Origin of the sequence: Rhizobium lusitanum (assembly GCF_014189535.1) — a bacterium.
In the GTDB taxonomy this organism is placed as follows: domain Bacteria; phylum Pseudomonadota; class Alphaproteobacteria; order Rhizobiales; family Rhizobiaceae; genus Rhizobium; species Rhizobium lusitanum_C.
Genome location: NZ_CP050308.1, coordinates 3,280,646 through 3,394,207, shown reverse-complemented (window position 1 = coordinate 3,394,207; position 113,562 = coordinate 3,280,646). Strand labels below are relative to the sequence as shown.

Sequence of the window (113,562 nt, the reverse complement as noted above, 5' to 3'; positions counted from 1 at the left end):
CTTCTCGCCGCGCACGGCGAGCCAGAAGATCTCTACCTCGGCGGCCAGCTCGCCACCGGTTTCGACTGTGATCTTGAAACCGATGGACTTGCCGCCGATCTTGCTGACCCGGACGGAAAAGCGGGCGAGATCGTCATGGCGCAGCGCCCGATGCAGCGAGCAGGAAGCCTTGGTGGTGATATAGGCCGGCTCGTTGTCGACCAGCGGCCGGGTGCGCCAGAAATTCGATAGGGCAGTTTCCGCCTGGGAAATGTAGGATGCAATGAACATCCGCCCATGCCTGTCGACATCGCGGGGTGGCACCCGTATCTCGACGACATCGGATCGCTCTGCACTTGTCATCACGAAAAACCTTGGTCGGCGCGGGGCCTCGCACCTGATTGAAAGCTTAACACCGCCCCCGGGAAGTAAACGGGCGCTATTCCCTACCTGACTACAATGGATTGTTGACATTGCGGTGATACCGCCCATGTCCTGTAGCAGCCGTCATATCTCCCCTATAGATTGGTTTTCATGAGCACACGTCTTTACGAACATCCGATCTTTCTCGAACACATCGTCCCGTCAGGCCATCCGGAGCGGCCGGACCGCCTGCGGTCGCTGAACATCGCGCTCGAACATCCGAACTTCGACCGGCTGGATCGGCGCAAGGCGCCGCTCGCCCATGAGGACATGGTACTGCTCGCTCATCCCGAGGAGCATCTGGATTTTGTCCTGCGCTCGATCCCCGACAAGGGCGACGAGGGCGAGATCAACCAGCTCGAAGCCGATACCTATGCCAGCCCGAAGACATTGCAGGCGATTTTGCATGGTGTTGGCGCCGCGACGGCAGCCGTAGACGACGTGTTCTCGGGTGCCGCCGACAATGTCTTCGTCGCGGCCCGCCCGCCCGGCCACCATGCCGAGAAGAACAAGGCCATGGGCTTCTGCTTCTTCAACAATGCCGCGATCGCCGCTCGCCATGCCCAGAAAGCCTATGGGGCCGAGCGTGTCGCCATCGTCGATTGGGACGTGCATCACGGCAACGGCACGCAGGATATCTTCTGGGACGATCCGTCCGTGCTCTTCTGTTCCACCCACCAGATGCCGCTCTATCCGGGCACCGGCAAGAAGGACGAGCGCGGGGCGCACGACACCATCGTCAACGCGCCGCTCTCGCCCAACACCGGCAGCGATCATTTCCGCGAGGCCTTCAAGTCACGCGTGCTGCCGGCACTCGACGATTTCCGCCCTGACCTCATCATCATTTCCGCCGGCTTCGACGCCCATCACCGCGATCCGCTGGCGCAACTGAACCTCACCGGCGAGGATTTCGACTGGGCGACCGGACGAATCCTGGAAGCCGCCGACCGCAGTGCCAAGAACCGGGTCGTCAGCCTGCTCGAAGGCGGCTATGATCTGGAAGGCTTGGCCGAATCGGCCGGGCTGCATATTCTACGCATGATGAAGGGTTGACGATGAGCGAAAGCGCCAAGGTGGATGTATCCGACTATTCCTTTGAAAAGGCCGTGGCGGAGCTCGAAAGCATCGTTGCGCGGCTGGAACGCGGCGACGTGGCACTGGACGAATCCATCGCCATCTACGAGCGCGGCGAAGCGCTGAAGAAGCATTGCGAAGCCCTGCTATCGGCGGCGGAGAACCGGATCGAGAAGATCAGGCTCGACCGCGCCGGCAAGCCGCAGGGTGCGGAGCCGCTGGACGGGCAGTGAGCCGGAACCGGCTCGGCTAAGTTATAAGCAATTTCACAGCGGCGAGCCGAACATGTTGTAGCCCTTGTAGTCGAGCGCAAATGCGAAATCGATACTCTTTCCATTTTCGACCGTTGTGTAGGCAACGCTGTTTTCTCGTAGCCTGCTTGCAAGCGGATATTTCGTCCTGATCAAGGCTGCGAATTGATCTTCGATCGTTTTGTCGTCGGCCATACCCGGGTGGCGACGGTCTTGAACGATGCATGATCCCTGTGGATTGATACCCACGATGAGCGACCGATCATCCGTGGCGCCTTCGGAGTAGGCGTATTTTCCGCCTATCCAACTCGATCTTTGCTTGGTTTCGAACTTCTTTATGCCGTATCGCGCCGCGGCGGCGTAGCTTCCGGTATAGGGTGCCTTGAAAGCAAAACAGATGTCGCGAAACGCAGCAACTCCGCGATCGATCGTCAACGGGCTGGCCGGCTTTGCGGCGATCACACGGGAATCGTCGGCCGTCGTGCTGCATCCAGCTAGCATCAATCCCAAGAGAACGGCGATCAGCGCTCCGCGTCCACCAATGTCCATGCGTATTCGCCTCCAACAGTTGCTCCCCCGACGCCATAAGCTGGAACGTTAAACAACCCTTTTAAACAATCCGTACAAACGCGTTGAACAGCAAAATTTGAGTTTCCCACCCATTCCCGGTAGGTTGCGCTTCAACCGAATGGAGCGCTCGCCATGTCCTTCTTCCCCGGAAAAGATCCGCAGCCCGGCGATGCCTTTGCCTGCGATGCAATCGAGCATCTCATCATTCCACGTACCAGCGATATCGGCGGCTTTTTCCGTGCGCCGCGCGCTTCCGAGCAGTCGGCGGCGGCTGGTGGGGCCGTTCATCTTTTTCGACCGGATGGGGCCGGCGGTGCTGCGGCCTGGCGAGGCGCTGGATGTCCGGCCGCATCCGCATATCGGGCTCTCCACCGTCACCTATCTCTTCGATGGCGAGATTCGCCACATGGACAGCCTCGGCACCGAAAAGGTCATTCGCCCCGGCGATATCAACCTGATGACGGCTGGGCGCGGTATCGTCCATTCGGAGCGCACGCCGGACAATCTGCGCGGCCACCCGCTGGCGATGTCCGGCCTCCAGACCTGGTTGGCGCTTCCCGACGACAAGGAAGAGATCGATCCGGCGTTCGCCCATACGGAAAAGACCGACCTGCCGCTGATCAGCGATGGCGGCGCGACGGGACGCGTGGTGATCGGCAGCTTCGAGGGCGTGACCTCGCCCGTGAAGGTGTTTTCGGATACGCTTTATGTCGATCTTCAGCTCCAGCCCGGCGCGAAATTTCCTTTTGGGGCGAGCCATGAGGAGCGCGCGGTCTATATTCTCGCCGGCTCGCTCATCGTCGCCGGCGATCGTTTCGAGCAGGATCAACTCCTGATATTCCGTCCCGGCGACGCCATAACGCTGGAAGCGGCCGAAAAAGACTGTCATTTGATGCTTTTTGGTGGTGCGGCGCTCAGTTCGAAGCGCTATATCTGGTGGAATTTCGTATCGTCTTCCAAGGAGCGCATCGAAAAGGCAAAGGAAGAATGGCGCACCGGCCGTTTCGATATCGTACCGGGAGACGAGGAAGAGTTCATTCCCTTGCCGGAGAGCTAACGGGTTCATAACAGTGCCAAATGTTTCTTGTTCGGCCACTCCTTGAATTCGTCGGCTTTTGCCGCAATTTGTTTTGACGCAAAGGCGGGCCGCCGCCCAAGAATAGCAAGAAAGAGGCTCCAGCCTTGACACACATGCCAGAGACGCCCCTGCTGGATCAGGTCCATTATCCCTCCGACCTGCGAAAGCTGGAGGACCGGGATTTGCCGCAACTCGCCCGCGAACTCCGCGACGAGATGATTGATGCGGTATCGCGCACGGGCGGACACCTCGGCGCCGGTCTTGGCGTCGTCGAACTGACCATCGCCATCCATAACGTCTTCGACACGCCGAACGATCGCCTGATCTTCGATGTCGGTCATCAATGTTATCCGCACAAGATCCTGACCGGCCGGCGAGACCGCATCCGTACGCTGCGCCAGGAAGGTGGACTGTCCGGCTTCACCCGCAGGGCGGAGAGCGAATACGATCCCTTCGGTGCCGCCCATTCGTCGACGTCGATCTCCGCCGGCCTCGGCATGGCGGTCGCCGCCGATCTCGACAAGACCGACCGCCGCGTCATTGCCGTCATCGGCGACGGCGCGATGTCGGCCGGCATGGCCTATGAGGCACTCAACAATGCCGGAGCGCTCGACGCGCGTCTGATCGTCATTCTCAACGACAATGACATGTCGATCGCGCCGCCAACGGGCGCCATGAGCGCCTATCTGGCGCGCCTCGCCTCCGGCCGTACCTATATGGGTTTCCGCGATCTCGGCAAGAAGCTGACCGCCTATCTCGGCAAGAAGGTCGACCGTGCGATCACCCGCGCCGTCGAGCACGCGCGGGGCTATGTCACCGGCGGGACGATGTTCGAGGAGATGGGTTTCTACCATATCGGCCCCATCGACGGCCATTCCTTCGAGCATCTGCTGCCGGTTTTGCGCAATGTCCGCGACAATGCGCAAGGTCCGGTGCTGATCCATGTCGTCACGCAAAAGGGCAAGGGCTATGCCCCAGCCGAGGCGGCGGCTGACAAGTATCACGGCGTCAACAAGTTCGATGTCATCACCGGCGCGCAGGCCAAGGTGAAGCCGAATGCGCCGAGCTACACCAGCGTCTTTGCCGACGCCCTGGTGCAGGAAGCGACGTTTGACGACAAGATCGTCGGCATCACCGCCGCCATGCCGAGCGGCACCGGCCTCGACAAGCTGCAGGAACTCTTCCCCAAGCGCTGTTTCGATGTCGGCATTGCCGAGCAGCATGCCGTCACCTTTGCCGCCGGTCTTGCCGCTGAGGGCTTCAAACCCTTCGCCGCGCTCTATTCGACCTTCCTGCAGCGCGCCTATGACCAGGTCGTGCATGATGTAGCGATCCAGGGCCTGCCGGTCCGCTTCCCGATCGACCGCGCCGGTTTCGTCGGCGCCGACGGCCCGACGCATGCCGGTTCCTTCGACACGACCTTTCTCGCCACCCTGCCCGGCTTCGTCGTCATGGCGGCCGCCGACGAGGCGGAACTGAAGCATATGGTGCGCACGGCCGCCGCCTATGATCTCGGCCCGATCTCCTTCCGCTATCCGCGCGGCGAAGGTGTCGGCATCGACATGCCGGAACGTGGCCAGATTCTCGAGATCGGCAAAGGCCGTATCGTCAAGCAGGGATCGAAAGTGGCGCTATTGTCCTTTGGGACACGTCTCGCCGACAGTCTGGCCGCCGCCGAGGACCTCGACGCCGCCGGCCTGCCGACGACAGTGGCCGACGCCCGTTTCGCCAAGCCGCTCGACCATGATCTCATCCGCCAGCTCGCCAGCCACCATGAGGTGCTGATCACCATCGAGGAAGGCTCGGTCGGCGGGTTCGGCAGCCAGGTCATGCAGTTCCTCGCCAGCGAGGGCCTGCTCGACAACGGCCTGAAGATCCGCACGCTGGTCATGCCCGATATCTGGGTGGAACAGGCCAAGCCTGAAGTCATGAACGCCTTGGCCGGTCTCGACCGGGCCGGCATCGTCCAGACGGTGTTCAAGGCGCTGGGACGCAGCCGGATTGTTGGAGCGGCTGGGTAGGTTTACCTCCCCCTTGATGGGGAGGTCGCCACAAAACGGCGGGTGGGGTGATCTCTCGCGAAATAGCATAAGACTACGGCGTATGCCGTCGTCACCCCGCCCCGGCACTACGTGCCAACCCTCCCCATCAAGGGGAGGGTTATAAATCAGAACTCTTCCCACTCATCCTGAACAGCCGCGGCGGCCGTTGTCTTTCCGCCGAAGGCCTTGGCGACCGTGCGGCCAAGAGCCCTTGCCGGAGATACGGCGGGTTTTGAGCGCGCGGTTGCCGCCGCCGGTCGGGCAGGCGCCGCCCGCGATACGTCGCTCAGCCTGAACTGATGCAGCAGATCGTTCAGCGCCGCTGCCTCGCGGGCAAGCGAATGGCTGGCGGCCGTCTGCTCCTCGACCATGGCGGCGTTCTGCTGCGTGCCCTGGTCCATGTTGTTGACGGCGGTGTTGATCTCCTGCAGGCCAATCGACTGTTCACGGGTGGCCGTGACGATCGCGCCGACGTGGCGGTTGATTTCCTGTACTTCGGAAACGATCAGCTCCAGGGCCTTGCCGGTCTCTCCGACCAGCGAGACGCCGGTATTGACCTGCTGGCTCGACGTCGTGATCAGCGCCTTGATTTCCTTGGCGGCGTTGGCGGAACGCTGCGCCAGCTCGCGCACTTCCTGGGCGACGACGGCGAAGCCCTTGCCGGCATCCCCAGCGCGGGCAGCTTCGACGCCGGCATTCAGCGCCAGCAGGTTCGTCTGGAAGGCGATGTCATCGATGACGCTGATGATATTGCTGATCTCGCCCGAGGACTTTTCGATCTGCTGCATGGCTGAGACAGCCTTGCGTACCACGTCTCCGGACTTTTCGGCGCCCAACCGCGCGCGCTCGACCAGATGGCCGACATCCTCGGCGCGCTTGGCCGAATCGCGAACCGTCGTCGTCACCTCTTCGAGGGCGGCGGCGGTCTCTTCGACGGCGGCGGCCTGCTGTTCGGTGCGGCGGGCAAGGTCGTCAGCGGCCGAGCGGATCTCGCCAGCGCCGGCATTGATTGCCGATGCGTTACTACCAACCGACTGGAGGGCCGCTTCCAGCTTCTCGACGGCATTGTTGAAGTCGGCGCGGACGCTGTCGAACTGCGGCGCGAAGGCGCGGTCGAGACGTGCGGCAATATCGCCGGCGGCAAGCCCGGCAAGTCCATTGGCCAGGGCGTCCATGGCGAAACGGATTTCGCCGTCTTCATGCGCCTTCTGCTCGTCGGTCATCTGGCGCTGGCGCTCGGCATCGCCACGCATGCGCTCCGTCTCGCCGGAAAGACGCAGTTTCTCGATTGCAGCTTCCTTGAAGACGAGGACGGCACCGGCCATGCGGCCGACTTCGTCACCGCGACCCACGGCCGGAACGTCAATATCGTGTTCGCCACCGGCAAGCCGGTCCATGGCGGCGGTCATGCCGACGATCGGGCGCACGATGGTACGGGCGAGCAGCCAGGCCAACACAGCGGCGGCCAGCGAAGCAACGATGCTGCCGACGATCAGCGTCAGACGCAAGTCGGCATTGGCGTCGTCCTGTGTGGCCGTCAACTCGCTGGCCTTGGCGCGCGCCGCCTGCTTGATCTTGGCCGCAGCCTCGCGGAAGCCGTCAAGCTGGCCCTTGGTCTCGTTCTGGCCGATCTTGACGATCTGGTCGAGCGGCATCTCGCTTTCCTTGCGAGCCTTCGACTGCGGCTCGGCGAGCTGATGGAAATAAACGTCGGCCGCCTTCTGCATATTGTCGATGGACAGCAACAGGTCCGGCGCATCCGCCGCTGCCGCCTTGGCCGCACCGATGCTTTTCACCATACGATCGCGATTTTCGAAGATACCGCCATAGGTGCTGTCACTGCGCAGCAGCAGGAAGCCGCGCAGATTGACGGCCTGCTCCAGCAGGGCCTGCAGAGAATCATCGACAAGATTGACGAGTTGCTGCGACCGGGCCTTTTCGGCGGAAGCGCCGGCAGACACTTCTTCCTTGGTATAGACCAATGCGGAAACGCCGGCGAAAATAGCAATGAGAGCGGCAAAGGTGATGGCAAGCTTGCCATTCAAAGAAAGGTTCTTCGCAAACATGGGCGAGCGCCTCCTTTAGCGCCGGTCCTGGCGAGCATCGACGAACCCACGCAGAAGCGCGCAGCCGGATGCTCGAAAATTCAGGGAGAGGCATGATTGAGCGCAAAGGGCGCAAAGCCGTCATGGCAGGCGATCATTCCCAAACCGGACGATCGCAATCAGAAGCATAATTAGACGCTGCGGCTTTAAATTCATTTAATTTTGCACAATGCGGGAAACTAAACAGATACCCTATTCTGCGGCGCCATATCGAGGATGAGTACAGCGTCTGCCTCTACATTTGCCGCCATCAGCACAAAACGCTTGCAACCTCGGCCATTGCCCTGCATGGACTGCCGATGTCCGAACCACAACGTCTAGACCAACTTCTTGTCGCCCTCTCGCTTTTCGCCAGCCGATCGCGAGCGCGTGACGCCATTCAACGCGGCACAGTGACCGTCGGCGGCACGGTGGTGACCAAGCCGGGCACGCTGTTTACCGAAGATGTCGAGATCGCCATCAATGATCCTGCGCAGGACTACGTCTCGCGCGCGGCGCTGAAACTGGTGGCAGCACTCGATCATTTCGAGCTCGACCCCAAGGGACAGCACTGTCTCGATGTCGGCGCATCGACCGGTGGCTTTACCGAAGTGCTGCTGCTGCGGGGTGCCGAGCACGTCACGTCGATCGATGTTGGCCATGGACAGATGCATCCGCGCATATCGGCCGATCCGCGCGTGACCAGTATGGAGGGGCTGAACGCCCGCAACCTGACGGCGGAGGATGTCGGCAAGCCCTTCACCTTCCTCGTTTCCGACGTGTCCTTCATCTCGTTGAAGCTCGCGGTGGCACCAGCTCTTGAGCTTGCAGAGCCTGGCACGCGCGCGGCCCTGTTGGTGAAGCCGCAGTTCGAGGCCGGGCGCGATGCGGTCGGCAAGGCTGGCTTGCTGAAGGATCCCTCGTCTGCTCCGGCCGTTGCGGCTGAGCTGGAGCGCTGGCTTGTCGAGGATATGGGCTGGAAAAGCCTCGGCCTCATCCCCTCGCCGATTGCAGGCGGTGACGGCAATAACGAATTTCTTCTCGCGGGGATCAAGCCATGAGCACCGAAACCGTCACCATCCAGAAGCTCGGCGCCCAGGGCGACGGCATTGCGCAAGGCGCGGACGGCCCGATCTACGTGCCCTTCGCGCTGCCCGGCGAGACAGTCGCCATTGCCCGAGTAAAGAGCGAAGGCACGCTGATGTCGATTGCATCGGCCTCGCCCGATCGGCAAGAGCCGCACTGTCGGCACTTCGGCCCGGATGGAGTCAACGGCACCTGCGGCGGCTGCACGCTGCAGCACTATGCCGATGCACCCTACCGCGCCTTCAAGCGCCAGCTGGTGATCGACGCACTGCGCTCCAAAGGGTTGACGCCTGAGGTCGATGAGCTCATCTCCGCCCGCCCCGGCGAGCGCCGACGTGTCGTCTTTGCCGCGCGCAAGACCGAGAAGGACATGCTGATCGGCTTCAATCAGGCCGAAAGCCACCACATCGTCGCCATCGAGGAATGTCCCATCGCGTCGCCCGGCATCATGGCCCAGCTACCGGCGATCCGGGCGGTTGGCGCAGCGCTTGCCATCAATGCGGAATCATTTCGCATCTCCGTGCTCGAAACGCGCACCGGCCTCGACCTTGCCGTCGACGGCATCAAGGGCCTTTCCGACAAGCACCGGCGCAGCGCCATCGAAACCGTACTTGCCCTTCGCGGCGTTGGCCGTGTTTCGCTGAATGGCGAAGTCCTGGTAGAGACGACGAAGCCGATAATCGATTTCAGCGGCGTGCAGATCTCACCGCCGTCGGGCGCCTTCACCCAGGCGACGAAGGCCGCAGAAGAGGCGATGGTCGAGCTGGTCGCCGCGCATATCGGCAAGGCGAAGCGTATCGCCGATCTCTTCGCCGGCAGCGGCACCTTCTCGCTACGCCTGGCGCGCATCGGCCGCGTCCACGCCGTCGAAAGCGAGGACAAGGCCTTGGCAGCCCTCGACCACGCCGCCCGCAACACGCAAGGGCTGAAGCCGGTCTCGATCGAACGCCGCGACCTCTTCCGCCGACCGCTGATGGCGCAGGAGCTGAAGAACTACGACGCCGTCATCTTCGACCCACCGCGCGCCGGTGCGGAATTCCAGACCAAGGAACTGGCCCGCTCGGTCGTCAAAAAGATCGTCGCCGTCTCCTGCAATCCGCTGACACTGGCGCGCGACCTCGCCATCCTGACGGAGGCCGGCTACCGGATCACGAGGGTGACCCCGATCGACCAGTTTCTCTGGACCTCGCATGTCGAAGTGGTAGTCGCGCTGGAGAAGTAATTCTTTCCTTGTCGGTTTCGTGGCCGACCCTCGTGGTTCGAGGCTACGCCCCCTTCGATAGGCTCAGGGCGCTTCGCGCCTCGCCATGAGGGCGGAGAGAGAACCGCACTATCATCATGGCCCCACAATCGAACGAATAGCGCAACGGTTAGCCCTCATGGTGAGGAGGCCCGCAGGGCCGTCTCGAACCACGAGGGCGGGTGTGGGAAAAGAATTGCTCACTAAGCACACCCAATGGTAGAAAATCACTCATCGTCAGATCGAGAACTCTACCATGGAAGTCATTGTTTACATCCTGCGTTGCAGCGATGGCTCCTATTACACCGGCCTCACCAAGCAAGAGATCGAAGCCCGGGTCTGGGAACACAATGCAGGCATCTATGACGGCTATACCTCCAAGCGCCGGCCGGTCGAATTGATGTTTCACGAAGTCTATGACCGCATCATCGATGCCATCGCCCGCGAACGACAGATCAAGGGTTGGTCACGCCGGAAGAAAGAGGCGTTGATCGCGCTGGATTATGAAGCCCTGCCGGCATTGTCGCGGCGTGGGTCTACGAGAAAATAACCGGGATTTAGGGGCCAACCCTCGTGGTTCGAGGCTACGCCCTACAGGCTCCGCTCCTCACCATGAGGGTGGAGTGAACCCCGGAATGAAGGCTAGGGCGGATCTCGAATAGGGATGGGGTGAACATGTAGTCACCGACCATCACAGAGACTAGCCCTCATGGTGAGGAGGCCCACAGGGCCGTCTCGAACCACGAGGGCGGGTGGGACAATCGTCCTCACCGCTTCATAAACGCCTCAAACGCCGCCCTGGCTTCCGCGCTCTTTAGCTGCGCCGCAAAGAGCGTCGCCTCCTCGTCAATGCGGGCGAGAACATCTGCTGTCGAACCTTTGATCAGGTCGCGGGCGATCCGCAGCGCCTCGGGTGGCTTGGCGGCGAGCCTGGTGGCGAGCGACAGGGTTTCGGCTTCCAGCACCTCCGCCGTGGTCACCTTCGAGATCAGGCCTGCATCCTTTGCATCAGCAGCGGAAAAGCCTTCGCCCAGCGCCAGCAGGGCGAAGGCGCGCTGGTGGCCCATTACGCGGGGCGCGAGCAGGCTGGAGGCGGCTTCCGGCACGAGGGCGAGATCGACGAAGGGTGTCTTGAACAGGCTGCGGTCGGAGGCGACGGTCAGGTCGCAATGAAGGTGGATGGTGGTGCCGATGCCGATCGCCAGGCCGTCCACGCCCGAGACAATGGGCTTTTTCGCCGTGGCGAGCGCGCCGAGGAAATCCAGCACTTCGCGGCCCATGCTGCCGCCCATGGCGAAGGCCAGGAAATCGGCCATGTCGTTGCCGGCGGAGAAACAACCTTCGGTGCCGAGAAAAACGGTGACGCGGATATCCGGATCCTCATCCGCCGCCCGCAGCGCATCCGTCATCGTCTGATACATGACGCGGGTGATGGCGTTTTTCTTTTCCGGCCGATTGAAGCGGATGACCTGCACATGCGGTGCGGTCTCGGGACGCTGGATCAAGATGTGTTCAGTCAAAGTGTCTATCCTCAAGCAAGAGCGATGCGTGCAGCTTCAAGGCTGGAAGCGCCGGTAACGACGCGATCGGTGAGTGCTGCGGTTTCGGCCAGCATGTTTTCGGCAGCGAAGCGGCAGAGCGCGATGCGCTTTTCGCCTTCACCGTCCGCAATGTCCACCAGGCCGCCCTTGGCGAGATAGCAGCCGGTCAAGACGAGGCCGAAGAGCCGCTGATAAGGCGTTGCCCCAGCCAATGCCTCGGCCACATGTCCCTCCGCTTGCTGCGCCAACAGCCATTCGCTTGCCGTTTCGAGATCGGCGATGGCGGCATTCAGCCGGTCAGCCGTCTCACCGAAACCGTCGAGATTGGATTTGGCGACGGCATCGGCAATCCCGCGCAATTCGGTGATGAAGCCACGCACCTGGTCGCCGTTACTGATAGTCAGCTTGCGCGTGACGAGGTCGATTGCCTGGATGCCGTTGGTGCCTTCATAGATCGGCGCGATGCGGGCGTCACGCAGCAGGCGCGCAGCACCCGTCTCCTCGATGAAGCCCATACCGCCATGCACCTGGATGCCGAGCGAGGCAACATCGACGCCGGCGTCGGTGGAGAAGGATTTGGCGATCGGCGTCAGCAGGGCGGCACGCTCCTGCCAATAGCGCGCCTTGCCGGCATCGCGGTGCGACATGTCGATCGCCTCGGCGCAGGCATAGCAGATGGCACGCGAGCCTTGCGTCAGCGCCTTCATGGTCAAAAGCATACGGGCGATGTCGGGATGCTCGATGATCGGGCTCATTCCGAAAGCTGCCGTGCCCGGCGCCCTGCCCTGCGTACGCTCTTTTGCGTAAGCGATGGCCTTCTGTGTCGCGGCTTCGGCAATCGCCACGCCCTGGATGCCGACGGCAAGGCGGGCATTGTTCATCATCGTGAACATGCAGGCGAGACCCTTGTTCTCCTCGCCGACGAGCCAGGCAACCGCGCCTCTCTCATCCCCGTATTTGCCGTCACCATAGATCATCGTGCAGGTCGGCGAGCCATGGATGCCGAGCTTATGTTCCAGCGAATGGGCGAAATAGTCGTTGCGGGCGCCGAGCGAACCATCATCATTGACCAGGAACTTCGGCACCAGGAACAGCGAAATGCCGCGCGTGCCGGCAGGCGCATCCGGCAGGCGGGCGAGTACGAAATGGATGATGTTCTCGGCTGCCTCGTGGTCGCCCCAGGTGATGAAGATCTTCTGGCCGAAGAGGCGATGGGTGCCATCGTTGTGGCGATCGGCGCGAGTGCGCAGGGCACCGACATCGGAGCCCGCATGCGGCTCGGTCAGGTTCATCGTGCCGGCCCATTCGCCGGTCACCAGTTTCGCAAGGTATTTTCTCTTGAGGTCCTCGCTGCCGTGGGCGACAAGCGCCTCGACGGCGCCCATGGTCAGCGTCGGCGCGAGACCGAAAGCCATGGAGGCGGAATTCCACATTTCCAGCGTCGCGACGTTCAGCATGTGCGGCAGGCCCTGCCCGCCAAACTCTTCCGGGGCGGTCAGGCCGTTCCAGCCGCCGGCGATCCAGTCGCGATAGAGCTTCTCCCAGCCATCGGGCAACACCACCTTGCCATCAACAAGCTTGGCGCCCTGACGGTCACCGATCTCGGCCAGCGGTTCCATCTCGTCGCCGGCGAAACGGCCGGCCTCGGTCAGGATGGCATCGAGGACATCGCCGCTCAGGTCGCCGAGACGCCCCTCCTCCATCGCCTGCCCCATGCCGGTGACATGCTTCAGCGTGAACGCGATTTCTTCGACAGGCGCCTTGTACATGATATCTCCTCCGCAGTGATGATGCCGACAGTCTACCTCACCCAGATCATCGGTCGCTTGTTGTCTATAGCTAATTGATTTTTACGTAAGCGTCAATTTTAGGAAAGCAATGCTGCGTCAAAATTGCGACATGCTCGGGCTGATATCTCTAGCCGCCATCGACGGAAAGAATTTCCAGAAATTCGATAGCCATCACCGTATCGGGGACGTTTCCGCCATTCTGCACGATTGTCCCCTCTCCGCCGGCACTTGCATAAACAACCGTCATGAACAATGACTATGGCTACTCCCTTGATGATGCGAACAATCCGGCCATGAATACGATCACCACAACCAACAGGATCCCGGGTTTTGTCTGGGCTTATCGCTTCCGCCCCGGCGCGGGCAACGCCGAACGGCTGTCCGATGACACGCAGCGCGCGGGATTGTTCGATGGTGATGGCTTCGTCTGGCTGCACCTGAACCTTGTCGACGCCCGTGTCGCCGCATTCCTGGAAGATATCCCAGGGCTGGATGAATCCGTACGCACGGCGCTGATCACGCATGAGACTCATGCGACGATCACCGTCGACGAGCAGATGTTGTTCGGGACGCTGGTCGATTTCCAGCGCGAATTCGACCAGGAGACCAGCAATATCGGCTGGCTGCATTTCGTGCTTACCGACCGCATGCTCATCACCACCCGGCTACAGCCGCTGCGTAGTGTCGAGCGCGTCCGCATGGCTGTGGAAAAGAACGCGGCGAAATTCGAAAGCCCGCTTGACCTGTTCGAACTGCTGGTCGTCGAGTTCCAACGCACGCTGATCTCGCTGGTCATCGAGATTACCGAGGAACTGAACCTTATCGAGGATTTCGTCTATGACAACGCGCCGCGCGACGAGCGGCGGCGACTGGCGCCGGTGCGCCGAACAATCGTGCGCCTGCATCGGCATCTGCGCACGGTGCTGACGCTGATGCGGCGGGCGGCGGCGGCCGATGACGAGGAGATGCCGCTTGGCTTCGAGGATGTCGCGGGCCGGCTGACCGGCCGGCTGGAATCAGTCGATCATGACGTCTATGCGCTTCAGGAGCGCGCGCGTCTGCTGCACGAAGAGATCGACTCGAAGCTAGCCTCCGAGATCAACCGCCATCTCTATATCCTGTCGATCATGACGGCTCTCCTGTTGCCGCCGACGCTGGTGACCGGCTTTTTCGGCATGAACACCTCGAGCCTGCCGTTTTCAGGTGGCGGCGCCGGCACGGAATATGCCGTAGCCCTGATCGTCGCTTCCATGCTGCTCGCCTGGTGGCTGCTGAAGCGGGTAAACATTCTCTGACAGGACATCCACCAACAAAAAAACCGCCCGGCGATAGCCGGGCGGTTTGCTTTGATGCACCTTATCCTGCTCAGAAGTAAGGCGAGTAGCACTGTCGGCGCGGGCCGTTATTGGGCTGGAACGTGTTGTCGTAAGACCGGTAGGACCGATAGCGCGCATAGCACCAATCGACATGGCGCGGATTGACGCCCGCAGCCCGCGGCGGGGCGGCGTAGCGCGGCTGGCTGGCGATCGCGCCACCGATGATGGCGCCAGCGCCAAAGGCCGCTAGCGGGAACCAATAGCCATCATGGTAGCGATAGCCGCGACGATAACCGTCATAACCACGATAACCGCCGTGCCAGCCGCGACGATAATAACCGCCCCGATAGCCACCATAACCGTCATGACGCCACTGAACCTGCTCGATGCCGGCAGGCGCGGCCTTGTCCGCCGCAGCAACGGGTGCGGCAGGCATCTGTATTGCGAAGGACGGCGTGAAGCTCGTCAGAGCCACGGCGGCCGAAAGAGCGATAGTCGCAATTCTCGCACGGAAACCAAGCATTTACTTCTCCATTCCTTGGCTTATTTAGTGCTAAAGCAGATAATGCTCCGCGTCGGGGAAAGTTCCCCGAAACAGGGTACGAACTGCCTGCCGCGTCCGATCATTCCAATGGACGCCGCGTCGCATGAGCTTTGCCTTCAATCAGTACCAATTTAAGGTGCTCTGAGCGGGCCTCATCGTAAATTTATAACGATCTCATTCTTAACCAAAGATTAACCAGCAATCCTTACTATTATTTCATGAAAGGATACCGGCAGACTCACCCTCTGATTTGCAGTCTCCTGATGGTCCTGGCACTGCTGGGACTGGCCTCCAGACTTGCGGCGGGTGAAAGCCAGCCCTGGACCGATCCTCAAAACGCCCTCATCGTCGACGCCTACGAGCTGAACACCATCGATTGGGAACAGCTCTTGCAGGACAAACGCATCTCCGGCTTCATCTCCAAGGCTTCCGATGGCCTACCCGAGAGCTTCAGCTGCACCGGCGATCATGCCGGCGACACGTTTGCGCACTGCAAGACCATGTGGCGCAAATATGCGGTCAGCCGCGAACTCTATCAGACACGGCGGATGCTGGCGAAAATGAGCGGGTTGCTGTGGGGCGCCTATCATCTCGGACGTCCCGGCAATCCGGTCGATCAGGCCAATCATTTTCTCGACTATGCCGATCCGAAACCGGACGAGCTGATGGTGCTCGATATCGAGGGCCTTGATGTCTTGCGGTATATGTCGCTCTCCGACGCGCAGGTCTTCGTCGGCCATATCAAGGTAAGAACCGGACGCTATCCGATCCTCTACACCAACCACAATACCGCTCAATACATCGCCGACCATCGCCAGGACTACCCGATCCTGTCGCGGCTGCCGCTATGGTATGCGCGATACAAATCCGACGTGAAGGGCGCTTTCCCGCTTGGCAATTGGGACACATACGCCCTCTGGCAGTTCGCCTCGTCCGACAATTGTTCGGAAAAGAGCTGTCCTTATCGGGTGCCGGGGACGCTCACAGATATCGACGTCAATGTCGTGCCGATGACGAAGATGCAGCTTGCCGGGATCTGGCCGCAGGGCGATCTTCTGCCCGCCAAGCCGATGCCAGCGCCCGACATGATCGCCAAGGCGCCGAGCTGTGTCGAGCCGCTGCAGACACTCGTGTCAATGATGGTCGACCCGGTCGTCACCGCCTCGACCCAGCAAAAGACACCGGTCGAGATCAACGAACTGAACTACCAGGACTTCTAGAGCGGTTCAGCGCTCTACCCAGTTTTTTTACGCAATTCCGGACGGCAACCGCTACGCACTGGAATTACTTTAGGCTTCGATCTGCACATCCGTCTTCGGACGCGAACAGCAGGCGAGGATATAGCCCTCCTCGATCTCGTCGTCGAGAATACCACCATTGTGGCTCATCTCGACCTCACCCGAGAGCTTCATTACCCGGCAGGTGCCGCAGAGGCCTGACTCGCAGGCCGCACCTATGCGCACGCCCGCGCCGCGCGCGGCTTGCAGGATCGTCTGGCCGGGCGCGCAGGGGACGTCCTTGCCGGCCATGGTGAAGCTGATCGAAGTCGCTGCTTCCGTCGGCGCGTCATCGCTGACTTCAGCCAGCGGCGATGCCGCCTGCGCCGGCTGGAAGCTTTCCTGATGATAGCGCGTCATGTCGAAGCCGTGCGCCACCAGCATGGAACGGACGGCATCCATGAAGACTTCCGGGCCGCAGCAGAAGATCGTGCGGTCCATGAAATCAGGCGCCAACAGCCCGATCTTCGCCTTGTCGATGCGGCCCTTCAGCCCCGACCAGAGATCGGTGCGGCCACAGCCTTCGACAATGAAGCCGAGGTCGAGGTTCGGCATGAAGCGGGCAAGATATTCCAGCTCCGAGCGGAAGATGATGTCGGCGGGGCTGCGCGAGCAATTGATGAAGGTGATGTCGGATAACGGCGCGGTATCCGACATGTAGCGCGTCATCGCCATCATTGGCGTGACGCCCGAGCCGGCGGACACGAAGAGATATTTTTCGCCCGGATGACGGATATGGCTGAAGTCGCCGAGAGGACCGAAAGCCTTGACGCGCATGCCCGGCTTCAGGTTATCGAACATCCAGCGCGTGCCGATGCTGTCCTTCTGCGCCTTGACCGTGATGGCGACGGAAAGGGGCCGCGACGGGGTCGAGGACAGCGTGTAGGTGCGCATGACCGGCTCCGCAGCCGCCGGCAGCTCCAGAGTGACGAACTGGCCCGGCAGATAGCGGAACCAGTTGTCCTTGTCGGAGCGGAAGGTGAAGGTCATCACATCGGGTGCTTCCGGCGTTGCCGAAAGGCATTCGAGCAGATGCTGCCTGTCGGTCCAGGGCTTCATCTGGTCCAAGTGCTGATGGCGGAGGGAAACGGTCATGTTCATAACTCAGGCGACCGCCGACAGCTTGGCCTGATCGCCCTGCAGCCGGTTGATCATGAAATTCGCGTACCATTCGACGAACTGCATCACGCCGCCTTCATCTTCCGGCGAATAGGGGCCGGGCTGGTAGGCGGGGGAGCGGATGCCGAAGGCATTTTCCTCGACGATCCGGCGGTCCTGATCGTTGGTCTCGGTCCAGACGTGGGTGAGTTCGTCGATATGATAGTCGACCCCTTCGACCGCGTCCTTGTTGACGAGCCACTTGGTCGTGACCTGCGTTTGCTCGGGACCGAGCGGCAGCACGCGGAAGGTGATCGCATGGTCGGCGAGCACATGATTCCACGTCGACGGATAGTGGAAGAGCAACAAAGTGCCGATATGGCTTTCCAGCACATCTTTGGAGAGCGGCCGCTGCACGGCGCGCGCGCCCGACATGGTGTAGCTCTCGGCATCCTGGATGAGCGGCATGCGTGCGGCGCGGAACTGGCCGGACGGCGACATGCGGAATTCGCTTGGAAGATCCGACGCCTCACACTTCGCCCAGTGCGCCGAAATCACCGGATCGTCCTTGGCGCCCTGCACGCCGGTCGCGCTCGGTGCTTCCGGATAGGTGCGGCAGAGCTCGGGATGGTTGGCCGCGCAATGATAGCATTCGCGATTGTTTTCCCACACGAGCTTCCAGTTGCCCTTCTCGATGATCGTGCTTTCGAAGGCGACCTTGGTCTCGCCGAGGCGGTGGCGGACGAGATAGGGCTCGACCATGGCGCGGAACGGCGCGAAGTCCGGCGCCTGTTCTGCAAGGCAGATGAAGACATAGCCGCCAACGCTTTCGCAATGGACCGGCTTCAGCGAAAACTCGCTCTTGTTGAAATCCTCCGGCATATGGCGGGCAAAGAGCAGGCTCCCGTCAAGCTCGTAGGTCCACTGATGATAGGGGCAGACCAGCTTTGCCGAAGAACCGCGCTCGGAGGAACAGACGCGCGAGCCGCGATGGCGACAGCTATTGTGGAAGGCGCGGATCACCTGATCGCGGCCGCGAACGATGACGACCGGATAATCGCCGATCTGGACCGTGAAATAATTGCCGGCACGAGGCACTTCGCAATCATGGCCGATGAACAGCCAGTCGCGATAGTAGATCGTCTCCATGTCGAGCTTGAAATAATCCGGATCGGTGTAGAAGGGCTGCTCCAGGCTGAAGCCCTCGCGGCGGTTCTTCAATTGCCGCAAAACGTTGGTGCTAATATCCATTTGCCTATCCTCGCGCAGTACCGGTGAGCAGGCAGAGGACATGCGTGGCCGCTTGAGAACGACCCAAAGCAATGTCCCGACCACCCGCCGCGGTCAGTAAACCATATCTCCCCAAGGCTGGTTTCCGGGCTCTGGAGCGGTTCTCTAGAGAACCCCATGGCACCTTCCCAGGCTGTCTCAGCCCAGTGGTTTTATTCGCCATGCTTCACTCCACCACCGTTGCGGGGGCAGCGCCGGATTTCGACCGGCTTCCCAATTCTCCGCCCCCTAGCGGGCGGCACCTTGAGATTGATGTCATCATAATCCTCGCCCCGCCCGCCGCTCTGCTGCAATGCGACATCGGCTTCGAAATTGACGACAGACGAAAGAAGATTTTCGGAGAGACCGCTCAGCCGTAATATCGGAAGATAATTCAAATCGTTATGCTCCCGCAGCCAGCATCATTTTCCGCTTGAGCCGCTCTGCATCTGCGCCGCTTTGTCTTGATTGCGACAGGCTCGTCACTGGGCGGCTTCAACGCGGGAGCTGCGCTGCCGAAAGCGCCTGTAGTGCAGCCATTGCACGCCCGGCATCGGCCACCGGCACGAAGATATGATCATGATAATAGCCGGCAACGACATTGGCGCTGATCCCCTCGTTTCCCAGCGCCGTCGCAAGCGCAGCCGTGAGACCCACGGCTCCCAGCGAGGAGTGGATTTCGAGAGTGATCATCCGCATCGCAGGCTCGGCCGGAAGCCCCGCTTGTCGGGCCGCCTCGACCGGCAAGATCAGCGTCACACCCTCTCTCTCCTGAAACAGTCCAACCGGATTCAGGTGGATGTAATCCGCCAGCGACGAGGCGGGCACGCTACAATAGACGAACTCGCCCTCGACGAGATCAGGCTTCATGCCGACAAGCAGCAACTTGAGATCGGTGATGCCGGACATGGTTCTGATCCTCCTCAGCGATCCATCAGCAAGCCCGGCTCAAGCTAGATGATCTATCCTTCGCTATCCAGACCTCCATGGCGAGCCGGCATGGCAAAGCTCAGATATTTCGATGCCAAGAAACCCGCCGACCCGGAGCCGACGCTGCCGGCACCCGGGTATACGGAATTCCTGCGCACCGGCCGCATCAATCGAGACAAGACGCATTGGCTCGCTGAGGAGCGACGCTACCTCACCTTCGAGGAAGTGGCCGAACGCACGGCTAGCAAGCTCAGAAGCGCCGGCGAGACGACCCATGACCGCCTCAACAGCTTTCACCAGTCGATCCGCTTTCCAAAACTGATCTTCCATCACACGCTCAGGGATACGCCGCATCTCGGCTATTGCCACGTCACTGCTGCGCGGACACAATTCGCGCAGTATGAGCAAGTGAGCTGGGCCTTCTACATCGCCAATTTCTTCGCCCGCCTCGGCCAGAACGATAATTTCTTCGAAGACATCAGCCTGAAATATTCGCGGATGTATTTCGCCGTCGCCATAAGGCCGGATGAGGATGCCTCGAAGAAGAAGCTGACGATCAATCGCGAGGTGCGCGGCAACGGCGTGCTTTTCCACACCCATGATCCACAGATCGCCATCCGCAATGTGCTTCTGCTCGGCGCACGCAACGAACAGCTCCGTGACATCATTCGCCAGCTTTGATCATTGATCCCCAAACTCGAAAAGCATAAGAACGGCCTGAACGACAATCGGTCAGGTCATGGCGCGACATATAGACATTCTCCAGCATCCAGAGGCGGCAATAGCGGCGGCGACGGCCACCCTTGCCGAGGGGTTGCCGATCGGGCTACCGACCGAGACTGTTTACGGGCTTGCCGCCGATGCCACCAATCCCGCCGCCATCACCCGCATCTACGAGACCAAGGGCCGGCCGCGCTTCAATCCGCTGATCTGCCACATGAGCGACCTCGCCATGGCCGAACGCTACGCGATCTTCGATCCCGTCTCGCGAAAGCTGGCGGAAGCCTTCTGGCCCGGTCCGCTGACGCTGGTGCTGCCGCTGCGCCCAGAGAGCGACATTCACCCGCTGGCGACCGCCGGGCTCGATACGGTCGGCATCCGCGTGCCGCAGGGCTTTGCCGGCGAGCTGATCCGCGCCTTCGGACGGCCGCTTGCCGCTCCCAGCGCCAATACATCCGGCAAGATCAGCGCCACCAACGCCGATCATGTCCATGACGATCTCGGCGAGCGGATTTCGCTGATCCTCGATGCCGGGGCTTCGGTCGTCGGCGTCGAGTCGACCATCGTCAAGGTGGAGAACGGCGAGATGCGCCTGCTCAGGCCCGGCGGGCTGGCGGCAGACGAAATCGAGCGGGTCGCGGGCCAGCCTCTGAAGCGCAAGAACGGCGCGTCAGCGACCATCGAAGCGCCGGGGATGCTGGCCTCGCATTATGCGCCGGGTGCCGCGGTGCGGCTCGATGCGACCGCCGTTTCCGCCGGCGAAGCGCTGATCCGCTTTGGCAGGCCCGATATTGCCGGCATCGAGACGGCGGCTGTCGTGCTCGACCTCAGCCCATCCGGCGATCTTACCGAGGCCGCCGCCAATCTCTTCGACTTCATGAAGCGCGCCGATGCCAGCGGTGCTGCGACCATTGCCTTTTCCAGCATTCCCGACGAGGGCCTCGGCGAGGCCATCAACGACCGGCTGCAACGCGCAGCCGCGCCGAGAGAGTAAATCCGATCACACGCAATTCGGCAAAGGATACGCCATGAGCAGCGCCGCCCCTTCCTCCGCCCTTCTCGATCGCTTCGCCGCCATCGTCGGTGAAAAGCACGCGTTGAGGGAGGCTGCGGATATTGCCCCGCATCTGATCGAGAACCGCGGGCTCTATCACGGCGCATCACCGATGCTGCTCAAGCCCGGCTCCGTGGAAGAAGTCTCCGCGATCCTGAAGCTTGCCAGCGAGACCGGTACGGCGATCGTGCCGCAGACCGGCAATACCGGCCTTGTCGGCGGCCAGACGCCACGCGAGGGCGGCTCCGACATCCTCCTATCGCTGGAACGGATGAACCGTATCCGCGACATCGATCCGGTCGGCAACACCATGGTCGTCGATGGCGGTTGCATTCTGGCCGACGTGCATAAGGCCGCAGCCGAGCATGGCCGCATGTTTCCGCTGTCGCTCGGCTCGGAAGGCTCGTGCCGCATCGCCGGCAACCTTTCCACCAATGCCGGCGGCACCGCCGTTCTCGCCTATGGCAACATGCGCCAGCTTTGCCTCGGGCTCGAAGTCGTGCTGCCAACCGGCGAAATCTGGAATGGGCTGCGCCGCCTGAAGAAGGATAATACCGGCTATGACCTGCGCGATCTCTTCATCGGCGCCGAGGGTACGCTCGGCGTCATCACCGGCGCGGTGCTAAAACTCTTCCCGCAACCACTTGGTCATCAGGTGGCCTTTGCCGGGATACAGTCGGTCGACGATGCGCTGACCCTGTTCAAGAACGCATCCGGCCTCTGCGGCACAGCGCTGACCGGCTTCGAACTGATGCCGCGCATCGGCGTCGAGTTCACCGTGCGCAACATCCCCGGCGTGCGCGATCCCCTGGAAACGGCTCATCCCTGGTACGTGCTGATCGACGTTTCCACTTCGGATTCGGCCGAGACCGCCGAGCGGATGATGACGACACTGCTGGAAGAGGGCTATGAGGCCGGCTTGATCCAGGACGCGACCATCGGCAGCTCCGAGGCACAGCAGAAGGCGCTATGGCACATGCGCGAGAGCATGTCGGACGCGCAGAAGCCCGAGGGCGGCTCGATCAAGCACGATGTTTCCGTGCCGGTCGCGCTGATCCCGCAATTCATGGCTGAAGCAGAGGCGGCGGTAATGGCGGCCCTGCCCGGCGCCCGCATCTGCGCCTTCGGCCATATGGGTGACGGCAATATTCACTACAATATCTCCCAGCCCGTCGGCGCCGACAAAGAAGAGTTCATCGGCCGCTGGCACGACATGAACGAGATCGTTCACGGGCTGGTGCTGAAGCATAACGGCTCCATCTCCGCAGAGCACGGCATCGGACAGTTGAAGCGCGACGAACTGGCCTCGATCCGCTCGGATATCGAGATGGACCTGATGCGCAGGATCAAGACGGCGTTTGATCCGGCGGGGGTCATGAATCCGGGGAAAGTTTTGAGGGTCTGAGGTTAGCTCCGTATCTGCCGAACCTCTGGTACCCCCCTCTGTCACTTCGTGACATCTCCCCCACAAGGGTGGAGATCGTTGGGAGTATGTCGCGCCGCCTAACCAGGTAATTATGCTTCGGTCTCTGCGGATACGATGTTTGCTTGAGGCGAGTCCGCCGCAGGTTACCAATCTCCCCCCTTGTGGGGGAGATGTCACGCTAGTGACAGAGGGGGTGAACACTCTCCGCAACTGCTGCGGCCAATGCGCCCCCCTACTGGATCAATCAAAATCCTCATTGCTCGGCTGTGCTGCCTGCGCCCCACCATTCCGGTTTCCCGAAATGATCTCGCGCTTGCCGACGTGGTTTGCCGGGCCGACAAGGCCGTCTTTTTCCATGCGTTCGACGAGCGAGGCGGCGCGGTTGTAGCCGATGCCGAGGCGGCGCTGGATGTAGGAGGTGGAGCACTTCTTGTCACGCATGACGACCTTGATCGCCTGTTCGTAGAGGTCGTCACCATCCTCAGAGGCGATGGCGCCCTTGTCGAAGACTGCGGTGTCTTCTTCGTCGTCTTCCTCATCTTCATCGGCGGTGACCGTGTCGAGATATTCCGGACGGCCTTGCGTCTTCAGATGCGCGACGACCTTTTCGACCTCTTCATCCGACACGAAGGGGCCGTGGACGCGGGAGATGCGGCCGCCGCCAGCCATGTGCAGCATGTCGCCCTGGCCGAGGAGCTGTTCGGCGCCCTGCTCTCCGAGGATGGTGCGGCTGTCGATCTTCGACGTCACCTGGAAGGAGATGCGCGTCGGGAAGTTCGCCTTGATGGTGCCGGTGATGACGTCGACGGACGGACGCTGTGTCGCCATGATCAGGTGAATGCCGGCGGCGCGGGCCATCTGCGCCAGGCGCTGGATTGCGCCTTCGATTTCCTTGCCGGCAACCATCATCAGATCGGCCATTTCGTCGACGATGACGACGATATAGGGCATCTGCGTCAGGTCCATCTCCTGGCTCTCCTCGATCGGAGCGCCAGTGCCCTTGTCGAAGCCGGTCTGAACCAGGACGTGGATCGTCTCGCCCTTTTCACGGGCCAGGGCGACGCGGCTGTTGTAGCCGTCGATGTTACGGACGCCGAGGCGCGACATCTTGCGATAGCGGTCCTCCATCTCGCGCACCGCCCATTTCAGCGCCATCACGGCCTTCTTGGGATCGGTGACGACCGGGGTCAGCAGATGCGGGATGCCGTCATAGACGGAGAGTTCGAGCATCTTCGGATCCACCATGATCAGGCGGCACTGTTCCGGCGTCATCCGGTAGAGTAGCGACAGGATCATTGTGTTGATCGCGACCGACTTGCCCGAGCCGGTGGTGCCGGCAACGAGCAGATGCGGCATCTTGGCGAGTTCGGCGATGACGGGTTCGCCGCCGATGGTCTTGCCGAGGCCAAGCGCCAGCTTGTAGCCGCTGTTTTCGAAATCGGCGGATTCGATCATCTCGCGGAAATAGACAGTTTCGCGAATGACGTTCGGCAGTTCGATGCCGATGACGTTGCGGCCGGGGACGACGGCGACGCGGGCCGACAGTGCCGACATGGAGCGGGCGATATCGTCGGCGAGGTTGATGACGCGCGAGGATTTGACGCCGGGGGCCGGCTCGAATTCGTACAGCGTCACGACCGGGCCGGGACGGACATGGATGATCTCACCCTTGACGCCGAAATCCTCGAGAACGCTTTCAAGAAGGCCGGCATTCTGTTCCAGCGTTTCCTGCGTCATGATCACGCCGGGTCGGGCGACGGGCTCCTGCAGCAGCTCGCGCGGCGGCAATTCATATTCGCCCTCGCCGCTACGGGCGACCGGACGCCATTCCGGCGGGGTCAGGGCATTGGGCCTGCGCGGCGTAAACTGCGACGGCGGCGGATCGATCAGCCGCTGCTTGGCGGCTTCAACGGCGGGGATGACGGGCGCTGCCTCGACAACGGGCGCCACGGCCGGCGCCGCCTGTGCCTTCACCGGCATCGGTGCGACGACCATGACCGGAGCCGGCTTGGCTGCGGCTGCCTTCGATGCGGCAACAGCCTCACGCTGTTTGGCAAAGACGGCGGTAACGAAAGCGGGCGGCACAAAGGCAGCGGGCTCGGTCGTTTCCGGTTTCACGGCGACTGGAGCGACCGCTGCGATCATTGCCGGCACAACGGGTGTGAGGGCCATAGCTTCCAGCGCGGCAAGCTCGTCCATGACGAAGGTGCTGGCCGGGGCAACGGCTGCAACAATCGGCGAGACTATTGCTTCCTGCGGAGCCTCAACGACCGGCGACGAACGGCGGCACTCGACGACGCGGAATTTCGCGACGATCGATTCGACTTCGGCCTGGATCTCGGGAACGAGCACCGGCTGGGCCAGCGTACCCTTGATGGCGGACACGAATTCTCCCTCGAAGGGCATAGCGTCCCAGAAGGCGAAATCGGAGAGATGGGCGAGCCGCGACTCGATCACAGGCGCGGCAACGGATTCTGCAACGTTTGACAATGACGGCGAAGCATCCAGCGCGGTCGCCGGAGCCCTATAAAATGCGGTAGCGATGACAGTCATCTCCAATGCGTCCGGCGCAGTCGCCGGAGAGTTCTGAATTACGGCGGGCTGGTAGGTTTCGGCCGCAAACGACACGCCCTCCCATGGCGGCAGATCGAATTCGACCGACGGTTCCACTGGACGAGCGACAAGCGGAGCCGGTGATTCGACCACCGGCGGCTCCATGACCCGCATCGCGGCATGATTCGCAACCGGCGGCACAATGGCGGGCAAGGGCTCCGCCGGCGGGCGGCGGCTGACGATCTCATTCTCGCGCGTCCGGGTGAAGCGGACGTTCGGCCCCATCAGGAAGGCGTTCTGCCAGCCGGGCGAGGCAAGCTCTTCAGCAGAGATCCCCTGCGGCGTGACGGGCATGATCGGGCCGCTAGCTGCCACGGTGCTCGCCTGCAGGGCCTCCACGACCGGCTTCGGCGCTGCTGCGATTCGCAAGCGTGCCTCCTCGGCAATCCGCCGCTCCTCTGCGCGGCGGCGCTCTTCGGCCTGGCGCTTGGCTTCGCGGACGGTGCGGATTTTTTCTTCCAGGAAGGCGCGGCGGGCAGCGATCTGCTCGGCACGGCGGGCTTCTTCCGCAACCTGTTCCGGGTCAAGCTCGCCTTCAGGCTGGGAGCCATTTGCAGCATTCGAAATGTTCGTTCGGGAAAGACGCATGAGACCTGCAACCCAGTCATTGATATTGCCGATGGCTTCCCAAATCGAATAGGGCAAAGACGGTTAATAAGTTCCTTCTGATCGTCGCAGAATGCACTTATTCCGCATCCCCTGCACAAGGGAGCGACCCATAGCGGCACGACGGCAACAGGCGCACCGATTGCTTCCGCGCCGCGAGGGAAAGCGGTGCGAATCAACGATGATCCTTTGTGGGATTGATTACTTGGCCGAGGAAAGCTGCGCGATCGACAGCAGCGTATCGGCACTGATACCGACGCTTGAGGAGGAACTCGTCAAGATCGAGAGCGCGGGTGATGTCGACGAGGTGGTGTTGTTCGCCAGGTCATACATCGCCGAGAATCGCTGCAGGAGCTTGTTGACCTTGGTCGGATCCTGCAGATCGCTGACATCGACGAATTTGGCAAGCAGCTTGGCCTGGGTGTCGACATCCATCGACGACATCGCGCTCGGCAGGCTGTAGGTCGTGGTGATCACCTGATAGAGCGCGGTGTCGCCCATGATATCGTAGATCGAATTGATATCCGGAGCCTTGCGCTGGAAGTAAAGCGCCAGACGCACGCCGGCATTGGTGTCTCCCTCCTGATCCTCAAGGGTCTGATGCAGGAAGAGGTCGTTCGTATCGGCGATCGTGCCCTGATTTTGCGCAGTCCCCAATTTCGTGTTGGTCAGATTCCCGTCCGTGTCGAAATTGAACGCGTTGACGATGCTCTTGAACTGCGCGCCGGCGGTCGTGTTGACGAAGCTCTTCGAATCGCTCGGATCGGAGGCAAAAGCCTTTTTCAGCGTCGCTGTGTCGACGGACTTCGGATCGATGCCGTTGGCCGTCAGGATGAAATCGGTGAGCTTGCTGTCGGCGAGAAGGTCGGTGACGCTGGTGACCTTGACGATATTGGTCGCGAAATAGGTGGCGGCATCCTTGGCATCGCTGGTGGCCTTAGTGAGCTGGGCGCCCGTCAGCCCGATCTTGCTGCGGCTGGAATATTCGGAGACGTAACTGTTGATCTGCGCTTGCGACAAGGACTGGACGGGCGGCTTCAGCTTGCCGTCGCTGTCGAAGTTGAAGGCCTTGGCGAGATTGGTGAAGCGCGTGTCCTTGAGCGAATTGACGTAGCTCTTCGGATCGTAGGGGTCGCTCTCGAGGACCTTCTTCATCTGCGTCTTCGTCATCTCGTCCGGACTGATGCCGTAGGCACGCATGGCCATCTGGTAGAGCTCGGGAAGACTGTCGTTGCTGGTATCGCTATCGGCTGCGGCATTCGTGGCGAAGAAATCATCAATGGTCTTCACGGCGGCAATGCGCGTCTGGTAGTTGCTGACGGCATTGGTGGTCACAGATGTCTGCGACGTCTGGTAGTTCTTCATGTAGGCAGTCGACGCGGCATCGATCGCCGTCTGGGATTGCGCCGTGTCACCCGAGGCAAGGGTGCCGTCCGACTGGAAATTGAACTGCGAGACGACATCGGTGAGGCCGAAGATAGCCGCGGTCGAAGAACTCGAGAAGGCGTTCTTGAACACGACCGCGGGCGTATCCGCATCGATTCCATAGGCCGTCTTGATATAGTCGAACAGGCGGGTATCCGAGGTCAGCTGGTCGACGGTGGTGATCGAGCCGATATGATCCTTGTAGTAAAGGTCGTTGTCCTTGGCGCCGACATCCGTCGTGTAGGATGGCACCGCAGAATTGTAAGCGCTCATGACATCGGCCGTCTGGCCGAGCGTCTGCGGGCCGCCCTTATAATTCGTCGCATAGGCGTCCGTCGTGGCGCTGATCTGACCCGATGTCTGCGCCTGCGCGCCATCGGCGACGGTGCCGTCGCTCTGGAAATTGAATTGCGCCATGACATCGGTCAACCCGTTCGACGTGGCAACGCCTGCATCCTTGGCCGAAGCGTTGAACCGGCTGGCGGTGATATAGGCCGGAATGTCGAAGGCCGTCTTGACATAGTCGAACAGGCGGGGATTGGAGGTCAGCTGGTCAACGGATGTAATGCTGCCGATCTGGCTCTGGTAGTAGGCCGTATCCGCATCAGCCGTCGATGTCTTCACCGTTCCGTCGGCGTTGAAATTAAATTCCGCGACGAGCGTCTTGTCGGCGGCGCTGCCGTTTTGATTGACGAAGCTGTCGGGATCGCTGACATCGCTCGTCAGCATCTGCTTCAGGAATGAATTCGATGTATAGGTCGGATCGAGGCCATAGGCCTGCAGCACGTAGCTCTTAAGGCGGGCATTGCCCAGAAGGTCGTCGACGGTCTTAACGCTGCTGATATTCTGGCTGAAATAGGTGGTTTCGGTCTGCGCATTGGTTGCCTCAGTCGTAAAGGACTGATTGTAAAGGCCGATCAGATCATCTTCCTGGTTGCTGGTTTGCGCCGTCGAAGAGCTGCCCGTGCCAAAATTGAACGCGGCGGCGAATTCCTTGTAGCGCGTATCGGTCAGCTTATTGGCAAAACTGGTGGAATCGCTGAGGTCGCTGGTCAGCACCTGTTTCATAAAGGCCTTGGCATAGGTCATGTCCGACAGGCCGTAGGCTTCCATCGCATAGCTATAAAGCTGGTAGTCACCCATGAAGTCGTCGACATCGGTTACCTTGCCAATATTGGCATTGTAGTAGTCGATCTGACGCTTGGTTTGCGACTGGGACGCCACCTGATTGAGCGTCGTCGCCATATTCCTGGTTGCTACCGCATAACCAAGATAAGTGGATATCATCAGCCCGACCCCAATAAATCTCTAATATAAGCCAGCAAATCTCTCCGCAGTATCGCAGTTAAACCTTACCCGAGACTTACAATACTTCGTCTATTGCGTGTACCAGATCGGCACGGCCCGCTTGCGCCGTGCATTCACTTTATGGAAACCCTGATCGATTCGGTTTTGCTAACCATTTGAGGACGCAAAGTTTTCTTAACCGCAATTTTTAAGCTGTCTGGAAGGGACGCCGCCTAATCTGAACCCAACGAGAGGACATGACGTTCTCCGTAAGAAGACCGGAAAACCGGCTCTCAGGTAAAGCAAGGGTAGAGATTAGATGACAAATACCGTCCTGAAGCCCGATTGGGCTGGAAACACACTGCGGCTTGATCCGGCGCGCTTTCCGCAACAGGTCAGCTATGCCATGCGGGGTGCCGAGGGTGACGTCACCATCACGATCGACGAGCGCGGCGCGGTGCTGCGCAAGATCCTCCCGTCCAGCGGCCTGCCGCTGTCCGTCGCCTTGCCGAAACGCGCTTTCATGGGTGTTGCCGCCCGTGCCATCGACCATGGCGACGGCGAGGTCACCGTGACGCTGGAATTGCATCACTCTGATCCGGACCTCTGCATCCCTCTCCTCGTCGCCCACGATCTGAGCGACATCGCCGCCGACTGGCGCTCGTGGTCGGAAGCCTTCCGCATTCCAATGTTGATGATCGAAGCCGATGGCGTCGCCCGTCCGCTGGAAGAGCATCTGGGCGGGGTTGCCGCCCGTGATACCCAGCCGCGCCGCCGCCACTCCTACTTCGCCGAACGCCGTCCGCGCTTCCTAGTACGCCGCACAACCGGTTCGCTGGGCCTCAAGATGAAGATCGAAGGTCGCGAGATCATCGCGCGGCGCTGAAACTACCCGGGATTGATATCCCATCATTCGTCAGATATCGGCCGTAGTGCATTAAGCCCTGCGGCCGATTTCGTTATGGCTCCAGCGAGCGTTCCATGATGATTGTCCGCTCATCCTCGTGGTAACTGTCCCTGACGGCTTCGAATCCGAGCTTGGCGTAAAATGCCTGCGCGGTGACGGACGACGGCACGGTCAGGAGCATGACGCCCCCAATACGCGCAATCCGCTCGATCTCTGCCATCAGCAGAGTTCCGACCCCCTGCCCCTGCACTGCCGGGGAAACGAACACCGTGCGAACCACAGCATCGTCGAGGCTGGCGGTGCCGGCGACGTCCTCGCCTTTCATCGCGACGAGAACCGTCCGGCTGCCCAGAAGCTTTAGCACTGCAACAGGGCTGAAACTCTGCGCGACACGGGCGATGATATCCTGCGAATAGTCTTTTGCGTTGGTTTCGCGAAGCGCGGACAGGATCACGGCGCTGATGGCATCAGCGTCACTTTCGCGAGCCGGTCGGACATCGCATGCCATGGCAAGCATCCATCGCTGGTTAGGTTCATCAGAAAACGAGAAGCAGAAACGACAGAAACAGGCCGGCGAAGATGATCAGGCCGACCCGGTTGTTGGATAGGAACAGGGCACGGCACTGCTCGCCATCGTTGATATCGAGCACGGCGATCTGGTAGGCGAACATGCCGCCCGCGACGAGCAAGCCGACATAGGAGAGCCACCCAGCCCCCGCCAGCGCGAAGGCCAAGAACATGAGCACCAGCGTCGCGCCGTAAATACCGATCAGCCAGAGGCGGGTCTTGTCGCCGAAGAGCCGGGCGGTGGAGCGCACGCCGATCAACTCGTCGTCCTCCTTATCCTGATGGGCATAGATCGTATCGTAGCCGATCGTCCACAGGATGGCGGCGGCATAAAGCATGATGGGCGCAAGCGACAGGCTGCCGAACAACCCGGCCCAGCCCATTAGTGCACCCCAGGAAAAGGCAAGACCTAAGAAAAACTGCGGCCAGTCGGTGAAGCGCTTGGCGAAGGGATAGAGCGCGACGATGCCAAGCGACAACACGCCGAGAATGACGGCGAACCAGTTGAATTGCAGAAGCACCAGAAGACCGACCAGCGCCTGTAGCACTATGAAGACCTTGGTCTGAAAGCGCGTCACCCGGCCCGACGGCAGCGGGCGCGAGCGCGTGCGGGCCACGGCCATGTCTATCTTGTGATCGACCAGATCATTGTAGGCACAGCCGGCGCCGCGCATGGCGACCGCGCCGATAAAATAGAGGAAGAGATGGTAGACCAACAGAAAGCCGGGCGATTGACCTATTGGGGCAGCGGCGTTGGCGGCCAGCGCCGCCGACCAGAAGCATGGCCACATCAGGAGCTGCCAGCCGATCGGCCTGTCCCAGCGCGCGAGCTGCGCATAGGGCCAGAGCGCCGGGGGCAGGATGCGGTAAACCCAGTTGCCGGAAGGCGCGTCGGCGACGCGCCCGTTGATGTCGCCTGTCTTTTGCATAGGCGAGTAGTAGTGATATCCGCCGTACTCGGTCAAGCGGCGGGGCCGCAGCCCCGCGCTTTTCTCAGTTCGTCGTGAAGCCGAATTTGTAGGTGGCGGAGATGCCGACCAGCAGTTGGTTGCGGCTGCCGCGTTCGCGCACCAGGCTGCTATCGGCGGCAGCACCGGTCAAGCGACTATATTCGACGAAGGTGCTCGTGCTCCAGTTCTGCGTTGCCTTCCAGGTCAACGCACCTCCGGCGCCGACCGACTTCACCCCACCACCCGGCTTGTAAATGCCGAGGCCAGAGGCGGCCGACTCTCGGGCGTTGACGCCGTAGTAAGTGTTGAAATAATCCATCGAGGCGAGCGTCATGCGCGGGCCGCCGGAAAGGCGCAGGTCGGGAGCGATGTCGGTGAAGGCGTCAATGGCAGCGTCGGCGACGATGCCACTATGCGCACCGAAACCCTGCCGGACCTCGACGCGAGCGCGCAGCCAGTCGGTCGGATAGACCTCGGCGAAACCACCGGCTTCCACACCCCACCGAACCTTCTTCAGGCCTTTCAGTTCGCGATCGTCGCCGGCATCGCGGCTCGGCACGAATTTGCCGACGATACCGGCGCGGAACATGCCATTGTCGATCAGCGCGAACGAAGGGTTATCACTTCGCGACGAGAAGCGCGGGCCAGGCCCCTTGCCGATCGAGACCAGAGGCACCCATTGCAGCTTGTTGTGGCTGCTGCCTTCGAATTTCGGCGCCGAGAAACCGGCCGCGCCGACGCTTAGATACCAGCCATTCGACCAGGCCTGCTGACTGTCGGCAGCCGACACTGCTCCCGCGGAAGCGGCGAACAGGCCGAGGGCGAAAAATAGACGCGACTTCGCAAACACATGCAACTCCTTGATACGCAATACAACGGAGCAATACATGCCTCCGAGAGTTGCCTCAAACTATCCGGATCGCGTTACCGCTCCCTTAACCACGCGCAACCGAATGCGGGATAGATGGCACAATTTTCAACACGACATGCATTGGCTTCCGGCGTGCGCCCATCTGTCGCAGCGATTTAATTTCGGCATGCGCTACTCAATCGAGAGTACCCACCAGGGTTCGGGCATAGGCAATGAATTTCTCATATAGAAATTAAGCGAGAGAGCGGAATGAAAACCAGATCTTTGATGTATCTCAGTGCTTTTCTCAGCGTCGGCATGGCACTTTCAGGTTGCGTCAGCGCACCACTCGCCGGCACCAAGCAAAATCAATATTCGCACAAAGTGATTTCCGGCAAGAAGACAGCTCTGGGAATGACCGCATCCGTCAAGCGCGACTGTACATTCAACTCCTATCCCTATGCGGCGGTGATCAAACAGCCCAGCCACGGTAAAGTCACGTTCGAACATGGCACGGTTCATGTCAAATACGACAAGGATAGCGATGCCTATATGTGCAGCGGAAAGCCCGTTGAAGGCACGACGGTATACTATACGTCCGATCCCGGTTTCACCGGCACCGACGAATTCACCATGCGGCTGACCGTATTGTACGCAAGCAGCGTCAGCGATGAGAGTGTGACCCTCAAGGTGGTCAAGTAACCCACATATCCTCGCTATCTGGCGAGGCTGAATGCTAAAACGCCGGACTTTGGAAATCCAAAATCCGGCGCAACCTTTCAAACAACAGCAAACCTTCAGAATACAATCTTCTCCAGCGGCGCGCGGGTCGCCTCGAACTCCCTGAGCTTGGCCTCCCGCTCGCCGATATAGTTGCGGTTGTCGGGAACGGCGAACTGGTTCTTGGTGATCTGGATCTGCATGATGAAGAGCTCATCCCAGCGGAAGCCCATTTCCGAGCCGGCCAGGTAGAACTCCCACATACGGAAGAAGTTCTCATCGTAGAGCGCGACGGCCTCGGCCTTGCGCGCCACGAAACGGTTGCGCCAGTGCCTTAGGGTATGGGCGTAGTGCATCGGCAGGATTTCGACATCCTTGACCAAGAGCCCGGCCTTTTCCAGCGGCGGCAGGGTCTCACCCACCGAGGGAATATACCCACCCGGGAAAATATACTTCTCGATGAAGGCGTTGGTCGCAAAGCTCGGCTTCGGACGCGCGATGGAATGCAGCACCATGACACCGTTGTCGTCGAGCAGCTCCGAAACCTTGTTGAAGTATTTGCGGTAGTCGCCGATGCCGACATGCTCGAACATGCCGACCGAGACGATACGGTCGAACTTTCGGCCGGCGAGGTAGCGATAGTCCTGCAGCTCGAAGCGGACGCGATCGGACAGGCCGCGCTTGGCGGCGCGCTCGCGCGAGACCTTGAGCTGCTCTTCACTCAGTGTAATGCCGGTGAAATCGAGGCCGGGATTGGCTTCGGCAAGGTACATGCCCATGCCGCCCCAGCCAGAGCCGATCTCCAGCACGCGCTGGCCGGGCTCGACCAGCAGCTTGGCGGCGATATGGCGCTTCTTGGCCACCTGTGCCTCCTCCAGGCTGATGCCCGGCGGCACGAAATAGGCGCAAGAATATTGCCAATCATCGTCAAGGAAGAGATCGAACAGCTTCGCCGACAGATCATAGTGATGCGCAACATTGTATTTGTTGCGGTTGATCGGCGAACGGCTCTTGAGCTGCTGCCAGACGATGCGCCCGATCAGCAGCGTCGCCATGCGCATATCAAAGATTTCGTTGGTGGTATTCTGCTTCACCAGCGCGAGGAAATCATAGATATCCCCCTGCTCGAGAATGAAGCGCCCTTCCATATACATTTCGCCGAGCTTCAGCGTCGGATCGCGCGCAACCGCGTCCTCCGCCTGCTGGTCGGCAACACGGACGGCGACTGTTTCGCCGGATCCGTCGCCGATCATATGCGTCTCGCCGGAAGCAAGCGTAAGTTTCAGGGAGCCTTTACGGACCAGTTTTTTGACAAGAGAGAACAGTGCCGACGCCATGGACGCCTCGAATGTTATGACATGACAATAGCGCTAACTTTAGCGTCTCAGAACATTGTGGCAAGCGTAGCTTTTCGCACTCTGTGGCACTCCGGCAACAACGCTGCCAGAGTGTGATATTCTTGCAATATTTCGTGCTAAGTCCTTATTTTCGTTTGAACGCGTCCGCCAGGGCGGCACCGAGACTACCCTGCTGAGGGGTGTTCGGGCGGCTGTTGTTCTTACCGCTAGCGTTGCGCGCGCCATTTTGCTCTCGCGACTCACGCGCAGCCGGGGCGGTCTCAGCGCCGCCATCCTTGCGCATCGTCAGACTGATTCGCTTCCGTTTGGCGTCGACGTCCACAACCTTTACCTTCACGACGTCGCCCGCCTTGACGATCTCGTGCGGGTCTTTCACGAAGCGATCGGCAAGCTGCGAGACATGCACGAGGCCATCCTGGTGAACTCCGATATCGACGAAGGCACCGAAGGCGGCGACGTTGGTCACCGTCCCCTCCAGCAGCATGCCGGGCTTAAGATCGCTGATCTCGTTGATCCCCTCGGCGAAGGTCGCGGTCTTGAAGCTCGGGCGCGGGTCGCGACCGGGCTTTTCCAGCTCGGCGATGATGTCGCGCACCGTCGGCAGACCGAATTTCTCATCGATGAACTGGCGCGGATCGACCGCCTTCAGCGCTGTCGCGTCACCCATCACGCTGCGCAGATCGCGGCCGCAGGCGGCAACGATCTTCTTGGCGACGCCATAGGCTTCCGGATGCACCGAGGAGGCATCGAGCGGCTCCTTGCCATTCGGGATACGCAGGAAGCCGGCGCATTGCTCGAAGGTGCGCTGGCCGAGGCGGGCGACCTTAAGGAGATCGCGGCGGGTCTCGAAGCGACCTTCACCGTCACGGTGCTTGACGATCGCGTCGGCAATAGACGGTCCGAGGCCGGAGACGCGGGCCAGCAGTGGCGCGGACGCCGTGTTCAGATCGACGCCGACGGCGTTCACCGCATCTTCCACGACGGCATCCAGCGAGCGCGACAGTTTCAGCTGATCGACATCATGCTGGTACTGGCCAACGCCGATCGACTTCGGCTCGATCTTGACGAGTTCGGCCAACGGATCCTGCAGACGGCGAGCGATGGAGACGGCGCCGCGCAGCGTCACGTCGAGATCGGGGAATTCTAGCGCCGCGGTCTCGGAGGCCGAGTAGATGGAAGCACCGGCCTCGGAAACGATGACCTTGGTCGGTTTCGGTGCCGGCAGGTCGGCCAGCATGTCGGCCACCAGCTTCTCCGTCTCGCGGCTACCGGTGCCGTTGCCGATGGAGATCAGTTCGACATTGTGCTTGCGAACCAACGCTGCCAAGGTCACTTGGGTGCCGCGCACGTCGTTCCTCGGCGGGAAAGGATAAACCGTCGTCGTTTCCAGCACCTTGCCGGTGCCGTCGACCACGGCGACCTTGACGCCGGTGCGGATACCCGGATCGAGGCCCATGGTCGCGCGCGAGCCGGCGGGCGCTGCCAGCAGCAGATCCTTCAGATTGCGGGCGAAAACGTGGATCGCTTCCTCTTCGGCGCGCTCGCGCAACTCACGCATCAGATCGAGCGACAGCGACATGGAAAGCTTGACGCGCCAGGTCCAGCTCGCGACCTCCGTCAGCCAGCGGTCGCCGGGGCGGCTTAAGCCGATCTCATAGGCGGTGGTGACCATCCGCTCGACCGGCTTGTTGGGAGAGACGGCATCGACATCGATTTCGATGGTCAGCGTCAGGAACTCTTCGTTCCAGCCGCGCAGCATGGCAAGCGCGCGGTGGCCGGGGGCGGTTGCCCAACGTTCCTGATGGTCGAAATAATCGGAGAATTTAGCGCCAGCTTCCTGCTTGCCGTCAACGACCCTGGCCTTCAGGACGGCATTGGTTTTCATGTAGGTGCGCAGCTTGCCGAGCAGGTCGGCATTTTCGGCAATGCCTTCGGCGATGATGTCGCGCGCGCCTTCGAGCGCCGTCTTCACGTCCGGCACATCGGCAGTAAGGAAGCCCTCGGCCAGAGTCGCCGGCTCCCGGGAACGGTCGGCGAGAATGGTATCGGCAAGTGGACCGAGGCCGCGCTCCCTGGCGATTTCGGCGCGGGTGCGACGCTTCTGCTTATAGGGCAGATAGAGGTCTTCCAGCTCGGCCTTGGTGGCGACCACGGCGATCTTGCGCATCAACTCGTCGGTCATCTTGCCCTGGCCGTTGATCGAGTCGACGATGGCGGCGCGGCGGGCTTCCAGCTCGCGCAGATAGGCCAGGCGTTCGGCTAGCGTGCGCAACTGGCCGTCATCGAGACCGCCGGTCACTTCCTTGCGGTAGCGGGCGATGAACGGCACCGTCGAGCCTTCATCGAGAAGCTCGATCGCGGCCTTGGCCTGATCGGGGCGCGAATTGATCTCGTTGGCGATAGTTGCGGCAAGGGAACGAATGTCGGCGGCCATGTGTCTCTCTGAACTGAACTCGGTGGGGGACCATAGGCGTGATCCCGGAAAGTACGAAGCGGTTTCGGGCGAGATCGGGCTAACCAAGGCATCCGAGGAGGGATCACGACTCAAAACCAGCATCTCGCTTTAGCGACATAAAAAGGCAGGGCAATGTTGCTGCCCACGCCTCCACAGGATTTGCCGCTTGACCTTTGGGCTCTCCCCCTTAACCGCGCAGAAGAACCTAATGAAGAGGGCAAGCCATGAAAGTTCTGTTGATCGGATCGGGCGGACGCGAGCATGCGCTGGCCTGGAAACTGGCGCAATCGCCGCTGATGACGGAACTCCATGCCGCACCCGGCAATCCCGGCATTGCCGAATATGCGACGCTCGCCGCGATCGATATCGAGGACCATGGCGCCGTCGTTGCCTTCTGTAAGGAAAAGGCCATCGACTTCGTCGTCGTCGGCCCCGAGGCACCGCTGGTCGCCGGCATTGCCGACCGGCTACGCGCCGAGGACATCGCCGTTTTCGGACCGTCCATGGCCGCCGCCCAGCTCGAGGGCTCCAAGGGTTTCACCAAGGATATCTGCGCCCGCTACGATATTCCGACCGGCGCCTACCAGCGCTTCAACAATGCGCCGAAGGCGAAAGCCTATATCCGCGAACAGGGCGCTCCGATCGTCGTCAAGGCTGACGGGCTTGCCGCCGGCAAGGGCGTGACGGTTGCGATGACAGTCGACGAGGCGCTTGCCGCCGTCGATGACTGCTTCGAAGGGGCTTTTGGCGAGGCCGGCGCGGAAGTGGTGATCGAGGCCTATCTCGATGGCGAGGAAGCGAGCTTCTTTTGCCTTAGCGACGGAAAGCACGCGCTGGCGCTCGCCACCGCTCAGGACCACAAACGCGTCGGCGACGGCGATACCGGCCCGAATACCGGCGGCATGGGCGCCTATTCTCCCGCTCCGGTCATGACGGCGGAAATGGTTGAGCGGACCATGAAAGAGATCATCGAGCCGACGATGCGCGGTATGGCGGAAAGCGGCTATCCCTTCTCCGGCGTCTTCTTCGCCGGGCTGATGATTACCGCCAAGGGACCGGAACTGATCGAATACAATGTCCGCTTCGGCGACCCGGAATGCCAGGTGCTGATGATGCGGCTGAAGAGCGACCTACTACCGCTGCTTCTCGCCTGCGCCAACGGCACGCTGGATCAGGTCAGCGCCGAATGGAGCGACGACGTGGCGCTATCCGTGGTCATGGCCTCGAAGGGCTATCCTGGCGCCTACGCCAAGAACACACCGATCGCGGCCCTGCCCGCCGATAGCGACGGCGCCAAGGTGTTTCATGCCGGCACGGCGCTGAAGGACGGCGTGCTGGTCGCAACCGGCGGCCGGGTGCTGAATGTCACCGCCACCGGCAAAACCGTCAGCGAGGCGCAGAAGCGCGCTTATGCCCTTGCCGACAAGGTAGACTGGGAAAACGGCTTCAGCCGCAGCGACATCGGCTGGCAGGCCATCGCGCGGGAAAAGGCCTGAAAATGTAGCCGGGAAGCCCATCCCGAATTCCGTTCTCCACTAAACTTTTACCTAATCTCCTGACGGGATGGAAACGAAGACGCGCTAATCTCTCAGTCACGATAAGACGGAGTGGTTTGTTATGCGTCCCTTCTTCCTGACCTTGGTATTTGCGCTGGCGGCCGGCTCGGCCATGGCGTCGTCGATCCAACCCATCGACAGCAAGACGCAAACCGGCGGCGGCAGCATCGTCGACAAGGTTTGCGCCGATTGCCCGGCCATCAAGCCGCAAATCGTCAAGAAGGAGTATGTGGTGCCGGAATTGACGCCGGGCACGCAATCCATCGTCGTCCGCGACATTGACGGCCAGAAGAAGGTGGTGCGCACCGAGGCCTGGATGGGCGGCTCGCCGGTGGTCTTCATCTCCAAGCCGACGCCCGAGGCGCTGGCGGCAGCGAACATAGCACCCGACGGCATCGACATGAACGCAAAAACCGCGGCTCTGCCCAAGCCCGCCAGGACACGGGAACCCGCGCCGCTCGATCTCTCCGGTTTCCAGCTTCGCCAGTAAGATAGCTTCCCAATCCAGTTCCCTGCCCCGCCCGATCAAAGTTTCGGTCGACGGGGTCCGCCGCAAGGCGGACCAATGCGCCCCTGAAGAGAAGCGGGGGCGCATTCGTTTTTCATGAACCGCGTTTGAAAACATCCCCGGCGGCGGCAATCCGCTCGACCAGCTGGTCGATCTCGCGGTCGGAATAAACCTCGATGCCGGCTCGCTTCAGCAAGGCTGCGGTGACGCCATCGCCCGGATGCCGGCTACCGGAAAATGTGCCGTCATAGATAAAGCCCGAACCACAGGACGGACTGCCGTCGATGAGCAGGGCATAGCGACAGCCTGTTTCTTTAGCGAGCGCCAGAGCGTTCTCGGCGGCTTGACGAAATCCATCGGTGACATCGCCGCCACTGATTTCCATCACCTGAGCGGTGCCGGCCAAAACGTCTTCGCCTGTCGCCCCGTCCGATATCTCAGCGGGAGGACGCGGCACGGCCATGCCTGCCGACATTTCCGGACAGATGGTGACGAGCCTTCCCTCTTCGCGCCAACGGTCGATAGCCGGATGGAGAAGCGGTTTGGCGCGGCCGTCATATCGGACGGCATGCCCCATGAGGCAGGCGCTGACGAGGATCTTAGAGATCATTATTTGCCCGGTAGTGTGGCGGATGGTGTCACAGCGCACTCCCAGCCATCGTATTCGCCATCGAATTGAGCAGCGAGATGAGTGAGCTTGACCGTTACGGCTGTTATCTGATTTGGAACATCGATCCGGCGAAATCGAACGGACCAAGGCCTGGCCGAATCGTCGATTGACGCCTGATCGGCAACTTCGAAACCGTACTTCAAAATAGAAGCGGCAAATTTTCTCTGCTCTTCGGCGGTGGAAAAATATGCGAAATGGTCGACAACTCTTGGGTGCGTTCCATCGTCGCCGTGAGCAATCATGCTAGACAGAACTTTATTGTCTTCAACCCGCTGAATATCGTCGCCGCCTGGAAGCAAGGATTGGCGATAAACGGACCAATTTGCATCGCTGATGACACGAGTCTCGAAGGAATACTGCGGAAATTGCGCGGCGGTTTCTTTGATCGAGGCCAAAAGACCTCCAACCGTAGAGGTATAAAAGAAGAACTTTACCACGCCACCCGATAATTTTCGCCCGACGTATCGGTTTTCGTTGGATGCGCGAAGGACCTCGCCCATCCGATCCTCGATCGCATATACAGCTTGCGACTCGTCCGATTGCGGTAGCCCGTTCTCACGCGGATGCGTTAGCTTGATCTCCAAAATCACCAGTGTTGAAAATGACGAGACGGCAGCCATTTTGTATTGCAAGTCTACTCCGATGCTCGCGAGAGCACCAAGATCGTTGGTCAAATAGACACCCCAATCGCCACCGTCCAATTTGCCGCCTCTCTTGCAAGTCGCCGTCTATATTAGAAACATCGACCAAGCAGTTACACCAACTAAGACGGGAAGAGAATGCCTATCCGGCAATCTTCGAGAAGTCCGCTACCGTCCCAGTCGCCTCACGGATCAGGCGCAGCAGCGCCAGACGGTTGGCGCGGATGGCGGCGTCTTCGTCGTTGACGAGGACATCCCCGAAGAAGCGGTCGACGGGCGCGCGTAGTGTCGAAAGCGCGGCCATCGCCGAGCGGAAATCTTCACCGGTAATCGCCTTGGCCGCTTCGGCTGAGGCCTTGGTGACGGCAACGAAAAGGTCTTTTTCAGCGTCGAGCGTTAGCAATGCTTCCGAAACACCATCGGCGACGACAGTGCCCTTCTTTTCCTCGGCGGCGAGAAGCTGCGTGGCGCGCTTGGCGCCGGCGAGCAGGTTCTTGCCGTCTTCCGAGGTGATGAAGGCTGTCAGCGCCTCGACGCGGCGGGCGACCATCAAGAGATCGTCGGCTTCCGGTGTCAACACGGAATCGATGAGGTCGTAGCGGGCGCCCTGATCGCGAAGATAGACTTTCAGGCGGTCGTGGAAGAAGGCGAGGAGATCCGCATCCTTCGTCGCCGCCAGCAGCGGCAAGCGCACCTTGCGTTCCAACAGGATCCTGACGACACCGAGAGCCGCACGGCGCAGCGCATAGGGGTCCTTAGAGCCGGTGGGCTTCTCATCGATCGCCCAGAAGCCGATCAGCGTATCCAGCTTGTCGGCCAACGCTACGGTGATTGCCACCTTGTCGTCCGGCACGCGGTCGGACGGACCTTGTGGCTTGTAGTGATCCTCGATAGCAGCAGCCACAGAGGCGTCTTCGCCCTGCAGCCCCGCATATTTACGGCCCATGAGGCCCTGAAGCTCGGGGAATTCGCCGACGGCTTCCGTGCGCAGGTCGGCCTTGGCGAGCACGGCAGCGCGATCGACCTTGACCGGATCGGCGCCGGTGATCTTGGCGAGTTCAGCCGCCAGCGTACGGATGCGGGCAACGCGTTCGCCCTGGCTGCCGAGCTTGGCATGAAAGGTAACGTTCAGCGCATCGAGCTTGGCCATGCGCTGATCCAGCGGCTTTTTCAGATCGAGGCCGAATTTCGCGGCGGAAGCCTCCAGCGTTTCGAGGTCCGGCAGATTGCCCTGGTCGCGCTTCCAGAAATGCAGCGCGTCGGAAAGACGGGCGCGTACGACCTTGCCGTTGCCATGGATGATCTCCTTGCCGCCATCCGTCGCCTGGATATTGGAGACGAGGATGAAACGGTTGGAGAGTGTCTCCCCGGCCTGCGAACGGGTGACAAAACACTTTTGGTTCGTCTTGATCGTCAGGCGGATGATTTCCGAGGGGATCGACAGGTAATCTTCCTCAAAAGAACCCATCAGCACCTGCGGCCATTCCACCAGGCCGGACACCTCTTCCAACAAGCCCTCGTCCTCGACCAGTTCCAGGCCGTTGGCGAAGGCGATGTCGCGGGCATCGTGCAGGATGATGTCCTTGCGGCGCTCGGCATCGAGAATGACTTTGGCCTTGTCCAGGCTGGACACGTAATCGTCGAAACGCTTGACGGTGATCGGGCCCGGCGCATGGAAGCGGTGGCCAAAGGTCACGTTCGAGGCAACGATACCGTCGATCTCGAAGGGGATGACAACGGTCTCTTCATGCTCGGTGCCGAACGTGCAGACGATCGACTGGAGCGGGCGCACCCATCGCAGCGAGCCGGGTTTGGCTGACGCCTTGCCCCAGCGCATCGACTTCGGCCAGGGGAAATCGCGAATAATCCCAGGCATGACGTCGGCAACGATCTCCTCGGCGCCACGACCGGGCTTGGAGATGATCGCAACATAGAAATCGCCCTTCTTCGGGTCGCTCTGCACCTGTGCTTCGGAAACGGAAGATAGGCCGGCGCCGCGCAAAAAGCCTTCGATCGCCTTTTCATTGGCGTCGGTGCGCGGCCCCTTGCGCTCTTCGCGCACATCGGCGGAGCGTGCGGTGACGCCGCGAATGTCCAGCGTCAGGCGCCGCGGCGTCCAATATTCGCGCGCGCCCTCATAGGACAGACCTGCCTCGACTAGCGCGTCGGTCACCAGCTTCTTCAGATCGCCGGCAGCCTTGCGCTGCATACGGGCGGGAATTTCCTCGGAGCGGAGTTCGAGAAGGAGATCGGGCATGTCAAGGTTCCTCACCCTCCCCTTGAGAGAGAGGGTCGGCACGGTGTGCCGGAGTGTGGTGAAAATGGTCGGCCTCTGCTAGCAAAATTTGCCGCTGCTGCACAATGGCAAATATCGTATCCAGAACAGCCTCAATCTCGTCTGTTACCTCGGCATTCCAGAATCGGACGACGTGATAGCCCTGACTTTCGAGAAATGCCGTGCGCTCCGTATCATAGCGCCTTGTCGCATCTTCCGCGTGCTGGCTGCCATCAAGTTCGATAATCAAACCAATCTGATGGCAAGCGAAATCCGCGAAATACCGCCCAATCGGAACTTGCCGTCGAAAATGCGTGCCCTCGATAGGAATGCGCCACAGATGCTTCCAAAGCTTTACTTCGGCATCGGTTGAACCAGCGCGCAGGCGACGACTGTTGGCGATTTTAAAGCGATCAAGCTTGGAGGGCTTCTTCGGCATAAGGAGACCTCTAACCTCTTGAAATAGCAAATCTCTATGCGGCCACAAGCACCTCCCCTTGAGGGGGAGGGTCGGGCCAAAGGTCCGGGGTGGGGTGATCGCGGCGGCCTCTGCAGCCAGCCAATTTTCACCCCCACCCGCCGCTTCGCGGCGACCTCCCCCCTCAAGGGGGAGGTGTTCAATCACCATCCCCCTCCTCCGCCGCCGCCGCCTCCGCCACCGGAGAAGCCACCCCCGCCTGAGAAACCACCACCGCCACTGCTGCTGCCAAAGCCAGAGGACGAGCTGGAGACTGGTGCGGGGATAGTGGAGGCGATGGTCGAGGCCATGGAGGAGGAGAACTCGCCGATCCGGCCGCCAAGATTGCCGCCGTAGACATTGCCGACGTACCAACCGGGGGCGTAGCTCGCCGCGATCGCAGCACCTGCGGCCGTTGCCAGCCATGCATCGAAAGCGCTTGACCAGGGCTTTTCGACGCCGAGCGCGACGGCGTAGGGCAGCAGCTTTTCGAAATGCTGCGGCGACATTTGCGGCGCGCCCTGCATGTTCATCCGGTCGCGTTCGGCGAGCGTCAGATATTGCCGCAGCCCGGCGATGCCATCCGTCATCTTCCGCCCGATCGGCGTCGGTGCGCCCATCAGGAAGAAGAACACGACGTTAAGGGCGAAGATGCCGACGATACCGACCAGCAACGGAAGTTCGCCCGCTTCCATCAGCGGCACGACGACGGCGGCGAAAAGACCGGCGACGATAGAGACGATGACGAAGCCGATGAAGGCGAAGACGAGGACCGAGAAAATCCGTCGCCCGAGGCCCGCGTCGTGGCGCAGAAACATCCGGCCTATGGCGCCGGCAAAGATGGTGACCACGATCGAGAGGAAGCCGGGAATAACGATGAGCGGAAGCGCATTTTCATGCAGGCGGCCAAAGATGACAATGGACGCCAGGATGAGCACCGACAGCGCAATGCCAATGACGATATAGAGCCGGTTGGCCTTGTAATATTCGTCGCGATGGTCACGCTCGATGGCGCTGCGGAATTGCTGTCCGAGCTTTTGGACGGCAGCGCCATTCGCGGCGTCGATCACCAGCGGCGTGAACGGGCCGATTGCGCCGAACAGAACCTTTTCGCCGCTGCCCAGATCGCGGCCCGCCGTCTTGCCGGTCGCCTTTAGGATCACCTTGTCCTTCAGATCGTCGAGGGTGACGTAACCGCGTACGGCAAGATCAATCGCCGTTGCCGAGAGCGCCGTCCATCCGGCGCCGGAAAAGCCTCTGTTGTCGATGTAATTGACCAAGGCCGGCGAGACGCCATCCGGCGGATCCCAGCGCGGAACCATGACGCCCCGCGGCGGATCACGCCCTACGGTGATCCAACTCCTGAGATAATAGGCAAACAGCAGGATCAGACCACCGATGGCGATGATCGCGTCGAGATGATCGGCGATGAACCAGCGCCATTGCTGGCCGCTGCTCGGCGGCAGGATCACTCCCTTCGCCAGCTTGACAGCGATCGTCAGCCCTTCACCTTCAGCCAATGGACGAGTCGTGGCGAATGTGACTTTTCCGGCTTGCTGGCTCGCGCTTGCATCCTGGCCTTTCCCACCGATCGGGCCGGTGTAATAGGCCAGTTGCTGCGGCGTCACGCCATCCGGCAGGGTAACAGTTGCCGAGGCGCGCAGGATCGGGAATTGCCAGCCATTGCCGGTAACGTTCCAATAGAGTTCGTCGTGATTGTCGAAATAGCGGAATTGGCGGTTGGTCGAGTAGGTGAGGCGGAAGATGTGTGGGCCAGGGCTGAGGAGAAATTGCGTGCTCCCCTGATCCGCCCGGCCGATGTAGATGCGCTCGCCGCCTTCGATCCGCTCGAGCCGCCATTCCTCCGGCTGCCCGTCGCGTTCGACGGAAACGACATCAAAATCCACCTGCGCCTGGCGGCCAGCGGAATCGAGGAATGTCAGCGGAAAATCCCGGAAGATGCCGCGACGGATAGCACGGCCTTCGGCATTCACGGCAATGGTCTCGGTTACGCTCATCGAGCCGTCGCGATTGAGCGCAATCGCCTGGGCGAAGTTTGTGATGACTTCGGCCGCCAAGGCTGCCGTTGCGGAGAACAGCAGGATCAAGGCCAGGAAAACCCCGGAAAGCCAACGCATCATCACACCCCCATGTGATCCCCGCAGCGCCCAGTGGAGGGCGCCGCATGACTTGAACGTAGATCCACGCTCCCAGGGGGAGCGAGGCATTAGTCGTCGTAGGCAACACCCAGCGAAGCCAGTACCCGCCAATAAGACGGGAAGGTTTTGGCAACGCAATCTGGGTCGAGAATGGTGATGCCACCGATCTTCAGGCCGGCGAGCGCGAAGCTCATGGCGATGCGGTGATCGGCGAAGCTGTCGATCTCGGCGGGTAGCACTTTGCCAGCCAAGCTCGGATCGGAAGCGACGATCAGATCATCGCCCTCTTCGGTGCCGAGGCCCGGAACGATGCGCGACAGGCCGCTCGACAGCGCGCGGACGCGGTCGCATTCCTTGACGCGGAGGTTGGCGATACCGACGAAACGGACGGGCGTCTCGTTGAAGGCAGCAAGGACAGCAAGCGTCGGAATGGCGTCCTGCATCTGCGATCCGTCGATGACGGCGGGCAGATGCGGGAATTGCGAGATCAGCTCATAGGCGCGAGCGTCCGGCTGCGAGAATTCGGTCGCCGGCGTGCCGAGGTCGATCTTGCCGCCGGTCAACACTTCCGCCGCCCAGAGATAGGTGGCAGCCGAAGCATCCGGCTCGATGAGGAAATCCGCTGCGTGGTAGCCGGTCGGCTCGACCCGCCATGTGACCGGGCTGGTGCGCTCGACCTTGGCGCCGAAAGCGCGCATGGCAGCAACCGTCAGATCGATATAGCCGAGCGCGCCGATATGCTCGCCGAGCAATTCGACATCGACCGGCCGGTCGCCACCGGCGGCCATCATCAGGAGGGCCGAGACATATTGGCTGGAAAGACCGCCATCGATCCGCACGCGGCTCGCCTCAAAGCGGCCCGTGCCGTTGACGGTAACCGGCGGGCAGCCAGTTTCAGCCGTTGCGTCGATGCCGAGCGAGCGCAGCGCGTCGACCAGCGGGCCGATCGGCCGCTTGCGCATATGGGCATCGCCATCGACCACGACCTTGCCGTCAACCAGAGCGGCGGCGGCCGTCAGGAAGCGCGTCGCGGTGCCGGCATTGCCGAGGAAAAGCGGTTCCGCTGCAGGCTGAAGCTTGCCGCTGCCGGTGACGATGAAGGTGGTGTCGTCGGGCTCGTCGATGGTAACGCCCATGGCGCGCAGCGCTTCGGCCATATAGCGGGTGTCGTCACTCTTCAGCGCGCCGGTCAGTCGGCTAGTGCCCTTGGCGAGGCCGGCAAGCAGCAGCGCGCGGTTGGTGATCGACTTCGATCCCGGCGGCATGGCGCGGCCGGTCAACGGCTTGCCAGGCGGGATAATCGTGAGTTTGGCTCTACCCATCATCATTCTCTTTGGTCAGTCAGGAAAGCGGCCGATGGCCTGCGGTCGGCTTCCTTTACCGCCTCACATGCAAAACCGATAGCGGGAATCTCAGAACTTGACGGTCGGAACAGCGCGGTCGGCTTCGTCGGTGATCTCGAAGAAAGCGCGCTTGGCGAAACCGAACTGGCCGGCGATGAGATTGGAAGGGAAGCTCTCGACCTTGACGTTCAGGTCGCGGGCAGCACCGTTGTAATAGCGCCGGGACATCTGGATCTCGCCTTCTATCGTTTCAAGCGAGCGCTGCAATTCGAGGAAATTCGTGTTGGCCTTGAGATCCGGATAGGCTTCGGCAAGTGCGATGACACGGCCGAGCGCTTGGCCGAGGAGACCTTCGGCCACACCGCGACCTGCGACATCGCCTGCCGGCACGGCCTGCGCCTTGTTGCGCAGCTCAACGACCTCTTCCAATGTCTGCCGCTCATGGCCGGCATAGCCTTTGACCGTCTCGATAAGATTGGGAATGAGATCGGCGCGGCGCTTCAACTGTACGTCGATGCCGGACCATGCCTCCTCGGCGACCTGCCGGGCGCTGACGAGACCGTTATAGACGAAAACGGCATACAGCGCGGCAAGAACGATGACCGCCAGGATAATATACATCGCGAACCCCCCGTTGCGATTACAATCAAGGGGACACTATGCGGCTTCGCGACTATTGTCATCCGCTTTCGCTGTGCTGGCAGTATCTTAGGCGGCCTGCTTGCCCCAGTTGACGCCACCGGCATCCGTCAGCAGGAAAGCCTCGCCGCATGCCTTGGCGAGCGTACGCACGCGCAGGATGTAGCTCTGGCGCTCGGTGACGGAGATCACGCCGCGCGCGTCGAGCAGGTTGAAGACATGGCTTGCCTTGATGCACTGGTCGTAGGCAGGAAACACGCATTTGTGCAGACGCTGGTTGTCGCTGTCACCGGGCGCGCCGGCGGCCAGAAGCGCCAGGCATTCCTTCTCGGCATCGCTGAAATGACGATGCAGCATCTCGGTATTGGCATATTCGAAATTATGCCGGGAATATTCCTGTTCGGCTTGCAGGAAGACATCGCCGTAGGTGATCTTTTCATCGCCTTCGAGGCCGTTGAAATTCAGGTCGTAAACGCTGTCGACACCCTGGACGTAGGTGGCAAGACGCTCAAGGCCATAGGTCAGCTCGCCAGCGACCGGCGCGCACTCAATGCCGCAGATCTGCTGGAAATAGGTGAACTGCGATACTTCCATGCCGTCGCACCAGCACTCCCAGCCGAGACCCCAGGCGCCGAGCGTCGGGCTTTCCCAATCGTCCTCGACGAAGCGGATGTCATGCAGGAGCGGATCGAGACCTATTGCCGCCAGCGAGCCGAGATAGAGCTCCTGCAGGTTCGGCGGATTGGGCTTCAGGATGACCTGATACTGGTAGTAATGCTGCATGCGGTTCGGGTTTTCACCGTAGCGACCGTCGGACGGGCGGCGGGACGGCTGCACGTAAGCGGCCTTCCAAGGCTTCGGCCCCAGCGCGCGCAGCGTGGTTGCCGGATGGAACGTACCGGCACCGACTTCCATGTCGTAAGGCTGAAGAACCGCGCAACCCTTGTCGGCCCAGTAATTATGCAGGGTCAGGATCAACGCCTGGAAAGAGCGCTTCGGGTTCATATGGTCGGGCACGGTGGCGGTCATGGGATTGATTTCTTCAGGTAACGAACGGTTTGGCGGACAGGTGCCACGATGGAAGACAAGGGTCAAGAGATGACGTATAGATATGGCTATGCGTCTCCGCGATGACTTGGAGAAGAATAATGAACGTCAAAACCGAAATCACATTGTCCGAGCACCATCTCCGCCTTGCGGAAAAGATGGTCGAGGAAGGTGCATTTCCTTCGATTTCCAGCCTTGTTGAAGCGGCGATCGAGCAGATTGACCAGTCGACGCATCATGATGGTACGCCCGATGATGCGGTGTCCGGCATGGCGGATGAAATTCGTCGGCGCATGGAATTGCCAGCTGACCAATGGATACCGCTAAAGGGCGACACCTTGTTTGACGACGTCCGTACCCTCATCCGCAAAAAAATGGATGAAAAGCAGAATGGCGTATGAGGTCACTCGCCATCCCCTCGTTCGAGCCGACCTTTTTAATATTACGACACTGATTGGCGAATATGCCGGCTACGCCACCGCCCAGAGTAAAATCGAGCAAATCGAGAAGACGTTAAACTCGCTGACCGATTTTCCTCATATCGGAACAACGCGCGATGATATTTACCCAGGTCTACGCGCCATTCCCGCTTCAGAAAAAGCGGTCGTGTGCTTCACTATCGATGATGCCACCAAGGTCGTGCGCGTTATCTGCATCAGCTATGCCGGCGCGGATTGGATGTCTCGGGTAAAAGAACGGCGTTAGGGTGGGTGTGCGACTTAATCGTGTCGAACAACCCTGTATCAATGACTACTCCTCATCCCGCTTGACCCGATACTCCCCCGTCTTTGGATCCTTCACCAGTGTCCCGACGGCACCCGTCCGCCGTTCGTTTTCGGCCCGGCGTGACTTTTCGGTAAGCTTTTGTGCAGCACGCACAAAGCGTCGATAAAGCCACCAGATGCCGCCGATAACGACAGCGAAGAAAATGATCTGCGGCATTACGCAGCGCTCCCGATTACAATCCGTACCGTCCCCACAATGCCTTTTCCTCCGCCGCTTGCGCAAGTCCGGAGGCGAGGCCGGCGCCGATGCCGTCCATGCCCGCAAGCGAGATGCCGGGCGCACGGCGGCCGAAGAGGCTACGCGGCGTGCCAACCAGCACCAGCTTGGTCTTGTCGCCGAAGCGCTTCTTCAACTCCTGGCGCATATCACCGAGCCCGTCGATCAGGCCGAGTTCAAGACCACGTCCGCCGGTCCAGAAGAGGCCGGAAAACACTGTCTCGTCGTCAGTCAGTTTGCCCGCCCGGCGCTCGCGCACCATGTCGATGAAGACCTTGTGGATCTCCAGCTGCAGGCTCTTCAGATATTGGATGTCCTTTTCCTTTTCCGGCTGAAACGGATCAAGGATCACCTTGTTTTCGCCGGCGGTATAGACGCGGCGCTCGACGCCAAGCTTCTTCAAAAGCTCTGGAAAGCCGAAGCCGCCGGAGACGACGCCGATGGAACCGACGATGGAGGTTGCGTCGGCAATGATCTCGTCGCCGGCGAGCGCAATCATGTAGCCACCGGACGCGGCAACATCCTCGACAAAGACCAGCACCTTTTTCTGCTTCTCCCGCGCAAGATCGCGGATACGGTTATAGATCATCCGGGACTGAACCGGTGAGCCGCCAGGCGAATTGACGACGATCGCGACCGCAGGCGCGGCCTTCATCTCGAAAGCCTTTTCCAATGCCTGCGAGATGCCGGCAAGGTTGAGCGACTGCCGAAGCGGCCCGCTGCCGGACGCAATCGCGCCGCTCAGCCGGACGACAGGGATGACTACTCTTTCCTTGCGAAACCGCTTCGGAAGCATGCGCTTGAAAAAACCAGCCATTCGTCGTCCCTGAATCATGATGTTTGCTGCCGTGATGTATGCACGGAAACGGCAAACGCAACATCGATCATTGCATTTTCGCGTCGGGATTGCTCCAGGCCGCATGTTTTTCATCGATGACAAGAGAGGATGCGCTTTCGCCCCAAGCGCGCGGCGCCGCAAAAACATTCCTCCCTTTCCATCAAGATTGGGCGCTGCACCCTCTACATCCGTCGATCAAAAAAATAGGCTATGCCATCGAATTGCAGGAGCATCGCATGTCCAGCCAGGCTGCCAACATCATCGATTTCCAGGCCTATCGTGACGCCCGCGCCAAGAGCGTGCCGGTAGAGCAGGCCCCCGTTTCCGCGTGGCCTCAGCAACCTTTCCTGATGTGGGTTCCCTTCATGGGTTTCGTCCCGGTGATGCCGCTTGGCAACCCGAACTATGGCGCTTGAATCCATCGAGCCGCTGCATGTGATCCCAAGAGTCGAGTCGATCGACGAAATCTCGGCGCTGACGGGCCAAAATCTTCGCCGGCTGCGTACACGTCGCGGCTATTCGCTGGATCGGCTGGCAAAAATCTCCGGTGTCAGCCGCGCCATGCTGGGACAGGTCGAAACCGGCAAAAGCAGCCCGACAATCAGTATCCTCTGGAAGATTGCCGCAGCACTAGATGTCCCCTGCGGCTCGCTGATCGCCCAGCCGCACGACACATCGTTGCAGGTCCTGACCCATGCCAAGGCGAAGGTGCTATCCGCATCCGAAGGCAAGTTCCAGACGCGGGCGCTCTTTCCCTATGAAAGCGAACGCAAGGTCGAATTCTATGAGCTGCGCATTGCGCCTTATCATACGGAGATCGCCGAGGCCCATCATCACGGCACGATCGAAAACCTCGTGGTCTCGCGGGGCACGGTCGAAATCGTCGCGGGCAAGCATCCGCCGCAGATCCTTGGCGAAGGCGACGCCGTGATCTTCGATGCCGACGTCGCCCATAGCTATCGCAACATGACCAGCAGCGAAGCCGTGCTCTATCTGGTCTCGACCTATGTCGAGGAAGTTCGCGGCTAAGGCATCCTTGCCTGGAAAAGCAAAAAGGCCGCCCTTGCGGACGGCCTGAGGCAGATGGAGGTCTGCTTTCTATTCCAGGGGGTGGATGCCCTTAGGAATTAGGCTGCTTCCATCATGCAGCACATCATCATGTTGCCGCACATCATCATCATCGGCATGCCGGACGACATCATGCGCTTGCAGCACTCCATGAACATGTCCTTGTCCATGCCTTCCATCGGCATCATCTCGCAGACCATGCCCTTCGGTGTCATCTTGCAGGTCATCTTGCTCATCATCATCTGCATCATGGGCATCATGCCGTTCATCATCGGCATCTGACCCATCATTCCGCCCATCATCGGGTTCATCATCCCGCCCATCATGGGATTCATCATCGGCATCATCATGCCGTTCATCATCGGGTTCATCATACCACCCATCATCGGGTTCATCATCGGCATCATGTTCATGGCGGGGTTCATCTGGGTCATCTCCGGTGCTCGGCCGTATTTCGGCTTTCAATGAAAATTGAGGTAGAACAACTAAAAATAACGTTCAACATAAAAAAACGTTCCAATAATCTTTCCTCCAACAGAATGGAAACATGTCCGCTTGATGTCGAGCAACGTTCGTTATCACGGATATTCCTCTGCCATCACGGACTATACCGATGCCTTGGTCGAAATGAATGAAACCGGGAATGGTTATTCTTGGCCCAAACGAATCGCATGGCCATCAACCAGCCGAGGACGGCAGGTCATTTTCGCGCGTAGGCGGCACGGCCATTGTTGAGATCATCGACAAAGTCGGAGAACTTGTGCGTCCCTTCGCCGTGCATGATCAGCGGCGCGCGCAGTCCCAGCCGCGCCCTTGAGCCCTTGATTGCCGTCACGAGGATGCGCACTGCATTTTCGCCGTCGCGCGGATGGATGGGCGTGATCTCGATGCCGCCGAAGCGGCGGCCGCAGGCGGCGATGATCTCGCCGATCGATTGTGGCCGGGCGATCAGCGACAGTTGGCCGCCGGGGATCATGATTGCGCCTGCCGTACGGACCCAGCGCTCGAACAGGCCGTCGGTCATGGCATGCGCCTCAGCCTTCAGCGCGTCGGGCGTCAGCCGGTCGCTGGCGTCGTTGAAGGGCGGGTTCATGATGACATGATGGAAACTGTCATCGATCAGACCGGCGGCGTTGCGCTCCTTGCCGATCAGCGTCACATCGGCTTCGATCACCGAGACGCGGCCCCCGAACCGCGCATTGTCCGCAAGGACCAGGCTCTTGCGGGCAAACTCGGCCATTTCCGCGGAACGCTCGAACAACACCACCTCGGCCTGCTCGAGCCGCGAGGCAACCGCCATTCCGGCAGCACCCGCGCCGGCGCCGAGATCGGCCACCCTGATGCCGCGCTCATCGGCCACCAGGGCTGCGAGCAGCATGGCGTCCATGCCGGAGCGATGCCCCCTGCCCTTTGGCTGGACGACATGGAAGGCACCGCGATGGAAGGCGTCGATCGTTTCGGACGAATGGCCGGTCATCGCAAACCTCAGTCGCCCGCGGAGCGCAGCTCGTCGCCGAGACCGGCATCGATGAGGATGCGTCGGGCCTGATCGGCGCGGTCGGTCTCCACCAGGAAGCGGCGCGGCAGCATACCGAGCGAACCCTCGAGAATGCTCATGGCCTGATCCGCGACAAAGCAATGAATCCCGGCATCCTTCATCAGACTCTCGGCAAAGGAGAGTAGAACCGGGTCGTTGGTGCGGATGAGTTCGTGCATAAGCCTCGGGTTTCCTGTCAAATTTACGCGACGAGACAATTCGCCTCTTGCCGCCCCCTGCGCCCCTTCTTATTGTGCTTTGTGAAAAATGAACAGGAGTCCGGACAGTTGGGCGTCGTGATACCGCTTGAAGAAAGCAAGAATAAACAGGCATCCATCAAGCCATTGGTGGACCTGACCAAGGCGGATATGGAACGCGTGAACCAGCTTATCCTATCGAAAGCCGGTTCCGACGTGCAGATGATTCCGGAAGTGGCGGAGCACCTGATCTCGTCCGGCGGCAAGCGCCTGAGGCCGATGCTGACCATCGCGTCCGCCGCACTCTACAACTATCAGGGCGACAATCACATCAAGCTCGCGACCTCGGTCGAATTCCTGCACACCGCGACCTTGCTGCACGACGACGTCGTGGACGAAAGCGATCTGCGGCGCGGCAAGTCCACGGCCCGCATGATCTGGGGCAACCAGGCGAGCGTTCTCGTCGGCGACTTCCTGCTCGGCCAGGCCTTCCGCATGATGGTCGAAGTCGGCTCTCTGGAGGCGCTCGACGTGCTGTCGTCGGCTGCCTGCGTCATCGCCGAGGGCGAAGTGTTGCAGCTCTCCGTCTCCAAGAACATGGAGACGACCGAAGACGATTATCTCTCCGTCATCCGCGCCAAGACGGCAGCGCTTTTCTCTGCCGCCGCCGAAGTTGGCCCGATCGTCGCCAATGCCGGCAAGGCCGAGCGCAATGCGCTGAAATCCTACGGCACCAATCTCGGTCTCGCCTTCCAGCTGGTCGACGACGCGCTGGATTATGGCGGCAAGGCCGCCGATCTCGGCAAGAATGTCGGCGACGATTTCCGCGAAGGCAAGATCACTCTTCCCGTCATTCTCGCCTACCGCCGCGGCACCGAGAAGGAACGCGCCTTCTGGCGCGAGGCCATCGAGACCGGCGATAACAGCGACGAGAACCTGGAAAAGGCACTGGGTCTGATCACCAAATATGGTGCGCTCACTGACACGATCGCCCGCGCCGTTCACTACGGCACCATCGCCCGCGATGCACTGGCGCCGCTTCCGGAAACGCCGTGGAAATCGGCACTCATGGAAGTGATCGATTTCTGCATCGAACGTGTGAACTGATCGGCCGCGGCCCGAATTTCTTGCGCCGCCGCTTCAAAAAAGCCATCCTGTTGTGAATCAGTTGACACGAACGCTTTGTGCTGCCGGCGCCCTCGCTGGCAATCCCTTGATGAAAGGCATTCTAATGCGGCAGAGACTTGCCATCCGTTTCCTCTCGGGCGCAGCCTTGGTGGCGATCCTTTCGCTGTCGGCGCTGAATAGTGCGCGCGCGGAGGATGCTCCGGCAACGCCGGAAACCAAGAACGAGGTGGTCTTCGACGCGGAAGCCGTCGATACCTTCGCGGGTGCCTTCCTCGCCGCCCGTACCGCCGATGTCGACCATGATTACGATACGGCGATCGCGCTCTACAGAAAGGCCCTGATGCTCGAGCCGGGCAATCTGGAAATCCGTCAGCGCCTGATGATCTCGTTGCTGCTCAACGGTAATCTCGAAGAGGGCGTGAAATACGCCAACGAGCTGAAGAGCGACCCTTCCGTCGAGCGCGTCACCACGATCGTGCGCGGCATGGATGCCATCCGCCGGCACGAATACAAGACCGCGCAGGATATTCTCAAATATAACGGTCCGAACGATCTCGACCGGATGATGAACAATCTGCTGCTTGCCTGGGCGCGTGCCGGCGCCGGCCGTGGCAAAGAAGCCATCGCCATGATCGACAAGATGAAGGGACCGGACTGGTTCAACATCTTCAAGAACTATCACGCAGGCGCCATTGCCATCACCATCGGCGACGTGAAATCCGCCCGCTCGCACCTGAACGACGCCATTCTCGACAAGGCTGGCGGCGCAACCGCGCCCGACACCTTCATGCGCGCCGTCATGGCATTGGCACGCCTTGAAATCAAGGCTGGCGACAAGCAGAAGGCGCTCGACACGGTTTCGGTTGGTGACAACCTGATCAACAATTACGCGCCGTTGAACGCGCTGCGCGACAGCATCAACAAGGGCGAAAAGCCGGATCAGCAGGTGACCGACGCCACGCAAGGCGCTGCTTCCGTGCTCTTTACCATCGGCGCGGCGTTGAACCGCGACGGCGCCGAAGATGTCGTCTCGCTCTATCTGCAAATCGCCAATACGCTCGATCCCAAGAGCGCCGATACGCTGGTTCTCCTCGGCGGGCTTGCCGAAAAGCAGGAGCAGGTCGATCGCGCCATATCCTTCTACAAGAAGGTGCCCGACGATTCGCCGATGGCCCGCATCTCCGAGCTGCAGCTCGGTCTTGCGCTGGCACAGGCCGGCAAGGTCGACGATGCGCGCAAGCACCTGAAGGCGCTGATCGATTCCGACCCGAAGGATGTCCGCAGCTACCTGGCCTATGGCAGCGTTCTCTCCGACGCCAAGGACTTCCAGGCCATGGCCGACAATTACGACAAGGCCGCGGATGTCATCGGCGCCGTGCCGAAGCGCAGCGACTGGGCCGTGTTCTTCCAGCGCGGTATCGCCTATGAGCGGCTGAAGAAGTGGCCGCAGGCGGAGCCGAACTTCAAGAGGGCGCTGGAACTGAACCCCGACCAGCCGCAGGTGCTGAACTATCTCGGCTATTCCTGGGTCGACATGAACACCAACCTCGACCAGGGCCTCGACATGATCCGCAAGGCCGTCGATCTGAAGCCCGATGACGGCTATATCGTCGACTCGCTCGGCTGGGCCTATTTCCGTCTCAACCGCTTCGACGATGCCGTGACCGAACTGGAGCGGGCCGCACAGCTGAAGGCCGGCGATCCCACGATCAACGACCATCTGGGCGACGCCTACTGGCGCGTCAACCGCAAGCTGGAGGCGGTCTATCAGTGGAACCGTGCGCTGGCCTCCAAGCCGGAGGAAGCGGATATTCCGAAGATCAAGGAGAAGGTCGCCAACGGCCTGCCGGCGCTCGATACCGACCCCAAGACGGTCGACAAGAGCAAGCAGCCCGACCCCACTCCGCCGCCGGCAACCGACCCCGATACGAATACCCCGCCAGTCGATAAGAAGTCATAAGACTGCCGATGACCATGATCTTAGCGGCGGGCGATTTCGACCTCACGGAGGAAGCGCCCGCCAAGATCAATCTGGCGCTGCATGTCACCGGCCAGCGGGCCGACGGATATCACCTGCTCGATATGCTGGTGACCTTTACGCAGCATGGCGACCGGCTTGGGTTCCGTGCAAGCGAGCGCGACGAATTCAGCCTTTCCGGACGCTTCTCCCCTCTTCTTACCGCTGACGCGGATGTCGGTGGTAATCTGGTGCTGAAGGCGCGCGACCTGCTGCGGCGGGCCGCCCACGATGCCGGGCTGGAAGCACCATCGGTGCATATCCATCTGGAAAAGAACCTGCCGGTCGCCTCGGGCATCGGCGGCGGCTCGGCGGACGCGGCGGCGACCCTGCGCGGATTGGCGAAGCTCTGGAACCTTGCCCTGCCCCTGGACACGATGACGGCGCTTGCGCTGAAGCTCGGAGCCGATGTGCCGATGTGCCTTGCCAGCCGACCACTGATCGCACGCGGCATCGGTGAGGCGATCGAATTGCTGCCGGACTTTCCGTCCTTCGCCATGGTCCTCGGTAACCCCCTCGTCGGGGTTTCGACGCCGGAGGTGTTTCGCCAGTTGGCCCGCAAGGACAATCCACCGCTGGTGCTCGCTTCACGGATGCCAAGCGACCACTCACAATGGATCACGACGATCGGGACGCTGCGCAACGATCTTGAGCCGCCGGCACAGTCGCTGTGCGGCGAAGTCGCCACGTTGGCGCAGATGATCACCGATGAAGGGGCGCTTGTGACGCGCATGTCCGGCTCCGGTGCCACCTGCTTCGGCTTGTTTGATGATCTTGAGCAGGCAACTGCGGCAGCGGCATCGCTTCACAGGTTGCGGCCGGACTGGTATTTCCAGGCGACGGAAACAATCAAGGGAGATGCATGATGGCTGGCCCAAGCGAAGCAAGACCCTTCATTCCCGTCGGCATCGCCGTGCTCACCGTTTCCGATACGCGCACGCTTGCCGACGACAAATCCGGAGACACGCTGGTCGCTCGCATCGCGGAGGCCGGCCACAGGCTGGCCGCCCGCGCCATCGTCCCCGACGACAAGGAGCGCATTCGCAGCCAGGTGGAGGCCTGGACGCGCGACAAGACCATCGACGTCGTCATCACCACCGGCGGCACCGGCTTTACCGGACGCGACGTGACGCCCGAGGCGCTGGAGCCGCTGTTCGAAAAGCGGATGGACGGCTTTTCCGAGGTGTTCCATCGCATTTCCTACGACAAGATTGGCACGGCGACCATCCAGTCGCGGGCAACCGGCGGCGTCGCCAACGCCACTTTCATCTTCGTGCTGCCGGGCTCGCCCGGCGCCTGCAAGGATGCCTGGGACGGCATCTTGAAGGCGCAGCTCGACTATCGGCACATGCCCTGCAATTTCGTGGAGATCATGCCGCGCCTCGACGAGCACCTGAAGCGTGGCTCCGGCACCAACTGAGATTGGCGTTTCGCTGAGATAAAGTCGCCCGGCCTTCTGAACTGCTATGCCTTTGGCCCAGGAAGAACAGGAATAGAATCCCAATTCTGACCGGTGAGAATGACACAGCTGCGACCGGTGACATCGGTGATCATCATTGTCCAGCTGCCGCTTTCAGCGGCGAAGATTTCGACGATCGTCTTTGAATCGAGCTGACCGATGGCCGAGGGTTTCTCGGAATAGTGCCCATCAAGAAAAGCAGCAATCTCGGCGCGCTTGGCGCAGGCGAGTGTCGCCTGTGCGGCGGCCTGGTTGGGGAGAAGGATTGCCGTTGCCAAGACGGCCGTTCCGATAAGGCGGTTGAACATCGTGCGTTCCATAACGCACCTCCTTTCGCCGGAAATCCGGCAGAAGAGGAGAGTTCTGCTGACCTGTTCTGCCGCATACCGGCATCTTCATGGTCGACCGCCCAACGCGACACGCGAAAGCGGCCGCCACAAGAAAATTATGACAGCTATTCCAGTATTTACAAATAGAGATCTGGATTGGCGACCCTACCGCGCCCCGCGCGCGACCCAGGAGGGGATGAGCTCGCTGGACAAACGGCGGCCCTTTTGTCCCTTGGCGAACTCGGCAAGCCGCATGCCGGTCTTTGCAAACGCTATGGCCTGCCGCTTGGAGAGAAGCAGCCCGAGTTCCAGTGGTGGCGAGCCGCGTCTGATGCGCTGCAACAGCGGCCGGCGATAGCCGCGCGAAGCGGTGAAGCGGGCAGGCACCTTGTTCAGCGAGACATATTCGGCGATCTCATCGATCCAGCCGGCCTGCGGCCGCGCGCCGGGCTCGACCAAAAGCAGCCACTCGCCCCGCGCCGAGCGCAATATGTCCTTGATATCCCACTGCGAATAAAAACGGCAGCCGGCGGCGTCGGCAACCCGCGAGGTGCCGTCGCGCGAGCCGTGATCGAGCACGACGACGTCGCAGACGAGCCCTTCGATCGCGCCCGCCACCAAAACCGCCAATGTCTGTGCCAGCTCAGGTTCCTGATCCTGGCATTCTATGATGACCGTCAACATTGCCCATTTATAGAGCGCCGCACAATTTATTGCCAGCGGCTAAGCCGAAAACCAGAGCGTTTAAGAAAAGAATCATATGCAACTTTGAAAAAGCTGTTCCAGCCTCCGCCCGTCCCTCGAATGAAGGTAACCCTCTGTATTTTGTTCTTGCATTGTTCTCATTTGTCGGATAGGAATTTAATCAGCTTAGACGCGGCATGCAATGTCATAAACCGCCCCCCGGAGTTACCGATGAACGAGCAGTCCCTTGCAGGGCAGGCCGCGTTTGCGCCTGCCAACACGGCAGATATTGCCAATGCGTTGATCGCCGATACCGGTCTCAGGGTCGAGATCGACCGTCGGCGTGGCCGTGGCGCCGGGCTGAACCCGAGCGGCCGGTTCGAGCCGATGCAGCGCGAGACATTCGACGACGGCTGGCAGACCCTCGAAGATCTGCCGCCCTTCAAGACCGAAGTACAGATTGAAAAACCGCGCACGGCAATCACCCGCAACGAATCCCCCGACATCCCATTCGACCGCTCCATCAATCCCTATCGTGGCTGCGAGCATGGCTGCATCTATTGTTTCGCGCGGCCGACGCACGCCTATATGGGCCTGTCGGCAGGGCTCGATTTCGAAGCGAAGCTGTTTGCCAAGCCGGATGCGGCGAAGCTTCTGGAACGGGAGCTGGCAAAGCCCGGCTACAAGCCGCGCGTCATCGCCATCGGCACCAATACCGATCCCTATCAGCCAATCGAGAAGGAATGGCGGATCATGCGCCAGATTCTCGAAGTGCTGAACAAGGCCAACCATCCTGTGGCGATCGTCACCAAGTCGGCGCTGGTCATGCGCGATATCGATATCCTGAAGGAAATGGCCGCCAAGAATCTGGTACGGGTCGGCCTCTCGGTGACGACGCTCGACCGCAAGCTGGCCCGCACCATGGAGCCGCGCGCGGCGACGCCGCAGCGGCGGCTGGAAGCGATCAAGGCGCTGAGCGATGCGGGTATCCAGACCGCCATCATGGTGGCGCCGATCATCCCCGCCCTCAACGACCATGAGATCGAGCGCATCCTCGATGCCGGCAAGGCGGCCGGCGCCATGGAGGCGAGCTATGTCATCCTGCGCCTGCCGCTGGAGGTCAGCCCGCTGTTCCGCGACTGGCTGCTGCAGCACTATCCGGATCGCTATCGCCATGTCATGTCGCTGATCCGTTCGATGCGCGGCGGCAAGGATTACGACGCCGATTTCAGCAAGCGCATGAAGGGCGCCGGCCCCTATGCCTGGCAGATCAGCCGCCGCTTCGAAATGGCGACCAGGCGGCTGGAGCTTACCCGCCGCAATATCGCATTGCGCGACGACCTGTTCGTGCCGCCGGATGGCAGCGGCGTGCAGCTCTCGTTGCTCTGACCCCTTTCCTTGCGGGTTTCCCTGCCCGCTGGAAGAGCCCCCCGGTTCGCCGCCATGATCCACCGGGGGCTTGCAGGAGATCGGGTGGTGTGCGAGCTTCGCCGCATGCCACGCAGACCACCCGATTCTCCCATGCTTTTCGACGAAAGGCCGATCGTTCCAAGCTTCGAGCTGGAGCTGATCGCCCGCCGTGCCGGACATTGGCCCGTCGCCGGTGCCGACGAGGCCGGGCGCGGCCCCCTGGCGGGGCCGGTCGTTGCCGCCGCCGTCATTCTCGACCCCGAGCGCATTCCCCAGGGATTGAATGATTCCAAGCAGCTCTCGGCTGCCCGACGCGAGGCGCTATTCATCGAGATCCTTGCCACGGCGACGGTCTCCATCGCCTCATCGAGCGCGACCCGCATCGACGTCACCGATATCCGCAAGGCAAGCCTTGATGCCATGCGTCGCGCCATCTGCGGCCTCGCCATACCGGCAAGTTATGTCCTGACCGACGGGCTGGATGTGCCAGCCGGACTGGCCTGCCCGGGAAAGGCCGTGGTCAAGGGCGACGCCCGCTCTTTCTCCATTGCAGCCGCCTCGATCGTCGCCAAGGTGACGCGCGACCGAATGATGGCGCGGGCCGGCGACGTCTTCCCAGCCTATGGCTTTGCAGCCCATGCGGGCTACGGCACCGCCCAGCATCGCGCCGGCATCGAGAAGCACGGCCCCTGCTCGCTGCATCGCATGAGCTTCCGGCCACTTCGAAGAGACGAAGCCTGACGGCTATCATTCGACAAGGCCAGCGATGATCTTCTCCCGATTCTCGCTGATGTAGCCAATATCGTTCCGGTAGATGCGGTCATGGCCTTCCTGAAGGTCCTGGCGATACTTCTCCACGCCGCGCGCCGCTTCGCTTTCCATGAAACCGACCAGGGCATTCAGCCGCTCGGCTATCATGTCCGGCAATACCGGACGCCGCGCTGCCTCCAAGCCATAAGCGTCGAGAAAGATGCGAGCGCGACCGATCTGCCTGTCCAGCCTGTCGAGGCCCTCCGCCGCAATGCCGATCGACAGAGGCGCCCAGCGATAGAGGGCATAGGCCAGATCCCAGCGGCGTGGACCGGGATGAGCCGTTTCAAAGTCTATGATGCCCGTCACGGCACCATCATTCAAAACAACATTATAGGGCGCGAAATCGCCGTGGCAGATGACCTCGATCGGTGCACGAGGCGATAGTTGCCATTCCTGGCTCGCACACATCTCCGGCAGAAATAGCGCGGTACAGTCGTGATAGCGGCGCAACAGGGATGCTGCCGACCGCAAAGCCGTCTCGGATCTGATATCCTCGCTGTCATCCAGATCGCCGGTCAGACCGGGAAGAAAGCTCACCTTCTCCCATACGGCATCGTAACCGGCAGGCGCCGGCGCCTGTGTAAAACCATGGGCATGGAGCGCCGCGAGCAATGCCTGTACGCTCACCGTCCATGTGCGAGCGGGCCGAAAGATGACATCGCCCTTGCGAAACGGGCTCTCGCCTTCCTCCATCGTCAACACCGCTGCCTCCGCTGCCAAGCCTGCAATCTATTTTCGATTGCCGGCCGTCGTCAAACGCTGGGAAAACAAAAAAGCCCCGCCGAAGCGGGGCCTTTCAAAACATGATCGCTTACGCGTTTAGTTCAGCCGGGTCTTCACTTCGCTGACAGCGGTGTTGAACAGATCGGACTGAACTTTGCCGCCCGCCTTCTTGGCAAGCACAGATTCAGCTGCGGCGATAGCCAGATCGACGGCAGCGGAACGAACCGCCTTCATCGCATCGACTTCCGCTTGCTTGATCTTCTGCTCGGAAAGTGCGGTACGGTTGGTGACGAATTCCTCCGTCTTCTTGCGTGCTTCCGTCGTCAGCATCTCGGCTTCGCGCTCGGCGGCGGCAACGATATTCGCCGCATCCGCTTCGGCTTCCTTACGCTTGCGCTGGTATTCGGCCAGCAGATGCTGGGCCTCTTCGCGCAGGCGCTTGGCTTCAGCCAGATCATTGCGGATCTGATCGGCGCGGTCGTCCAGCGACTTCGCCATCATCCCCGGAACCTTCAGATAGACAACGATGCCCAAGAAAATAACGAGAGAGAGAAAAGCGAAGAAAGTTTCGTCAAGAGCGAATGTCATGGATCAACCCTCCTGCTTCGCAGATACCGCAGCAACAGCCGAAGCGATATCAGCCTTGCCGGCAACGTTGCCCACTAGCTGTTCGACGACGGCCGAGGCCGTTTCTTCCGCAATCGCGCCGACGTCAGCGAAGGCTTTCGTCTTGATCTCGCCAATCCGCGCTTCCGCGGCTTTCAGCTTCTGCGAAAGGCTCGCTTCGATCGCCTTGCGATCTTCCTCAGCCTTGGCCTTGGCGGCATCACGAGCGGTCGCGCCGATCGTATTCGCCTTGGCGCGGGCTGCGGCCAATTCGCTTTCATAGGTCGCGACAGCCGCATCGGCCTCGGCCTTCAGGCGTGAGGCTTCTTCGATATCCTGCGCGATCCGGTCATGCCGGCTTTCCAGAATTTTGCCGACACGCGGAACGACAATCTTCTGCATGGCCAGATAGAAGATGACGAAAGTGATCACCAGCCAAAGCAGCTGTGACGGATAGGTCGTATGGTCAAACGGCGGGAATACGCCGGCGTGATGGCCTTCGCTGGGCGCACCCGTTTCCGTATGCACCTCGCCGGCGGCCGGCGGTGCTTCGTCAGCATAGGCCGGGGTCACAAACATGCTCACCTCCAGGTGGTCTGCAAATACAAAGGATCACGGCTCGCTGTTTCGCGAACCGTGATCTATCACGTCGCCAATATCAGACGACGAAGAGCAGGAGGAGAGCGACGAGCAACGAGAAGATGCCCAGAGCTTCCGTAACGGCGAAACCGAATACCAGACGGCCGAACTGGCTGTCAGCGGCAGACGGATTGCGCAGTGCGCCGGACAGGTAGCTGCCGAAGATATTGCCGAGGCCGAGAGCCGTGCCGGCCATACCCAAGCAAGCCAAACCTGCGCCGATGTACTTTGCTGCTTCCGCGTCCATGTTGAACTCCTTTGAAATGGTTGTGCGGTGAATGACTGACGCCCTTAGACGCCAACGTCTTTATCCTTAGTGGCCACCTGGATGGACTGCATCGTTGAGGTACATGCAAGTCAGTACCGCAAAGACATAAGCCTGGAGGAAGGCGACTAGGAATTCGAGACCGGTTAGGGCGACGGTCATGATGAGGGGAAGAATGGCGCCGCCGATGCCAAGCGCACCAAGGGCTCCGAGCGAGGCGACGAAGCCCGCGAACACCTTGAGTGTGATATGGCCCGCCAGCATATTAGCGAAAAGACGAACGGAGAGCGAAATCGGCCGGGACAGGAAGGAGATGATTTCGATGACCACGACGAGCGGCAGAAGAACACCGGGTACGCCCTCGGGCACAAAGATCTTCAGGAAACCCAAACCGTGCTTGAAGAAACCGTAGATAATGACCGTGAAGATTACCAACAACGCCAAGGCGAAGGTGACAATGACCTGGCTCGTAACTGTGTAGAAGTAAGGAACCATGCCGAGCAGGTTCGCCATTAGAACGAACATGAAAAGCGAGAACACCAGTGGGAAAAATTTCATTCCCTTGGTTCCCGCCCCTTCCTTCAACATGGAGGCAATGAACTCATAGGCCATTTCCGCCACGGACTGAGCGCGAGTCGGAATAACGCCGCGACTCGAGGTTGCGAAATAAAGGAAACCAGCTGACAGCATTGCCGAGGCGACCATGAACAGCGAAACGTTGGTGAACGAAAAATCAACTCCACCGATATCAATCGGGACAATCTTGAGAATCCGGAACTGATGGATAGGATCGCTTGCCACCGCTTGCTCTCTTTCGTTTTCCCGCTCTGTCGAACGGATGCCTCTCACTTGAAAGCCGCGCCGAAACGCCGCCTCCGTCTCATTTCTCATCGTCCGGTGCACCGGGCTTCGGTGTCGCCACCTCGCCTGCGGAGCGCAGAATATTCAGTACACCGGCACAGAATCCGAGAAGCAGAAGAATAATCATGCCCCACGGCGCCGTACCGACAAAACGGTCGAACACGTAGCCCAGAACAGCACCCACGATGATCGCAGCAATGAACTCACTGGAAATCTTCATCGCCTGAGCATAGCCTTTGCGGCTCACCTCGGCGCGAACCTCCCCGCGTTCACCCTCTCTCACCGCAGCACGCCTGCTTGCCAGTTCGGCTCCAAGCTGCGCCCGTCGCTCTTCCAGACTTTCGTCGCGGTCGTCCGTCATGGTGATATCCTCCCCCTTTTCGTTGCGCGTAGTCCCATTTCCCCGGTCAACGCGTAAACGAACAAGAGGTTTCGCCACCTTTCGGCCCGTTTTGAAGTCGCGCGCAACATAGTTTTAGGAAAAAGCATAGTCAAGGCGTAGACGTCATCTGTCCAGCCATAAATTAGCCGAATTAAATCATAACCTTAGCGCGAAGGTGCGGTGCAAGGCGAAATCTGAGCCGAAGAATCCTCTTCAGGCCCTCCATTACCGCAGCTTTTTTTGTGGCTGCCCGTCGCCTGCCATGGCAAACAAGCCACTCGGACGAACACGTCAGCTCCAGCCGCCGCCATAGGTACGGTAGAAGATGTGCATGCCGATGCGGCCGACCTTCACCATCTCAGCCGCCCATTTCGGCCTGACATAGACGGCGTGGTAATGCGTGGCGGAGCCGACTTCCGGCAACCAGATTTTGCCGGCGGTGACGGCCATGGCGACCTGACGGGCGATCTTCCAATGCTCCGGCGAATTGACCCGCTCCTTGACGTTGTCGCAGGCAAAGGAAAACTGGCAGGCATTGTGCCAATCCTCATTCTGATAGACGACGCCGCAGATGGTCTTCGGATAGGCCGGATTGCGGACGCGGTTGAGAATGACCTGGGCGACCGCCGCCTGCCCTTCCATCGTTTCCCCGCGCGCCTCGAAATAGATGCCGGTGGCGAGACACTGCTGTTCGTCCGAGGAAAAGACCGAAGGTGGCAGGACAGTCGCGGCCCAGGCATGATCCTGCGGCCCGATCTGCGGCACGAAGCGGCCTTCATTGTCCTGGTCCTTGGCCAAAATCGAATCGAAGGGCGAAACATTGGCGTAGTCCGGCGACGGCGATGCATAGGCGGCGGCGAGAACATCGCCATCCTGGCTGGTCACGAGCTTGGCAAGATAGGACGGCACGCTATCATCCGGCTTCGGCGGCTCCTTCTTATAGAAGGCCATGGCGATCTGGATCTCCTTGCCACCGATCCTAGGCTTCAGGAAAGCGGTCCTGTCCTGCGTGTCCGGCTCCGGACGCAGCAGCATGCTGCTGCGCTGCAGGATGGAACCGGCGGAAAAATCCTTTGGCGGCTGCATTGGCGAGACGGCAACCACCCGGCCCTTTTATCCTGGCGGTTGATGCGCTCTTCATCAGACTTGGGGTCGCTGCCCTTTTCCTGCGACAGGAAGGCAACGCGACTGCCGTCCGGCGTGACGAGACCGCCATCGCCAAAGGCCGCCGCCGCAGATGCATCGCCAAAGGCAAGTTCGGCCTGATGCGTGGATCCGGCCGGCGAAGCCGTGATCACCATGCGCCAGTTACTGCCACCTCTATCGACACCCGACAGCAGACCGGCAAGGTCGGCATAGGCCGCGGTCGACGGAAAGATCAGCCATGCGCAAAGCCCGAAGACGGCAGGAGACGTCCAATTTTTCGGCAACAAGCCAAACTTGCGGAAAGCACCACGCGGACGAAGCAATACCGGACTCCAAACGGCACTCGGGATCAGGAGCCGGAATAATCTCCCATTAACCTTGATGGATGGTTAATTCAGGCTTTTGCATGACCGCGCGCACGTTCTGAAAGTCAGCAAGCAAAAGGCCCGGCGAATATCCACCAGGCCACGGATCGGAGTCCTTGCAGGCCGATGCAAGAGCGCGTCGCCTTAAACAATGGCCGAAACAGCTTCAACGGCAGACGGCGGCTGAATTTGTTCTGCTTCCATATACCGCCTTGTTAGGACGACGGAAACATAGGTCCAGCCCATCACCTGAAAGCTGTCGGAAATGAGCATTATGAGAGCCAGGGGGATATTCGGCTGACCATTGCTCATCAAATCAGGGCCGGTGAAGACAACCGACGCAACCACGGCCACCATCCCCACAAGTACAGGAATACCTACTCCAGCCATGATACGACCACTCGTCGCTAACAACCGTGCTTTGCCTCTCTGAAATGCATCGCCGATGCTTGTGTTGACGCCACGTAGGCCAGCCGGAAGCCAAGTACCGAGGAGCGCCATGACGATACTGAAGATCACAGAAAATATCAGCATTCCCGCAAATATGGACCACAGCGTGATGGAAGAAGAGTCTCTGCCCATCAGGAAAAAATACAGAACCGGAAGCATGACGAGAAGAGCAATCAAGAAAAGAGCGATGATCTTAAAAGAGAAGCTCAGCAGAGGGAGGCCGCCGACCTTGGCGGCGGCTTTGAGATCAAGATTCCACAAAACGGACTTTTGTACATTCATCGAGAGCAAGCACAGCAAAATCGTACTGGCTACATTTGCGCTGGATCCTTTAAAATATTCATCGGCAATTTGAGCACCGAACAATAGCAGCACATAAGTTATATAAAGAACCACGTTACGACGTGCGATAGAAAAGGTCTCTTTGAGCATTCGCAATTGTCCTCTCGAAAATGCAATGCAGCGATTCTCCTTAAAATTGAACTCCATTGCGTACTGGTTTCGCAATGGAAATATTAAGACCCGGCGGAAACCCACCGGGCCTTCCGCAAAATAGGAGCTACGCTTGCGTCAGATAATGACGTGCGAACCCAGTTCCACCACCCGGTTGGCCGGCAGGCGGAAGTAGTCGGATGGGTCCGTCGCGGCGTTGGCGAGCGCGATGTAGAGCCGGTCCTGCCAGTGCGGCATACCGGACTTGGCGTCGGGTACCAGCTTGCGGCGACCGAGATAGAAGGAGGTCGACATGATGTCGAACTTCACCCCGGTTTTGCGCAGGGTCGCCAGCGCCTGCGAGACGTTCTGCGATTCCATGAAGCCGAAGCGTAGCTCGACACGCGAGAAGCGGTCGGACACCTTCTCCACCGAATAGCGGTCTTCCTGGGGCACGCGCGGCTTGTTGGTGGTGCGGATCGTCAGGATGACGTTCTTGTCGTGCAGAACGTGATTGTGCTTCAGATTATGAAGAAGGGCTGCGGGCGCCGATTCCGGATCGCTGGTGAGGAAGATCGCCGTGCCCGGCACATGCGCCGGGGAGTGATCGCTCTTGCGCTCGATCGAGCTGACGAAGGACGATAGCGGGATATCCGTATGCCGCGTCTTCTCCATCAGGATCGCGCTGCCACGACGCCAGGTCCACATGATCACCGTGAAGGCGGTAGCGATCAGCACCGGAACATAGCCGCCGTCGTGGATCTTCAGCAGGTTGGCGCCGAGGAAGACGAATTCGAGCAGCAGCAACGGCGTCAGCACGGCAATCGCCATCGGCAGCGTCCAGTTCCAGCGGACGCGGACGAATTCGAAGGCCATGATCGAGGTGACGACCATGGCGCCGGTCACCGAGATACCGTAGGCGGTCGCCAGCGCATCCGAGGTCTTGAAGCTCAGCACCAGGAAGATGACGCCGAAGAAGAGCACCGCGTTGACCGCCGGCAGGAAGATCTGGCCGGTATTGGTCTCGGAGGTGATGAGGATTTCCATGCGTGGCAGGAAGCCGAGATGGATCGCCTGGCGCGTCAGCGAGAAGGCGCCGGTAATGACCGCCTGGCTGGCGATGATCGTTGCCATGGTAGCGAGAATGACCACCGGCAGAAGCGCCCAATGCGGATACATCAGGAAGAACGGATCGGACATGGCGAGCGGCTCGCGCAACACGAGCGCGCCCTGGCCGAGATAATTCAGCGTCAGCGACGGAAATACCAGCGCAAACCAGGCCCACTGGATCGGGCGCCGGCCAAAATGGCCGAGGTCGGCGTAAAGGGCTTCGGCGCCGGTCACCGTCAGGAAGACCGCACCGAGCACGACGACGCCCAGAAAGCCCTCGTTCATCAGGAAGTTGACTGCATACCAGGGGTTCAAGGCAGCCAGGATGCCGAAATCGTCGGAGATATGCATGATGCCGGCAACGCCCATGACGACGAACCAGATCACCGTGATCGGGCCGAAGAAGCGCGCAACCGCGCCGGTGCCATGTGACTGGATGGCAAACAGCATTGCCAGGATCACCACCGAGATCGGCACGATATAGTCCGACAGCGTTGGCGTGACCAGCTTTAGACCTTCGACGGCGGAGAGAACCGACAGGGCCGGCGTGATCATCGCGTCGCCGAGAAAGAGCGCCGCACCCAGAAGTCCGAGAAGCATGAGAACGGCGGTATGGCCGTTCGCCGTCTTCATCAGCAGCGCAAGAAGCGACAGCGTGCCGCCTTCGCCGTCATTGTCGGCGCGCAGCAGAAAAAGGACATATTTCATGGTGACGATGATCGTCAGCGCCCAGAACATCAGCGAAACGAGGCTGATGACCTCCCCACGCGTCAGACCGTCGGCAGCCACGGGCTTCAGCGCCTCGCGAAAGGCGTAAAGCGGGCTCGTACCAATATCGCCGTATACAACGCCGACGGAGCCGACGGCGAGGTACGACAGTTTGCGTATGCTCATTTTCCCGTCGGGAGAATGATGAGTTTCGTCAGACATTCAGGATCACTAGACTCTCAGAGCCAGCCTTTCCAGCGAAAAAAGAAAAACGGAACGATGGCGGACACCACCATCAACAACAACGACGCCGGGTAACCGTAGACAAAATGCAATTCAGGCATGAGCTCGAAGTTCATACCATAGACCGATGCCACAAGCGTCGGGGGCAAAAAAACCACGGAGGCGATCGAGAAAATCTTGATGATGGAGTTCTGCTCGATATTGATCAGGCCAAGCGATGCATCCAGCAGGAAGGTAATGTTGCCCGCCACGAAAGAGGCGTGCTCGGATAGAGACTGCACATCCCGCGAGACATTGCGGCACAATTCCTTGGCCTCTTGGTCCTGCTGCATGGCAGGGATGGTATTGAGGAAGGTCAAAAGCCGCGACAATGAACTCAGGCTATCTCGTACCTTGCTGATCGTACGATGGTAGCCCGCAATATCCTTTAGCTTCTCTTCCAGATAGTTTGCCGGACGACGGATTTTCTTCACGCGGTCGCCGAATACGTGCGCTGACAATATATCGATGCCGGCGACCGTTTGTTCAAGAACCTCAGCCGTGCGATCGATAATTGTTTCGAGAAGTTTCGCCAGCAGCGAGATACCCGTCAGCCGATCTTGCGGAACTCGCTGCAGGGCGGCGATGAACAGCGCAAAGGATTTCGGCCGGGCATAGCGGATCGTGACCAGGCGGTGTCCCGTCAAAATGAAGGCGACATCTGTCAGCGCCGGCAGATTGGTATCGGCTTTCCACAGCAGTGAGGCAGTCAGGAAGACTGCGTCATTCTCGACATAGAGCCGGGCTGACGGCTCGATATCCTTCATATCCTCGCGAGTCGGAACCTCGAGCCCCAGCAGGCGCTCGATATTCGTTTCCTCTTCGCGAGACGGTTCGACCATGTCGATCCAGACCGCATTGTCCGGCAATTGGGCAAGGGTCGAAAGGTTTGCCAGTTCGAGCGAGGTACAGTCGGAACAATAGGCGGTGATCAACGCATCGCTCCCGGCACGGCGCAGGCAAAGCTATAGCCAGAGCGCTTCATGCGCTCCGACTGCGATCCTACCAATGGCCAAAGAAGAAAACTCATAAAACTCCGGGCGTATCCCGCCGGTGCGGCTGGGAATCCGTATCCATATTGATTGCGCTGCAATACCAATTCTTCGCTCGTCATAAACAACGCCGATCGCTCGGGCGAGACGAAGTCACCATGCCGCGGGCGGCCGTCATCCAATATGCTCGACCGTATTCACGCCGGCGGCGCATATGCAGCAAAGCGCGCAAAGAATCAAGCCACAACCCCTTCAATGCGCGTTTTCACTGCAACTTTCCGATTTGCGAAGTCATAGCACATGGCGCGGGCAAGGCAATCACACCGATGGCCACAGGCCCGAACCTTCACGAATTATTCAAAGACGATGGAGGGGGCTGCGCGCAAAGGCGTGTTGCTGACCTGCGCCCAGACCTTGGCGGCGATCTCGCGATAGATGCCGGCAACAACGCCCTCGGGATCGGAGGCAACCAGCGGCGTTCCGGCATCGGACGTTTCGCGGATACCCATGGTCAGCGGCACCTCGCCGAGGAAGGGCACGCCGATACGCTCGGCCTCCTTGCGCGCGCCGCCATGGCCGAAGATATCGTAGCGGGCGCCCGTGTCCGGCGCGATGAAATAGCTCATGTTTTCAACAATCCCGAGGACGGGAACCTCGACCTTGCGGAACATGTTGAGGCCCTTGCGGGCATCGATCAGCGCCAGATCCTGCGGTGTCGAGACGATGACGGCGCCGGCAAGCGGCACCTGCTGCGCCATGGTCAGCTGCACATCGCCGGTGCCCGGCGGCATGTCGACGACGAGAACATCGAGTTCGCCCCAGGCCACTTCGCGCAGCATCTGCAGCAGCGCCGACTGAACCATCGGCCCACGCCAGATCATCGCCGTTTCCTCCTCGACGAGGAAGCCCATCGACATGACCTTGAGGCCGTAATTCTCCATGGGAACGATGATGCGGCCATCGATCTGCTTTGGCTTGCCAGAGATTTTCAGAAGGCGCGGCATCGACGGACCATAGATATCGGCGTCCAGTATGCCAACGCGCAGGCCATTGGCCAGCAGTCCGAGCGCAAGGTTGACCGCCGTTGTCGACTTGCCGACCCCACCCTTGCCGGAAGCGACGGCGATAATGGCACCAACGCCGGGAACGCCGATCTTTCCGGCGCGGGGCGGCTGTTGTGGAGCATGCGCATGAGGATGGGCATGTGGCTGTGGTTGCGGCGGGGCAGGACGAGCAGCCGGTGCGCCGCCAGCCTTCTTGTCCGCGGTCAGCGCGACCATGGCACCCTTGACGCCGGGCATCCCCTTGATGACGCGCTCGGCAGCAAGACGCATCGGTTCCAGATCCTGGGCGCGTTCGGCCGGAACGGTGATCGAGAAATACACCTTGCCGTCGGAAATGAAGACGTCCGACACCATGCCGAGCTCAACGATATTGTGCTCCAGATCCGGTCCGCGAACGGTCTTAAGCGTATCCAGAACCTGTTCCTTGGTGATGTCAGCCATTTCATCCTCACTGCGTCATTTTCATCCGCAGCCTGCCTCATCGGGCAAGCGCTCTGACTCTCTGGCTTAGATAGTGGAGCGGCGGGGCTTCGCCAAACGAAATTCAGGGGGATTGTCGACAAAAGTGGCTGAGTTCGTTGCGGCCGGCAGGTCCGCCGGGTTTTATAACCCCACCAGCCGCAACGCTCGCTTGGAGACGCAAAGTATTTGCGGGGGCCGGGATAAAGCAAAGTCTGGGAAGGAATAGGGCAAGTCCGCGAAAAATCGCGACGCGACATCAGTTGAACTCGAGGACGTGCTCAATAAGCAACAGCCGCCGTCAAGACCGGTCGCCGGGAGAAGCAACGACACTGGTATCGACGACGGCTGCCTGATCCGCGCACATTGATCGGCGCTGTTATCAAAGTCCCCTCTGGACCTCTTGCATATTGCGATGCAGAAAGCATGCCAGTTTCGATGAATTGGAAAAGTCATTATTTTTCAGATAATTGACATGAAGTCGCCCATTTCGGCTCAGGGTGCACTGCAAACATCGCCAGCAAATTTTATAGGCAACGCACAAAATTCGCGCAGAAAACTGCCCGAATTCCATCCGGCCTCACGCTTGTCTGCATGCTATCTATTTTATCAACCCGACGCGCAACGCCTTTGCGACCGCCTGGGTGCGGTTGACGGTATCCAGCTTCTTGGTGGCACGGTTCAAGTAGTGATTGACCGTATGTTCCGAGAGCGTGAGGATTTCGGCAATTTCGGCGCTGGTCTTGCCGGCTGCCGTCCAATTCAAACAATCGATCTCGCGGTCGGTGAGCGCATCGACGATCCGCACATCCAGGCTGCGGATTTCGGCGAGCCTGTCGAAGACATAGATCGCGACATAGAAGAGATCCTTGATCTCTTCAGCCGTGAAGGGGTCACGATCGCCCGAGAGTATGACCGCGCCGCGAATGCCGGATGCATCATGGGTCGGCAAACAGATGCTCCGCGCCATCCGAAAACGCTCGAACAAAGAAACCCTGACCTGAATCTTGCTGTCATCGTGATTGGTGTTTGCCGCGGAATCGTAGACGAAGGGCAATGTCGAAACGCGCAGGCGCCGCGACACGGTGCTGTTGCGCAAGAGCCCTTCCTGATCATACATCGTCAGCAGTTCGGCCGGCCAATTGTTGATAACCGAATTGCTCTGCAGATCGAAGGACGTGGGCGTCGGCAGGTTCACGACCAGGAAAGCCCGGCAACGATAGGCTTCGGTCAAGCGCTTCATGAAACGAAAAACATCGAACTGGGTTTTCAGACCGGCGATTTCATCAATGTAATCTTCACCGCGAGGGGATCCTCCCGCCTGCACTAAAGCTGCCATCATCAGTCTTCTTTATGTAAAGAGAGGACGGGGGAATAAACTCGAAAGCGCCGCCTCCACGCCTCCGTGTCATCGCACGAACGTCAACATGCCGGCGCCCGATAAAGCATTTCGCTAAACTCTTCCAAGGGCGGCAGTAGGCACTTATCGAGACACGCAGATCATCGGCGTGTCTCGATAAGTAACACAGAATAAACGTGTAAACCGGCCAAGGTCCAGTGCACGTAAACGTTAAATCAATGGATTTCGTATGACAGTCGAGGAAAATCGCCGAAACTATCGCTTCGGACCCAGCCGGCTGTGCATATCCTGCATGATGGAGGCTGCAGCCGCCCTGACCAGGGGCGCCCACTCCTGCAACTTTTCCGATGTGACGCGATAGGCCGGCCCGGTCACCGACACGCCCGCCAGCATATTGCCGTCGTCGGAATGAATGGGCGCAGCGACGCAACAAATACCACTTTCGTGCTCTTCGCGGTCAAAGGCGTAACCGCGCGTCCTGATAGCCGCGATATCGGCAAGAAGATCCGCCACATCGCGATGGGTATGCTCGGTATAGGCATGAAACTTGAGACCGGCGAGACGCGCTTCGAGGCCGATATCGTCCAGCATGGAAAGCGCCGCCTTGCCGACACCGGTGCAATAGGCCGGCGAGGCGTTGCCGATCTGTGAATACATCCGCACGGACTGCCGGCCCTCGACCTTGTCGAGATAGATGACCTCCGCGCCGCGCAGGACGCCGAGGTGTACGGTTTCGCCGGTCTGCGTGTGCAAAAGGCTGAGATGCGGCTCGGCGACAGCGCGGAATTCATTTCGCTCCCAACTGCGTGACGCGAGGCTCAACAGCCTGATGCCGGGCAGATAGCGCCCGTCGCGATCGATCTCCAGCAGCCCCTCCTCAACGAGGTGCGACAATTGCCGATGCAGTGTGCCACGCGGCTGGTTGGAGAATGACAGGATGTCGGTGAAACGCATGGGGTGATCGGCCAGCGCTACGAGATCAAGCAGCGCCATGAGTTTGCCGAGCGTCCCCGTCTCCCGGCCACGGCGCGTACCCCCCATATTCTCGTCCTGTTTCAAATTCACAACCGCCCCATCACATCTCCGTCACGTCCTTGACATAGCCGAAGGGTAATCCGATAATTCCACATAGTCAAATTTGGTTCCGAATAATGGAACATTAATAAATTCAACGATCCAGGGAGGGATAGGAATTTGACCGAGGTACAGGCGCAATTTCCTGATCTTAAGGATCGCACAGTCCTGATCACCGGCGGCGGCTCCGGCATCGGTGCGGCCCTTGTCGAGGGCTTCGCGCAACAGGGTGCCAAGGTTGCCTTCATCGACATCGCCGAGGAGCCGAGCAAGACGCTTGCCGCCCGGCTGTCGGCGCAATCGGCGCATCCTGTCGCCTTCTATCATGCCGACCTGCGCGATATCGGCAATATCAAGAGTACGGTTGCCGCCGTCGAATCCGATCTCGGCGCCATCGGCGTCCTCGTCAACAATGCCGCCTGGGACGACCGCCACGACTTTGATACGACGACCGAGGAATACTGGGACAACAGCCAGGCGATCAACCTCAAGCAGGTGTTCTTCGTCTCGCAGGCAGCAGCGCCCGGCATGCGGGCGGCCGGCGGCGGGTCGATCATCAATTTCTCGTCGATCGTCATCAAAATGAACCAGCCGCAGCTTTCTTCCTATGCGACCGCCAAGGCCGGCGTCATCGGCCTGACCAAGAGCCTCGCCGGCCGTCTCGGACCGGAAAACATCCGCGTCAATGCCGTTCTCCCGGGCATGGTCGTCACCGAACGGCAGATGGAACTCTGGCTCACCGAGGAAGGCATCGCCAAGACGATCGAGCGCCAATGCCTCAAGCATGTTCTGAAGGCCGCCGATCTGGTCGGCCCCACTCTCTTTCTCGCATCCAACTGCTCGGGTAGCATCACCGCGCAGTCCATCATTGTCGACGGAGGCATTTTCTAATGACAAGACCCGCATATGTAGCGGTAGACTGGGGCACCAGCAGTTTCCGGCTGTGGGTAATCGGCGAGGACGACAGCATTCTCGGCGAGCGCCGTAGCGGCGAAGGCATGACATCGGCGGCGCAGACCGGCTTTGCCCAAGTGCTGCAATCGCATCTGACCGCCCTTTCCGCGCCCAACGACCTTCCCGTCATCGTCTGCGGCATGGCCGGCGCGCGTCAGGGCTGGGTGGAAGCCGGCTATATCGACACACCGACATCGCTTGCCGCTATCCTGACCGGCGCCGTCTCCGTCCCCGGTCAGGCGCGCGATGTCCGCATTCTGCCGGGCCTTGCGCAGCGCGCCAAGGATGTGCCGGACGTCATGCGCGGCGAGGAGACGCAATTGCTCGGCGCAATCCCGGCCGACGCGAAAGGCGAGCAGATCGTCTGCATGCCGGGCACGCATTCGAAATGGGTGCGTGTGATCGACGGCCAGGTCACTGGCTTTTCCACCTTCATGACCGGCGAGCTTTTCGACGTCATCACCAAGCACAGCATCCTCTCCCACGCTGTTGCTGGCGCCGCCGACCTGCCGGCCGACAATGCCACCTTTGAAACCGCGATCAAGGCCGCCTTCGAGAAGCCGGCGCTGGCCACCAACCTGCTCTTTACCGCCCGCGCCGGCCAGCTTCTGCATGGACTGACAGCGGCCGGTGCACAGGCGCTGATTTCCGGTACACTGATCGGCGCCGAAATTGCCGGTGCGCTGTCATCGGCCGGCCAAGGAGCGACGATTACCTTGGTCGCCTCCGGACGCCTGCAGGCGCTCTATGAAGATGCCTTCCGCACCCTATCCCTCACCTATACGACTGTTGATGCCGATGCCGCCGTCCGCAGCGGGCTTTCCGCCGCCGCCAAGGCAATCTGGCCGAATAACGAAAGAGCAAGCTGATGACGACCCGCGTCCCCTTCCCTTCCATGAAGCGCCCGCTCATTGCCATTCTTCGCGGCATCAAGCCGGAGGAAACAGCCGATATCGTCGGCGCGCTGATCGAGGCCGGCCTGACAGCAATCGAGATTCCGCTGAACTCGCCGGAGCCTTTCCGTTCGATCGAGATCGCCGCCAAGCTGGCGCCCGCCGATTGCCTGATCGGCGCCGGCACGGTACTGACCGTCGAAGATGTCGATCGGCTGGATGCCGCGGGCGGCAAACTGCTGGTGACGCCAAACGTCGAACCGGCGGTCATTAGCCGTGGTCGCGACAAGGGCATGGTGACGATGCCCGGCGTCTTCACCGCGACGGAAGCGCTGACCGCCGCCCGTGCTGGCGCGACCGGCCTTAAATTTTTCCCGGCCGGCGTGTTGGGCGCCTCCGGCATCACTGCCATCCGCGCCGTGCTACCGCCGGAGCTCGTCATCGCCGCTGTTGGCGGCGTTTCGGACAAGAATTTCGCCGATTACACCAAGGCCGGCATCCTCGCATTCGGTCTCGGCACCAGCCTCTACAAGCCGGGAATGACGACGGCAGAGGTTGCCGAACGCGCCAAGGTGACCATTTACGCCTATGACGCCGCCATAGGAGCTTGAGCATATGACCGCGATTCACGACTTCCAGGGCACCATTCTTTCCGACACCGCTTCGGTGCTGGGCGAAGGGCCGACCTATGATCCAGATACCGATACGGTCTGGTGGTTCAACATTCTCGGCAAGGAATTGCACGAGCTGCATCTTGCAAGCGGCAGGAAGCAGGTCCACGACCTGCCGATGATGGCAAGCGTGCTTGCCCGTATCGACGCCGGACGGCAGTTGCTCGCCACCGAAGAGGGCCTGTTTCTCCGCGATACCACGACCGGCGAACTGACTTTTTATGCCGCCATCGAGGCGGACAAGCCGGAGAACCGTTCCAATGACGGGCGCACGCATATCTCCGGTTCGCTGTGGATCGGCACCATGGGCAAGCGCGCCGAAATGCAGGCGGGCGCCATCTATCACGTCGCCGGCGGCAAGGTGACGAAGATCTTCGATCAGATCAGCATTCCGAACTCGATCTGCTTTTCTCCCGACGGCACCATGGGCTACTTCACCGATACGCGCGTCAGCCAGCTGATGCGGGTGATGGTCGACCCTCTGACTGGGCTTCCCACGGGCGAGCCCATCGTTCTGGTCGACAGCATGGAGGATCCGGGCGGCATCGATGGTTCGGTCTGCGATGCCGACGGCTATATCTGGAACGCCCGCTGGGGTTCCGGCTTCGTCGATCGTTATAGCCCGGACGGCCTGCGCATCGAGCGCTATCGCGTGCCGGCCGCACAGCCCTCCTGCCCGGCCTTTGTCGGCAAGGATGCCGATCGCCTGGCGGTGACGACAGCCTGGGAGGGCCTCGACGAGGACGCTCGCTCGACACAGCCGCAGGCAGGAGCACTTCTCGAACTCGGCCCGACGGTCAAGGGCGTTTTCGATCCAGCCTACAAGATCTGATTGCGTTTGCCGTCTCTCCAGCGGAGGCGATCACCGCGAGGACGGCAAGCAGGAAAGCACAGGCCAGGGCGCTCGGATCGAGCCGCCCTGCGCCAGGAGCCGCGGCGCTCCCGCCGCAACCGGCCACTCTGATCGACTGCTTTTGGTTGCATCTATCTTTTCATAAATAATTGATTTCCCATTATATTTTTTCCACGTCTGGGCGACGCGGCGCCGTTTTCTGCAACTTTTTCCGGAACCAAACCTATCCTCGACCAGTTCCCCTAATGAACCGGCACGATGATGGTCAGCCAAGAACGTGGCGCCGCCCGAGCCGGGGAATGTACCCACCACCATGAAAGGTAGGTTCACAATGACCGGTAAACTGTTCACTTCTGTCGCTGCAGCCGCAATCTTTGCCACAGCATCGGTTCTTTCTCCGATGGCTTTTGCCCAGGCTCAGCAGCCATCAACCAACAATAGCAACGCGCCGGTGACACAGACCACTCCGGCAACGCCTGACACCACCAAGCCGGCAATTAAGACGCCGCAGAACGATGCCCAGGCACCAGCTTCGGCGCCAACGACAACCATGGCGCAGACCGGTGGATATCTGACCGAGCAGTCGGCAGATCAGATAAGCGCCAAGACCTATATGGGCCAGTCGGTCTATAATGGTCAGAATGAAAGCATCGGCAGCATCAACGATCTGGTCCTACTGAAGCAGGGCGGCGTGGTCGCCGCAGTCGTCGGCGTCGGCGGTTTCCTTGGCATGGGCCAGAAGAACGTCGCCGTTTCCTTCGACAAGATCACGGCGACGCAGAATGCCGAGGACGGCACCGTCAAGCTGACGACCACCGAAACAGCCGAGACGCTGAAGGCGGCGCCCGAGTTCAAGACGCTCGCCGTGCAGGCCTCTGATAAGGCCGCACAGACCACTCCGACGGCACCCGGAACTGACAGCACGACGACCTCGTCGACGACCGATAAGTAACGAAGGTTCTCGCACAACAATAAAAAACGGCGGCCCTCATAGGCCGCCGTTTAGCGTTGCACGACAGGTCAGGCCTTTAATGTCCCAACCTCTTATTGCGTGCCGCCAAGGTCTTCAGTCGCAGCCCGTTGAGCTTGATGAAACCCTCGGCATCGTGATGATCGTAGCTGCCCGAGCCTTCCTCGAACGTCACCAGGTCCATCGAATAGAGCGAATTGGGTGAACTGCGCGCGACGACGCTGGCCGATCCCTTGTGGAGCTTTACCGTCACCTCACCATCAACATAGGTCTGGCTCCGGTCGATCAGCGCCTGCAGCATCTCCCGCTCCGGCGCATACCAGAAGCCGTTATAGATCAGCTCGGCATAGCGCGGCATGATCTCGTCCTTCAGGTGAGCCGCACCACTGTCGAGCGTGATCGACTCGATCCCGCGATGCGCCGCGAGCAGGATCGTCCCGCCCGGCGTCTCATAAACCCCGCGCGATTTCATGCCGACGAACCGGTTCTCGACCAGATCGACCCGCCCTACGCCATGTTTGCCACCCAGCTCGTTGAGCTTGGTCAGCAGCGTCGCCGGTGACAATCTGTCGCCGTTGAGAGAGACCGCGTCACCCTTCTCAAAGCCGATAGTGATGATCTCGGGTACGTTTGGCGCGTCCACGGGATCGACCGTACGCTGATAGACATAGTCCGGCGCGATATCGGCCGGGTCTTCCAGGACCTTGCCCTCGGACGAGGTGTGCAACAAATTCGCGTCAATCGAGAACGGTGCCTCGCCGCGCTTGTCCTTGGGGACCGGGATTTGGTTCCGTTCGGCATACTCAATGAGCTGGGTGCGGGACTGAATGTCCCACTCGCGCCACGGTGCGATGACCTTGATGGATGGGTCAAGCGCGTTGACTGTCAATTCGAACCGGACCTGATCGTTGCCCTTGCCGGTGGCGCCATGAGAAATGGCATCGGCACCCACTTCCTGGGCGATCCTGACAAGATGCTTTGCGATGAGCGGGCGGGCGATGGAGGAGCCGAGCAGATACTGGCCTTCATACACCGTATTGGCGCGGAACATCGGGAACACGAAGTCACGCACAAATTCTTCACGTACATCCACGATGCGGATGTCCTTGATCCCGAGCATCTCAGCCTTGGCGCGCGCCGGCTCAAGTTCCTCACCCTGCCCCAGATCGGCGGTGAAGGTCACCACCTCGCATTTGTAAATCTCCTGAAGCCATTTGAGGATGATCGAGGTGTCCAGACCGCCCGAATAGGAGAGCACGATCTTCTTGATATCTTTGACCATGAGTGATTTTTGTTCCTAGCGTTATCTCCTTGGAACGATAGGTCAAAGCTAACGCAATTGGCTTGCGAAGACAGTCGCAAAATTGCATAATATTGGCACATTATAGCGCATTAATCAGACATGGGAGCAGATGATGCCAGTGGCGCTAGACGCTATCGATCGGCGCATACTTCGCGCGCTCCAGCGCAATGGGCGGATTCCGAATGTCGAGCTGGCCAAAGAGGTGGGGCTTTCGCCCTCGCCCTGTCTGCGCAGGGTACGCCTGCTGGAAGAATCGGGCGTCATCGATCGCTATGTTGCCGTGCTCAACGCTGCAAAAGTCGGCGTGGGACTTACCGTGTTCGCGCGCGTTTGGTTCAAAACGCAGGACGCCGAGATTACCCATCAGTTCGCAGAGACAGTCAGGAAATTCCCCGAGGTCGTCGAATGCTACCTAACGACCGGTGAGTGCGACGCCATCATGCGGATCGTTACCGCCGATCTCCACAGCTATTGGCGTTTCCAGGCCGACCATCTGACACGCATACCCAGCGTCCAGAGCGTCAAGACCGACGTTCCGATGGAAACAATCAAGCAGAGCCATGAATTGCCATTGCCGTAGGCTTGATGACGCGCCGAGGCGCATGCCACCCGGGTCGTGATCAATTTCCGTGGAGATAGCGCAGAGTGGCGGTGCTATCGACGGGCTTGCCGTAATAGTAGCCTTGCCCCATGGCGCAGCCGAGCGATTTGAGTTTTGCCGCCTCGGCGTGGTCCTCGATGCCTTCGGCCACCACTTCGAGGTCGAGCCCCTCGCACATGGCGAGGACCGCCTTAACGATGTGTTCGGAGGCGCGATCCGAATTGATGCGCGAAACGAAGGCACGGTCGATCTTGACCTTGTCGAAAATGAACTCGCGCAGGCGGCCTAGGCTGGATTGGCCGGTGCCGAAATCATCCAGCGAGATGCGCACACCAGCACCCCGAAGGTCCGCGATGATGCGATTTGCCGTTTCGGCTGAGCTCATGACGGCGGTTTCGGTGATCTCCAGCTCAAGGCGATGCGGATCGAGCCCAACGCGGCCGAGAATGGCGAGGATGCTGCTGCTCGTGCCGGGGTCCATCAATTGTGCCGAGGACAGGTTGAAGGAGAGGAACAGCTCGCGCGGCCAGGAAAGTGCCGCCTCGGCAGCCTTGCGCAGCAAGGTCTCGGAGAGGGCATCGATAAAGCCGCGCTCCTCGGCCAGCGGCACGAAGACGGCCGGCGACACGAAGCCGAGATCGGCGTCGTTCCAGCGCGCCAGGGCCTCGAAACCGAGAACCGCACCGCTGGCGAGCGAGACGATCGGCTGGAAATGCACGTCGATGGCATCGGAAATAATGGCATTGCGCAGCGCCTGTTCGAGCTGCGTCGCGCGCTTCATCTCCTGGGCGATTTCCTTGGAATAAACGGTGATCTGGCCACGGCCGCGACGCTTGGAGCGATAGAGCGCGGTCTCGGTGTTTTTCAGCAGATCGTCGAATTCCTCGCCGGCGAAGGGATAGATGGCAAAGCCGAAAGAGGCGGACAGGCGAACGTTGCGATCGCCGAGATCATAGGGCGCCGACAGCACTTCCCGGATCATCTGCCCGAACTTCTCCGCACCGACACGCTCGAAGACCAGCGGCAGCACGAAGGCGAATTCGTCGCCTTCGTGGCGCGTCACGGTGGCGCCATCGGGAATGCAGGCCTTGAGGCGGTGGGCGACCTGACACAGGATCTCATCACCGGCGTCGACGCCGAAGAGATCATTGATGGGCTTGAAGGAATCGAGGTTGACGATGCCGATGGTGAAGGGCGCGGGATCGCTGGCGCGCTCGACCGAAAGCAGCCGCGCACGATCGCGCATGCGGTGACGGTTACCCAGACCCGTCAGGGGATCGGTATATGCCATCGCCTGCAGCTCGTTCTGACTGACTGGCGCGAGCGGTATTTCAGCCGATTTCATGTTCAGTCCCGACATTTTCTCCACCCGCGAAAGAGCATGACAACGAAGTCTTAACAAAGGATGGCAGGACTTCGGTCATTCCATACGGGCAATATCTGTTCATCGGGGCTGGCAATTATGAGACTTGCCTGGCCTGAGCTTTGCGGCTGCCACGCATGTACTTCTGGAACACGGTCTCGAGGATATCCGGGCTGACGGGCTTCAGGATGACATCGTCCATGCCGGCATCGGCGCATTCTTTGCGGTCACGCTCGAAAGCCTGGGTCAGTACGCCAATGATCGGTGTATGCGATCCGCCATCCTTTTCGCTGCCGCGGATCAGCCGCGCGGCCTCAAAGCCGTTGAGGCCCGGCAAGGAAATATCCATCAGGATCAGCTCAGGACGATGCTCGCTCCATAGACGCACCGCCTCGTCACCGGTCGGGGCGATCATGTAGCGGTATCCAAGCCCCTCGAGGATCTGCGAGAAGACGATCTGGTTGATGTCATTGTCCTCAGCAACCAGGATCTGCAGGCCGTGTTCTTCGCCGCCCGCCGCAATCTGCCAGTGCTCCGCCCCGCTCTCGGCGCTCCCGCCGGGTTTGCGGCGGATGTTGCGGTTGAAGTGCCGCGCAATCAGGAAGGTAAGCTCGGAGGCAAGCTGCGAGCCGTCCAACGACAGCGCCGGCACGCTCTGCCGCTCCGCCAGTTCCATGCCGCGATTACCGAGCAGGTTGTCGACGATCACCAGATCGATCTTGACCCCGAGGGAGCTCGCGACATCCAGGAACGCCGCCTCTTCGTTTTCATTGTGGACCGAGCAGGTGTCGAAGCCGTATTTGGCGAGCATCTTCAACGCAGCCGTTTCGGCGGCGAGATCGCTGGTCACCACGAGAATCTTGCGGCCGGAGAAATTCTCGGGAACGAAGGTCTCCATGGCCGAAGGGCGGCGCGATATAGTCTGAAGCGCCGCCATCGGCACGTAGGCACGCCGGTAGGAACGGTCGCTGTTCTCCTTGATCTCCCTGGCAAGCGCGAATTCGTCGAAATCGGCTCCGTCCTTCGGCAGGTCCTGCATGGTGGCAATGAGGAAATAACGGCCAGGCTTGCCGATGCGCTGCTTTCGCGTGACCACGTCGCGCTCGACGCCGTCGCGTGAGATCTGCCGCTGGTGCGTGATCGACATTTCGCCGGTCTCGATGACATGCCGGTCGCTTTCCTCGAAGCGGTTGGCAATATCGGTAGAGAAGAGATCGGCGCCCTTGCGGCCCAGCACCTCCTCCGGCGTGGTCTGGTATTTGTCGCTGAACGCCTTGTTGACCGCAACATAGACCATGTTGCAGTCCTTGACGAACAGCGGAAACGGCAGGTTGTCGAGGATATCCTCGGTGAGCTGCACGCGTTCCATATCGATGCGCCACTGCTCCTCGCGCTTCTTCACCTCGGAAATATCGGAAAGAATGCAGACGCCGAACCCCGATGGCAGCCGGCGCTTGACGAAGCGGACCCAACGATCCGCGCCAACGCGCTCCGTCGTCTCGAACCGCTCGCGCCAATGGGAGGCAATACGCTGCGAGATCCAGTCGTCGCGCGTTACCGCCGATCTCGCATGGCCATTCGGATGCCGCACGCCGGTATCGAAAACCGCGCCTAGATAATCCCGCAGCCGTGTGGACGGTTGCAGGAACTGCGGCGGGATCGGGAAGAAATTCAGGACCTGGCGGCTGGCAAACAGCAGCAGATCGTTCTTGTCATAGACGAGGACGGCGCTGGAAAGCCCATCGCAGACGGCATCGAACAGCGCCGCCTGCAGATTGCCGTCCGACGGCGCATCTTCAGTCATCACTGCAAAGGCTGCCTTGCCAATCTCGGCAGTCATTCGTCCGCTTCCTACATCTATCCGATTACAGCACGCCAAAGCTTAAGAGCCGCGATAGCTCTCGAGATCAATTTGTGGAGACATCATGCTGGCATGGGTGCTTGAAACAGGCGGAAGCCGGCTCATGAAGAAATGACGGCCACCAACCTGCCGCCAAGAGCCGTATGCGAGCAAAAAGCGCGCCACCTGCAATCATTTCAAGTTTTCCAAGGGCAACCTGTCATCTTTCCCTTAATCATTGATTAAATTTGTGAACAAAGCCCCCAACCTGAATCGGGTGGATGATAAGAGGCGAACAGCGATTTCTCTTTCCAGTTCGTCCCGAATCCACGAAAATACAAAGATGGCCATCAAACAACTCTCGGAAACCCTGATCAACCAGATCGCCGCCGGCGAAGTCATCGAGCGGCCGGCGAGCGCTGCCAAGGAGCTGATCGAAAATGCGCTGGATGCCGGCGCGACACGCATCGAAATCGCGACGGCCGGTGGCGGCAAGGCGCTGCTGCGGGTCAGCGACAACGGCTCCGGCATGGAGCAGGCGGATCTCGAGCTTGCCATCAAGCGGCATTGCACATCGAAAATTTCCGATACGCTGGAAGACATCCGCACGCTCGGTTTCCGTGGCGAGGCCCTGCCCTCCATCGGCTCGGTGGCGAGACTGTCAATCGCCAGCCGCAGGGTCGGCAGCCCCGGCGGCGCCGAGATCGCGGTGGCGGGCGGCAAGGTGCTGTATCTGCGCCCGGCAGCGGCCAATCCGGGCACGATCGTCGAGGTGCGTGACCTGTTCTTCGCGACACCGGCGCGGCTGAAATTCCTGAAGACCGAGAAGGCTGAAGCGGCAGCGATCACCGAAGTGGTCAAGCGCATGGCGATCGCCTTTCCGCAGGTGCGCTTCGTGCTGTCCGGCAGCGACCGCTCGACGCTGGAGTTTCCCGCGACGGGCGACGACCGTCTCGCCCGCATGGCGCAGGTGCTCGGCAAGGACTTCAAGGACAATGCGATCGAGCTCGACGCTGCGCGCGAGGATGTGAGCCTCACCGGCTTTGCCGGCGTGCCGACCTTCAATCGCGGCAACTCGGCGCACCAATATGCCTTCGTCAACGGCCGGCCGGTGCAGGACAAGCTGATCCTGTCGGCGATCCGTGGCGCCTATGCCGAGACCATACCGTCCGGGCGTTATCCCATCGCCGTTCTGTCCATCACGCTCGACCCGGCCCTCCTCGACGTCAACGTGCATCCGGCGAAATCCGATGTCCGTTTTCGCGATCCCGGTCTGGTGCGCGGCCTGATCGTCGGCGCCATCCGCGAAGCCCTGGCGCGCGAAGGCGACCGCGCTGCGACGACAGGCGCAGACGGCATGCTGCGCGCCTTCAGCCCCGGTTTCCAGCCGGGATGGCGGCCATCCGCTCCAAGTGCGCCTTGGACGCCCGAGGCTTCGCCATCACGGCCCTATCAGCCGGCGGCAGCCAACGGCTATGGCTTCAGGGAACGGCCGCAAGCCGCCTTTGATGGCCTGACCATGCCTACCGCCCGCACCGAGAGCACACCATCCGTCGAGCCGGCGCATACCGAGGAGCCGGCACGCTTCCCCTTGGGTGCTGCCCGCGCCCAGTTGCACGAGAATTACATCGTCGCGCAGACCGATGACGGCCTCGTCATTGTCGACCAACACGCGGCGCATGAGCGGCTGGTGTTCGAGGAAATGCGCAAGGCACTGCATTCCAAGCGCCTGTCTTCGCAGGTGCTGTTGATCCCCGAGATCGTCGACCTGCCGGAAGAGGATTGCGACCGGCTGATGGTGTTTGCCGACGAACTGGGCGAGCTCGGCCTTGCCGTCGAACGCTTCGGCCCCGGCGCAATCGCCGTGCGCGAGACGCCGGCCATGCTCGGCGAAGTGGATGCGCAAGGGTTGATCCGGCAGTTGGCCGACGAGATCGCCGAGTGGGACACGGCCTCCGGCCTTGCCGCCAAACTCGAATATGTTGCCGCCACCATGGCCTGCCATGGCTCGGTGCGCTCCGGCCGGCGGCTGAGGCCGGAAGAGATGAACGCACTGCTACGTCAGATGGAGGCGACGCCGGGCTCGGGCCAGTGCAATCACGGCCGGCCCACCTACATAGAGCTGAAACTCTCGGACATCGAACGGCTGTTCGGACGCAGCTGAGCGCGGATATTGTCAAAAGAACTGGAAAAGTCCGGCCTGGCGCGTTATGGCAAACAGGTGACAAGTATTGAGGACGGCAGCAGATGAATCTTTTTGAAGGACACGGAAACCGCGAGGCGAAGGTTCGCTATCTCGACGGCGATTTCCAAATCCTCATGCCGGGCTCCTATGTCGTTTGCGCCATGACCGGCCGGCATATCGTGCTTGATGAGCTGCGCTATTGGAGCGTCGCCCGGCAGGAACCCTATGCCGATGTCATGTCTTCACTGGAAGCCGATAAACGCGCCGGTGTGCTTCCGAACCAGAAGCGCTGATTTCAGCACCCTTATTTCGCCTTCTGCCCTTCCCGCAAGCGACGGTCTCGCGCCGCTGCGATCGCCCGGTCGATGATCAGCTCCGGCGCGTGCGGGTCATCGAAGACCATGTCGATTTCGATGACGCGGCAACGCGCCAGGAGTTCGTCGGCGCGGCCATGATGGCCGATCAGGCGGACATAGTCCTTGGAGGTGGTGACGATCTGAAGACCGTCCCGAGCGGCCACGTCGAGAATGTCGGCGATATTATCTTCGCCGAGATGTTCGTGGTCGCCGTAGGTACGGCTCACCGCGATACTGGCGCCCAACGACTCGACCGTGCGGAAGAATTTAGTGGGATCGGCAATGCCGGCGAAGGCGAGCACCTTGCGCCCGCGCAGATCTTCCTGACCCAGTACCTTGATCGAGGCGGAGAAGAACGGCTTTCCGGCTCTTGCCGCCAGGCGCACGATCCGGTCGGCGGCGTTACCATCACCCACTTTCAGCAACCCTGATGTGTAGCCCAACTGCGTCCGCAGCGGCGCGCGCACCGGACCGCCGGGAACCAAATGCCCGTTGCCGATGCCTCGCGTGGCGTCGATCACCACCAAGGCATAATCGATGGCGAGTTGCGCGCTTTGAAAGCCGTCATCCATGATGATCAGATCGGCACCTTCGTGCACCAGTCGCTCCGCCCCCTCCGCGCGCCGGCGCGAAATGACCGTCAACGCCTCGCGGGCGAGCAGTAGCGGTTCGTCACCGACGGCGGTCGCATGATGATCATGGGGATCGACCACGGTCGTCACGTCGAGCGAGCCGCCATAGCCGCGGCTGAGAAAGCCGGGTTTCAATCCCTTGGCCTTGGCGGCACGGGCAAGCGCCAGCGCCGTCGGCGTCTTGCCGGCGCCACCGACCGTGAAATTGCCGACGCAGATGACCGGTACCGGAACGGAGGCACGACGGCCATGCACCATGCGATGGCCGGCCACGCGGCCGTACAGGAAGGAAAAGGGCGAGAGCCCCCAGGCCCGCCAATCCGGCTTCCGCCACCAAAACGGCGGTGCTTCCGATACCATGCTCTAATCCCGTCTCGCGTAGGCTGTTGCCCCATACGATCTCAGCAAGGCGGCAAGAAAGGGCAGATCAGATGAAAAAGCAAGCCTGTGCCGTACTCACACCGGCTGGGCGACCGGCAACAGGCTTTCCAGCTCGGTAATGTCGTTCAGGCAATAATCGGAAGCAGCGGCAAGCGATTCGCGCGAGCCGGTGCCCGTCAACACGCCGACCTTCAGGCCCACCCCGGCATTGTGCCCCATGTGCAGATCATGGTTGTTGTCGCCGACGACGGCAATCTGTTCGGGGGAGAGGCCCGTCGCCTTCGAGAAGCCGAGCACCATGCCCGGCTCCGGTTTGGTGCCGAAACCGCTGTCGTAGCCGGCGATATAATCGACATAATCCAGGAAGCCGAAGCGGCGGGCCGTCTGGCGGATCGAACGTTCATTGTCACTGGAGGCAACGCCGAGCTTGTAGCCCCGTTCGTGCAGGCGGCGGAAGAAAGCGGCGAGATCGGTGACCGGCGCGGAAAAATCGGCGGCATGGGAAAAAAGTGCATCCAGCTTTTCCGTCAGCTCCGCAACGTCCACTTTCGAGCCGGCCGCGACGAGACCCTCGGAAATCTGGCGAGTATTGCCGGCGGCGAGCAGGCTGTCGGGCACGATATGGCCGGTGACCGGATCCATGCCGCAGGCCAAGAGCAGATGGTCGGCAAGCACTGCGTCACCCTCAGCGGCGATGCGGGCAAGCTCACGGTTGACCGGCAGCCAGCTTGCGTCATAGTCGAGCAACGTGCCGTCCTTGTCAAAAAGAATGCCCGCGATCGTCTCCAGCTTCACCGCTGCCATAGAGTGCTCCCCCTCTTACCCCTGCGCCATTGTCTTCGGCATCAGCCGCGCCTTCACGGTCAGCGGATTGATGTAGGGCTCCAGCCCCTTGATAGTGGCGGCCAGCGCTCCGCGCATCTCATGCACAGCGATGAAGCCGGCATCGATCATGGCGCGCCGCGCCGCGTCGTTGGTCAAAAGATAATGCACGCCCCGCGCCAGCATCTCGGTGTCGCGCACCATGCGGGCGCTGCCGCGCCGGGCGAGCAATTGATAGGCGTCGCGAAAATTCTGGACATGGCCGCCCGTCAGGATGGCGCAGCCGAGCATGGCCGGCTCCAGCGGGTTCTGGCCGCCTTCGTTCAACAGCGACTTGCCCATGAAGGCGACCTCGGTCATGCGCAGATAGAGGCCCATTTCGCCGATCGTGTCGCCAAGGAAGACATCGACATCCGGCGAGAGCACATCGTTGCGGGTGCGGCGGGCGACCTTCAGCCCCTGCTCGACCAGCATCGCCTCGATTGCGTCGCAGCGATCGGGATGGCGCGGCACGATGATGGTGAGCTGGCCGTCATGCTCCGTCAGCGTCTTGTGGACGACGGCCGCCGCATTCTCCTCGCCCTCGAAGGTCGAGACGGCAGCCCAGGTCTTGCGGGTGCCAATCTGCTTCATGTAGCGGGCGAGCGTCGGCGCATCATAGGGCGGCGCATCGGTATCCACCTTGAGATTGCCTGATTTGATGACCTGCAGCGCGCCGAGATCGCGGAAGCGCTCGGCATCGAGATCGGATTGGGCAACGACCAGCGCGAGCTTTTCGAACATCGCCTCGGAAAGCGACGGATGTCCGCTCCAGCGGGCAAAGGAACGATCCGATATACGGGCATTGACGAGGATCTGCGGAATGCGCCGGCGCTCGAGCTCAAGCACGGTTGCTGGCCAGATTTCGGATTCGGCGAAGATGGCGCAATCGGGCTGCCAATATTCGAGGAAGCGGCTGACGGCCGGCTTCAGATCCAGCGGTACATATTGGTGGATGACCTCGTCGCCGAGACGCTCCTGCGTCACCTTGGCCGACGTCATCGTCCCCGTGGTCAAAATGACGTGAATATCGCGGCGACGGATTTCGCGGATCAAGGGAACGACGGCCGAGGTCTCGCCGACGCTTGCGGCATGGAACCAGATCAGCGGCCCCTGCGGGCGATTGGCGCTGGCATAGCCGGAACGCTCCAGCCGACGGGAGCTGTCTTCCTTGCCCTTGGCGGCACGAAACGCGAGATAAGGCCCGATCAGGGGATAGATCGCAATGCCGCCAAAGCGGTAAGCACCCAAAGCGAGGCGCGCCCTGAGGCTGCTCATCTCGACTGCCTCCGATCCAAGCTGATCGTCATCGATGCCAAATCCCAACTGTTCAACGGCCGAAAGATCGGCCGACTCTTCGTTCTGATTGCGTCAAAAATACCGCGTGATAACCGGATTGAAAGCGACAATGCCCCTCCGGACGGAAATATCAAATGTAAAATGGAGCGAAACGCGGCTTCAGGATGCCTTGTCCGGATCAAGCAAACGATGCAGATGGACGATGAAATAACGCATGTGAGCGTTGTCGACAGTCTGCTGCGCCTTCGACTTCCAAGCCGTCAACGCGGTCGCATAGTCGGGATACATGCCGACAATGTCGAGTTCCTTCAGGTTGCGGAACTGTACTTCCTCAAGGTTCTCCAATTCCCCGCCGAATACGAGGTGCAGGAGCTGCTTTTTATCGCTGGTAACGGTCATTTTCGTCTCTTTCTGCTGTCGTCCCCCTCCGCACTTCCTCTGCGGGATTTTGACCGAAACGTCAACCGTCTCGTCTGTGGGCAAGCTGGCGCAGGAGTTCCGGCAAATGGACAGCCGGTGCGCCACAGAGTTCGCCGTGGGAGACATCGGCGCGATTGTAGTTGAGCGGTTGGCCAGAGAGGTCGACCAGCGCGCCGCCCGCCCGCTCCAGGATGAGATCGGCGGCGGCAAGATCCCAATCGTGGGAGTTGCGCTTGACGATCGTCCCCTCGAGCCGACCGTCGGCGACCATGGCAAGGCGATAGGCAAGCGAGGGCACATGCTTCACCCGCTCGATTGTCTTGCGGAAATCCGGGCTTAGTCCGTGAAGCGCGTCCTCGGCGGTCGCAAGCCTTTGGACGTCATGCCCCATTCTGCCGGAAACGGCGATCGGCTCGCCATTCTTCAGCGCCGGGCCGCTCTTGGTCGCGACGAACAATTCGTTCAGCGCCGGTGCGTAGAGCACGCCTGCCGTCGGGCGCCCATTGGTGACGACGGCGACGCTGACGCACCACAGTTCAAGTCCCGAGAGGAAGCCGCGCGTGCCGTCAATCGGATCGACAACGAAAACGGTTTCATGCGACAGCCGCTCGGCATCGTCATCCGTCTCTTCCGAAAGCCAGCCGTAACCGGGCCGCGCCGGGCGCAGGATGGAGGCCAAAGTCTCGTTGGCGGCGAAATCGGCGGCACTGACGGGCGATCGCCCTTCATTCTTCCACCAGACCTCGGGCGACTGCCGGAAGAAGCCAAGAGCGACCTCGCCTGCCTGACGCGCCGCCTCGACGATCAGGTCCAGGTCGCTCGATGCAGCGCCCTTCTGGCTATCATCCATTCACAAAGTCCAATCTCTGGGTGGCTATGTGCTGGCTATGATCTTGTCCGAAAACCGCTGCACACTTTTCGGGATCATAGTCAACGCCCGGCCAGCGTCATGCCCTCAATGGCGAGCGTCGGCGCGGCAACGCTGAAATCGCGGTCGATATCGTTGGCCTGCGTCACGCGCATGAACATGTCCTTGAGGTTGGAGGCGATCGTCACCTCCGAAACCGCGAAAGTCAATTCACCGTTCTCGATCCAGAAGCCGGTGGCGCCGCGGCTGTATTCGCCGGTGATCATGTTGACGCCCTGCCCAATCAGCTCGGTGACGTAAAAGCCGTTGCCGACATTGCGGATCAGCTCTTCCGGCGAGATATCGCCGGGCTCCAGCGCCAGATTGGAGGAGGACGGAGAAACCGACGTGCCACCGCGCGCGCCGCGACCGTTGGTCTTGAGACCGCCGATCTCGCGCGCCGTCGAGGTGGACAGGAACCAGTGCTTCAGGACGCCGTCCTCAATCATCACCAGCCGCTTGCCGGTAACACCTTCGCCATCGAAGGGACGCGAGGCGGAGCCACGCACGATCAGCGGATCGTCGGTGATCGACAGGCCGGCTTTCAGCACCCGCTCGCCCATCTTGTCGCGCAGGAAACTGCTCTTGCGGGCAACGGACGCGCCGTTGATCGCGCCGGCGATATGACCGACGAACCCACGCGCCACGCGCGGATCGAAAACGACGGTCACGTCCTTGCCGGTCGGCACCTGACGCGGATTGACGCGCTTGACCACCCGCTCGCCGGCACGGCGGCCGATATCCGCGGAGGCATCCAGATCAGCGAAATAGAGGCGGCTGTCGAAATCATAGTCCCGTTCCATGCCTGTGCCTTCGCCGGCAATGACGCTGACGGAACGGCCGAAACGCGAGCCCATATAGTGGCCGGCAAAGCCATGCGAGGTGACAAGCACCATGCCACCCATGCCGGCGGATGCGCCCGAGCCGGAAGAATTGCTGACGCCGGAAACGGCGAGCGCTGCCTCCTCCATCTCAAGGGCCGCCTCGCGCAACTCGGCAGACGAAACCTCGGTCGGATCGAAGAGGTCGAGGTCGGGGTAACTTTTGGCCAGATCGGCGTCGTCGGCGAGGCAGGCAAAGGGATCTTCCGGCGAGACCTTGGCCATGGTGACGGCACGCTCGGCGAGCGCCTGCAGGTCGAAGCCTAGATTGGCCGAAACGCTGGCGACACGGTTGCCGACGAAGACCCGCAGCGAAAAATCATCGCTTTCGGAGGATTCTGTGCCCTCGACCTTGCCGAGACGAACGCTGACGGATTGCGAACGCGAGCGAACGACCACGGCATCGGCCGCATCCGCCCCGGCTTTCCGGGCGAGGTCGATCAACTGGCTGGCGCGGGAAAGCAGAGTGGCGGAATCGATTTCTGAGGACATGATTTGGCCTTTCCTTCGCGTTCCATTTATTGTGCACTACATAAAGCTACAAGGGCGGTGAAGCCGATTCTTGTCCGAATGTCGTCACGCATGGTTGTTTCTGACGATCATGCGCCGCAACACCGACTGCCCACAGAGAGAAACAGACGATGTCCGCGCCCAATGCCCTCTTCACCGAAACCCTGATGCTGCTCGGAGGCGCTGTCGTCACCGCGCCGATCTTCAAGAAATTGGGGCTTGGCACCGTGCTTGGCTACCTCGCCGCCGGCGTCGTCATCGGCCCGGTGCTGCACGGCATCGGTGATAGCGAGGCTGTGCTTGCGGTGGCGGAACTCGGCGTCGTCTTCCTGCTGTTCATCATCGGCCTGGAATTGAAGCCATCGCGCCTATGGCAGATGCGGCGCGACATTTTCGGCCTCGGCACTGCGCAGGTGGTGCTCAGCGGACTGGCACTGACGCTCGCCGCCTATCTCGCCAATATCACCGGTTGGCGTGGCAGCATCATTGTCGGCTTCGGCCTGGCGCTGTCGTCCACGGCCTTCGCCATGCAGATCCTCGAACAGGAGGGCGACGTCAACACGAAATACGGCCAGCGCTCCTTCTCCATGCTGCTGTTGCAGGATCTGGCGATCGTGCCGCTGCTTGCCCTTGTCACCGTTCTCGACGGGCCGAAGGAGGCTTCCAATCCAATACCGGACCTTGCTATTGCCGTTGGTGCTGTCGCGGCAATGATCATTGCCGGGCGTTACCTGTTGACGCCGCTGTTCCAGATCATTGCGCGCACCGGTGCGCGCGAAGCGATGATCGCGGCCGCACTCTTGGTCGTCATGGGTTCGGCGACCTTGATGCAGCTCGCAGGCCTCTCGATGGCGATGGGCGCCTTCCTCTCCGGCGTGATGCTGGCCGAATCCTCCTATCGCCACGAGCTGGAGGCGGATATCGAGCCTTTCCGCGGTATCCTGCTCGCCATTTTCTTCATCGCCGTCGGCCTGTCGCTGAAACTGGACGTCATTGCCGACAACTGGGTGCTGATCGTGCTCGCAGTCCCGGTCCTGATGATCATCAAGGGCTTGGTTATCTATGTCCTCTGCCGCACGACCGGCTCCTCGCATAATGATGCCATCCGCATCGCCTGCCTGCTGCCTCAGGGCGGTGAATTTGGTTTCGTGCTGTTCAGCACGGCCAGCGCCAGCGGCGGACTTTTCTCCGCCAGTACTGCCTCAATGCTGATCGCGATCGTCACGCTCTCGATGGCGCTGACGCCGCTCGGCTCCGCGCTTTCGAAGCGCCTCTTGAGCGGCGATACGCACGAGGAGCTGGACGAGGATTTCGAGGGCGCGGGCTCCGACGTGCTGATGATCGGCTTCTCGCGTTTCGGCCAGATCGCCGCGCAGATCCTGCTTGCCGGCGGCCGCGACGTCACCGTCATCGACTTTTCCGCAGACCGTATCCGCCAGGCCTCGAATTTCGGCTTCCGCATCTATTTCGGCGACGGCACCCGCAAGGACGTGCTGCGCTCGGCCGGCATCGACCATGCCAAGGTCGTCGTCATCAGCACACATCAGCGCGAGATCACCGACAAGATCGTCGAGTTGGTGCAGACGGACTATCCGCATGCCAGCATCTTCGTCCGCTCCTATGACCGCATCCACTCGATCGAGCTGCGCAACAAGGGTGTCGACTACGAGCTGCGCGAAACGCTGGAATCCGGCCTGCTCTTCGGCCGCCGCACGCTGGAAGCCCTCGGTGTCAGCGAAGCCGATGCCTACGAGATCGGCGAGGATATCCGCAAGCGCGACGAACAGCGGCTGGTGCTGCAAGCAAGCGAAGGGCTGCAAGCCGGGCGCGACATGCTCTTCTCACGCCCAGTCAAGCCGGAACCGCTGGTCAAACCCAAACGCGCCGCCGACATCTTCAGCGACAACGACGATCTCTCCGCTTTACCGGCGGAGGAGCCGGAACGGGCTTAGAACGTTTCAACGCAATTCCGGACGGAAAACCGCAGCACAGTTTTCCTGGAATTGCTCTAATTCTTCGCGGTGATCACCCGGTCGAGGGCGAATTTCAGTTCGTCCTTGACGCCTGCGGACATGGCAAGGATCTCGCGCGCCTTCAGGAAATCAAGCACGCCGGTGCGGCCAACGGAGGGCCGCAGGAAGATTTGCGGCGCTAGCAGCCGAAGCTTGAGTGCGATGTTGGACTGCATGGTCAACTGGCCGGCACCGAATAGGCTCTCGATGCGGTTTGGAAACTGGGTGCCGTCGCCTTCCGGCCCGCCGACGACGTCGATGCCGATGATGATATCGGCAAGCCCGGCCAGATGCTCGTAAGGAACCGGGTTCATGATGCCGCCGTCGATCATCACCCGCTCGCCGACCTTGACCGGCATGAAGACGGCCGGAATGGCAGCGGAGGCGGCCAGCACCGGGAAAAGCTCGCCCTTTTCGGTCACGACCTCCGCCTGGTCGTAATAATCCGTCGTCACCACCTTCAGCGGGATGTGCAGTTCGGAGAAATCTTCGGGAAAGGCAGGCGGCATGAAGGCGCGCAGGATGCGCTCGAGATTGAACTGGCCGAACCGGAAGCTGCGCACGGTGGCGGGCCTGAGGCTCCAGATCTTGTTGAGCACGGCTGAGCGGTTGCCGACGGTTGCGAGCGTATAGTCGCGGATTTCCGCGCCGCTCATCCCAGCCGCCATCGCCGCACCCATGATCGAGCCGATGGAGGCGCCAGCGATCGCAACCGGGCGAATGCCGAGTTCGTCCAGCGCCTCGATGATGTGGATATGGGCGAGACCACGCGCGCCGCCGCAACCGAAGGCGACGGCGACGCTCGGCGTGCTCGATGTCGCGAGCGTGTCGCTCCCGACAAAATCAGCATAATCGCCCATGGTCGTCTCCCTCCGCCGCTAGGCCTGCCGGGGCTGATAACGGAAGAAATGCATCTTGCTGTCGCCGAAGGTCCGCTCTTCGAGGAAGAGAAAATCCGGGGCGACTGTCACTGCAACGTCTGTCCGCTCTTCGAGGATCGCCAACGCGCCCGGCACCAGCCAGCGGCCCGCAGCAGCAGTCGCGAAAGCCTTCTCGCCCAAACCCTTGCCATAAGGCGGATCGGCGAAGAGGAAATCGAAAGGCTCGAGGTTGCCGACGCTGCCGAGATCGGTGGCGTCACGCCGCAGCATGCGCGTGCGGCCATGCAGGCCGAGCGCATCGATGTTTTCCCAGAGCAGACCACGACCCTCGACGCTGCTTTCGACGAAGAGCACATGACGGCAGCCGCGCGAGGCGGCTTCCAGGCCGACAGCGCCCGTGCCGGCGAAGATATCCATCATCCGCGTGCCATCAAGCGCCTCGGGATAGGCATGGGTCAGAATATTGAACAGGCTCTCGCGCGTGCGGTCCGCCGTCGGACGAATATCGTTCGACTTCGGAACCGCAAGCGACCGACCGCGAAACTCACCGCCGACGATCCGCACCGCGCCTTAACCCTTTCCGCCCTTCGGGCCGCCCCTACCGGGGCCACCACGGCTCGGACCGCTGCGGCTAGGAGACGGACGTCCAGCGCCGCCGGGCTTACCCGAGAAACTGCGTGCGCCGCCGGGCTTTCCGGAAGGCTTGCCGCCACCAAAGGACTTGCCGCCGTCCGGCTTCTTGCCGAAAGGCCGGCCGGCCGGCCGGTCACCGGCAGGACGTTCGCCTTGCGGACGGTCACTACGGGGAGGACGATCACCGAATGGGCGATCGCCACGAGGGCGCTCGGAGCGCTGCTCGCTATCGAACGACCGGGCGCGCGGACGCTCTTCACCCTCGGCGCGGGGCCGACGGTCACCCGTGGGACGATCGCCACGTGGACGATCGCTGAACGCTCGATCGCCACGGGGCTTATCACCATACGGACGGTCACTGCGAGGCTTGTCGCCGTAAGGGCGGTCACCGCGCGGCTTATCACCGAAGGGCCGATCGCCACGAGGACGCTCCGAGCGGGCTTCGCCCTGGAATGATTTCGCACGGGGGCGGTCGCCGCCCTCGGGCCGCGAGCCACGTTCACCGCGGGGACGGTCGCCAAAAGCTTTATCTCCGCGGGGCTTGTCACCATAGGGGCGATCACCACGGGGCTTGTCACCGAAAGGACGGTCACCGCGCGGGGGACGGTCGCCTTGAGGGCGATCGCCACGGGGGCGGTCGGAGCGCTTTCGGTCGGAACCTTGGTCATCGCCGCGTGCCGTGCGCGGTGCTTCCTCGCTCGCGCGGATCCATTCGCCATCCGCCTCTGCGACGCGGTTGACGCGAACGCGCGGGCCTTCGTCCGGACGGTCGAAGCCGCTGCGCTGCGGGCGCTCGGGCTCGCCACGCTTGGTGGCAGTTCTGGTATTCTTGGCAGCTTTCGCGGCAGCCTTCTCGCCGAGCGGACGGGCGCCGGGCGCCATCCAGACATTGGCGTTGCGGCGCGCGCCGAGCGGCGGCCGCTTCGGGCGGTCGTCTTCGTTGCGGCCACCTTCTCGGCGTCCTTCGTCACGACGATCGTCGCGCTTGGTGTCGAGACGGCTCAAAGCGCGTTCACGCTTATCCTCAGGACGCTCGCGGTCGCGCCTCGGGCGCTCCTCTTTCGCGGCACGTTCCGGTTTTGCGGCGCGCTCCGGCCTGGCTTCAGCCTCATCCTCGCCGGCAGGCGCCGAGGCGTTGTACAGCGGCGCATCGAAATTCGCCTTGGCGTCTTCGACCAGACGAGGGCCAAGCTGATCGCGCAGCGTGCGGCCGCGCACTTCCAGCGCCCGGCCTTCCGGCAGGTCGCCGAGCTGGAACGGCCCGTAGGAAATGCGGATCAGGCGATTGACCTCGAGACCGAGCGCGCCCATCACGTTCTTGATTTCGCGGTTCTTGCCTTCGCGCAGGCCCATGGTGATCCAGACGTTGGATCCTTGCGTACGATCGAGTGTCGCTTCGATCGAGCCGTAGAGCACGCCATCAACGGCAATGCCGTCCTTCAGCTTGTCGAGCGCTTCCTGACTGACCTCGCCATGGGCGCGCACGCGATAGCGGCGCAGCCAGCCGGTGGTCGGCAGTTCCAGCACGCGGGCAAGGCCACCGTCATTGGTGAGCAGCAACAAGCCTTCGGTGTTGATGTCGAGACGGCCGATCGACATGACGCGCGGCAGTTCTTCCGGCAGATTGTCGAAGACGGTCGGGCGTCCTTCCGGATCGGCATTGGTGGTCACCAGGCCGGCTGGCTTGTGATAGAGCCAGAGGCGCGTGCGCTCGATGCCGCGGATCGGCACACCGTCCACTTCGATCTTGTCGGCGAGCGTCACGTTGACGACCGGGCTGTCCAGCAGCACGCCGTTGAGCCTGACGCGGCCGTCCATGATCATACGCTCGATATCGCGGCGAGACGCCACGCCGGCGCGCGCCATCACCTTGGAAATGCGCTCGGCCTTTCCATCACCACCGTCGATCTCTGCAGACACCCTGGCGGGCGCTGCCTTCATCGGCTTGGCATCGTCGCGTTTCATCGCTGGCTTCGTCTTGGTGTCGCGGGTAAAGGGCTTGGACCCAGGCCGCTTGGGCTTGTCATTCATTGTCATTTGTTGTTTGCCTGAATTTTTAAGGCGTGTTCCTATCAGGTCACGCCCCTGCGGTTAAGTGGAAAATCTTAAATGGCGAATACAAATCACTTCATGAAGCTGGCGCTCGCCGAAGCACGAAGCGCCGGAGCACGTGGTGAAGTGCCGATCGGAGCCGTCCTCGTGCTCGACAACGCCGTCATCGCCAAAGCCGGCAACCGCACCCGCGAGCTCAACGACGTCACCGCCCATGCCGAAATCGCCGCGATCCGCATCGCCTGCGAGGCGCTCGGCCAGGAACGCCTGACGGGCGCCGATCTCTATGTGACGCTGGAGCCCTGCACCATGTGCGCGGCGGCCATCTCATTTGCCCGCATCCGCCGCCTCTATTACGGCGCGGAAGATCCGAAAGGCGGCGGGGTGGACAACGGCGTGCGCTTCTATCGCCAGCCGACCTGCCATCACGCGCCGGAGGTCTATTCGGGCATTGCCGAACGGGATGCGGCTGACATTCTCAGGGAATTCTTCCAACTGAAACGGCAGGAAGACTAAAAAAGCGGCGGTTCAGGCCGCCGCTTCATGCTCGGAAAGACTTATTGGAACGGCTTCCACCAGCTGCTGCTGTTGGACTGCTGCGCTGCCTCGGCATCCTTCTTGCGCTGCTTTTCCTTTTTGCTCTCGGGCGTACCGACATCGCTCAACGCCGTCGGGTCGGAGACCTGACGATATTGCTGCGGCGGATCGATCAGATAGCGGCGCTGATTATAGGTGCCTGCCTGATCCTGGCGCGCGGCGCGATAAGCTGCCGTCTGCTCCACTTCCGTCTTGCGGTTGCGGCCGCTGTCAGCCTGAGCGAGCGGCGAGCGATAATTGACGTCGTTCTTGTTCTGGTCGGCCTCTTCAGCCAGACGCTTGCGCGCATCTTCCGGCGATTCCAGCCAGGCCGGGTTATCCTTGCTCGCCAGCGTCTGCTGTGGCGTGGTCAAGGCTTCCCTCTGGTTTGCAGCGGGGAGAACCAGACCGGGGCGGTTCGGATAAATCACACCCTTGTCCTTCGGCGTGGCGGCCGAAATAGAGGCGATGTCGCCGAGGTCGTCCAAGAGCTGCACGCCGGCGGTCTTGTCCGTGCCGTATCTCGGGCTGCTCAAGCAGCCGGACATCAGACCGCAGCCAACCACGAGTGCCGCCAAGCTGACGCCAACACGAACCCTATGCATCGCTCTCATGAAAACCCTTCCCAGCCATGCCGGTGCAACTATCGCGGACCCCAATTCATGCCAACTGCCGCAAAAATCGGGCCATTTTCAGGCAGCTTTTACCGGATGAACGCCTCGAAGGCAATTCACCCGGCAATTTTCTTCAGTTGCCCACCGCCAATTCGCGCAAGGCCGCGGCGTCACGCGCCGAGACGTCGGGATATTCCTGATCGGACCCAACGTCGGTGGTGATGCGCCAGGAACGGGCACATTTGCGGCCTTCGGCCAGTGTCGGCACGACGCTTACCTTGGCGGCGTCGTCCAGACGGAAGGCATCGGCCGGGCCTTCGCCAGCGCTGACGGTGATGCCGGAGGTGATGCAGATCTCAGCCAGATCCTGCCCCTCCAGCGCCTTCACCAGCTCCGGATCGGCGACATAGACAACGGGAGCGGCTTCCAGCGAGGAGCCGATGCGCTTGTCCTTGCGCTCGATTTCCAAAGCGCCGGTGACGACGCTGCGCACGGCGCGGATCTTCTTCCACTTCTCGGCCAGCGCCTCGTTCTTCCATTCGGTGGGAACGGCGGGAAACTGTTCGAGATGCACCGAGACCGCCGATGGATTGCGCGACAGCCACGCTTCTTCCGTCGTGAACGGCAGCATCGGCGCCAGCCAGGTCACCATGCAGTCGAAAATCGTGCGAATGACGGCAAGGGCCGCGCGGCGGCGCAGGCTCGACGGGGCGTCGCAATAAAGCGCATCCTTGCGGACATCGAAATAGAAGGCCGAAAGCTCGACATTCGAGAAATCGATGAGCGCGCGGGCGATGCGCTTGAAGTCGAAAGCGTCGTAGCTCTCGCGCACGAGCTCATCGAGCTCGGCGAGACGGTGCAGCATCAGCTGCTCCAGCTCCGGCATATCGGCGTAAGCGATCACCTCGCCCTTGTCGTGCGCCAGCGTGCCGAGCATCCAGCGGATGGTGTTGCGCAGCTTGCGATAGGCGTCGACGTTGGTCTGGATGATCGCCTTGCCGACGCGCAGGTCTTCCGCGTAGTCGGAGGTCATCACCCATAAGCGCAGGATATCGGCACCTGCATCCTTCATCACTTCTTGCGGCGCTGTAACGTTGCCCTTGGACTTCGACATCTTCTCGCCCTTCTCATCCATGGTGAAACCATGGGTGAGGACGGCATCGTAAGGCGCACGGCCACGCGTCGCGGCACTTTCGAGCAGCGACGAATGGAACCAGCCGCGATGCTGGTCGGAGCCTTCGAGATAGAGATCGGCAGGCCATTTCAGGTCCGGACGATCTTCCAGCGTGAAGGTATGGGTCGAGCCCGAGTCGAACCAGACGTCGAGGATATCCATGACCTGCGTCCACGGCTCGTTGGCCTTTTCGCCCAGGAAGCGCTCGCGCGCGCCTTCGGCAAACCAGGCATCGGCCCCTTCCGCGTCGAAAGCTTCCAGGATGCGGGCGTTGACGCCGTCATCCTGCAGGATCTCGCCTTCATCGTCGACGAAGATCGCGATCGGAACGCCCCAGGCGCGCTGGCGCGAGAGCACCCAATCCGGGCGCTGCTCGATCATGGCGCGCAGGCGGTTCTGGCCGCTGGCGGGCACGAAGCGGGTATCATCGATCGCCTTCAGCGCGCGAGACCGCAGCGTCGTGCCGTCGGCAAGGTCCTTGTCCATGTAGACGAACCATTGCGGCGTGTTGCGGAAGATGACCGGCTTCTTCGAACGCCAGGAATGCGGATAGGAATGCTTCATGCGTCCGCGCGCGAAGAGCGTGCTCGTCTCGATCAGAGCCTTGATGACGAGATCGTTGGCATTGCCCTTCTTACCGTTGTCATCCATGACGCGGCCGCCGTCAAAACCGGGGGCATCGGCGGTGTAGAAGCCGGCGTCATCGACCGGGAACGGGATGCGCGAAGAGATACCGCGCGCTTCCACAGCGCGAGCATTGGCCATCCAGACGTCAAAGTCCTCTCGGCCGTGGCTGGGCGCGGTATGCACGAAGCCGGTGCCGGCATCGTCGGTGACATGATCGCCGTCGAGCAGGGGAACCTTGAAGTCGTAGCCGAGCGAAGCCAGCGGATGAGCGCAGACGAGCGCGCCGAGCTCTTCGGCTTCCAAATCGCATATAGATTCAAGTTTGACCTTTGCTTTGGCAGCACACTCCTCTGCCAACCGCTTCGCGAAGATAAGTTTCTCGCCCGGTTGCGGACCAAAACTATTCTCGGCTGCGGTAACTTTGTAGAGCCCGTAGGGTACTCGTGACGAATATGCAATCGCTCGATTGCCGGGGATCGTCCAAGGTGTAGTTGTCCAGATGACAACAAACGCACTTAACAAATCCTGCAGTCGCGCATCACTAGCTGTACGAAGCGCCCCTTTCCGAACTTCACTGATTTCTGCTTCCACGACCGGGAACTTCACCCAGATCATGTCGCTCTCGACGTCGGCATATTCGACTTCGGCTTCCGCCAACGCCGTGCGCTCGACCACCGACCACATGACCGGCTTCGAACCGCGATAAAGCTGGCCGGTCTTGGCGATCTTCAGCAACTCGCCGGCGATGCGGGATTCGGCGTGGAAGTTCATCGTCAGATATGGATTGTCGAAATCGCCGACGATGCCAAGACGCTTGAACTCTTCGGACTGGATCTTGATCCAGCCGGCGGCGAAGTCACGGCATTCCTGGCGGAATTCGTTGACCGGAACCTCGTCCTTGTTCTTGCCCTTCTCGCGGTATTTTTCCTCGATCTTCCACTCGATCGGCAGGCCGTGGCAGTCCCAGCCCGGAACATAGTTGCTGTCATAGCCGCGCATCTGGAACGAGCGGGTGATGACGTCCTTGAGGATCTTGTTCAGCGCATGGCCGATATGGATGTTGCCGTTGGCATAGGGCGGGCCGTCATGCAGCACGAACTTTTCACGGCCGGCGGCGGACGCGCGCAGCACCTTGTAGAGGTCCATCTCCTGCCAGCGCTTGACCAGCTCCGGCTCCTTCTGCGGCAGGCCGGCGCGCATCGGGAAATCGGTCTCGGGCAGGTAGAGGGTCTTCGAATAGTCGAGTTTTTCAGCGGTATCGGTCATGGTTCTGACAATTGCCTCGGCGTCTCGGGCATATCGCGCCAATAAGGCGCAGCCATAGGGGGATTTTTTCGGCGGCGGTAGCGCCTCAAGAACGGGCGCCAAGAACCCGGACCTTCCGGCAGCTTAAAGCGCGCGGAAGGCCGGGCCAATAATTCGTATCGATAGGCTCAGCCGAAATTGGGTCATAATGGGCGGTTCATAAGCGCTTTTTGAGCGGAAAGGAAGAGGAATCCACCGCGACAAGGCACAGAAAAGCCGCGGACGTTTCCGCCCGCGGCTGATTGTGGAGCCGGCCCGATCAGGCGTGGGCCGGAGCGCGCGCCGGTATGACCGCGTTGAGGATCACCGACACGATGATATTGGCGGCCAGCGCCAGCAGTCCCGTGTAGACGGTGAAGCTGGTATCTCCGAGAGAGACCATATGCAGCGGTTTCCAGCCGGCATCCCAGACAAGATAGGTACCGCCAAAGAAGCCGACGACCCAGCCGGCCAGCAGAGCGGGCGCGCGGAACCACTTGGTATAGAGGCCGAAGACCAGCGCCGGCAGCGTCTGCAGGATCCAGATGCCGCCGAGCAGCTGCAGGTCAAGCGCGAACTGCGTCGGCAGGAAGATGATGACGAGAAGCGCGCCGACCTTGACGACCAGCGAGGTCATCTTGGCAACCTTCGCCTCGCCGGCATCAGAGACCTGCGGATTGATGTAAGCCTTCCAGAAGTTGCGGGTGAAGAGGTTGGCGGCGCCAATGCTCATCACGGCAGCCGGCACCAGCGCACCAATCGCGATGGCCGCGAAGGCGAAACCGGCAAACCAGCTTGAAAACAGCGACTGGAACAGCGCCGGCACGACATCATTGGGGCTATCCAGCTTCAGATTTGCCGCGTGGCCCATATAGCCGAGCAGGGCCAGCAGGCCGAGCAGCAGCGTATAGGCCGGCAGCATCACGGCATTCTTGCGGATGGTGTTGCCGCTGTTGGAGGCAAAAATGCCGGTCAGCGTGTGCGGATACATGAAGGCAGCCAGCGCCGAGCCGAGCGCCAGCGTCGCATAGGCGACATACTGGTTGCCGCCGAGCACCAGGCTGCCTGCCCCCTTGGCCTGGAAAGCCGCATCGGCGGAAGCAAAGACATTGGCGTAGCCGCCGAGCTTGGCCGGAATGAGCGCAATGGCAGCGATCACCACGATGTAGATCATGATGTCCTTGACGAAGGCGATCAGTGCCGGAGCGCGAAGGCCCGCCGAATAGGTATAGAGCGCCAGGATGATGAAGGCGACGGCGAGCGGGAATTCGCCATGCAGGCCCAGCGCCTTGAACACCGCCGTCATGCCGACGAGCTGCAAGGCGATATAGGGCATGGTGGCGATGACGCCGGTCGCGGCAACTGCCAGTTCGAGCGCACGCGAGCCGTATTGACCATGCACGACATCGCCCGCCGTGACGTAGCCATGATCCTTCGCGCGCTTCCAGAGAAGCGGCATCACCATGAAGACGAAGGGATAAACGACGATCGTATAGGGCAGCGCGAAGAAGCCATAGGCGCCGACCGTGTAGACCAGGGCCGGGACGGCAATCACGGTATAGGCGGTGTAAAAGTCGCCGCCGACGAGGAACCAGGTGATCCAGGTGCCGAAGTTGCGGCCGCCAAGGCCCCATTCGTCGATACTGGCAAGGGTCTTCGGCCTGCGCCAGCGCGCGGCGACAAAGCCCATGACGGTTACCAGCACCATGAAGAAAATGAAGACGGCAAGTGCCGTCGGGTCGATATCAGTCATCATGGCGCATGCTCCGGTAGGCGATCCAGGTCAGGAAAGCGGTGATCGGCACCCAGGCGAGCTGGTACCAATAGAAGAAGGGGAAACCGAAGAGAACCGGATCGTGAGCGTTGTAAAAGGGGACCCAGAGCAAGCCAATATAGGGAATGACAAGCAGCCAGCAGGCCGCCGTCCCAAAGCGTTTATCCATTTCGAGTGCCTTTCGGAGACTGGCGCACCGACTCACGCCTGATCGCGGATAAGGATTAACGCATATGACGCTTGGCTCAAGGCAAAAAAATGCTGCGGCGCGGCAAACTTTACCCACCCAATCCCTTGCGCAACATCAGGAAAAGGCGATGGCCCGATCGATGTCGCCGAGCGGACGGATGCCGGCGAGCAGCGCCCTCGCCTCTTCCTCGTCCCTCTTGATCTGCGCCACCAGCGGATCGAGGCCGTCGAACTTCAGTTCGGGGCGAAGATAACCGAAGAAGGAGACGGAACAGATCTGGCCGTAGAGATCGCCGCTGAAATCGAAGACGAAGGTTTCGAGCAGCGGCGCGCCATTGTCGGTGACCGTCGGACGACGGCCATAGCTGGCGACGGCATCGCGGATGACGCCATCGGCGGCACGGAAACGCACGGCGTAGATACCGGGTTTCAGCTCCACTTCGGGCGGCAGCCGCATGTTAGCAGTCGGGAAGCCGAGTGTGCGGCCAAGCTGTTCGCCGCCGATCACTTCGGCTTCGACCGTATAGCGATAACCGAGTAGGCCGGCGGCCTCGGCCACCTCCCCTTCGGTGAGCAATGTCCGGATGCGGCTCGACGAAACCACGTCGGCATTTTCATCGCGGAAGGCGTCGATCAGCGTCACGCCGAAACCATGCTTGCTGCCGGCATTCATCAGGAAGGCCGGGCCGCCCTGGCGATCATGGCCGAAATGGAAATCGAAGCCGGTGACGACTTCGGACGCATGCAGCCAGTCGATCAGGATCGAATGGACGAACTCGTCGGCGGAGCGCTGCGAAAAGGCCCGGTCGAAGGGATATTCGATGACAGCGTTGAAGCCCATCGCTTCGAGGAGACGGGCCTTTAGCGGCGCCGGCGTCACGCGGAACACCGGATGATCGGGCTTGAAGACGGTGCGTGGATGCGGCTCGAAGGTCAAGACCAGCGCCGGCACGCCGCGCTCCCGGGCAATCTCCAGCGCGCGATCGAGCACAGATTGATGGCCGCGATGCACGCCATCGAAATTGCCGATGGCGATGACGCCGCCCTTCAGATTGTCGGGCAGCGGCTCGCGGGTCTCGTTGCGATGGAAAACGGTCATCGGCTACCCCTCTCCTCAGACAAGGCGCGGCATCCACCACTTCGGCGACGCCTGCTCGCGCGCCAGGAAGGCGCCAAGCGCTGCCTCGTCGGTGTGACCGTCGACGACATATTCGCGGGCATGGATGCCATGGCTGATATAAAGAAGATCGAGACCGTAATCGAGCGCGCCACGCACATCGGTCGGCATGCCATCGCCGATGGCAATGACGCGCGACAGCGGGAATTCGCCGCGAACGTCGCGGGCGGCTGCGATCGAAGCATCGTAGATCGGCTGATGCGGCTTGCCGGCAATTCGGGTCTCGCCGCCGAGACGGTCGTAGTAAGCGGCCATGGCGCCGGCACAAGGGATCATACGGTGGCCGCGCTCGACCACGAGATCGGGATTGGCGCAGATCAGCGGCACCTTGCGGGCAGCCCAAGCCGTCAGCATTTCGGTATAATCGTCGGGTGTTTCGGTCTCGTCATCGAAGAAGCCGGTGCAGACGATGCTCTCAGCCTCCTCCGCCTCGACGCGCACCACGTCCAGTCCTTCGAGAATGCCGGTGTCGCGCTCGGGACCGAGCAGGAAGACTTTCTTCGGTCCCTCAGCGATCAGGCGGCGGGTCACGTCGCCGGAGGTGACGATGCGGTCATAGGCGCTGTCGGGAATGCCGATCTGGCGCAACTGCTCGACCACTTTCGGCGCAACGCGGGGGGAATTGGTAATGAGGACGACAGTCAGGCCTTCGCCGCGTGCCGCCTCGAGCGCAGCAGGTGCGTCCGGATAGGCGGAAACGCCATTGTGCAGCACACCCCAGACATCGCAGAGCGCGACATCATAATGTCCGCCGATCTCGCGAAAGCTTTCGATACGCTTGCCCATGCAGTCCTCGCACTCAAAGAAATCAAGGGCTGACATCGCAAACCGGCTGGCAAATTACAAGAGTGCAGCGCAGGTTTTTGCATTGCACACGCGCCGCATGCGCCTCAATGGGCAAGACGGAGCAGACAGCCGGCCAGGGCGGACACGCCGAGCACGGTTGCCACGCCCGCCCGATGCCGGAAGACCAGCACGACGGCGAGCGTGAAAAGCAGCAGCGCCGAGATGTCGAGCGTCGCCCATGTCGGCCAGGCGATGCCGGCGATCGGGACATTGACGTAGTCGCTACCCTGGACGTCGATGCGGCGACTCCAAAGCACCAGCCTGCCGACATCGGCAAAAAGCACATGCAGGCCGAACCAGAGCGACAGATTGGTCATGACCCCGACAATCGCCGCGGTGATCGCCGCAAGAGCGGCCGACAGACCAGCATGACCGCGCAGCCGCTCGATATAGGGCGCGCCGGCAAAGATGAAGAGGAAGCTCGGCACGAAGGTCGCCCAGGCTGCGAGGCCGGCGCCGAGAAAGCCCGCCGTCAGCGGATCGAAGCCGAACGGATTGCGGAAGCCGGCCATGAACCCGACGAAACAGAGAACCAGCACCAGCGGCCCCGGCGTCGTCTCCGCCAGCGCCAGCCCATCCAGCATCTCGCCCGGCCGTAGCCAGGCATAATGCTGCACCGCCGTCTGCGCCACATAGGCCAGCACCGCATAGGCGCCGCCGAAGGTGACGACCGCCATGCGGGAAAAGAAAGAGAAGATGGCACCGAAGACATTGGTTTCGCCGCTCAGGGTTTCGGCGATGATATCCTTCGGACCATCGAGGCCGTGGATCAGCAACAGCGGCGCCTGCCAGATCGCCAGCCAGCATAGAAGCGTGAGAAGGGTTTTTCGCACGCGGACACTTCGCAGAACGCTTTTGCCGGTGCCCGCAAGCGCGAGCCGAGGCAGTCGCGGACGCCATTGATCATCACGGTAGGCGCGGCGGAGTACCCGACCATAGCCCGCAAGTCCGGCCAGAAGCACCACCAGCGGAAACGGCAGATCGAAGACAAAGAGCAGCAGGAAGCTGGCGATCGCGACGCCGACATGAAACCGCGTCTTCAGCGCCCGGCTGCTCAGCCGGATCAGCGCCTGCAGCACGATTGCCAGCACGCCGGCCTTGATGCCGAAGAAGACGGTCGCCAGCAGTCCGGTGTCATGAAACAGCGCATAGAAGGCCGAAAGCCCCAGGATGACGACAAAGCCCGGCAGGATGAACAGCAGTCCCGCAATCAGGCCACCGCGCCAGCCATGCAGCAGCCAGCCGATATAGGTGGCGAGCTGCTGCGCCTCCGGTCCAGGCAGCAACATGCAGTAGCTCAGCGCATGCAGGAAGCGCTCCTCATCGACCCAGCGCTTCTCGTCGACCAGAACGCGATGCATCAATGCGATCTGCCCGGCAGGGCCGCCGAAGCTCAGGCAACCGATGCGCGCCCAGACGCGGACAGCCTCAGAAAAGACCGGTTTAGGCGCTATCTCGCCCGGCGTGGACACTCCGATCACGCCAGTCAACGCTCCCCGCCTACGCTTTTTGCTAAAAAATTCGTCACGAGCGTCCTTGACTCACCTGGAGCCCAACCCTAAATCTCCGTCGCTAGCACTCGCCAAGGCTGAGTGCTAACAAGCCCCATACGGATCCCCCGCTGATCCGTGAAGTCATTTGATCGAGGGATTAGACAATGGCAAGCACCAATTTCCGCCCCCTTCATGACCGCGTCGTCGTACGTCGCGTCGAGTCCGAAGCAAAGACCAAGGGTGGTATCATCATTCCCGATACCGCCAAGGAAAAGCCGCAGGAAGGCGAAATCGTCGCCGTAGGCTCCGGCGTTCGTGATGACTCCGGCAAGATCGTCCCCCTGGACGTCAAGGCCGGCGACCGCATCCTGTTCGGCAAGTGGTCGGGCACCGAAGTCAAGCTTGACGGCGAAGACCTTCTCATCATGAAGGAAGCCGACATCATGGGCATCATCGGCTAATCCAGCCGGTTTCCCCTTTTCCGATACAGCTGACGGGCCATAAACCCGGACAATGCGAATTCAGGAGTTTTTAGACATGGCAGCTAAAGAAGTAAAATTCGGCCGCAACGCCCGCGAAAAGTTGCTTCGTGGCGTCGATATCCTCGCCGACGCAGTCAAGGTAACGCTCGGCCCGAAGGGTCGTAACGTTGTTATCGACAAGTCCTTCGGCGCTCCGCGCATCACCAAGGACGGCGTCACGGTCGCCAAGGAAATCGAACTTGAAGACAAGTTCGAAAACATGGGCGCCCAGATGGTCCGCGAAGTTGCTTCGAAGACCAACGACATCGCCGGCGACGGCACGACGACTGCAACCGTTCTCGCCCAGGCCATCGTTCGCGAAGGCGCCAAGGCAGTTGCAGCCGGCATGAACCCGATGGACCTGAAGCGCGGCATCGATCTCGCTGTTGCTGAAGTCGTCAAGGATCTCCAGGCCAAGGCCAAGAAGATCAACACTTCGGAAGAAGTCGCACAGGTCGGCACGATCTCCGCAAACGGCGAAAAGCAGATCGGTCTCGATATTGCTGAAGCCATGCAGAAGGTCGGCAATGAAGGCGTCATCACGGTTGAAGAAGCCAAGACCGCCGAAACCGAACTCGAAGTCGTCGAAGGCATGCAGTTCGACCGCGGCTACCTCAGCCCCTACTTCGTGACCAACCCGGAAAAGATGATCGCCGATCTCGAAGACGCGTACATCCTTCTGCACGAGAAGAAGCTCTCGAACCTGCAGGCAATGCTTCCGGTTCTCGAAGCTGTCGTTCAGACCGGCAAGCCGCTCCTCATCATCGCTGAAGACGTCGAAGGCGAAGCTCTTGCTACGCTCGTCGTCAACAAGCTGCGCGGCGGCCTGAAGATTGCTGCCGTCAAGGCTCCGGGCTTCGGCGATCGCCGTAAGGCCATGCTGGAAGACATCGCTATCCTCACGGGCGGTACTGTCATCTCCGAAGACCTCGGCATCAAGCTCGAGTCGGTTACGCTCGACATGCTCGGCCGTACCAAGAAGGTTTCGATCTCCAAGGAAAACACCACGATCGTCGACGGCGCCGGACAGAAGTCCGACATCGAAGGCCGTGTTGCCCAGATCAAGGCCCAGATCGAAGAAACCACCTCTGACTACGACCGCGAGAAGCTGCAGGAACGTCTTGCCAAGCTCGCTGGCGGCGTTGCCGTTATCCGCGTTGGCGGTTCGACGGAAATCGAAGTCAAGGAAAAGAAGGACCGTATCGACGACGCTCTGAACGCGACGCGCGCTGCTGTCCAGGAAGGCATCGTACCAGGCGGTGGTATCGCTCTGCTGCGTTCCTCCACGAAGATCACCGTCAAGGGTGAGAATCAGGATCAGGAAGCCGGCATCAACATCGTTCGTCGTGCGCTGCAGGCGCTGGTTCGCCAGATCGCTGAAAACGCTGGTGACGAAGCTTCGATCGTTGTCGGCAAGGTTCTCGACAAGAACGAAGACAACTACGGCTACAACGCTCAGACGGGCGTCTACGGCGACATGATCGCCATGGGCATCGTCGACCCGGTCAAGGTTGTCCGCACGGCTCTGCAGAACGCAGCTTCGGTTGCTTCGCTGCTGATCACCACCGAAGCCATGATCGCCGAAGTGCCGAAGAAGGACGCTCCTGGCGGCATGCCTGGCGGCATGGGCGGCATGGGTGGAATGGACATGATGTGATAAGGCCTTAGCCTTATTGCGGCTGTCTATTCCGGCATCCGGAATTGACGAAGGGCGGCTCTCGGGCCGCCCTTTTTGTTTGCACCAAGACTGTTTCGATACTTGAAATATAAGATTTCGTACCCGTGGGAATTTACAGAGTTTGCCCCATTGCCGTTTTCGGAAAATCTCCTATAAATCGCAGCGCAGCGATTTGAGCGGAGGTTGCTGCTGAAGACTCTTTTTCTACTTGTTTTCAGCGCATGATGCGCAATCGGGGACAGTCATAACCTTTTTGATAGCAAATACGCCTGGATTTATTACTTAAGTTAACTTGGTGAACTAAGCTAGGAATCCGGAGGCACCTGTTGCGGATGGGTTTGGCGCGGCGGCCGCTTCGCCGACCCGTAGCTGTGGCAATATGCGGAGCGACGCTCCGTTCGTTACTGCATGGAATTTCGATTGAAGCGCGCGCAGGGGAACCCGCGTCTCAAGTTGGGGAACATCTTGTTCAAGATTGCCAGGGCCAGCCTTGCCGCACCTTTCGCTCCGGGATCCCTGGAGTTTGACGGTCACGATCCAGATCTTCTGGCGCAGTTCTGCGTTACCGAAGGCTGGACCGGCGATCTGGCGAGCGGCATCATCAAGCTCGGCCAGTGGAGCACCATGCTGCACGGGCTGACTGCGTCGGAATGCGGCCTGTTAAGCCTGATGCATTGCTATGACGCCAATGACCGCGCCCGTATCCTCGACCTGTTCGAGCAGGCGGCAACCTCCTCCTCCAGCTTTTGCTACTCCACCACAGCTCTCGGCGTCGGCGGGCATCGCCAGCCGATCTTCTGCGTTGGAGAATCGATCGGCACGGAAGGAAAGCACGCCGGCAGCATGGTGGGCGTTTTCCTGTTTCCGCGCTTCAAACCGGATCCGGGCAGCCAGTTGGCGGCTCGTCAGTAGAGGCCCGAATGCAAAAGGCCGATCCTTTCGGACCGGCCTTCGATCTCGCGCAGACACGCTCAATATCAATCCCGCTTCGGAATATTCAGCCCGCGCTGGCTCGCCGGGCGTGCAGTCGCGCGCTCGACCCAGGCCATGACCGACGGGAAGCTTGCGAGTTCGAGAACCTCGCGACCGCCGTAGAAGACGTCGACGCCGCGGACCCACGGGAAGGTGGTGATGTCGGCGATGGTGTATTCGTCGCCCATGATCCACTGGCGATCCTTCAGGCGGTCCTCCAGGACGCTGAGCAGGCGCTTGGCCTCATCGCGATAGCGCTCCACCGGATAGGAATTGTTGGCGACCTTGTCGGCGGCGAATTTGAAAAAATGGCCGAACTGGCCGAACATTGGACCGATGCCGCCCATCTGGAAGAACACCCATTGCAACACCTCATAGCGCCCAGCCGCATCCTTCGGCATCAGCTTGCCGGTCTTTTCAGCGAGATAAACGAGGATAGCGCCGGATTCGAACAGACCGATCGGCTTGCCGCCGGGACCATTGGGATCGATGATTGCCGGAATGCGGCCGTTCGGGTTCAGCGAGATGAACTCCGGCGATTTCTGGTCGTTGGTGCCGAAAGAAACCAGATGCGGCTCATAGGGAAGTTCGAGTTCCTCGAGCGCGATCGAAACCTTGGCGCCGTTCGGCGTCGGCAGCGAATAGAGCTGGATAATATCCGGATTGCTGGCGGCCCAGCGCTTCGTGATCGGAAATGAGGACAGATCGGCCATAAGGGGTTTCCTTCCGAAAATTATGATTTGGCAGTGAATTCGCGCCACCATAACCGATACCGCGCGGATGGAAAGAGTGATCCAAGCGCATCATTGTTCAACAATAGTGAACTAATTGTGCGCAGTTGTTTACCTTTCCAATCACGCCAAAATCGCGAATAAGGGTCAACAGAAATCGTCACTCTCGGTGCCGACCACCCTTAATGGAGACCGTCATGTCCAACACCAATAATATCATCATCCTCGTGGCGCGCATCCTGCTCGCCTTCATGTTCATCTTCGCTGGCTTCGGCAAGCTGACCGATCCGGCAGGCACCGCCGGCATGATCGCTGGCGCCGGTATGCCCGGCGCTACGCTTCTCACCTACCTCGCCGGCGCCTTCGAATTCATCACCGGCGTCTGCGTTCTCCTCGGCTTCCAGATCCGCATCGTCGGCTGGCTGCTTGCCGCATTCTGCATCTTCACCGGCATTGTCTTCCATCTGCCGACCGTCAACGTTCCGGACTTCCCGGCCGCCGCCAATGGCTGGATCAACGGCCTGAACTTCGTCAACTTCCTGAAGAACGTCACGCTGGCCGGCGCCTACATCATGCTCGCCACCAACGGCCCGGGCGTCTACTCGCTCGACGCACGCCGCGGTGTCTACGCTGCTGCCTGATCGTTCAGGTACTTCGCAGAGCTAAAAAATCCCGCCGTTTCCACGGCGGGCTTTTTCGTGTCGATATCAATGAAGCGAGATGCGGCCTTGAAGCATGAGACAATCGGGTCTATCTTACTCTTGTCTTACATCAGAGATTGAGGCCGATGGCGCATACCGAACAGATCATCACGACGGTCTCGACCAAGGGGCAGGTCATCCTGCCGAAAGCCATACGCCAGCGGCGGGAATGGGATACCGGTACGCGGCTGATCGTCGAGGAAACCGCAGACGGCGTGCTGTTGAAGCGGGCACCCGCCTTCGCCGCGACGCGGCCGGATGAGGTATTCGGACTGCTGCCCTTCAAAGGCGAGCCAAAATCCCTCGAAGATATGGAGGCCGGTGTGCTGGCCGAAGCCCGACGCCGCCATGATCGCGATTGATACCAATCTGATCGTCCGCTATCTGACCGGCGATCATCCCGAACAATCCCCCCGTGCTCGCAGAATCGTTGACGGCGAGGCCGTGTTCGTGGCCGCTACCGTCATTCTGGAAGTCGAATGGGTGCTGCGCAGCGCATATGGCTTTCGCCCGACCGATGTGGCCGGTGCGCTGAGAGCCTTCGGTGGCCTTCCCACTGTGACGGTAGAGGACGCCGCCCTTGTCGCGGCAGCACTCGAACTGGCCGAAAAAGGGTTGGATTTCGCCGACGCCCTGCATCTCGGCCGATCGGCGCATTGCGAGGGCTTCGTCACCTTCGACCGCAAGCTTATGAAGGCGGCGAAGGCGGCTGGCTATGAGAATGTCAGAGAGGCCTGAGGGTTGACACGCCGCATCTACGGACAGCCTCGCCACGCGTCAGCCGGGAGTGAGCAGGAAAGCAACGGCCTTTTCCGTCAAGCACCGTTGCTCTTTGGTCCGGCGTTTTGCACCGCAGCGATGATGCGCTGAACCATAGGATCGCCCTCATGGCTCTCCTTGCGCGCGCGAACCAGGCAGGCCTCCGAGCGCAGGATGGTGCCGTCGGAGAGGATCTTCAGATGGTTCGCCTTCAGCGTCGAGCCGGTGGACGTGATGTCGACGATGATATCGGCCGAGCCCGAGGCCGGCGCGCCTTCGGTCGCCCCAAGGCTCTCGACGATGCGATAGAGCTGGATGCCGTGCTGGCTGGAGAAGAACTGCTGTGTCAGCCGCCAGTATTTGGTGGCGACCGTCAGCCTGCGGCCGTGGCGGGTGCGGAAATCGGCGGCGACATCGCCGAGATCGGCCATGGTATCGACATCAAGCCAGATATCCGGCACGGCCACCACGACATCGGCATGGCCGAAGCCGAGGCGGGCGCAAAACTCGACGCGCCGGTCGGCATCCGCCAGGCCTTCACGCACCAGATCCTCGCCGGTAACGCCGAAATCGACGCTGCCATTGCCGATCTCGCGCGAGATTTCCGAGGCTGACAGGAAAGCTACCTCGACATCATCCCACCCCTCGACCCGGCCGCGATAGGAGCGGTCGTTGCCGACGGCGACGATGGGCATGCCGGCGCGTTCGAAGATGGCGGAGCAATCGTCCTTCATCCGGCCCTTGGAGGGAAGCGCAATGGTAATGGTCATCAGGCCGCCCTCGCGGTTTCGATCCGGTCGAGCCAAAGCGCGAAGCCGACGGCCGGGATGTGATCTTTTGCGCCGAGCAGCGTCAGCAGCCGGTCGAAACGACCGCCACCGACGAGCACCGCCGCGGATCCTTCTACCGTCACCTCGAAAACGAGGCCGGTATAATAATCGAGCGGACGGCCGAAGGCGGCGCGATAGTCGATAAGGGTTGCATCGACGCCGGCATTGGCAAGGGCAGCGACGCGGGCGTCGAAGCGCTCAAGGGCATTGCCAAGCTTGATCCCCGCCGCATCGGCAAATCCGGCCAGCGCCGAGGAGGCGTCGGCAAGCGGCACGCTCAACGACAGGAACTCTTCCAGGACGCGGAAAGCCTCGTCGTCGAGACGGGTTTCCGACAAGACCAGCTTTTCGCGCAGGCGGCGGGCGATCTCCAGCGGCGAGCGGCTGGCATTGGTGGAATAACCCGTCGCCTGCATGGTGCTGTCGATATGCATGACCAGCCCTTGCTCGTCGCCGCGCGTCAGGAAATCGAGCGCATGCGGATCAAGCCCGGTGACCGGCTGCGGGCTTGCGAGCCGCGCCAGTAGGGTTTCGAGCTGCATCATGTTGCCGAAGGCATGGATCAGCCGCTTCTGCCAGCCGGACGGCAAGCCCAGCGCCTGGACGACGGCTTCGAAGACGGCCTGATCGCCCAGCGTCACCGACAGTGCCTTGCCAGGCACCAGCCGGTTGAGAATGGCAATGGCGTCGCCAACGGCGCGGGCATCGGCGCTGGCGATATCGCGATCGCCGAGATCCTCGATCCCCGCCTGATAGAACTCATGGCCGCCTTCGCGGCGCTGGCGAAAGATCTCGCCGAGATAGGAATAGCGCTTCGGCGTGCCGGTGGCGGTCTCGATGTGCTGCAAGCAGACGGGAATGGTGAATTCCGGACGCAAGCAGAGGCTGGCGCCGGTTTCGCTCTCGGTCATGAAGATACGACGACGCAAGTCC

At 60.9% G+C, this 113,562-nt stretch carries 106 protein-coding genes, 2 pseudogenes and 1 riboswitch (2 of these 109 only partly in view); of the genes and pseudogenes, 42 read left to right on the top strand and 66 right to left on the bottom strand.

Features of this window, described 5'->3' with window-relative positions:
- A protein-coding gene (locus tag HB780_RS30080; protein ID WP_183691754.1) for an acyl-CoA thioesterase crosses the window boundary here: on the bottom strand, nt 1–342 show its 5' portion. 60 nt of this gene lie to the left of the window's left edge; the window shows 342 of its 402 coding nt (coding positions 1–342); its start codon is at nt 340–342; its stop codon lies beyond the left edge, outside the window.
- A 171-nt stretch (nt 343–513) separates the two neighbouring features.
- On the opposite strand from HB780_RS30080, the gene HB780_RS30075 reads away from it, so the two are divergent.
- Both HB780_RS30075 and HB780_RS30070 read left to right on the top strand, forming a co-directional pair.
- Entirely contained in the window at nt 514–1,455 is a 942-nt protein-coding gene (locus HB780_RS30075; protein ID WP_183691753.1) for a histone deacetylase family protein, read from the top strand.
- 2 nt (nt 1,456–1,457) lie between these two features.
- Entirely contained in the window at nt 1,458–1,709 is a 252-nt protein-coding gene (locus tag HB780_RS30070; protein ID WP_183691751.1) for an exodeoxyribonuclease VII small subunit, read from the top strand.
- Nucleotides 1,710–1,742: 33 nt separating this feature from the next.
- Here HB780_RS30070 and HB780_RS30065 read toward each other — a convergent pair whose 3' ends face one another.
- Complete coding sequence (locus HB780_RS30065) at nt 1,743–2,189, bottom strand: hypothetical protein (protein WP_183691749.1); 447 nt, start codon at nt 2,187–2,189, stop codon at nt 1,743–1,745.
- Between the two features lie 240 nt (nt 2,190–2,429).
- Between HB780_RS30065 and HB780_RS30060 the strand changes: the two are divergent.
- Both HB780_RS30060 and dxs read left to right on the top strand, forming a co-directional pair.
- A pseudogene (locus HB780_RS30060) lies at nt 2,430–3,354 on the top strand (pirin family protein).
- A gap of 125 nt (nt 3,355–3,479) precedes the next feature.
- On the top strand, nt 3,480–5,396 hold the full coding sequence (gene dxs, locus HB780_RS30055; protein WP_183691747.1) for a 1-deoxy-D-xylulose-5-phosphate synthase: 1,917 nt from the start codon (nt 3,480–3,482) through the stop codon (nt 5,394–5,396).
- 146 nt (nt 5,397–5,542) lie between these two features.
- Here dxs and HB780_RS30050 read toward each other — a convergent pair whose 3' ends face one another.
- On the bottom strand, nt 5,543–7,483 hold the full coding sequence (locus HB780_RS30050; protein ID WP_183691745.1) for a methyl-accepting chemotaxis protein: 1,941 nt from the start codon (nt 7,481–7,483) through the stop codon (nt 5,543–5,545).
- Nucleotides 7,484–7,821: 338 nt separating this feature from the next.
- Between HB780_RS30050 and HB780_RS30045 the strand changes: the two genes are divergently transcribed.
- From HB780_RS30045 to HB780_RS30035, 3 genes are all read left to right on the top strand, one after another.
- The gene (locus HB780_RS30045; RefSeq protein ID WP_183691743.1) at nt 7,822–8,562 is read left to right on the top strand and encodes a TlyA family RNA methyltransferase; all 741 of its coding nucleotides are present in this window, start codon (nt 7,822–7,824) and stop codon (nt 8,560–8,562) included.
- On the top strand, nt 8,559–9,809 hold the full coding sequence (locus HB780_RS30040; protein ID WP_183691741.1) for a class I SAM-dependent RNA methyltransferase: 1,251 nt from the start codon (nt 8,559–8,561) through the stop codon (nt 9,807–9,809). Before HB780_RS30045 ends, HB780_RS30040 begins: the two co-directional genes overlap by 4 nt.
- Before the next feature lie 274 nt (nt 9,810–10,083).
- On the top strand, nt 10,084–10,377 hold the full coding sequence (locus HB780_RS30035; RefSeq protein WP_183691739.1) for a GIY-YIG nuclease family protein: 294 nt from the start codon (nt 10,084–10,086) through the stop codon (nt 10,375–10,377).
- A 217-nt stretch (nt 10,378–10,594) separates the two neighbouring features.
- Here HB780_RS30035 and HB780_RS30030 read toward each other — a convergent pair whose 3' ends face one another.
- On the bottom strand, nt 10,595–11,347 hold the full coding sequence (locus HB780_RS30030; RefSeq protein WP_183691737.1) for a crotonase/enoyl-CoA hydratase family protein: 753 nt from the start codon (nt 11,345–11,347) through the stop codon (nt 10,595–10,597).
- 11 nt (nt 11,348–11,358) lie between these two features.
- Nucleotides 11,359–13,137 (bottom strand): acyl-CoA dehydrogenase family protein, encoded by a 1,779-nt coding sequence (locus HB780_RS30025; protein ID WP_183691735.1) that lies wholly within the window; start codon nt 13,135–13,137, stop codon nt 11,359–11,361.
- A 314-nt stretch (nt 13,138–13,451) separates the two neighbouring features.
- On the opposite strand from HB780_RS30025, the gene HB780_RS30020 reads away from it, so the two are divergent.
- Complete coding sequence (locus tag HB780_RS30020) at nt 13,452–14,453, top strand: transporter (protein ID WP_183697624.1); 1,002 nt, start codon at nt 13,452–13,454, stop codon at nt 14,451–14,453.
- 70 nt (nt 14,454–14,523) lie between these two features.
- Here the strand turns inward: HB780_RS30020 and HB780_RS30015 are convergent, their stop codons facing one another.
- Entirely contained in the window at nt 14,524–14,997 is a 474-nt protein-coding gene (locus tag HB780_RS30015; protein ID WP_183691733.1) for a BA14K family protein, read from the bottom strand.
- 239 nt (nt 14,998–15,236) lie between these two features.
- On the opposite strand from HB780_RS30015, the gene HB780_RS30010 reads away from it, so the two are divergent.
- Nucleotides 15,237–16,238 carry a glycoside hydrolase family 25 protein gene (locus tag HB780_RS30010; protein WP_183691731.1) on the top strand — a complete coding sequence of 334 codons (1,002 nt, stop codon included), beginning with the start codon at nt 15,237–15,239 and terminating at the stop codon, nt 16,236–16,238.
- A gap of 69 nt (nt 16,239–16,307) precedes the next feature.
- Here HB780_RS30010 and HB780_RS30005 read toward each other — a convergent pair whose 3' ends face one another.
- From HB780_RS30005 to HB780_RS29995, 3 genes are all read right to left on the bottom strand, one after another.
- Nucleotides 16,308–17,396 carry an FAD-binding oxidoreductase gene (locus HB780_RS30005; protein WP_183691729.1) on the bottom strand — a complete coding sequence of 363 codons (1,089 nt, stop codon included), beginning with the start codon at nt 17,394–17,396 and terminating at the stop codon, nt 16,308–16,310.
- 3 nt (nt 17,397–17,399) lie between these two features.
- Nucleotides 17,400–18,644 carry an aromatic ring-hydroxylating oxygenase subunit alpha gene (locus HB780_RS30000; RefSeq protein WP_183691727.1) on the bottom strand — a complete coding sequence of 415 codons (1,245 nt, stop codon included), beginning with the start codon at nt 18,642–18,644 and terminating at the stop codon, nt 17,400–17,402.
- 98 nt (nt 18,645–18,742) lie between these two features.
- A riboswitch (cobalamin riboswitch) is annotated at nt 18,743–18,944 on the bottom strand.
- Nucleotides 18,945–19,157: 213 nt separating this feature from the next.
- Entirely contained in the window at nt 19,158–19,571 is a 414-nt protein-coding gene (locus HB780_RS29995) for an ACT domain-containing protein (protein WP_183691725.1), read from the bottom strand.
- A 90-nt stretch (nt 19,572–19,661) separates the two neighbouring features.
- Here HB780_RS29995 and HB780_RS29990 point away from each other — a divergent pair, with 90 nt between their 5' ends.
- The 3 genes from HB780_RS29990 to HB780_RS29980 are packed head-to-tail and all read left to right on the top strand — an operon-like array spanning nt 19,662 to nt 22,771.
- The gene (locus HB780_RS29990; protein ID WP_183691723.1) at nt 19,662–20,273 is read left to right on the top strand and encodes a DUF6656 family protein; all 612 of its coding nucleotides are present in this window, start codon (nt 19,662–19,664) and stop codon (nt 20,271–20,273) included.
- 58 nt (nt 20,274–20,331) lie between these two features.
- Nucleotides 20,332–21,306, top strand: coding sequence for an L-threonylcarbamoyladenylate synthase (locus HB780_RS29985; protein ID WP_183691721.1), 975 nt, complete (start codon nt 20,332–20,334; stop codon nt 21,304–21,306).
- A 34-nt stretch (nt 21,307–21,340) separates the two neighbouring features.
- Entirely contained in the window at nt 21,341–22,771 is a 1,431-nt protein-coding gene (locus tag HB780_RS29980; protein WP_183691719.1) for an FAD-binding oxidoreductase, read from the top strand.
- Nucleotides 22,772–23,032: 261 nt separating this feature from the next.
- Here HB780_RS29980 and HB780_RS29975 read toward each other — a convergent pair whose 3' ends face one another.
- Both HB780_RS29975 and HB780_RS29970 read right to left on the bottom strand, forming a co-directional pair.
- Nucleotides 23,033–25,993, bottom strand: coding sequence for a DNA translocase FtsK (locus HB780_RS29975; protein ID WP_183697621.1), 2,961 nt, complete (start codon nt 25,991–25,993; stop codon nt 23,033–23,035).
- Nucleotides 25,994–26,212: 219 nt separating this feature from the next.
- Nucleotides 26,213–28,723: a DUF1217 domain-containing protein gene (locus HB780_RS29970; RefSeq protein WP_183691716.1), complete on the bottom strand. Its 2,511-nt coding sequence runs from the start codon at nt 28,721–28,723 to the stop codon at nt 26,213–26,215.
- Between the two features lie 319 nt (nt 28,724–29,042).
- Between HB780_RS29970 and HB780_RS29965 the strand changes: the two genes are divergently transcribed.
- The gene (locus HB780_RS29965) at nt 29,043–29,609 is read left to right on the top strand and encodes a DUF6101 family protein (RefSeq protein ID WP_183691714.1); all 567 of its coding nucleotides are present in this window, start codon (nt 29,043–29,045) and stop codon (nt 29,607–29,609) included.
- 73 nt (nt 29,610–29,682) lie between these two features.
- On the opposite strand, the gene HB780_RS29960 is transcribed toward HB780_RS29965, so the two are convergent.
- From HB780_RS29960 to HB780_RS29950, 3 genes are all read right to left on the bottom strand, one after another.
- On the bottom strand, nt 29,683–30,138 hold the full coding sequence (locus HB780_RS29960) for a GNAT family N-acetyltransferase (RefSeq protein WP_183691712.1): 456 nt from the start codon (nt 30,136–30,138) through the stop codon (nt 29,683–29,685).
- Between the two features lie 28 nt (nt 30,139–30,166).
- On the bottom strand, nt 30,167–31,126 hold the full coding sequence (gene ubiA / locus HB780_RS29955) for a 4-hydroxybenzoate octaprenyltransferase (protein WP_183691710.1): 960 nt from the start codon (nt 31,124–31,126) through the stop codon (nt 30,167–30,169).
- Between the two features lie 64 nt (nt 31,127–31,190).
- Nucleotides 31,191–31,997 (bottom strand): MipA/OmpV family protein, encoded by an 807-nt coding sequence (locus tag HB780_RS29950; protein WP_183691708.1) that lies wholly within the window; start codon nt 31,995–31,997, stop codon nt 31,191–31,193.
- Nucleotides 31,998–32,267: 270 nt separating this feature from the next.
- Here HB780_RS29950 and HB780_RS29945 point away from each other — a divergent pair, with 270 nt between their 5' ends.
- Complete coding sequence (locus HB780_RS29945) at nt 32,268–32,699, top strand: hypothetical protein (protein WP_183691706.1); 432 nt, start codon at nt 32,268–32,270, stop codon at nt 32,697–32,699.
- A 95-nt stretch (nt 32,700–32,794) separates the two neighbouring features.
- Here HB780_RS29945 and HB780_RS29940 read toward each other — a convergent pair whose 3' ends face one another.
- Both HB780_RS29940 and HB780_RS29935 read right to left on the bottom strand, forming a co-directional pair.
- Nucleotides 32,795–34,054, bottom strand: a complete 1,260-nt coding sequence (locus HB780_RS29940; RefSeq protein WP_183691704.1) for a cyclopropane fatty acid synthase — start codon at nt 34,052–34,054, stop codon at nt 32,795–32,797.
- 145 nt (nt 34,055–34,199) lie between these two features.
- Nucleotides 34,200–36,509: a Tex family protein gene (locus tag HB780_RS29935; protein WP_183691702.1), complete on the bottom strand. Its 2,310-nt coding sequence runs from the start codon at nt 36,507–36,509 to the stop codon at nt 34,200–34,202.
- A 245-nt stretch (nt 36,510–36,754) separates the two neighbouring features.
- On the opposite strand from HB780_RS29935, the gene purD reads away from it, so the two are divergent.
- Together purD and HB780_RS29925 are read left to right on the top strand one after the other, a co-directional pair.
- The gene (purD, locus tag HB780_RS29930; RefSeq protein WP_183691700.1) at nt 36,755–38,026 is read left to right on the top strand and encodes a phosphoribosylamine--glycine ligase; all 1,272 of its coding nucleotides are present in this window, start codon (nt 36,755–36,757) and stop codon (nt 38,024–38,026) included.
- 121 nt (nt 38,027–38,147) lie between these two features.
- The gene (locus HB780_RS29925) at nt 38,148–38,576 is read left to right on the top strand and encodes a plant virulence effector HPE1-like domain-containing protein (protein ID WP_183691698.1); all 429 of its coding nucleotides are present in this window, start codon (nt 38,148–38,150) and stop codon (nt 38,574–38,576) included.
- Nucleotides 38,577–38,688: 112 nt separating this feature from the next.
- On the opposite strand, the gene HB780_RS29920 is transcribed toward HB780_RS29925, so the two are convergent.
- The 8 genes from HB780_RS29920 to HB780_RS29885 form a co-directional block, all read right to left on the bottom strand.
- Nucleotides 38,689–39,204 (bottom strand): 2-thiouracil desulfurase family protein, encoded by a 516-nt coding sequence (locus HB780_RS29920; protein WP_183691696.1) that lies wholly within the window; start codon nt 39,202–39,204, stop codon nt 38,689–38,691.
- Nucleotides 39,204–39,965 carry a DUF695 domain-containing protein gene (locus HB780_RS29915; protein WP_183691694.1) on the bottom strand — a complete coding sequence of 254 codons (762 nt, stop codon included), beginning with the start codon at nt 39,963–39,965 and terminating at the stop codon, nt 39,204–39,206. Before HB780_RS29915 ends, HB780_RS29920 begins: the two co-directional genes overlap by 1 nt.
- 82 nt (nt 39,966–40,047) lie before the next feature.
- Nucleotides 40,048–42,162 carry a glycine--tRNA ligase subunit beta gene (glyS, locus tag HB780_RS29910; RefSeq protein WP_183691692.1) on the bottom strand — a complete coding sequence of 705 codons (2,115 nt, stop codon included), beginning with the start codon at nt 42,160–42,162 and terminating at the stop codon, nt 40,048–40,050.
- Nucleotide 42,163: 1 nt separating this feature from the next.
- Nucleotides 42,164–42,619, bottom strand: a complete 456-nt coding sequence (locus HB780_RS29905; RefSeq protein WP_286203088.1) for an endonuclease domain-containing protein — start codon at nt 42,617–42,619, stop codon at nt 42,164–42,166.
- Between the two features lie 182 nt (nt 42,620–42,801).
- Complete coding sequence (locus tag HB780_RS29900; protein WP_435693933.1) at nt 42,802–44,775, bottom strand: DUF2207 domain-containing protein; 1,974 nt, start codon at nt 44,773–44,775, stop codon at nt 42,802–42,804.
- An 89-nt stretch (nt 44,776–44,864) separates the two neighbouring features.
- Entirely contained in the window at nt 44,865–46,121 is a 1,257-nt protein-coding gene (locus HB780_RS29895) for a 3-phosphoshikimate 1-carboxyvinyltransferase (RefSeq protein WP_183697616.1), read from the bottom strand.
- Nucleotides 46,122–46,208: 87 nt separating this feature from the next.
- Nucleotides 46,209–46,760, bottom strand: coding sequence for a LemA family protein (locus tag HB780_RS29890; RefSeq protein ID WP_183691688.1), 552 nt, complete (start codon nt 46,758–46,760; stop codon nt 46,209–46,211).
- An 87-nt stretch (nt 46,761–46,847) separates the two neighbouring features.
- The gene (locus tag HB780_RS29885; protein ID WP_183691686.1) at nt 46,848–47,807 is read right to left on the bottom strand and encodes a glycine--tRNA ligase subunit alpha; all 960 of its coding nucleotides are present in this window, start codon (nt 47,805–47,807) and stop codon (nt 46,848–46,850) included.
- A gap of 119 nt (nt 47,808–47,926) precedes the next feature.
- Between HB780_RS29885 and HB780_RS29880 the strand changes: the two genes are divergently transcribed.
- Both HB780_RS29880 and HB780_RS29875 read left to right on the top strand, forming a co-directional pair.
- Nucleotides 47,927–48,226, top strand: coding sequence for a hypothetical protein (locus tag HB780_RS29880; protein ID WP_183691684.1), 300 nt, complete (start codon nt 47,927–47,929; stop codon nt 48,224–48,226).
- Entirely contained in the window at nt 48,216–48,530 is a 315-nt protein-coding gene (locus HB780_RS29875; RefSeq protein ID WP_183691682.1) for a type II toxin-antitoxin system RelE/ParE family toxin, read from the top strand. Before HB780_RS29880 ends, HB780_RS29875 begins: the two co-directional genes overlap by 11 nt.
- A gap of 45 nt (nt 48,531–48,575) precedes the next feature.
- Here the strand turns inward: HB780_RS29875 and HB780_RS29870 are convergent, their stop codons facing one another.
- A complete protein-coding gene (locus HB780_RS29870) occupies nt 48,576–48,767 on the bottom strand; it encodes an NfeD family protein (protein ID WP_183691680.1) in 192 nt (63 codons plus the stop codon).
- 16 nt (nt 48,768–48,783) lie between these two features.
- Nucleotides 48,784–49,644 carry a S49 family peptidase gene (locus HB780_RS29865; RefSeq protein ID WP_183691678.1) on the bottom strand — a complete coding sequence of 287 codons (861 nt, stop codon included), beginning with the start codon at nt 49,642–49,644 and terminating at the stop codon, nt 48,784–48,786.
- Nucleotides 49,645–49,901: 257 nt separating this feature from the next.
- Between HB780_RS29865 and HB780_RS29860 the strand changes: the two genes are divergently transcribed.
- Nucleotides 49,902–50,081 (top strand): hypothetical protein, encoded by a 180-nt coding sequence (locus HB780_RS29860; protein WP_047463584.1) that lies wholly within the window; start codon nt 49,902–49,904, stop codon nt 50,079–50,081.
- Nucleotides 50,071–50,694: a helix-turn-helix domain-containing protein gene (locus tag HB780_RS29855; protein ID WP_183691676.1), complete on the top strand. Its 624-nt coding sequence runs from the start codon at nt 50,071–50,073 to the stop codon at nt 50,692–50,694. Before HB780_RS29860 ends, HB780_RS29855 begins: the two co-directional genes overlap by 11 nt.
- Nucleotides 50,695–50,792: 98 nt before the next feature.
- On the opposite strand, the gene HB780_RS29850 is transcribed toward HB780_RS29855, so the two are convergent.
- From HB780_RS29850 to HB780_RS29840, 3 genes are all read right to left on the bottom strand, one after another.
- On the bottom strand, nt 50,793–51,158 hold the full coding sequence (locus HB780_RS29850) for a hypothetical protein (protein ID WP_210334180.1): 366 nt from the start codon (nt 51,156–51,158) through the stop codon (nt 50,793–50,795).
- 275 nt (nt 51,159–51,433) lie between these two features.
- Nucleotides 51,434–52,210 carry a tRNA1(Val) (adenine(37)-N6)-methyltransferase gene (locus tag HB780_RS29845; RefSeq protein WP_183691672.1) on the bottom strand — a complete coding sequence of 259 codons (777 nt, stop codon included), beginning with the start codon at nt 52,208–52,210 and terminating at the stop codon, nt 51,434–51,436.
- A gap of 8 nt (nt 52,211–52,218) precedes the next feature.
- The gene (locus HB780_RS29840; protein ID WP_007695186.1) at nt 52,219–52,449 is read right to left on the bottom strand and encodes a putative signal transducing protein; all 231 of its coding nucleotides are present in this window, start codon (nt 52,447–52,449) and stop codon (nt 52,219–52,221) included.
- 108 nt (nt 52,450–52,557) lie between these two features.
- On the opposite strand from HB780_RS29840, the gene HB780_RS29835 reads away from it, so the two are divergent.
- From HB780_RS29835 to moaB, 4 genes are all read left to right on the top strand, one after another.
- Nucleotides 52,558–53,574, top strand: coding sequence for a polyprenyl synthetase family protein (locus HB780_RS29835; RefSeq protein WP_047463592.1), 1,017 nt, complete (start codon nt 52,558–52,560; stop codon nt 53,572–53,574).
- Between the two features lie 124 nt (nt 53,575–53,698).
- On the top strand, nt 53,699–55,555 hold the full coding sequence (locus tag HB780_RS29830) for a tetratricopeptide repeat protein (RefSeq protein WP_183691670.1): 1,857 nt from the start codon (nt 53,699–53,701) through the stop codon (nt 55,553–55,555).
- A gap of 8 nt (nt 55,556–55,563) precedes the next feature.
- Entirely contained in the window at nt 55,564–56,478 is a 915-nt protein-coding gene (locus tag HB780_RS29825) for a 4-(cytidine 5'-diphospho)-2-C-methyl-D-erythritol kinase (protein ID WP_183691668.1), read from the top strand.
- Nucleotides 56,478–57,032 (top strand): molybdenum cofactor biosynthesis protein B, encoded by a 555-nt coding sequence (gene moaB / locus HB780_RS29820; protein ID WP_183697613.1) that lies wholly within the window; start codon nt 56,478–56,480, stop codon nt 57,030–57,032. Before HB780_RS29825 ends, moaB begins: the two co-directional genes overlap by 1 nt.
- A 44-nt stretch (nt 57,033–57,076) precedes the next feature.
- On the opposite strand, the gene HB780_RS29815 is transcribed toward moaB, so the two are convergent.
- On the bottom strand, nt 57,077–57,391 hold the full coding sequence (locus HB780_RS29815; RefSeq protein ID WP_183691666.1) for a hypothetical protein: 315 nt from the start codon (nt 57,389–57,391) through the stop codon (nt 57,077–57,079).
- Between the two features lie 174 nt (nt 57,392–57,565).
- Nucleotides 57,566–58,084, bottom strand: a complete 519-nt coding sequence (locus tag HB780_RS29810; protein ID WP_183691664.1) for a glycosyl transferase — start codon at nt 58,082–58,084, stop codon at nt 57,566–57,568.
- 231 nt (nt 58,085–58,315) lie between these two features.
- Here HB780_RS29810 and HB780_RS29805 point away from each other — a divergent pair, with 231 nt between their 5' ends.
- Nucleotides 58,316–59,473, top strand: coding sequence for a PA0069 family radical SAM protein (locus HB780_RS29805; RefSeq protein WP_183691662.1), 1,158 nt, complete (start codon nt 58,316–58,318; stop codon nt 59,471–59,473).
- Between the two features lie 105 nt (nt 59,474–59,578).
- Nucleotides 59,579–60,235, top strand: coding sequence for a ribonuclease HII (locus HB780_RS29800; RefSeq protein WP_183691660.1), 657 nt, complete (start codon nt 59,579–59,581; stop codon nt 60,233–60,235).
- 6 nt (nt 60,236–60,241) lie between these two features.
- On the opposite strand, the gene HB780_RS29795 is transcribed toward HB780_RS29800, so the two are convergent.
- The 13 genes and pseudogenes from HB780_RS29795 to HB780_RS29735 form a co-directional block, all read right to left on the bottom strand.
- Nucleotides 60,242–61,000: a phosphotransferase enzyme family protein gene (locus HB780_RS29795; protein ID WP_183697609.1), complete on the bottom strand. Its 759-nt coding sequence runs from the start codon at nt 60,998–61,000 to the stop codon at nt 60,242–60,244.
- Between the two features lie 126 nt (nt 61,001–61,126).
- Nucleotides 61,127–61,618 (bottom strand): F0F1 ATP synthase subunit B, encoded by a 492-nt coding sequence (locus HB780_RS29790; RefSeq protein ID WP_183691658.1) that lies wholly within the window; start codon nt 61,616–61,618, stop codon nt 61,127–61,129.
- A 3-nt stretch (nt 61,619–61,621) separates the two neighbouring features.
- Nucleotides 61,622–62,215, bottom strand: a complete 594-nt coding sequence (locus HB780_RS29785; protein WP_183691656.1) for a F0F1 ATP synthase subunit B — start codon at nt 62,213–62,215, stop codon at nt 61,622–61,624.
- A 79-nt stretch (nt 62,216–62,294) separates the two neighbouring features.
- A complete protein-coding gene (locus tag HB780_RS29780) occupies nt 62,295–62,522 on the bottom strand; it encodes a F0F1 ATP synthase subunit C (RefSeq protein WP_183691654.1) in 228 nt (75 codons plus the stop codon).
- Nucleotides 62,523–62,588: 66 nt separating this feature from the next.
- Entirely contained in the window at nt 62,589–63,341 is a 753-nt protein-coding gene (locus HB780_RS29775) for a F0F1 ATP synthase subunit A (RefSeq protein WP_183697606.1), read from the bottom strand.
- Between the two features lie 79 nt (nt 63,342–63,420).
- Nucleotides 63,421–63,762: an AtpZ/AtpI family protein gene (locus HB780_RS29770; RefSeq protein ID WP_183691652.1), complete on the bottom strand. Its 342-nt coding sequence runs from the start codon at nt 63,760–63,762 to the stop codon at nt 63,421–63,423.
- Between the two features lie 312 nt (nt 63,763–64,074).
- Nucleotides 64,075–65,252, bottom strand: a pseudogene (locus HB780_RS29765) (cell wall hydrolase).
- 186 nt (nt 65,253–65,438) lie between these two features.
- Entirely contained in the window at nt 65,439–66,176 is a 738-nt protein-coding gene (locus tag HB780_RS29760; RefSeq protein ID WP_183691650.1) for a hypothetical protein, read from the bottom strand.
- 138 nt (nt 66,177–66,314) lie between these two features.
- Nucleotides 66,315–68,180: a potassium transporter Kup gene (locus HB780_RS29755; protein ID WP_435693901.1), complete on the bottom strand. Its 1,866-nt coding sequence runs from the start codon at nt 68,178–68,180 to the stop codon at nt 66,315–66,317.
- Nucleotides 68,181–68,233: 53 nt separating this feature from the next.
- On the bottom strand, nt 68,234–69,211 hold the full coding sequence (locus tag HB780_RS29750) for a magnesium transporter CorA family protein (RefSeq protein WP_183691646.1): 978 nt from the start codon (nt 69,209–69,211) through the stop codon (nt 68,234–68,236).
- A gap of 410 nt (nt 69,212–69,621) precedes the next feature.
- Nucleotides 69,622–70,773, bottom strand: coding sequence for an Mrp/NBP35 family ATP-binding protein (locus tag HB780_RS29745; protein ID WP_183691644.1), 1,152 nt, complete (start codon nt 70,771–70,773; stop codon nt 69,622–69,624).
- 619 nt (nt 70,774–71,392) lie between these two features.
- Nucleotides 71,393–72,133, bottom strand: coding sequence for a helix-turn-helix transcriptional regulator (locus HB780_RS29740; protein ID WP_435693900.1), 741 nt, complete (start codon nt 72,131–72,133; stop codon nt 71,393–71,395).
- Nucleotides 72,134–72,406: 273 nt separating this feature from the next.
- Nucleotides 72,407–73,192, bottom strand: a complete 786-nt coding sequence (locus tag HB780_RS29735) for an IclR family transcriptional regulator (protein WP_183691642.1) — start codon at nt 73,190–73,192, stop codon at nt 72,407–72,409.
- A gap of 153 nt (nt 73,193–73,345) precedes the next feature.
- On the opposite strand from HB780_RS29735, the gene HB780_RS29730 reads away from it, so the two are divergent.
- The 5 genes from HB780_RS29730 (at nt 73,346) to HB780_RS29710 (ending at nt 77,548) form a co-directional block, all read left to right on the top strand.
- Entirely contained in the window at nt 73,346–74,116 is a 771-nt protein-coding gene (locus tag HB780_RS29730) for an SDR family NAD(P)-dependent oxidoreductase (protein WP_183691640.1), read from the top strand.
- Nucleotides 74,116–75,048, top strand: coding sequence for a 2-dehydro-3-deoxygalactonokinase (locus HB780_RS29725; RefSeq protein WP_183691638.1), 933 nt, complete (start codon nt 74,116–74,118; stop codon nt 75,046–75,048). Before HB780_RS29730 ends, HB780_RS29725 begins: the two co-directional genes overlap by 1 nt.
- Nucleotides 75,048–75,683: a 2-dehydro-3-deoxy-6-phosphogalactonate aldolase gene (locus HB780_RS29720; protein WP_183691637.1), complete on the top strand. Its 636-nt coding sequence runs from the start codon at nt 75,048–75,050 to the stop codon at nt 75,681–75,683. The genes HB780_RS29725 and HB780_RS29720 overlap by 1 nt, the downstream gene beginning before the upstream one ends.
- A 4-nt stretch (nt 75,684–75,687) precedes the next feature.
- Complete coding sequence (locus tag HB780_RS29715; protein WP_183691635.1) at nt 75,688–76,575, top strand: SMP-30/gluconolactonase/LRE family protein; 888 nt, start codon at nt 75,688–75,690, stop codon at nt 76,573–76,575.
- A 352-nt stretch (nt 76,576–76,927) separates the two neighbouring features.
- Nucleotides 76,928–77,548: a PRC-barrel domain-containing protein gene (locus HB780_RS29710; RefSeq protein WP_183691633.1), complete on the top strand. Its 621-nt coding sequence runs from the start codon at nt 76,928–76,930 to the stop codon at nt 77,546–77,548.
- Nucleotides 77,549–77,624: 76 nt separating this feature from the next.
- On the opposite strand, the gene HB780_RS29705 is transcribed toward HB780_RS29710, so the two are convergent.
- Nucleotides 77,625–78,848 carry an argininosuccinate synthase gene (locus tag HB780_RS29705; protein ID WP_183691631.1) on the bottom strand — a complete coding sequence of 408 codons (1,224 nt, stop codon included), beginning with the start codon at nt 78,846–78,848 and terminating at the stop codon, nt 77,625–77,627.
- A 133-nt stretch (nt 78,849–78,981) separates the two neighbouring features.
- On the opposite strand from HB780_RS29705, the gene HB780_RS29700 reads away from it, so the two are divergent.
- Entirely contained in the window at nt 78,982–79,449 is a 468-nt protein-coding gene (locus tag HB780_RS29700) for an Lrp/AsnC family transcriptional regulator (RefSeq protein WP_183691629.1), read from the top strand.
- A gap of 40 nt (nt 79,450–79,489) precedes the next feature.
- Here the strand turns inward: HB780_RS29700 and HB780_RS29695 are convergent, their stop codons facing one another.
- The gene (locus tag HB780_RS29695) at nt 79,490–80,815 is read right to left on the bottom strand and encodes a putative bifunctional diguanylate cyclase/phosphodiesterase (RefSeq protein ID WP_183697601.1); all 1,326 of its coding nucleotides are present in this window, start codon (nt 80,813–80,815) and stop codon (nt 79,490–79,492) included.
- Nucleotides 80,816–80,930: 115 nt separating this feature from the next.
- The gene (locus HB780_RS29690; RefSeq protein WP_183691627.1) at nt 80,931–82,673 is read right to left on the bottom strand and encodes a response regulator; all 1,743 of its coding nucleotides are present in this window, start codon (nt 82,671–82,673) and stop codon (nt 80,931–80,933) included.
- Nucleotides 82,674–83,016: 343 nt separating this feature from the next.
- Between HB780_RS29690 and mutL the strand changes: the two genes are divergently transcribed.
- Together mutL and HB780_RS29680 are read left to right on the top strand one after the other, a co-directional pair.
- Complete coding sequence (mutL, locus tag HB780_RS29685; RefSeq protein ID WP_183691625.1) at nt 83,017–84,837, top strand: DNA mismatch repair endonuclease MutL; 1,821 nt, start codon at nt 83,017–83,019, stop codon at nt 84,835–84,837.
- Nucleotides 84,838–84,920: 83 nt separating this feature from the next.
- On the top strand, nt 84,921–85,151 hold the full coding sequence (locus HB780_RS29680) for a DUF2093 domain-containing protein (RefSeq protein WP_183691623.1): 231 nt from the start codon (nt 84,921–84,923) through the stop codon (nt 85,149–85,151).
- Between the two features lie 11 nt (nt 85,152–85,162).
- Here the strand turns inward: HB780_RS29680 and lpxK are convergent, their stop codons facing one another.
- The 6 genes from lpxK to HB780_RS29650 form a co-directional block, all read right to left on the bottom strand.
- Nucleotides 85,163–86,206, bottom strand: coding sequence for a tetraacyldisaccharide 4'-kinase (gene lpxK / locus HB780_RS29675; RefSeq protein ID WP_183691622.1), 1,044 nt, complete (start codon nt 86,204–86,206; stop codon nt 85,163–85,165).
- Between the two features lie 96 nt (nt 86,207–86,302).
- Complete coding sequence (locus tag HB780_RS29670; RefSeq protein ID WP_183691619.1) at nt 86,303–87,031, bottom strand: HAD family hydrolase; 729 nt, start codon at nt 87,029–87,031, stop codon at nt 86,303–86,305.
- A gap of 15 nt (nt 87,032–87,046) precedes the next feature.
- Nucleotides 87,047–88,366 carry a lipid IV(A) 3-deoxy-D-manno-octulosonic acid transferase gene (waaA, locus tag HB780_RS29665; protein WP_183691617.1) on the bottom strand — a complete coding sequence of 440 codons (1,320 nt, stop codon included), beginning with the start codon at nt 88,364–88,366 and terminating at the stop codon, nt 87,047–87,049.
- A 180-nt stretch (nt 88,367–88,546) separates the two neighbouring features.
- Entirely contained in the window at nt 88,547–88,786 is a 240-nt protein-coding gene (locus HB780_RS29660; protein WP_183691615.1) for a DUF4170 domain-containing protein, read from the bottom strand.
- Between the two features lie 61 nt (nt 88,787–88,847).
- Entirely contained in the window at nt 88,848–89,657 is an 810-nt protein-coding gene (locus HB780_RS29655) for a 3'(2'),5'-bisphosphate nucleotidase CysQ (RefSeq protein WP_183691613.1), read from the bottom strand.
- 80 nt (nt 89,658–89,737) lie between these two features.
- Nucleotides 89,738–91,087: a TldD/PmbA family protein gene (locus HB780_RS29650; RefSeq protein ID WP_183691611.1), complete on the bottom strand. Its 1,350-nt coding sequence runs from the start codon at nt 91,085–91,087 to the stop codon at nt 89,738–89,740.
- 149 nt (nt 91,088–91,236) lie between these two features.
- On the opposite strand from HB780_RS29650, the gene HB780_RS29645 reads away from it, so the two are divergent.
- Nucleotides 91,237–93,057, top strand: a complete 1,821-nt coding sequence (locus HB780_RS29645) for a monovalent cation:proton antiporter-2 (CPA2) family protein (protein WP_183691609.1) — start codon at nt 91,237–91,239, stop codon at nt 93,055–93,057.
- 56 nt (nt 93,058–93,113) lie between these two features.
- Here the strand turns inward: HB780_RS29645 and HB780_RS29640 are convergent, their stop codons facing one another.
- The 3 genes from HB780_RS29640 to HB780_RS29630 are packed head-to-tail and all read right to left on the bottom strand — an operon-like array spanning nt 93,114 to nt 96,668.
- Nucleotides 93,114–93,977, bottom strand: a complete 864-nt coding sequence (locus tag HB780_RS29640) for a patatin-like phospholipase family protein (protein WP_183691607.1) — start codon at nt 93,975–93,977, stop codon at nt 93,114–93,116.
- 18 nt (nt 93,978–93,995) lie between these two features.
- Nucleotides 93,996–94,562 carry a 16S rRNA (guanine(966)-N(2))-methyltransferase RsmD gene (gene rsmD, locus HB780_RS29635; protein WP_183691605.1) on the bottom strand — a complete coding sequence of 189 codons (567 nt, stop codon included), beginning with the start codon at nt 94,560–94,562 and terminating at the stop codon, nt 93,996–93,998.
- A 6-nt stretch (nt 94,563–94,568) separates the two neighbouring features.
- A complete protein-coding gene (locus HB780_RS29630; RefSeq protein WP_183691603.1) occupies nt 94,569–96,668 on the bottom strand; it encodes a pseudouridine synthase in 2,100 nt (699 codons plus the stop codon).
- A gap of 72 nt (nt 96,669–96,740) precedes the next feature.
- Between HB780_RS29630 and HB780_RS29625 the strand changes: the two genes are divergently transcribed.
- On the top strand, nt 96,741–97,199 hold the full coding sequence (locus HB780_RS29625; RefSeq protein ID WP_007699793.1) for a nucleoside deaminase: 459 nt from the start codon (nt 96,741–96,743) through the stop codon (nt 97,197–97,199).
- A 41-nt stretch (nt 97,200–97,240) separates the two neighbouring features.
- Here HB780_RS29625 and HB780_RS29620 read toward each other — a convergent pair whose 3' ends face one another.
- The 7 genes from HB780_RS29620 to chrA form a co-directional block, all read right to left on the bottom strand.
- Nucleotides 97,241–97,873, bottom strand: coding sequence for a hypothetical protein (locus tag HB780_RS29620; RefSeq protein ID WP_183691601.1), 633 nt, complete (start codon nt 97,871–97,873; stop codon nt 97,241–97,243).
- 133 nt (nt 97,874–98,006) lie between these two features.
- Nucleotides 98,007–100,940 carry an isoleucine--tRNA ligase gene (gene ileS / locus HB780_RS29615; RefSeq protein ID WP_183691600.1) on the bottom strand — a complete coding sequence of 978 codons (2,934 nt, stop codon included), beginning with the start codon at nt 100,938–100,940 and terminating at the stop codon, nt 98,007–98,009.
- A 298-nt stretch (nt 100,941–101,238) separates the two neighbouring features.
- On the bottom strand, nt 101,239–102,714 hold the full coding sequence (mctP, locus tag HB780_RS29610) for a monocarboxylate uptake permease MctP (protein WP_183691598.1): 1,476 nt from the start codon (nt 102,712–102,714) through the stop codon (nt 101,239–101,241).
- Entirely contained in the window at nt 102,704–102,901 is a 198-nt protein-coding gene (locus tag HB780_RS29605) for a DUF3311 domain-containing protein (protein ID WP_183691596.1), read from the bottom strand. The genes mctP and HB780_RS29605 overlap by 11 nt, the downstream gene beginning before the upstream one ends.
- 135 nt (nt 102,902–103,036) lie before the next feature.
- Nucleotides 103,037–104,020 carry a bifunctional riboflavin kinase/FAD synthetase gene (locus tag HB780_RS29600; RefSeq protein WP_183691594.1) on the bottom strand — a complete coding sequence of 328 codons (984 nt, stop codon included), beginning with the start codon at nt 104,018–104,020 and terminating at the stop codon, nt 103,037–103,039.
- Between the two features lie 15 nt (nt 104,021–104,035).
- Nucleotides 104,036–104,884: a TIGR01459 family HAD-type hydrolase gene (locus HB780_RS29595; protein WP_183691592.1), complete on the bottom strand. Its 849-nt coding sequence runs from the start codon at nt 104,882–104,884 to the stop codon at nt 104,036–104,038.
- Between the two features lie 104 nt (nt 104,885–104,988).
- On the bottom strand, nt 104,989–106,434 hold the full coding sequence (gene chrA / locus HB780_RS29590) for a chromate efflux transporter (RefSeq protein ID WP_183691590.1): 1,446 nt from the start codon (nt 106,432–106,434) through the stop codon (nt 104,989–104,991).
- Between the two features lie 167 nt (nt 106,435–106,601).
- Here chrA and groES point away from each other — a divergent pair, with 167 nt between their 5' ends.
- The 3 genes from groES (at nt 106,602) to HB780_RS29575 (ending at nt 109,548) form a co-directional block, all read left to right on the top strand.
- The gene (gene groES, locus HB780_RS29585) at nt 106,602–106,898 is read left to right on the top strand and encodes a co-chaperone GroES (protein ID WP_034508496.1); all 297 of its coding nucleotides are present in this window, start codon (nt 106,602–106,604) and stop codon (nt 106,896–106,898) included.
- Nucleotides 106,899–106,974: 76 nt separating this feature from the next.
- Complete coding sequence (groL, locus tag HB780_RS29580) at nt 106,975–108,615, top strand: chaperonin GroEL (RefSeq protein ID WP_183691588.1); 1,641 nt, start codon at nt 106,975–106,977, stop codon at nt 108,613–108,615.
- 429 nt (nt 108,616–109,044) lie between these two features.
- The gene (locus HB780_RS29575; protein ID WP_183691586.1) at nt 109,045–109,548 is read left to right on the top strand and encodes a hypothetical protein; all 504 of its coding nucleotides are present in this window, start codon (nt 109,045–109,047) and stop codon (nt 109,546–109,548) included.
- A 65-nt stretch (nt 109,549–109,613) separates the two neighbouring features.
- Here HB780_RS29575 and HB780_RS29570 read toward each other — a convergent pair whose 3' ends face one another.
- Nucleotides 109,614–110,321: a glutathione binding-like protein gene (locus HB780_RS29570; RefSeq protein ID WP_183691584.1), complete on the bottom strand. Its 708-nt coding sequence runs from the start codon at nt 110,319–110,321 to the stop codon at nt 109,614–109,616.
- Between the two features lie 215 nt (nt 110,322–110,536).
- On the opposite strand from HB780_RS29570, the gene HB780_RS29565 reads away from it, so the two are divergent.
- From HB780_RS29565 to HB780_RS29555, 3 genes are all read left to right on the top strand, one after another.
- Entirely contained in the window at nt 110,537–110,980 is a 444-nt protein-coding gene (locus tag HB780_RS29565; RefSeq protein WP_183691582.1) for a DoxX family protein, read from the top strand.
- Between the two features lie 146 nt (nt 110,981–111,126).
- Nucleotides 111,127–111,402 (top strand): AbrB/MazE/SpoVT family DNA-binding domain-containing protein, encoded by a 276-nt coding sequence (locus HB780_RS29560; protein ID WP_183691580.1) that lies wholly within the window; start codon nt 111,127–111,129, stop codon nt 111,400–111,402.
- A complete protein-coding gene (locus tag HB780_RS29555) occupies nt 111,389–111,778 on the top strand; it encodes a type II toxin-antitoxin system VapC family toxin (RefSeq protein WP_183691578.1) in 390 nt (129 codons plus the stop codon). The genes HB780_RS29560 and HB780_RS29555 overlap by 14 nt, the downstream gene beginning before the upstream one ends.
- 77 nt (nt 111,779–111,855) lie before the next feature.
- On the opposite strand, the gene hisG is transcribed toward HB780_RS29555, so the two are convergent.
- Entirely contained in the window at nt 111,856–112,569 is a 714-nt protein-coding gene (gene hisG, locus HB780_RS29550; protein ID WP_183691576.1) for an ATP phosphoribosyltransferase, read from the bottom strand.
- Nucleotides 112,569–113,562: the 3' portion of an ATP phosphoribosyltransferase regulatory subunit gene (locus HB780_RS29545; protein ID WP_183691574.1), read on the bottom strand. 125 nt of this gene lie beyond the right edge of the window; only the last 994 of its 1,119 coding nucleotides appear in the window; its start codon lies beyond the right edge, outside the window; its stop codon occupies nt 112,569–112,571. The genes hisG and HB780_RS29545 overlap by 1 nt, the downstream gene beginning before the upstream one ends.

Excerpts from the sequence above, each read along its gene's own strand:
- HB780_RS29705 (WP_183691631.1), bottom strand. The coding sequence starts at position 78,848 with ATGGTCAAAGATATCAAGAAGATCGTGCTCTCCTATTCGGGCGGTCTG.
- HB780_RS29895 (WP_183697616.1), bottom strand. The coding sequence starts at position 46,121 with ATGATGGGTAGAGCCAAACTCACGATTATCCCGCCTGGCAAGCCGTTG.
- HB780_RS29850 (WP_210334180.1), bottom strand. The coding sequence starts at position 51,158 with ATGAACCCCGCCATGAACATGATGCCGATGATGAACCCGATGATGGGT.
- HB780_RS29760 (WP_183691650.1), bottom strand. The coding sequence starts at position 66,176 with ATGCTCAAAGAGACCTTTTCTATCGCACGTCGTAACGTGGTTCTTTAT.
- HB780_RS29560 (WP_183691580.1), top strand. The coding sequence starts at position 111,127 with ATGGCGCATACCGAACAGATCATCACGACGGTCTCGACCAAGGGGCAG.
- HB780_RS29720 (WP_183691637.1), top strand. The coding sequence starts at position 75,048 with ATGACGACCCGCGTCCCCTTCCCTTCCATGAAGCGCCCGCTCATTGCC.
- waaA (WP_183691617.1), bottom strand. The coding sequence starts at position 88,366 with ATGAGCAGCCTCAGGGCGCGCCTCGCTTTGGGTGCTTACCGCTTTGGC.
- HB780_RS29825 (WP_183691668.1), top strand. The coding sequence starts at position 55,564 with ATGACCATGATCTTAGCGGCGGGCGATTTCGACCTCACGGAGGAAGCG.
- HB780_RS30015 (WP_183691733.1), bottom strand. The coding sequence starts at position 14,997 with ATGCTTGGTTTCCGTGCGAGAATTGCGACTATCGCTCTTTCGGCCGCC.
- moaB (WP_183697613.1), top strand. The coding sequence starts at position 56,478 with ATGGCTGGCCCAAGCGAAGCAAGACCCTTCATTCCCGTCGGCATCGCC.
- HB780_RS29970 (WP_183691716.1), bottom strand. The coding sequence starts at position 28,723 with ATGATATCCACTTATCTTGGTTATGCGGTAGCAACCAGGAATATGGCG.
- HB780_RS29695 (WP_183697601.1), bottom strand. The coding sequence starts at position 80,815 with ATGAAATCGGCTGAAATACCGCTCGCGCCAGTCAGTCAGAACGAGCTG.
- HB780_RS29555 (WP_183691578.1), top strand. The coding sequence starts at position 111,389 with ATGATCGCGATTGATACCAATCTGATCGTCCGCTATCTGACCGGCGAT.
- groL (WP_183691588.1), top strand. The coding sequence starts at position 106,975 with ATGGCAGCTAAAGAAGTAAAATTCGGCCGCAACGCCCGCGAAAAGTTG.
- HB780_RS29870 (WP_183691680.1), bottom strand. The coding sequence starts at position 48,767 with ATGCCGCAGATCATTTTCTTCGCTGTCGTTATCGGCGGCATCTGGTGG.
- HB780_RS30070 (WP_183691751.1), top strand. The coding sequence starts at position 1,458 with ATGAGCGAAAGCGCCAAGGTGGATGTATCCGACTATTCCTTTGAAAAG.
- ileS (WP_183691600.1), bottom strand. The coding sequence starts at position 100,940 with ATGACCGATACCGCTGAAAAACTCGACTATTCGAAGACCCTCTACCTG.
- HB780_RS29600 (WP_183691594.1), bottom strand. The coding sequence starts at position 104,020 with ATGACCGTTTTCCATCGCAACGAGACCCGCGAGCCGCTGCCCGACAAT.
- HB780_RS29780 (WP_183691654.1), bottom strand. The coding sequence starts at position 62,522 with ATGGACGCGGAAGCAGCAAAGTACATCGGCGCAGGTTTGGCTTGCTTG.
- HB780_RS29565 (WP_183691582.1), top strand. The coding sequence starts at position 110,537 with ATGTCCAACACCAATAATATCATCATCCTCGTGGCGCGCATCCTGCTC.
- HB780_RS29755 (WP_435693901.1), bottom strand. The coding sequence starts at position 68,180 with ATGAGCATACGCAAACTGTCGTACCTCGCCGTCGGCTCCGTCGGCGTT.
- HB780_RS30045 (WP_183691743.1), top strand. The coding sequence starts at position 7,822 with ATGTCCGAACCACAACGTCTAGACCAACTTCTTGTCGCCCTCTCGCTT.
- groES (WP_034508496.1), top strand. The coding sequence starts at position 106,602 with ATGGCAAGCACCAATTTCCGCCCCCTTCATGACCGCGTCGTCGTACGT.
- HB780_RS29845 (WP_183691672.1), bottom strand. The coding sequence starts at position 52,210 with ATGACCGGCCATTCGTCCGAAACGATCGACGCCTTCCATCGCGGTGCC.
- HB780_RS29840 (WP_007695186.1), bottom strand. The coding sequence starts at position 52,449 with ATGCACGAACTCATCCGCACCAACGACCCGGTTCTACTCTCCTTTGCC.
- HB780_RS29965 (WP_183691714.1), top strand. The coding sequence starts at position 29,043 with ATGACAAATACCGTCCTGAAGCCCGATTGGGCTGGAAACACACTGCGG.
- HB780_RS30035 (WP_183691739.1), top strand. The coding sequence starts at position 10,084 with ATGGAAGTCATTGTTTACATCCTGCGTTGCAGCGATGGCTCCTATTAC.
- HB780_RS29690 (WP_183691627.1), bottom strand. The coding sequence starts at position 82,673 with ATGACTGCCGAGATTGGCAAGGCAGCCTTTGCAGTGATGACTGAAGAT.
- HB780_RS29745 (WP_183691644.1), bottom strand. The coding sequence starts at position 70,773 with ATGGCTGACATCACCAAGGAACAGGTTCTGGATACGCTTAAGACCGTT.
- lpxK (WP_183691622.1), bottom strand. The coding sequence starts at position 86,206 with ATGGTATCGGAAGCACCGCCGTTTTGGTGGCGGAAGCCGGATTGGCGG.
- HB780_RS29865 (WP_183691678.1), bottom strand. The coding sequence starts at position 49,644 with ATGGCTGGTTTTTTCAAGCGCATGCTTCCGAAGCGGTTTCGCAAGGAA.
- HB780_RS29710 (WP_183691633.1), top strand. The coding sequence starts at position 76,928 with ATGACCGGTAAACTGTTCACTTCTGTCGCTGCAGCCGCAATCTTTGCC.
- HB780_RS29940 (WP_183691704.1), bottom strand. The coding sequence starts at position 34,054 with ATGGCGTCGGCACTGTTCTCTCTTGTCAAAAAACTGGTCCGTAAAGGC.
- HB780_RS29650 (WP_183691611.1), bottom strand. The coding sequence starts at position 91,087 with ATGTCCTCAGAAATCGATTCCGCCACTCTGCTTTCCCGCGCCAGCCAG.
- HB780_RS29880 (WP_183691684.1), top strand. The coding sequence starts at position 47,927 with ATGAACGTCAAAACCGAAATCACATTGTCCGAGCACCATCTCCGCCTT.
- HB780_RS29890 (WP_183691688.1), bottom strand. The coding sequence starts at position 46,760 with ATGTATATTATCCTGGCGGTCATCGTTCTTGCCGCGCTGTATGCCGTT.
- HB780_RS29855 (WP_183691676.1), top strand. The coding sequence starts at position 50,071 with ATGGCGCTTGAATCCATCGAGCCGCTGCATGTGATCCCAAGAGTCGAG.
- HB780_RS29980 (WP_183691719.1), top strand. The coding sequence starts at position 21,341 with ATGAGCAGCGCCGCCCCTTCCTCCGCCCTTCTCGATCGCTTCGCCGCC.
- HB780_RS29640 (WP_183691607.1), bottom strand. The coding sequence starts at position 93,977 with ATGGGCGATTATGCTGATTTTGTCGGGAGCGACACGCTCGCGACATCG.
- HB780_RS29905 (WP_286203088.1), bottom strand. The coding sequence starts at position 42,619 with ATGCCGAAGAAGCCCTCCAAGCTTGATCGCTTTAAAATCGCCAACAGT.
- HB780_RS29805 (WP_183691662.1), top strand. The coding sequence starts at position 58,316 with ATGAACGAGCAGTCCCTTGCAGGGCAGGCCGCGTTTGCGCCTGCCAAC.
- HB780_RS29935 (WP_183691702.1), bottom strand. The coding sequence starts at position 36,509 with ATGGCCGCCGACATTCGTTCCCTTGCCGCAACTATCGCCAACGAGATC.
- HB780_RS29795 (WP_183697609.1), bottom strand. The coding sequence starts at position 61,000 with ATGGAGGAAGGCGAGAGCCCGTTTCGCAAGGGCGATGTCATCTTTCGG.
- HB780_RS29815 (WP_183691666.1), bottom strand. The coding sequence starts at position 57,391 with ATGGAACGCACGATGTTCAACCGCCTTATCGGAACGGCCGTCTTGGCA.
- HB780_RS30020 (WP_183697624.1), top strand. The coding sequence starts at position 13,452 with ATGAATACGATCACCACAACCAACAGGATCCCGGGTTTTGTCTGGGCT.
- glyS (WP_183691692.1), bottom strand. The coding sequence starts at position 42,162 with ATGCCCGATCTCCTTCTCGAACTCCGCTCCGAGGAAATTCCCGCCCGT.
- HB780_RS29605 (WP_183691596.1), bottom strand. The coding sequence starts at position 102,901 with ATGGATAAACGCTTTGGGACGGCGGCCTGCTGGCTGCTTGTCATTCCC.
- HB780_RS30075 (WP_183691753.1), top strand. The coding sequence starts at position 514 with ATGAGCACACGTCTTTACGAACATCCGATCTTTCTCGAACACATCGTC.
- HB780_RS29900 (WP_435693933.1), bottom strand. The coding sequence starts at position 44,775 with ATGCGTTGGCTTTCCGGGGTTTTCCTGGCCTTGATCCTGCTGTTCTCC.
- HB780_RS30010 (WP_183691731.1), top strand. The coding sequence starts at position 15,237 with ATGAAAGGATACCGGCAGACTCACCCTCTGATTTGCAGTCTCCTGATG.
- mutL (WP_183691625.1), top strand. The coding sequence starts at position 83,017 with ATGGCCATCAAACAACTCTCGGAAACCCTGATCAACCAGATCGCCGCC.
- purD (WP_183691700.1), top strand. The coding sequence starts at position 36,755 with ATGAAAGTTCTGTTGATCGGATCGGGCGGACGCGAGCATGCGCTGGCC.
- HB780_RS29680 (WP_183691623.1), top strand. The coding sequence starts at position 84,921 with ATGAATCTTTTTGAAGGACACGGAAACCGCGAGGCGAAGGTTCGCTAT.
- HB780_RS29670 (WP_183691619.1), bottom strand. The coding sequence starts at position 87,031 with ATGGCAGCGGTGAAGCTGGAGACGATCGCGGGCATTCTTTTTGACAAG.
- HB780_RS29830 (WP_183691670.1), top strand. The coding sequence starts at position 53,699 with ATGCGGCAGAGACTTGCCATCCGTTTCCTCTCGGGCGCAGCCTTGGTG.
- HB780_RS29715 (WP_183691635.1), top strand. The coding sequence starts at position 75,688 with ATGACCGCGATTCACGACTTCCAGGGCACCATTCTTTCCGACACCGCT.
- HB780_RS29595 (WP_183691592.1), bottom strand. The coding sequence starts at position 104,884 with ATGGGCAAGCGTATCGAAAGCTTTCGCGAGATCGGCGGACATTATGAT.
- HB780_RS29785 (WP_183691656.1), bottom strand. The coding sequence starts at position 62,215 with ATGTTTGTGACCCCGGCCTATGCTGACGAAGCACCGCCGGCCGCCGGC.
- HB780_RS30005 (WP_183691729.1), bottom strand. The coding sequence starts at position 17,396 with ATGAACATGACCGTTTCCCTCCGCCATCAGCACTTGGACCAGATGAAG.
- ubiA (WP_183691710.1), bottom strand. The coding sequence starts at position 31,126 with ATGCAAAAGACAGGCGACATCAACGGGCGCGTCGCCGACGCGCCTTCC.
- HB780_RS29735 (WP_183691642.1), bottom strand. The coding sequence starts at position 73,192 with ATGGGGGGTACGCGCCGTGGCCGGGAGACGGGGACGCTCGGCAAACTC.
- HB780_RS29645 (WP_183691609.1), top strand. The coding sequence starts at position 91,237 with ATGTCCGCGCCCAATGCCCTCTTCACCGAAACCCTGATGCTGCTCGGA.
- HB780_RS29945 (WP_183691706.1), top strand. The coding sequence starts at position 32,268 with ATGAAAACCAGATCTTTGATGTATCTCAGTGCTTTTCTCAGCGTCGGC.
- HB780_RS29630 (WP_183691603.1), bottom strand. The coding sequence starts at position 96,668 with ATGACAATGAATGACAAGCCCAAGCGGCCTGGGTCCAAGCCCTTTACC.
- HB780_RS29975 (WP_183697621.1), bottom strand. The coding sequence starts at position 25,993 with ATGCGTCTTTCCCGAACGAACATTTCGAATGCTGCAAATGGCTCCCAG.
- HB780_RS30000 (WP_183691727.1), bottom strand. The coding sequence starts at position 18,644 with ATGGATATTAGCACCAACGTTTTGCGGCAATTGAAGAACCGCCGCGAG.
- HB780_RS29995 (WP_183691725.1), bottom strand. The coding sequence starts at position 19,571 with ATGTCCGGCATCACCGATCTCAAGTTGCTGCTTGTCGGCATGAAGCCT.
- HB780_RS29810 (WP_183691664.1), bottom strand. The coding sequence starts at position 58,084 with ATGTTGACGGTCATCATAGAATGCCAGGATCAGGAACCTGAGCTGGCA.
- HB780_RS29860 (WP_047463584.1), top strand. The coding sequence starts at position 49,902 with ATGTCCAGCCAGGCTGCCAACATCATCGATTTCCAGGCCTATCGTGAC.
- HB780_RS29925 (WP_183691698.1), top strand. The coding sequence starts at position 38,148 with ATGCGTCCCTTCTTCCTGACCTTGGTATTTGCGCTGGCGGCCGGCTCG.
- mctP (WP_183691598.1), bottom strand. The coding sequence starts at position 102,714 with ATGATGACTGATATCGACCCGACGGCACTTGCCGTCTTCATTTTCTTC.
- HB780_RS29625 (WP_007699793.1), top strand. The coding sequence starts at position 96,741 with ATGGCGAATACAAATCACTTCATGAAGCTGGCGCTCGCCGAAGCACGA.
- HB780_RS29770 (WP_183691652.1), bottom strand. The coding sequence starts at position 63,762 with ATGACGGACGACCGCGACGAAAGTCTGGAAGAGCGACGGGCGCAGCTT.
- HB780_RS30050 (WP_183691745.1), bottom strand. The coding sequence starts at position 7,483 with ATGTTTGCGAAGAACCTTTCTTTGAATGGCAAGCTTGCCATCACCTTT.
- HB780_RS29885 (WP_183691686.1), bottom strand. The coding sequence starts at position 47,807 with ATGACCGCCACCGTGCCCGACCATATGAACCCGAAGCGCTCTTTCCAG.
- HB780_RS29655 (WP_183691613.1), bottom strand. The coding sequence starts at position 89,657 with ATGGATGATAGCCAGAAGGGCGCTGCATCGAGCGACCTGGACCTGATC.
- HB780_RS29700 (WP_183691629.1), top strand. The coding sequence starts at position 78,982 with ATGCCAGTGGCGCTAGACGCTATCGATCGGCGCATACTTCGCGCGCTC.
- HB780_RS30040 (WP_183691741.1), top strand. The coding sequence starts at position 8,559 with ATGAGCACCGAAACCGTCACCATCCAGAAGCTCGGCGCCCAGGGCGAC.
- HB780_RS29725 (WP_183691638.1), top strand. The coding sequence starts at position 74,116 with ATGACAAGACCCGCATATGTAGCGGTAGACTGGGGCACCAGCAGTTTC.
- HB780_RS30025 (WP_183691735.1), bottom strand. The coding sequence starts at position 13,137 with ATGTACAAGGCGCCTGTCGAAGAAATCGCGTTCACGCTGAAGCATGTC.
- hisG (WP_183691576.1), bottom strand. The coding sequence starts at position 112,569 with ATGACCATTACCATTGCGCTTCCCTCCAAGGGCCGGATGAAGGACGAT.
- HB780_RS29875 (WP_183691682.1), top strand. The coding sequence starts at position 48,216 with ATGGCGTATGAGGTCACTCGCCATCCCCTCGTTCGAGCCGACCTTTTT.
- HB780_RS29620 (WP_183691601.1), bottom strand. The coding sequence starts at position 97,873 with ATGAGAGCGATGCATAGGGTTCGTGTTGGCGTCAGCTTGGCGGCACTC.
- HB780_RS29570 (WP_183691584.1), bottom strand. The coding sequence starts at position 110,321 with ATGGCCGATCTGTCCTCATTTCCGATCACGAAGCGCTGGGCCGCCAGC.
- HB780_RS29985 (WP_183691721.1), top strand. The coding sequence starts at position 20,332 with ATGGCGCGACATATAGACATTCTCCAGCATCCAGAGGCGGCAATAGCG.
- HB780_RS29660 (WP_183691615.1), bottom strand. The coding sequence starts at position 88,786 with ATGACCGTTACCAGCGATAAAAAGCAGCTCCTGCACCTCGTATTCGGC.
- HB780_RS29575 (WP_183691586.1), top strand. The coding sequence starts at position 109,045 with ATGGAATTTCGATTGAAGCGCGCGCAGGGGAACCCGCGTCTCAAGTTG.
- HB780_RS29740 (WP_435693900.1), bottom strand. The coding sequence starts at position 72,133 with ATGATGGCAGCTTTAGTGCAGGCGGGAGGATCCCCTCGCGGTGAAGAT.
- HB780_RS29990 (WP_183691723.1), top strand. The coding sequence starts at position 19,662 with ATGGCAAAGCTCAGATATTTCGATGCCAAGAAACCCGCCGACCCGGAG.
- HB780_RS29790 (WP_183691658.1), bottom strand. The coding sequence starts at position 61,618 with ATGACATTCGCTCTTGACGAAACTTTCTTCGCTTTTCTCTCTCTCGTT.
- HB780_RS29800 (WP_183691660.1), top strand. The coding sequence starts at position 59,579 with ATGCCACGCAGACCACCCGATTCTCCCATGCTTTTCGACGAAAGGCCG.
- HB780_RS29920 (WP_183691696.1), bottom strand. The coding sequence starts at position 39,204 with ATGATCTCTAAGATCCTCGTCAGCGCCTGCCTCATGGGGCATGCCGTC.
- HB780_RS29960 (WP_183691712.1), bottom strand. The coding sequence starts at position 30,138 with ATGGCATGCGATGTCCGACCGGCTCGCGAAAGTGACGCTGATGCCATC.